Here is a 114,169-nt window from a genome sequence, read left to right as displayed (position 1 = left end):
TCGCGGCTGTTGCTGCGGTCGATGCCGATGGTTTTAACCAGCTTCAAGCCCCAGCCGAAGAAAGGGATTTTGAAAAGTTCGCGTTTGGCAACATAGACTTGCGGCGGAAAAATCTCTTGCAGGGCGAGGGTTTCCCAGCCGCTTTGGTGTTTGGCGCAAATGATGGCAGGGCGGTCGGGAATGTTTTCCGCACCGTTTAAGGTGTAGTTCAAACCGATGACGTGCTTGAGCGACCAGTTGAGGATACGCACCCAAACTTGCGCCATTTTGTGCGCGCCGCCTTGGAAGGGCAGGGCAAGCAGCATAAAGGGGAACAGCAAAATAATGCTGGAGGAAAGGATGAACCAGTAAATCAGGTTGCGGATAATCAGCATATCGGGGAAAAGTCTGTCGTTTGAAGGCCGTCTGAACGCCGTTGTCGGCTGGTTTCAGACGGCCTTGTCGTTTATAGGATGGCTTGTGCGGCTTCTTCGATTTGTGTGTTTTCACGCATGATGTATTGCGAGAAAGCCAGCAGGTTGTCGAAGACTTGGGTGTGTTCGGGCAGTTCTTGTTCGTGTTTGGCCAGCGTTTTTTTGCCTTTGCCGGTCAGGACGAGCGCGGATTTGCCGCCTGCGGCATCAATGGCTTGCAGGTCGCGCAGGCTGTCGCCGACCAGCCAGGTTTCGGCGGCATTGGCCTTGAAGCGTTCGATGATGTCGATAATCATGCCGGGCTTGGGTTTGCGGCATTCGCAGTTGTCGGCGGCAGTGTGCGGGCAAAACCATATGCCGTCGATGGTGCCGCCTGCTTGAACGGCAAGGCGGTGCATTTTCGCGTGCATTTCGGTCAGGTCTTGCACGGTAAAGTATTTGCGGCCGATACCGGATTGGTTGGTGGCCACGGCGATGGTGTAGCCTGCCTGAGTTAAAAAAGCGATGGCATCCATGCTGCCTTCGATGGGAATCCATTCGTCAACGGATTTGACGAAATCGTCGCGGTCTTGATTGATGACACCGTCGCGGTCGAGGATGATGAGTTTCATGGTGTTCCTAAAATATTGTTTTCAGACGGCCTTCAACATATTGAGAGTCTGGTCGATATGATGCGTTAAGGTGGGATTATAGGTTAATGCCTGCATAGGAGAGGTAATTTTGTGTTTTCCCTGTTGTTTGAGAGAAACCGCTTGAGTGATGGCTTGTGCCAGTGTTTCTGGGTTTTGACGTGAGAAAAAGAAGCCTGCATTTTTGTTCATGACTTCGGTACATGCCATATTGTCGGAGAAAACAACTCGGGTTCCGCACAAAATAGATTCTATGCCAACCAGTCCGAATGGTTCGTATAGTGATGCCATGATAGTGAAGTCAGCAGCTCGGTAAAGTTCAGGCATATTTTTGCAGAAACCAAGCTCAATAACGTTGTTCATTGGTCGAGGTAAGGACGATCCAGCAACAGCTAGTTTGATGGGTAAATCGGTATGCTCGAAAAATTCTGCTAATAAATCCAAACCTTTTCGGGTGTGTCCGGTTGATGGAAATAGGAAAATAGTTTCGTCGTCTTTAAATCCGTATCTCGCACGAGTTGCAGGAATTTCTTCCGGTTTGGTGTAGAAGCGTGCAGTATCGGCAGGTGGATGGATAACACGGATTTTTTCAGAAGGCACTCCATAGAGGTTGATCAACTCGTGTTGCATTAGGTGTGAATGCGCCATGATCAATTTTGCTGTTGAGTAGTTGGTACGGTTACGCCGAATGATGAGTCTATCAAGTAAGTTTGGGGTTTTACCTATGTTGTGCAGGTAACCTAAGTGTGTACCGCCGCAGACAAAGATATCAGCATAATCACTGGGATTGCAGGCAATAAGGGGAATATTTCTGTTTTGCCGAAGCTTGGCCAATTGCATACTGAAGAAAAAAGGGCGCAACTTTTTTGGAATCTTTTTTTGATTGACGTGATGCGTATCAACTTGGCGGTATTCAGGAACCGTTGTATCGATTTGTGCAGCAAAGACTGTAGGTTTGAGGCCGTGTGCGCTTAAACCACGGACAAGGTCGAAGGTGTAGCTTTCCATGCCTCCTCCTGGACGGAAGCAGTTAATAGCAATGTCGATAGAATAGTTCGGCTTCATTGTGTGGATTCTTTCGAATATTTTTCTGCTTTCAAACTGCTTTGCCATTTTTCAAAGGCCGTCTGAAAAACGGGTGTCAGTTTGGAGAAGGTTTCCGGGGTGTTTTTGACGTGGTAGAAGCCGCCGAGCGAGGGTGTGTCGAGGGCGAGGACGTAGTCTTCCATAAATGCGCCGTAGCCGTCTTCTTCGTCGGTGTAGTAGAACTCGGTAAACCGTTGGCCGAGTTCGGTAAAGTCGTCCGCCGTTAATGCGCCGTCCATGTGTTTGAGCAGGAAGTGCCGTCCGCTGATTTTGCCTGCAGTCATGGCGGCGAAGTCGGCTGCGGTTTCGGGGGCGGTTTGCCATACGGGGTTGACGAGGCCTGCCTGCGCCGCCCACTGCCAGTACATGCCGATATGGGTGGCGGCGTTTTCGGGTGGGAGCTGGTCGGGATAGTCTTCGTCGAGATGGAAGCGGATATTGTCGTACATGGACGGTGTTCGTTGGGGGAAAGGGGGTATTGTAGCGGAAAATAATGAATTAGGCCGTCTGAAAGAGGGTGTTTCAGACGGCCTTAAGGGAATTTAACCTTTAAATACAGGGACAAGTTCCATTTGGCTCAGTATTTGGGCGGCAATGTTGATGATGCCGAAGAGGAAGACCCAAACCATCAACCAGAATCCGCCGTAAACTTTGTAGTTTTTGCCGGCGCCGAATTTATGGCGCGAGCGGTAGAGCAGCATGGCGGGGATGATGCCTGTCCAGATGGTTGCGGCTAGGCCGACGTAGCCGATGGCGGTAACGAAGCCGGTAGGGAAGAGCAGGCAGGAAATCAAAGGCGGCAGGAAGGTCAGTGCGGCGGTTTTGGTGCGGCCGGAGATGCTGTCGTTCCATTTGAAGATGTCGGCAATGTAGTCGAACAGGCCGAGCGTTACGCCGAGGAAGGACGTTGCGATCGCCATGTAGGAGAACAGGGTCAACACTTTGTCCATATTGCCGGTTTGGGCGAACTTGGACAGCGTTTCGATCAGGACGGAAACTTGGCCTTCGGCGGCGATAACCGGGGCGAACTCGCTGCGCGGCAGGTTGCCTTGGATGGCGATTTGCCAGAGGACGTAAATCACCAAGGCAATCAGCGTACCCGACCACAGGGATTTGGCCACTTTGGGCGCGTCGCCTTTAAAGTATTTGAGCAGGCTGGAAACGTTGCCGTGGAAACCGAATGAGGCAAGGCAGACGGGAAGGGCGGTGGCGACATAAATCCAGTAGCTGGTGCCGGCAGGGGCTTGGGTGTCGAACAAGATAGGCATTTTGGCATCGGCAATCAGGCCGCCGGTTGCCCAAATAAAGGTCAATACCATGCCGCCGATGAGGATGCTGGTGAAGCGGTCAACCAAGCGTGCGGATGCCCAAACGCAAAAGGCGAGAATGCCGAAGAAGACGAGTTGGCCGACGGTGAGCGAGATTTCGCCGCCTACCGCGCTGCCGATGCCTTTGGCGGTCAGGTCGCCGCCGACGAAGATGTAGGCGTAGGTGAGCAGGTATAAAACGAAAGCGACGGCAATGCCGTTGATGACGTTCCAAGCCGGGCCGAGCAGGTCTTTAACCATGGTGTCGAAGCTGGCGCCGTGCGGATAATGGGTGTTGACTTCCAAAATCATCAGGCCGCTGGAGAGCATGGAAAACCAGGTGTACAGCAACACGACCAGCGAGCCGGCAAACCATACGCCGGAAGTGGCGGTCGGATTGGCAAGCATGCCTGCGCCGATAATCGTACCGGCGATAATCATCGCTCCGCCGAATAGGGAAGGGGTTTTGGTTGACATTGTTTATCTTTCTTCTAGAAATGCGTGGCTGCCATTATGCCGTAAAGTGTAAGAAAAGGTAAAGCAAAGGCCGTCTGAAAACCCGATTGTCGTTTTCAGACGGCCTTTGATGTGTATAAATGCAACTGATCAAATCAATTTTCGCAGTTTCAATTCGTTTTTCAAATAGGCGTAATAAACCGGCGCGACGATGATGCCGCCGATGCCGAAAATGCGTTCAAAGACGACCATCGCCACCAGCAATTCCCATGCGCTGGATTCGATTTCCGAGCCGATGATTTTGGCGTTGAGGAAATATTCGAGCTTATGGATGACAACAAGGAAAACCAGTGATGCGAGTGCGACGTAAAGCGATGCGCCGAGGCTCAAAATAATGATGATGGTGTTGGAAATCAGGTTGCCCGCCACAGGAATCAGGCCGACGATAAAGGCGACGATCAGGACGGTCATTTTAAACGGCAGGTCAACGCCGAACAGCGGCAAAACCAAGTAGAGGTACAGGCCGGTCAGGAAGGTGTCGATCAGCGAGATTTTGACTTGGGCGAGGAATACGCGTTCAAAGCTGGTTTCAAAATTGACGATGCGTCGCATCAATTCGGCTTTAAACAGCGGCATTTTGTGGCGGTTTTTACGCATTTTCAGGCGGTGGAAGCTGAGCATGGCGCCGATGATGATGCCGATGAGGATATACACGAAGGACGTGATGCTGTTTTTACTGATGCGGGTCAGCGCGGCGCGGTATTCGTCAATCAGCTTGATTGCCGAGGCTTTGATTTCGGCCATATTGTTGGGCAGCATATTGAGAATGGCCGCAGGCAGGTCTTGGCTGTTTTTGGTGTCTTCCAAAATCGCCGCCAGCTTTGCCAACATAAAGCCGACATGGCCGCCGTGTATCAAGTGGTAAATGCCTAAAGACATCATTGTGATGATGCTGAACACGATGGCCAGCGTCAGCGTAGTGGAAATCAGGTTGATATTGTGCGCATTGAGCGATTTATGCAGCCGCGTGTTGCGCGGCAAAACACGGCGGCGGAGCTTGAGGATGACGCCGTTAGTGCGCGTAATAAAGATATAGGTCAGGATAACCGACAGCAGCAGCGGCAGCAAATGGTAGTGCAAGACAATCAGCAAGGCCAAGCCCATCAGGATATAGGAAGCGTTGCGGAAAGTCGGGTTGTCGGCGTGGGAAGAGAGTAAGGACATGTGAAGCCAATAAGGTAAAAAGCAAAAAAACAGGTCAGGCCGTCTGAAAAACCATGTTCAGACGGCCTAACTTAATGACAGCGATTAATCGTGCAATGAGGCCGCGTGTACCGTGTTTTCCAACAAAGTGGCAATCGTCATCGGGCCGACGCCGCCGGGAACGGGTGTAATCATGGAAGCGCGTTCTTTGGCAACATCAAATTCCACGTCGCCGCACAGGCTTCCGTCATCCAAGCGGTTGATGCCCACATCGATAACGACTGCGCCGGGTTTGACCCATTCGCCTTTAACGAAATTCGGAATCCCTACGCCGACCACCAAAATATCTGCGGCGGCAACTTCATCGGCAAGGTTTTGCGTGGCGCTGTGGCAAATGGTTACCGTCGCGCGGGACAGCAGCAATTCCAACGCCTGCGGGCGGCCGACAATATTGGATGCGCCGACGATGACGGCTTTTTTGCCTTTCGGGTCGATGCCGTAGGCTTCCAACAAAGTCATCACGCCTTTGGGTGTGCACGGGCGCATCAGCGGCATTTTGACGACCAGACGGCCGACGTTGTAAGGGTGGAAGCCGTCCACATCTTTATGCGGCTCGATACGTTCCAAAACCGCTTGGCTGTCGATGTGTGCCGGCAGCGGCAGTTGCACCAAAATACCGTCGACGGCAGGATCGCCATTCAATTCATCCACCAGTTTCAGCAAATCGTCTTGCGTGGTTTCAGACGGCAGCTCATAAGAGCGCGACTCAATGCCGCTTTTTTGGCAGGTCAGTTTTTTATTGCGTACATAAACCGCGCTGGCAGGGTCGTCGCCAACCAATACCACCGCCAAGCAAGGCGTGTGCAAACCTTTTTCCTGACGCGCTTTTACCGCCTGCGCGACCGCCTCGATGCGTTGCTGGGAGATTTTTTTTCCGTCTATAAGTTGTGCAGTCATGATTTTTCCTCCTCAATAGGGATAAATATTGCGTTTAAATTATCGCATTTTTCAGACGGCCTGACACAAAAGAGTAGCCCCGATTGTGAAGCATAAAAATAAATAACGATTAAAAATAATAAGATAATCAAAAAATGAAAAAATAAAGCAAAGCAGGTGTTGACCGGCTTGAAAAGGGTCTGTATAGTTCAGGTCTTCAGTCGGGGCGTAGCGCAGCCCGGTTAGCGCATCTGCTTTGGGAGCAGAGGGTCGTGAGTTCGAATCCCACCGCCCCGACCACAAAATTCTTAGCACGAATCGGCATGAGCGCCCGTAGCTCAACCGGATAGAGCACCGACCTTCTAAGTCGGGGGTTACAGGTTCGATTCCTGTCGGGCGTGCCAATTTTTACGGTGGCTGTAGCTCAGTTGGTAGAGCCCTGGATTGTGATTCCAGTTGTCGTGGGTTCGAGCCCCATCAGCCACCCCAGATGAAAGCCTGCATATTGTATGCAGGCTTTTTTCCGTTTATACCCGAATTCTACTTCAGATTTAATTGGGTTTCAAAAAAGTATTTATCAAACCGTTGTTTCATCATGGCATCGGCAAAAATGGCGTTTGCTGTGTTATCAAATATCAATGAATACGCAGTCAAGCCCGAATATTGTACCGTTCGGTATCTTTTTATGGCGTTTCGCCGTTATCATTTATAATACCCCGATTATTTTCTGTTTCATTCCCAAAGGAACCGCATCATGTCCGAATGGTCAGCTCCAGAATTTGAATCCAAAATTTGTCCGCCCGAAAAGCTGGCGGAGCGTTTGGCGGCATTGCCCCGTCCGCTGGTGTTTACCAACGGCTGTTTCGATATTCTCCATAGGGGCCATGTAACGTATCTGGCGCAGGCGCGATCGGCCGGTGCGGCTTTGGTATTGGCGTTGAATACCGATGCTTCGGTGCGCCGTCAGGGCAAAGGGGACGACCGTCCGATCAATCCTTTGGAAAACCGTGCGGCAGTGGCAGCAGCATTGGCCAGCGTGGATTTGGTCACATGGTTTGATGAAGATACGCCTGCCGCGTTGATTGAAATGGTCAAACCCGATGTGTTGATTAAAGGAGGCGATTGGCCTGTGGATAAGATTGTCGGTGCGGCCGAAACGTTTGTGCGTGGCGGCAAAGTATTTTCGATTCCGTTTTTACACCAGACTTCGACCACCAAAACGTTGGCGAAAATCCGCGAGGCCGGAGGAGGCGAATGACGGATTTGAACAGCCGCCATTGGACCTTGCTCGCTGCGCTTTCAGACGGCCTACCACAACACGTTTCTCAGTTGGCGCGCGTGGTCGGGATGAAGCCGCAACAATTAAACGGATTCTGGCAGCAGATGCCGGGCCATATCCGCGGTTTGCTGCGCCAGCACGACGGGCAATGGCGTTTGGTGCGCCCTTTGGCTGTGTTTGCCGAAGAATCTCTGCAACAAATGGCCGGAAAACAGGGTTTTCGTGCGCAGTTGAAACACGAATGTTCGTCCAGCAATGATGAAATCATGGCATTGGCGCGCCAGTCGGCAGATTTGGCTCATAAGGCCTTGTGCGTGGCGCATTTCCAAACCAAAGGACGCGGACGGCAAGGGCGAAGCTGGGTCAACCGACAGGGTGAATGTCTGATGTTCAGCTTGGGCTGGGCGTTTGACAAGCCGCAGTATGAGCTGGGTTCGCTGGCGTTGGTGGTGGCATTGGCTTGCCGCCGTGCGCTTGCCGATATCGGTTTGGACGTAAATATCAAATGGCCGAACGATTTGGTCGTGGCCAACGATAAATTGGCCGGTATTTTGATTGAAACGGCGCGGGTAGAGAATAAGACTGTCGCCGTAATTGGCATTGGCATTAATTTTGTATTGCCGAAAGAAGTTGAAAACGCCACTTCCGTGCAGGCCTTGTTTCAGACGGCCTCTAAGCAGGGCGTAAGTGTCAAAACTTTATTAAATGCAGTGTTGGCGCAACTTGATGCACTGTTGAACGAATACGCGCAAAACGGATTTGCGTCATGTATCGGCGAATACAATGCCGCCAACCGCGACACGGACAGGCCGGTGTTGCTGCTTCAGGAAGGACGCGTTGTACACGAAGGCGTAGTTAAAGGCGTGGATGCGCAAGGCGCGTTGCGTTTGCAGACGGATAAGGGCGAGAAAACGATTGTCAGCGGCGAGATCAGCTTGCGCCCGGATAACCGCCCGGCACAACCTGCCGTCGCCAAGCCGGAATGCTTTTTGCTGCTGGACGGCGGCAACAGTCAGTTGAAATGGGCATGGGTGGAGAACGGCACATTTTCCGAAGTCGGCCGCGCGCCGTATCGTGATTTGACCCAGCTGGGTGAAGAATGGCTGCAATTTGCCGATGAAGATGTGAAGATTGTCGGTTGCGCCGTGTGCGGTTCGGTAAAAAAAGCGATGGTGGAAGAACAATTAACCCGTCCGGTCGAATGGCTGTCTTCCATGCCGCAGGCTTTGGGTATCCGCAACCATTATCGCCGCCCTGAAGAACATGGTTCCGACCGTTGGTTTAATGCGCTGGGCAGCCGCCGCTTTACGCAAAATGCCTGCGTCGTCGTCAGCTGCGGCACCGCCGTAACCACCGACGCGCTGACGGAAGACAATCATTATCTCGGCGGCACCATCATGCCCGGTTTCCACTTAATGAAAGAGGCGATGGCGCTCAAAACCGCCAACCTCAACCGCCCCATCGGCAAGGTATATCCGTTCCCAACCACAACGCCGAACGCCATTGCCAGCGGCATGATGGATGCCGTTTGCGGCGCGTTGATGATGATGCATGGCCGTCTGAAAGACAAAACGGGCGAGGGCAAGCCGGTCGATATCATTATCACCGGCGGCGGCGCGGCCAGAGTCGTGCAGGCGCTGCCGGAGTCATTCGTTCATGACAATCAAGTGAAAATCGTCGATAATCTCGTGATTCACGGGCTATTGCATTGGATTGCCCATCGCAACGGACAATAAAAAGGAAAACGCATCATGAAATGGCTGTTTGCGGTCTTGGTCGCACTCAACATCATTGTTTTTGGCAGCATGGTTGCCTATCGGACACAACATAAAACCGCCAAACCCGAATCTGCTTTGGAAGGCGGTACGCACGAATTATTGCGCCCGTCTTCTTTGGACGCACCCAAAGCCGAGCCTCAGCAGGCATCGCAACCCGATTGGGTGGCGGATGAATCAGACGGCCTGATTATGGCAGAACCTGAATCCGAAGAAGCAGAAGCCTTGCGTAAAAAGCAAGAAGCGCAGCAGTTGAAAGAGAAAAAAGAAAAAATGCGCCGCGAGAAAGAAGCGCAAGAACGCCGCGCCGCCGAAGAAGAGATGGACGCGGCCGGCGTGGAACGCTTGTGTACCAGCAGCGCCACCGTAGTGATGGATGAAGACGATTACCACCGCATCAAAGGCCTGTTGGGCAAATGGCCTCATGCGGCCAGCCGCAGTATCGAAAAACGCAACGGTGCATCCGGTGGCGAGATTTCTTCCAAAACCTTCCGCGTGGTCTTGCCTGCCGACGGCGACACTTCCGCCCAGCTTGATGCCTTGGGCAGCCGTGGCTTTAGCGGCAGCATTCACAACGGCGAAATCAGCATTGACGTAACACGCAGCCGCTCTTCCGCCCAAGTTTTGATTTCACGCTTGTCCAGCGCAGGTTTCGGCGGCGCGCGCATTGTTGAGCAGGAAGACAGAAGCGTACCCGATACCGGTTTGAGCGTAGCGCGCATGACCGTGGTCTTTATGGCGGTTGATGAGCGCGATGCCCAAGACATCAGAAACATTGTCGGCCGTTATGGTAAATTGAACATGAAAACCTGCCGGTAATCAGGTCTTTTTAGTTTCAGACGGCCTGATCAGCAGCCGGCCAAGTCTGATAAACCGAACGCCACAAAACATGAAACCCACTGTATCGGCAGTGGGTTTCATGTTTTTCGGTTTTGAGTATCTGATATAAAGGGGAACAGGTATGTTTCGTATATGCGCACTCCGAGTATCAAGAGATAATGGGGAAGAGGGGGGATAAAATCTGTCGTTTAATGGCTCGGATTAGGACGTCTTCCGAGTGAGTTTGATTATACGCTAATAATAACTATTATCAATAGCAAAATTGAAAAAATAAGGGATTTTTCTATAATATATTGTTTTGTATGAGAATTAAATTTCAGTATCGTCTTTGCCATGATTGAAAAGGCCGTCTGAATAAAGACGGCCTTTTGTCTATTAGAATTTAGGCAATGAGCACCCCTCGGGCGTAGTAATTCTGCATTGTACAGCTCCTGCATCTTGACATTTTCTTAAAGCTGTTGGTTCTGCTAGATTAGGGTCTTCGATTGCATAGAAAGTTCTTAATTTCTTACCAGTTTTTCCTTGGGCAACGGCAATACAACCATTTCTAACCCATGCCCCTACAACGCAGGGTGCATTTCGACCTCCTTGTTCACAAGCTCGAATAGCTTCTTTTTCAGCTAGAGCACGAGAGCTCATATTGAGTACTCCACCTGAAATACCAGTTTTAGGATTTACTGCCCATGCTCCATATTGAGAAGGAACTTTAATATTAATAATTTCCGTAGGCTGGTTCCGTTGATGCTGACGAGATGATGCACAGTTAGGATTGTAGCCATATTGACATAAACTAGGGTCATTTTGTAATGCGCCCCTAGTCGCATCATAGGTAGGATTAGCAACGCAAACATTAAGACTTGCCAGTCCTAGCAATACAACAAGTAACTTTTTCATTTTAAGTCCAATCTATTTATTATTTGAATCTTGATCAGCCTGCCGCTGCATCAATCATAAGATGATTTGTTATCTTTATTACGCGGCTGATGTTGAAATAGGGTAAGGCAAGCATTTCAACCCTATGTTTCAGATGGCCTTTTGATTTGTTTCAATCACTCATAAACCCAAGCAATCAACATATCCAAAGCCATATAAAATAACGGCACTTTGTCTATTAGAATTTAGGCATTGAGCAGCCTTCTGTTGTGGTAACTTTACATTGGGAAGTTCCCGAAGCCTGACACTTCTTTAATGCTGCTTGTTCAGAAAGGCCGGGAGCCTCCATTCCGTAAAATAGTCTACCATCTTTTCCTTGAGCAACGGCAATACAGCCGTTTCGAACCCAAGCCCCAATTTTACACGGCTTATTCTGTCCTCCTCGTTCACAGGTCTTAATAGCTTCTCTTTTTGCGGCAGCAAGTGAATCCATCTCAAGTGCTCCACCTGATATACCTGTTTTAGGATTGATTGCCCATGCACCATATTTTGAAGGGACATCGATATTGACAACCCTTGGTTGGTTCTGAGCATAACCATTATTAGAAGATTGTGGTCTGCCAACGTTATATAAAATTTGTCGGCCCGAGCTGTCGATAATACGACATGTTCCAGTTGCTGGTTGGTATTCACCGCCACAGCCATTGGCATAAACAGTAAGGCTTGCCAGTCCTAGCAATAAAACAAGTAACTTTTTCATTTCAATTCCAATCTATTTATTATTTGAATCTTTATCAGCCTGCCGCTGCATCAATCATACGATGATTTGTTATCTTCTTCACGCGGCTGACGTTGAAATAGGGTAGGGCAAACATTTCAACCCTATGTTTCAGACGGCCTTTTGATTTGTTTCAATCACTCATAAACCCAAGCAATCAACATATCCAAAGCCATATAAAATACCGTATAATCAAGACCAAATTAACTTTGCCTGCTTGTCGGGCCGTCTGAAAAATTATGCAACAAACCTACGCCGCCGTACAGCGAGATTTGCTCGAAGCCAACCATCTTTCCCCCGATTTGCTCGCCCAAAGCCTGAGCATTATCGGCGCCAACCATGTCGATTATGCCGACATCTATTGTCAGCGCACTGCTTATGAAAGCTGGCATCTGGAAGAAGGTATTGTCAAATCGGGCAGCTTTCAAATTGATCAGGGCGTGGGCGTGCGTGCCGTTTCGGGCGATAAAACCGCTTTTGCCTACGCCGACAGCCTGTGTATTGATTCGATTAACCGCTCGGCCAAAGCAGTTCGCGTGATTGGTGCGGCCGGCGGCGAAGCAAGCGTCAAAGTGCCGACACCTGCCTACGGCAAGCCTGTCCACATGGCGATTGACCCTATTGCCAGCCTCGATTCCGCTGCCAAAGTCGCGCTGTTGAACAAAGTCGAAACGCTGGCCAAAGCTGCCGATCCGCGTATTGTGCAAGTGATGGCTGGTTTGACCTGCGAATACGACATGGTGTACATCGCCCGTCTGGACGGTAAACACGCTGCCGATATCCGCCCGATGGTGCGCATGAACGTAACTGTAATTGCCAAGCAGGGCGAGCGTCGCGAGCAGGGCAGCGCGGGCGGCGGCGGACGTTATGATTTGGCGTATTTCGATGAAAACTTGGTTTGTCGGTTTGTCGATTCCGCCGTCAAACAAGCCCTGACCAACCTCGAATCCCGTCCTGCACCTGCCGGCGAGATGACCGTCGTTTTGGGCAACGGCTGGCCGGGCGTGTTGCTGCACGAAGCGGTTGGACATGGTTTGGAAGGCGATTTCAACCGCAAAGAAACCAGCGTTTTCTCCGGCCGAATCGGCGAGCGCGTGGCCGCCAAAGGCGTGACCGTTGTGGATCAAGGCGATATTGCCGACAGACGCGGTTCGCTCAATATCGACGACGAAGGCAATGAGACCCGCCGCACGGTATTGATTGAAGACGGTATTTTGGTCGGCTATATGCAGGACGAAACCAACGCCCGCCTGATGGGCACGCAATCGACCGGCAACGGCCGCCGCGAAAGTTACGCTTCTGCGCCTATGCCGCGCATGACCAATACCTTTATGGAAAACGGCGGCTATGAGCCGGAAGAAATCATCGCGTCCATCGACAAGGGCATTTACGCCGTCAACTTCGGCGGCGGACAAGTGGACATTACCAGCGGCAAGTTCGTGTTCAGCGCATCCGAAGCATGGTGGGTGGAAGGCGGCAAACTGCAATATCCTGTCAAAGGAGCGACCATCATAGGCAATGGCCCCGAAGTGCTGAAACACGTTTCCATGATAGGCAACGACACTGCGCTCGACAGCGGCATCGGTGTCTGCGGCAAAGAAGGGCAGAGCGTTCCTGTCGGCGTCGGACAACCGACACTGAGGATTGATGCCGGGCTGACCGTCGGCGGTAGCGAAATTTAAACGGCAGGCCGTCTGAAAGGTTTTCAGACGGCCTTTTACATTAGGATAAAACCATGCAGGAACAGAATCGGAAATCAAGTTTTCCCATCGTGATGTTGCTGGTGTCGGTTGCCTTGTGGATAGCATCTTTGTCCAATGTTGCATTTTATTTGGGCAATCATGAAAGCATGAAGGGTTTGACCGTTTTGATTTTGGGGTCGATATTTACTTCTTTGGATATCAGGTATTGTGCGGCCTATGCCAATTATGTTTGGTTGGCGGCCATTGTGTTGCTGGTGTTGCGGAAGAAGGTCGTGCCTATCCATGCGGTGCTTTGGGGTTTGGCGCTGGTGGCTTTCAGTGTGAAAGCCGTACACGTCGATGAAGCAGGGAATACATCGGATATCGTGCGCTACGGCGCCGGATTTTATTTGTGGTATGCCGCATTTGCGGTTGCCACCATCGGCACGTTTGCCGGAAAGAATAAGGAAAGAAAAGCCACAACGCTGGCAGATAGGACGAAAAATGACGCTTGATGAATGGTTGCGCCAATCGGCACTGCCCAAAAATGAAGCGCGGATGTTGTTGCAATATGCGCTGGGTTATACGCGTGCGCAGCTGGTGACACGCGGTACGGACGATTTGACAGACTCCGCCCTGCAAACCTTGGAGGCTTTGGTACAACGCCGTCTGAAAGGCGAGCCGATGGCCTATCTGTTGGGCGAACGCGAGTTCTACGGACGACGTTTTGCCGTCAATCCCCATGTGTTGATTCCCCGTCCTGAAACCGAGCATTTGGTGGAAGCCGTACTCAAACGTTTGCCGCCGCAAGGCCGTGTGTGGGACTTGGGGACGGGCAGCGGCGCCATTGCCGTGACCGTCGCGCTTGAACGCGTTGATGCCGATGTTCGCGCATCCGACATCAGCGTCGGTGCTTTGGATACTGCCCGTCAAAATGCGGCCGAATTGGGCGCAAAAGTGGAGTTTGCGCAGGGTTCGTGGTTTGATACCGACAGGCCGTCTGAAGGCCGATACGATGTGATTGTTTCCAATCCGCCGTATATCGAGGATGGCGATGAACATTTATCGCAAGGCGATTTGAGGTTTGAGCCGCAAAACGCGTTGACCGACTTTTCAGACGGCCTCAGCCATATTCGCCACATTACCCAAGAAGCCCCCAAATACTTGAAAGCCAACGGCTGGCTGCTGTTTGAACACGGCTATGACCAAGGCAAAGCAGTGCGGAACATTATGCTGGAGAATGGTTTTGCCGAAGTGGCAACCGAACAGGATTTGGCTGGATTGGATAGGGTCACGCTGGGGCGTTTGCCTGCTTAGTGGGCATGGTTTGTCGAAATATAAAAAAGGGCGTGTCGATCACGCCCTTTTGGTGTCTGGTTTAGCTGTTCAGATGGCCTGGTTTAACGCCAAGCAGCGACGAACTCCGCCCAGTGTTGTTTTTCTTCGGCTTGTGCGGCCAGATAATGTTTGATGCGTTTGATTTCGACTTCGTATTCGTCGGCATCGAGCGCGCCGCTCATCATGCGAAAGCGCATGTACATCAGGTAGGTATTGGCGGCATCGGTTTCGCAATAATCGCGGATGTCTTTCAGACGGCCTGCATGATAAGCGTCCCAAACCTTGCTGCCGTCCATACCCAGTTTGCCGGGAAAGCCGCAGAGTTTGGCCATATCGTCCAAAGGCACGCTGGCACGCGGTTGGTAGAGGGCGAGCAAATCCATCAGGTCGCAATGGCGGGTGTGGTAGCGGCTGATGTAGTTATTCCATTTAAAGTCGCGGCTGTCGCCAAAGTCGCCGTCACCCGTGTCCCAATAGCGGGCGGCGCTGATGCCGTGTATCAGGGCGCGGTAGTGGAGGACGGGCAGGTCGAAACCGCCGCCGTTCCAGCTGACGAGTTGCGGCGTATAGTTTTCGATGACCTCGAAGAACTTGGCAATCATGACTTCTTCGCTGTCTTCGGGATCTCCGATGGTGCTGACGCGGATTTTGTCTTGACCCCAGCGCATACAGCAGGAGATGGCGACGACTTGGTGCAGATGGTGTTGCATAAAGTCGCTGCCGGTTTTGGCGCGGCGTTGCTGTTGGGCAAATAGGACGACTTCGTTGTCGGGCAAATCGGCAGGTAAATCGTAAAGCTGGCGGATGCCGTTTACGTCGGGGATGGTTTCGATGTCGAAGGCGAGTATCGGAGTCATGGCGTGATCGGGTTGGATAAGGGATGATGTCATTGTGGCATGACGGCGCAGATAAAAAAAGAGGCAATCCCCCACAGGATTGCCCCAATACCTCAAATCAGAGATTTACGCTTCACAAACAATACAGGCTTTCACCTGCGGCTTTACAGATGCAGCTCAACTCTGCATCGGTAAACTTTCATTTCGGGCATTGCACCGAAATCCTCTAAAATACCGCAATTTCTTGCAATATCAGAAAATTGCTTACAAAAGTATCTAAAACCGGCGAAGGCCGTCTGAACGTTTTGTAATTTGATGTAGTGAAATTTACGCGAATTTTTACAGTTTGCCAAGTATTTTTTTCTGAAGGCTTGTCTTGGTATAAATTTCAGGTCTTGTCATATTTTTGCAATTATATTTCATAATTATTTAAAAATTAGATATTTATTTTATTTTTTTAAATTTTAATTTAATTTTATTTCATATTTTGAATGATTAAAATGTATTTTTTTAGATGAACTATTTTGCAATATGTTGTTTTTAAAAGAAATTAAATTTAATATGTAAATGAAAAGAGTGTATTGGGACTGATATTTTTCATTTGAGAAAAAATATAGGGTTGTTTGAAAGTTTCAATCACGATGAAAAAAGTTGTTTTTAAAGCATTTAAAGTGGAATATTATTTGATTGTTTGAACTCAAACATGAGTTTCGGTTTGATTCGATTAAAATGAAAAAGCGGCGAAAGAAGGATTTCGCCGCTTTTTGCATATTCAAATTGTAATTCAATGTAGTCAATAAAAGCTGTTTTCGCCTTCGGGACGGGTTTTGAAGCGTTTGTGCAGCCAGAAATATTGTTCGGGATGCTCGCGTACCCGCTCTTCGATGAAGTCGTTCATGCGCTGGGTGTCGGCTTCGACATTTTCGGTCGGGAAATTGTCCCAAGCCGGATAGAAGCGCAGGGTTACGGTATTGTCAGCTTCGCGTGTGGGAATGGCGGGAATGATTTTGGCTTTGGTCATGCCGGCGATACGGCTGAGGCCGGTAATCGTGGCCGTCTGAATGCCGAAGAAATTGACGAAAATGGAATCGTTGCGGCCGAAGTCTTGGTCGGGCAGATAAAGAAAGGGCGCATCGCTTTTGCGCAGGTGTTTGATGATGGCGCGCAGGCCTTCTGTGCGGCCGATCAGGAAAACATTGTTGTAGCGGTGGCGGCCTTTCAGGATCTGCTCGTCTAGGGCTTTGTTTTTTTGGTGCGAATACATGCTGGTCAGCGGCACATCCTGATTAAGCGTGTAAACCGCCATTTCAAATGCGGTAAAGTGCGGATAGAGGATGATGACTTTTTCTCTGGCGGCGAGGGCTTGGTCAAGATGGTGTTTGTCTTGATAACGCACCAACGAGCGCAGTTTGTCCGCAGGCGCGTACCAGTAGAGGCCGTATTCGAGCATCAGTTTCGCCATGTGTTGGAAATGGCGTTTGAGCAGGACGGTGCGCTGGCTGTCGTTCAGCTCGGGAAAGCATTTTTTGAGGTTGACCTCACCGACTTTGCGGCGCGGTTTGACTGCGTAATAGGCGAGAATACCGATCGCGTCGGCAATCTTGTGCAACACGCAAAAAGGCAGCAGGCGGATGAGGTAGAGAAAAAGGAAGGCGGCTTTCATGAAGGCTCGCTGTATGTAGGCAAAGGGTTATTATAACCGAAAGGCCGTCTGAAAACGGGCTGGAACACGATTTCAGACGGCCTGAATGTCGGCTTACCATTGGAAACGGCCGCGCTTGACCTGTAGGCCGTTGGGGTTAAGTTGCGAAGCCAATCCGTGATTGCGCAGGGCATGGGTGAGGGCAACGGCGAGTCCGTCGGCGGCATCGGCTTGAGGCGTGCCTGAAAGTGCGAGCATTTGGACCACCATATGCTGCACCTGCTCTTTGGCGGCCTTTCCCTTGCCAACCACCGCCTGCTTGACCTGAAGCGCGGTGTATTCAAACACGGTCAAATCGTGCATGACCAAAGCGGCAATCGCTGCACCGCGCGCCTGACCGAGCATTAACGTCGCGGCCGGGTTGACGTTGACGAACACTTGCTCGATGGCTGCCTGATGCGGCTGATAGTGGCGGATGATTTCATCGATATGGCGGACAATCACGGCGATGCGTTCGGAAAGCGACGCGCCGGTCGGCGTTTTGATACAGCCGGAAGCAACATAATGATGTTCGCGGCCGTGGACATCAATAACGCCGAAGCCGGTTACGCGACTGCCGGGGTCGATGCCGAGAATGCGTGTGGGTTGGAACTGGGACATAGTGCGTGTTTAAAGTAATCGGTGTTTCAGGGCAGGCAGGCGCGTGCGCACGCTTTGCAGGCGCGCGGTATCCAAATCGGCACAAATCACGCCTTCGCCTTCCGGCAACGTCGCCAACACATCACCCCAAGGGTCGATAATCATACTGTGGCCGAATGTGCGGCGGCCGCTTTCATGCAGTCCGCCTTGTGCCGATGCGATGACGTAGCATTGGTTTTCCACTGCACGGGCGCGCAGCAGTAATTCCCAATGCGCTTTGCCGGTCGTGTAGGTAAACGCGGCCGGCAACAGCAAAACATCAAACGGCTGCTGGGCGCGGAAAAACTCAGGAAAGCGCAAATCGTAGCAGACGCCGGCCGCTAGCGGAACATCGTCTACGCCCAGCTTCGGCACATCGTTGCCCGCCAGTATCGTATCGGCTTCAGCGTAGCGTTCACCCAAACCGGAAAAGCCGAAAAGGTGCATTTTGTGGTAAAGCCCGATTCGGTTACCGTCGCGGTCATATACAAGCATTGTATTCATCACCTTGTCAGCGTAGGGACTTTGAAGCGGAACTGTACCGCCAAACAATACCACGCCGCATTCCCTTGCCGTTTCGCTTAAGGCCGTCTGAAAACGGGTGTGGCAGGTTTCACCAACGCGTCCATCGTCCAAAGGCTCGGCAAATGCCAGCTTGTCCGTATCGTTTTTGCCCATCAGCGGCCAATATTCGGGCAGCAACACCCAATCCGCCCCTTGTTCGGCCACCTCGCGGACAAGGCGTTTCATCGTGGCAATATTGGTTTCGGGGTTGGTGGACGACACCATTTGCACAGCGGCGGCGCGTAAAGAGCGCATCATCAAAACTCCTGTCAGATTTTGCAAGAATTGTAACTTGTTTACGTACAAGGCCGATACAATCGCCTCACAATTCCTCTCCAAAAAAGGATAAACCATGAACTTGAAATTTCTCCTCACTGTCGCACTTTCCACCGCCGCACTCGCCGCACATGCCGACGTACAGCTTTACGGCAGCATCAAAAGCGGCATCGAAACCTCGCAAACCCGTTTCGGCGGCCAAACATACAGCCGAACCGCCGTTGCCGACCAAGGCAGCCACATCGGTTTGCGCGGCTCGCATCCGATTGGTGGCGGAACGAATTTTATTTGGGAAGTCGAGCAAGATACTCCGGTCGGCAAAAGCGGCTCCATCCGCCAAGACTGGCGCGAACGCCGCGAGAATTTTGGCCGTTAAAGGAAAGATTGGATAGTAAAGGCCGTCTGAAAGATTTTCAGACGGCCTGTTTTTTATAGTGAGGTCGATTGATTTAAAGAATACACTTAAAAGGCGGTAATCAATAATATCTTAATATTTTCAAAATTTAACAATTTTATATAACTTATTGATTAATTAAGAGATTAATAATATATTGGTTGATTGATTAAAAAATCAGCATTGTCTTTGCTTGAAAATTAATAAATTATCAAGTAAGGTTAAATGCAAGCGGTTTTATCCGTGAGTTAAATACTAATCAATAAGATAGGATGGTATAACCATGAATGAAGATATTATCAAATGAAAATGGGAGCAACTTAAAGGTAAAGCCAAAGAAAAATGGGGCGAGTTGACAAACGACGATTTGGACATCATCGAAGGCAAGCGCGATCAGTTGGCCGGTAAGCTCCAAGAGCGTTACGGTCGTACTAAAGATGAAGTTGAAAAAGAAATTGATGATTGGTTGAACAACTAAGACCGTTGAATTTCACAATAAACGGTCGTCTCTCCCTCGACCGTTTTTATATTAAATCGAAAGGAAAAAATCATGCTTCATTATTCGATCGTTTTCTTTATCATCGCTATTATTGCAGCTGTATTAGGTTTCGGTGGTATTGCAGGTAGTGCGGCAGGCATAGCCAAAATTTTATTTGCTGGTTTCTTGATTTTGTCGGTGATATCACTGATTTTTGGCAGGAAGAAATAATACCTGTAGACCGATAAGGCTGTTAAACCGATAAGGCTGTATCAAGCCACCATTCCGTCAAATAGGCCGTCTGAAAAATCAGGATAACTGGTTTTCAGACGGCCTTTGTTCTTATAATAGCGGTTTATTGTTTCCACACACTCAGCAACGGAGTTTCCATGCAGTTTTCAGCATTCGGCGAAAAATTCACACAACACAGCGGTATTTTGCAGTTGATGGACGATTTGGGCGACGCGCTCAAAAGTGACAAGCCCGTCAACATGCTCGGCGGCGGCAATCCGGCGCGAATTGCCGAAGTCAATGCGGTGTTCGCCGATGTGTTTTCCAAGTTGGCAGCAGAACACGCTGTTGAGAATATCGGCAATTATTCCAATCCGCAGGGCGATGCGGCGCTGATTGCGGCTTTGACGGAGTTTCTCAACCGTGAATACGGCTGGAATCTGACCGCGGACAATATCGCGCTAACCAATGGTTCGCAAAACGCATTTTTCTATTTGTTCAACCTGTTCGGCGGTAAATTCAATCTTTCAGACGGCCAAACGGCTGAAAAAGCCATTTTGTTGCCGCTGGCGCCTGAATATATCGGTTATGCCGACGTGCATGTCGAGGGGCAGCATTTTATTTCGGTAAAACCGAAAATCGAAAATGTCGAACACGAAGGCGAAGCGGGATTTTTCAAATACCGCGTGGACTTTGACGCGCTGGAGAGCCTGCCTGAATTGAAAGAGGGCAAAATCGGTGCGATTTGCTGTTCGCGCCCGACCAACCCGACCGGCAATGTGTTGACCGACGGCGAGATGGCGCGTTTGGACGCGTTGGCGCAGGAACACGGGATTCCGCTGATTATCGACAACGCTTACGGAATGCCGTTTCCGAATATTATTTACAGCGATGTGACGCTCAACTGGCACGAAAACATCATCCTCTGCTTCAGCCTTTCTAAAATCGGCCTGCCCGGCGTGCGCACCGGCATTATTGTCGCCGCACCAGAAGTGGTCAAAGCCGTCAGCAGTTTGAATGCGATTGTGAACCTGTCGCCTACGCGTTTTGGTGCGGCGATTGCGGCTCCGCTGTTAAACGACGGCCGTCTGAAACAGCTGGCCGACCAAGTGATTCAGCCGTTTTACCATCAGCAGGCACAAACGGCGGTTTCCCTGCTCAAACGCGAATTGGGCGCGTATCCGTTGAAAGTCCACAAGCCTGAAGGTGCGATTTTCTTATGGCTTTGGTTTGAAAACCTGCCGGTTTCGTCGCAAACCTTGTACGAAATGCTCAAGGCCGAAGGCACGCTGATTATTCCGGGCGAGCATTTCTTTGTCGGCATTGATACGCAAGACTATCCGCACGCGCACGAGTGCATCCGCATGAGCATTGCTCAGGACGCGGAAACGCTGGAAAAAGGCATTGCCGCAATCGGTCGCGTGGTGCGCGGTTTGTACGATAAAAAATAAATGCTGTGAATAGGCAAAGGCCGTCTGAAACGTGGGTAATCGGGTTTCAGACGGCCTTTTTGTCGGATTTAGATATGGTGGATAACCAGTTTTTTGCCTTCGTAATCGAGGACGTTGACGTCCATATCGAATAGGGTTTTGATGTTTTCGGCGGTGAAAATATCGTTGGGCTTGCCCTGCATGGCGACTTGGCCGTTTTTCATGGCGACGACGTAATCAGCGTAGGCGGCGGCCTGGTTGATGTCGTGTAGGACGACGACGGTGGTGCGTTTGTGTTCGTCGGTCAGCCGGCGCAGGATTTGCATGAGGGAGCGGGCATGATACATGTCGAGGTTGTTCAGCGGTTCGTCCAGCAAAACGTAGTCGGTGCGCTGGCAGAACACCATGGTAATCATGGCGCGTTGGCGTTGGCCGCCGGAAAGCTCGGTCAGGTAGCGGTCGGCAAAGTCTTGCAGGTGGAACTCGGCAAGTGCTTCTTCGACGATGGTTTTATCCGTTTCAGACGGCCTGCCTTGGTGGTAGGGATAGCGGCCGAACATGAGCAGGTCGCGCACGGTAATGCGGCTCATGATGCTGTTTTCTTGGGTGAGGATGGAAAGCGTGCGGGCGAGTTCGGCGGTGGGGGTAGTTTTGATGTCTTTGCCTGCGTAGCTGATGTCGCCGTGTACCAAGGGCTGCAGGCGCGCCATAAAGGAGAGGAGGGTGGACTTGCCTGCGCCGTTCGGGCCGATTAGCGCGGTAATGCCGCCTTCGGGAATGTCGAGGCTGACGTCGTTGAGGATAGGGTTGCTGCCGATGGTGTGGCTGACGTTGCGGATGGTAATCATAGGCGGGTCCGAAAATGGGAAGTTGGGGTTTCAGACGGCCTTTCAGCATGAGGCCGTCTGAATTTTATTCCTGTATGGTGTTTTTAGATTTCGCTGACGGTGACAAATTCGGGATTGTCGGCTTGGTCAATCAGGAAGGCGCGGACGCGTTCTTGCCAAAGCTCGCCGAATTGTTTGAGTTCGTCAGCACTTGCGCTGCCGCTGACGGCTTTGGGCATAATGTCGCGCATTTGCGGCGCAAAGGGTTGGAGCGCGGCATTGAGGCTGACGGCAACGGTTTTGCCGGTATCGCGGCGGCGGAGTGCGAGTGTGCCGTTGATTTCGCCTGCACCAAAGGACAAGAGGTGGCGGCGGGCAAAGCGTCCGGCTGGGCCTACGCCGCCAAAGCCGGTTTCGGGTGCTGCGCCGGTAAGGAGTTGGACAACGGAAGCGGTAACCCCGGTCGTGCCTTCGTCACGCTCGCCCTGCATAAAGGCTTCGATGTCGCCGCGTTGCGGCAGCTCTGCGCCGTAAAGGGCTTTAAGGCCTTTGACCACCATCAGGTAGGCACCGGCGACGGTCGGGCAGGAGTGGCCGCACAGGCGCACGGCATCGGCGTAGCGGTAAGTGAGGATGCCGTTTTCGGCCGCGCCGAGGAAGTCGGCCAATGCGTCTTGGACGGTAATGGTCGGGGCGTCATTGAAGAATGAAGGGAGGCGTTCTTGTGTCATGAGGGTTGTCCTTTATGGGTTTGCTTAGGCCGTCTGAAGGTTTCAGACGGCCTGAAACCTTTGCGGCATACTGTTTGCTGCGCTTTGAGCGGCATTTGCATTCAGTATTGCGGCAAAGGTTTCGGACTGAAACTGCGGTGTTATTTTAGGAGTATTTGTTTGTCCTGTATAAATTTTTCCGCCAGTTTTGTCGCGCCGTGGGTATTGAGGTGGTTAGTGTCAAAATATATCGGCAGGCCGTCTATGGTTTTGTCTGCCGGAATCGGCCCCATGATGTTGACCCAATGCACGGTAGGCCGCTGTTTGACGATGTTTTCTATGGTTTTGTCCGCTTCGGCGGAGCGGGCAATTTCCGCTTTTTTATGTTCGGAAACGTATTGCATATCGATGCCGAGACGCTGTTTCAGGTAGTAATGGCGCAGGGGCAGTTGCGCGCTCATCGGCGTGTCGGCAAAGACGTAAACCTGTTTACCCTGTTGAATCAGAGTGTCGAGCATTTTGCCGAAATGATCCGTAAAACCGGGCTTGTCGGTATGCAGGAACCAACGTTGCGAGATAAAGACCACCGGATAGTTTTCGACCTTTTGTGCGATAAAGCGGTTGTAAGGGTTGCAACGGTTGGCACGGCGGTCACTTTGCGGCAGGAGGAAGCCGAAGGCAATGCCGCAGCTGTTGGACGAAATAACATCGGCGGCAAAGCCTTCCTGTTTGCCCACCATATCGATAAAGGGCGTCAGGTGGGCGGCGTGGGAGTCGCCCATCAGCAGGACTTTGCTGCTTTGGTTTTCTGCGCCGACCGCGCAGTCCGTTTTAGTCAAGGTATCCGCGCAGATTTTACTTTCATCAACCGTATATAGGTTTGCCTCGTATGCGGCCGGTTTGGCAGTCAGCAGGTAGCCGACGGCAGGAATCAGCAGGGCGAAATAGGCGGCTATTACCCCGATGAATTTCTTGATGGTGAAATTCTTTATCCGTCGTGCCGGTGTTTCAACGAAGTAATAGGACAAAACAGACAAGCCGGACATCAGTACCACTGCCAATACAATCGCGGACATTGGCAAAGCGTTGTCCATGTAAACATAGCGCATGACGGCCAAGACCACCCAATGCCAGAGATACAGCGAATAGGAAATCAAACCGATAAATACAACGGGCTTGAGGCTCAACAGTTTGGCGGTATTGAAGCCGTTTTGCGTTTGCAGGGTTTTGCCCGAGTAAATCAAGCCGCCAACCGCGGTACAGCACAGCAGCCGTTCGATATTGCCTTCGCCGGGCAATACGCCGTAAGGAAGCAGCAGCATGGCGGCAATCACCGCCATCATCACCCAGCCGACCAAAGGTGTGCTGAAACGGTCGTTGGTTTGGGAGGGCGGAATAAAGGCAAAAAGCGCGCCGATCAGCAGCTCATATGCGCGCACATAAGGCAGGAAATAAGGGTCCATGCCGAAGGTGGGCAAAAAGACGGACAGCAGGCTCAATACAATCAGCAAAAGGATGAATTGGCGGATGTTGCGCCCTTTGCTGAATCGGAAAAAGGCAATCAGCAAAACCGGAAAAACAAAGTAAAACTGCTCTTCCAGCGATAAAGACCAAATGTGTTGCAAAGGTTTTTCCGCCGCATCGGCATCAAAATAACCGCCGCGCCGTGCAAAAAACAGGTTGGCCGAAAACAGCAACGCAAACACTGCCGATTTGACGTATTGGCGCAGGTCAAACGACAAGAAAAAGATTGCGGCGGCCAAACTCGTACACAGCAATACGCAGGAAAAAACAGGCAAAATGCGCTTCGCGCGGCGTTTGTAAAACTCTAAAAACGAAAAACTGCTGTTTTGCATTTCGCGGCTGATGATGGTGGTGATCAGGTAGCCGGACAAAACGAAAAACATATCCACACCGAGGAAACCGCCGGGCAGCCAAGCGGCGTTGATGTGGAAAATAATAACGGCCAAGACGGCCAAAGCCCGGATGCCGTCCAAGTCGGGACGGTATTTTAATGTCGTACTCATTTTTTGTAATTTTAGTAAATTTAGTGATGTTTACTATGAGTACATGTCAGAAATTTAGTTTCATTTCAATAGTTAAATATTTTTTAACACAGGCTTCAGACGGCCTGAAGCTGTTTGGGCACGTTTAATTTATTTCTTTTTCAACACCAAATATAAAAATACCAATCCGCCTGCAAATTCGACGACCACGCTCAAAACGGCCTGCATGCCGAGGAAGTGCTCGAAGATGGTTTGCCCGCCGACCAATAGGATGCCGCCGACACAAAAAGTCATGGGCAGGCGGACGGAATGTTTGACCGACGGAGAAAAATGGTTGGCCAGCGCGGCAACCAGCAGGCCGAAAAAGCTTACCGGGCCGACAACGGCGGTGGCGGTTGCAACCAGTGCGGCGATCCACAACAGCAGCCATAAGGTATTGCGCGTGTAGTTGATGCCCAAATTGATGGCCTGATTGCGGCCGAGTAGGTAAACATCGAGGCGGTGGCGTTCGCGCCAGATTACGGCGGCGCTGATGAGCAACACGATTGCGCCGATACCCAACAATTCCGAGTGGACGGTATTGAAGGTGGCAAACATATTCGCCTGTGCGGCGGTAAATTCTTCGGGGTCAATCATGCGCGAAAGCAGCGACGACAGGCTGCGGAACAAAATCCCGAAAATCACGCCGATTAAAATCATGCGCGACAAATCGCGTCCGCCCTGTTTGATGAGCGTGTAGAACAGCAGCAGCGATCCGCCCATCATGACGACCAGTTCAAAGCCGAATTTACCCGTCAACGGCAGGGAAGCATAGCCCACGCCGCCGAGCGTAAACACCAGCAAGGTCTGCAAAAACACATACAGCGAATCGAAACCCAAAATCGAAGGGGTTAGAATCGGATTGTTGGTCAGCGTTTGGAAGAGTTGCGTGGACACGCCGACCGCATAGGCGACCATCAGCAGCGCGGCAAGCTTGGTCAGGCGCAGGTGCAAGACAAAGTCCCAATCGCCTTTGACGTTGAGCGTCATAAACAGGACGCAGGAAACCAGCAACAGCGCAAAGGCGACCCACAACGGACGGCTGCTTCCTGCCATAAAACCGATATTTTTTTCAGACGGCATGAGCAGGTTTCCTTAATAAAAGCCACAAAAACAAAGCCGTTCCCATCACGCCAAAAACCGTAGAGACCGGAATTTCAAACGGAAACACAATCACGCGTCCGATAATATCGCACAGCAACACCAAAGACGCGCCCAGCAAGGCCACCGCCGGCAGGCTCTGGCGCAGCTTGTCGCCCATCAGGCGGCTGATGATGTTTGGCACGACTAGGCCGATAAACGGAATATTGCCGACCGTCACGACCACCAAAGACGTAATCAGCGCCACAATAATCAGCCCCGACCACAGAATCGCCGTCCGGTTCAGCCCCAAATTCACGCTTACCGTTTCGCCCAAACCCAAAATCGTCAGCTGGTCGGCAATCAAATAGGCAAACAAAGCCAAAATCCCCGTTGCCCACAACAGCTCATACCGCCCGAGCAATACGCCGGAAAAATCGCCCTGTTGCCACACGCCGAGCATTTGCAGCATTTCGTTTTCATACGCGATAAAGGTGGCCACCGCCTCAATCACCCCGCCAAAAATAATCCCGACCAAAGGCACCATCAGTTGCGCGGTCGGCGGCAGGCGGCGGATCAGCAGCATAAAGACCAACATCCCGATCAGCGCGGCAACGGCGGCAACCGACATTTTTGCCAGCAGCGGCGCGGCCGGAAGCAGCAGGGTCATCAGCAGCAAACCCAAAGCCGCGCTTTGGCTTGCGCCCACCATCGACGGTTCGACAAAACGGTTACGCATCAAAATCTGCATAATCATGCCGGCCACCGCCATCGACGCACCCGTCAGCACAATCGCAAACGTGCGCGGCAGGCGGCTGATGAACATGACCTGCTGGCTGTCGGATAGCGAAAACAGGGCGGACCATTTGAATTCGGCCACGCCGACCGACAGGCTGACGGCAAACAACATCAGCAGCGCCACACCGTTGATCGCATTTAAAAATGAAGGTTTGTGAAACATAAAATGGTTCGGAAAAAAATAAGGCCGTCTGAAAGAAGGGTTAAGGTATTTGGCAAAAAAAGCAGGTTTGCCCATCATAAAAACAGATACAAACAGGCAAAAATTGTCCATTTGCACCATGTATTTTCAGACGGCCTAAATCCAATGACTTTAGGTCAAGCAGCTTGATTCTGTGCATCATCAAACCTTTCAGGCCGTCTGAAAGAAGCGGGCGGCTATGCCCACACGGAATTACTTGACCGCATTAAACGCATCGCTTACCTGTTTGGAAGCATTCAGCAATTCTTGCGCGCCGCCGGCCGCCAGATAAGTTTCAGGAACAAGGTAAACTACCTGTCCTTTTTTCCAAGCGGTTGTTTCGGCAACCAGCGGATTGTTCAACACATCTTTTGCCGCCTGGCCTTCTTCTCCGATGGCCGCACCGCGGTCTAAAACAAACAGCCAATCAGGGTTTTTCTCTTTCAGGTATTCAAAGCTGATAGGCTGGCCGTGGCTGCCTTCTTTAATCGATTCATCAACAGCGGGAACGCCGATGTCTTTATGCAACCAACCGCCCAAACGTGAGGAAGGGCCGAAAGCCGACATCTTGCCGCCGTTGACCAATACCACCAAACCCTTGCCTTTGCCTTGAGCAGCGGTTTTCGCCGCTTCAAAAGAAGCATCGATTTCCGCTTTCAGCTTGTCCGCTTCGGCCTGTTTGCCGAAGATTTGCCCCAGTGCGTCGATGCGCTCTTTAGAACTTTCTTTCAGATTGGCGGTTTCGGCGGTCATCTCGATGGTCGGCGCGATCTCGTTCAACTTGTCAAATGCTTTGGCTGCACGGCTGCCGATGATGATGAGCTGCGGTTTGTAAGCGTTGAGTGCTTCGTAGTCAGGCTCAAACAGCGTACCGGCAGGTTTCGTGGTTTTGAAATATTCGTCCAAGTAGGGCAGGCGGTTTTTGTCGACGGACAAACCGGTTTTCACGCCCAGTTTGTTTAAAGTGTCGAGCATGCCCAAATCGTAAACGGCGATACGCTCCGGATTTTGCGGCACTGTTGCTTCACCGCGCGTGGTTTTCACCGTCAGGCTTGCACCTTCGGTTTGGGCGGCAGAAGCAGAAGCAGTTTGCGCCTGATTGGAAGCAGAATCTTTTGGTGAACACGCACCCAAAGCGAGGGTGCAGCATACGGCTAAAGCGGTCAAACGTAACATAGAGGTTCTCCGTGGTCGGAAATAAAGTAAATCGAAATGATAACTTGTATCGGATTATAAAGCTAGACGCCGTCTGAAAACTTTTGTTTCCAGACGGCTTTTTCAAGCTGATTGCTTAGAAGCGGTAGTTCACACCCAAGCGGACATCGCGGCCGATACCCGGCAAGGTTTCACCGCGTTGGCTGTGCGGATAGTAGAACTTGTTAAACACGTTGTTGACGGCAAAGTTGACATTGAGTGTGTCTTTGCCCAGGGGTTTCCAGTTGGCGAATACATCGTTCACGCCGTAGCCTTTACGTTTGACTTCACCCTTGTCGCGAACCAATACAGAACCGGAGGCTTTTTGCAGGTAGCGTCCGCGCCAGCCGATTTCCAAATTCGGATTTTGGAAGCGGTAGGAGAGGGAGGTCGTCCAAGTGCGGCCGGTTTGTACGGCAAATTCAGGGTTGGCACTTAACAGGTTTTCAGGATGAGTATCGTAGATGCGCGGTTTGCTGTGGCTGACGCCGACTTTCGCCATCAGGCCACCTGTACGGTAGGACGCACCCAGTTCGTAGCCTTGGTTTTTGATGTAGCCTGCATTGACGATTTCGCGTACGCCTGAAATCGGGTTGCCAGCAGCATCATGGCGTTGCTGCGGACCTGCGACGGCATCTTTAATTTTTTGCCAGAAGTAGCTACCGTTGGCGGCAAAGCTGCCGTTGTTGTAGTTGAAGCCGATTTCGGTATTGCGGGCACGTTCGGCTTTGGTGCCGTCTGCAATCGACGTGATGGCGTTTCTGCGTCCATGTTGACGCAGTGCATCGTAAAGACGCGGGCTGCGGGATGCGTAGTTGTGGCTGGCACTGAAACTCCAGTATTCATGCGGTTGCCAAATCACGCCGAAGCTCGGGTTGACGGTGCCGTCGGAAACGGATTTGCCGTCATGGGTTTTGATGTCGAAATGGTCGTAGCGCAAGCCGCCTGTAAGGGTAAAGTCGCCGATGTCGTGGATGGCTTCAGCGTAAATACCGGCATCGCTTTTCTTCGGATTGCTCAAGGCTGAGCTGAAGAATACCGGTGGTTTGATTTCTTGATGACGGTAGTTGACGCCGTATTTGATCAATGTTTTTTCGCCAATGCGGCTGTCCAGATTGAAATTCGCGCCTTTGGTTTCGATAACGGTCGTATTCGGGCCGGGCAGGTTGCCTGCATAACCGTTTTTACTGTCATCGGCCGAATAGCGTTCATTTTTCATCAGGTAGGCGTTGGCATCCAGTTTTTCAACAAAGCCCAAATTGTTCGCCGTCCATGCCAAGTTGGTGTTGGAGAGGCTGGTTTCGCGGTAGGTCGGAGCTTGGCGTTCCAAGGTCAGACGCGGGTTGTCAGTGGCGGTAAACTCTTCACGGACGGTGCGGATGCCTCGGTGTTGATCATTCATGTGGCTTAATACTAAGCGGTGGTCGCCGAAGTTTGCGCCGATTTTGGCAAGATAGCTACGCTTGTCCAGCGCGCTGAATGGTACGGTTTTGCCGCCGTTGCTGTGTGTATAGCCTTTGCCGGGTTCGTAATCTTTTTCATCGTTGCGGCTGTAAGAGAACAAGCCATCAAAGTTGCCCGCTTTGCCGAATACGCTTGCACCGTAGCTTATGCCGTCATTGCTGGCATAGCCGCTGTTGAGGCGCACACCCCAGTTTTTGTCCAAACCTTTGAGCAAGTCTTGGGCATCGACTGTTTTGGTAATAATCGCACCGTTGGTTGCTCCGATACCGGCAGATGCCGAACCTGCGCCTTTTTGTACAGAGACGATTTTAACCAGTGCAGGGTCGATGATGAAACGGCCTTGGTGATACAGCATTTGGCTGTCGGAAGAGGCGTTATCCACCTTAATATCCACCGAGTTTTGACCCATGCCGCGCAGCGTCAGGAATTGAGATGAGCCGTTGCCGCCGCCGAAGTCGATGGCTGGTTCTTCTTTTAATAATTCGCGCAAATCGGTTGCCGTGCTTTCGTCTTTTTGACGAAGAGTGACGATATTGGTTTTGATCTTGCTGCCTTGACGGTCGCCTTTAACGGTAACGGTATCAAGCACAACATTGTCTTTGGCTTCATTTTCTGCATGGGCAAAACCGGCCGCCAGTGTCAGTGACAGCAGGCTCAGTCGGAACAGGGGTGTATTCATTGAGAAATGTCCTTAATAAAATGACAGTAATAAAAAATAAAAGCAAATAAAGAGAAATTATCTTTAAAATATGCAATTAAGAATAATCATCATTTATAATAATGAATTAAAAAGAAATAGTTGTAAAGAGTTGTGTTGCATTTGTAAAGGAATTGTGTTGTTTTTAAACGAATTTTGCAGTTTGTATGTCAGGCCGTCTGAAAAATAAGTGATCGGGCATTTTTGCGTATGAAAATATTTGGAAAGGCTGCATAGAATTTTTTACTTTTTCCCTTGAATTTGTCGCAGACAACCCAAATCTACCCGCCATTACGGCAGGCTTTCCATAAGCGTGTCGCTATTTCCAAGTAAACCGTGTCTGTCATGTCCGACAGACAATTGTTTTCAATCTATTTATTTATCGGAGCATTAAGACATGACCATCCGCCCTTTACACGACCGCGTAGTCGTCAAACGCTTAGAAGCTGAAGAAAAAACCGCCTCCGGCATCGTTTTGCCGGGTGCGGCTGCTGAAAAACCCGACATGGGCGAAGTAATCGCCGTGGGTGCGGGCAAAATCGGTAAAGACGGCGAGCGCCGTCCGCTAGATGTCAAAGTCGGCGACAAAGTGATCTTCGGCAAATACAGCGGTCAAACTGTAAAAGCCGACGGCGAAGAGCTGTTGGTAATGCGTGAAGAAGACATCTTCGGTATCGTTGAATAATTGTTGAATTAAGTTTCAGAACCAAAGGCCGTCTGAATCAAACATGAAGTTTTCAGACGGCCTCAAACAGATTTTTAATATTGATTTGGAGAATTTAAATGGCAGCAAAAGACGTACAATTCGGCAATGAAGTTCGCCAAAAAATGGTAAACGGTGTCAACGTATTGGCAAACGCCGTACGCGTAACTTTGGGCCCTAAAGGCCGCAACGTGGTACTTGACCGCGCTTTCGGCGGCCCGCACATCACTAAAGACGGTGTGTCTGTTGCAAAAGAAATCGAATTGAAAGACAAATTCGAAAACATGGGCGCGCAAATGGTGAAAGAAGTTGCGTCCAAAACCAACGACGTAGCCGGCGACGGTACCACTACTGCAACCGTATTGGCGCAATCCATCGTTGCCGAAGGCATGAAATATGTGACCGCCGGCATGAACCCGACCGATCTGAAACGCGGTATCGACAAAGCCGTTGCCGCTTTGGTTGACGAGCTGAAAAACATCGCCAAACCTTGCGACACTTCTAAAGAAATCGCCCAAGTCGGCTCTATTTCCGCCAACTCTGACGAACAAGTCGGCGCGATTATCGCCGAAGCGATGGAAAAAGTCGGCAAAGAAGGTGTGATTACCGTTGAAGACGGCAAATCTTTAGAAAACGAGCTGGATGTGGTTGAAGGTATGCAATTCGACCGCGGCTACCTGTCCCCTTACTTCATCAACGACGCTGAAAAACAAATCGCAGCTTTGGACAATCCGTTTGTATTGTTGTTCGACAAAAAAATCAGCAACATCCGCGACCTGTTGCCTGTTTTGGAACAAGTGGCCAAAGCCAGCCGTCCGCTCTTAATTATCGCTGAAGACGTAGAAGGCGAAGCCTTGGCGACTTTGGTGGTGAACAACATCCGCGGTATTCTGAAAACCGTTGCCGTTAAAGCCCCTGGCTTCGGCGACCGCCGCAAAGCCATGTTGCAAGACATCGCTATCCTGACCGGTGGCGTGGTAATTTCCGAAGAAGTCGGCCTGTCTCTGGAAAAAGCGACTTTGGACGACTTGGGTCAAGCCAAGCGCATCGAAATCGGTAAAGAAAACACTACCATCATCGACGGCTTCGGCGACGCAGCCCAAATCGAAGCGCGTGTTGCCGAAATCCGCCAACAAATCGAAACTGCAACCAGCGAATACGACAAAGAAAAACTGCAAGAGCGCGTGGCTAAATTGGCAGGCGGTGTGGCAGTGATCAAAGTCGGTGCTGCTACCGAAGTGGAAATGAAAGAGAAAAAAGACCGCGTGGAAGACGCGCTGCACGCTACTCGCGCAGCCGTTGAAGAAGGCGTGGTTGCAGGCGGCGGTGTAGCCCTGTTGCGTGCCCGTGCTGCTTTGGAAAACCTGCACACCGGCAATGCCGACCAAGACGCAGGCGTACAAATCGTATTGCGCGCCGTTGAGTCTCCGCTGCGCCAAATCGTTGCCAACGCAGGCGGCGAGCCTAGCGTGGTTGTGAACAAAGTGTTGGAAGGCAAAGGCAACTACGGTTACAACGCAGGCTCCGGTGAGTACGGCGACATGATCGAAATGGGCGTACTCGACCCTGCCAAAGTAACCCGTTCTGCGCTGCAACACGCCGCATCTATCGCCGGCCTGATGCTGACCACAGACTGCATGATCGCTGAAATCCCTGAAGAAAAACCTGCTATGCCTGATATGGGCGGCATGGGTGGTATGGGCGGCATGATGTAAGGCCGTCTGAACCCTTCAGATAAAAAGCAAAACCGCACGGCAAGCAGCCGTGCGGTTTTTTATTTGTCAGTAGAAGCATGAGATGGTGAGGGGCATGCCATGATTTACGGAGAAATAAGGGTGGCCAGTTCCATTGAATCAGAAGCAATCAAATAAACTTCATCATAAAAAGGCCGTCTGAAACTTTATTTTATGTTTCAGACGGCCTGATTAATGATCTAAACCGTTACTTTTTGCCCGAACGGCTGTATCGGACAGCTTGAGACAAGATTTCTTCAATTTCTATCCACATAATGCCTCCTTACAGTAAACCAGGTTGACCTAAAGCCGGGTCGGTCGCACGGGCAGCTTGGGCATCTTCGACAGTCAGTCCAAGGGCTTTGGCTAAGCCTTCGCCGTATGCCGGATCGCAACGGTAGCAGTTGCGTATGTGGCGGTATTTGATGAAGTCAGGCGCATCGCCCATGGCTGAGGCGGTGTTGTTGAACAAAGCCTGTTTCTGTGCGTCGCTCATCAGATTGAACAAAGCACGCGGTTGACTGAAATAGTCGTCATCGTCTTGTCGGTAGTCCCAGTGCGCCGCGTCGCCGCTGATTTTCAAAGGCGGTTCGGCAAAGTCGGGTTGTTGCTGCCATTGGCCGAAGCTGTTGGGTTCGTAGTGCGGCAGGCTGCCGTAGTTGCCGTCGGCGCGGCCTTGCCCGTCACGTTGGTTGCTGTGAACAGGGCAACGAGGACGGTTGACGGGAATTTGGCGGAAGTTTACGCCCAAACGGTAGCGCTGCGCATCAGCGTAATTGAACAAACGCGCTTGTAGCATTTTGTCGGGGCTGGCGCCGATACCGGGAACGAGGTTGCTCGGTGCAAAAGCGGATTGTTCCACATCGGCGAAGAAGTTTTCGGGATTGCGGTTCAACTCGAATTCGCCCACTTCAATCAGCGGATAGTCTTTTTTCGGCCAAACTTTGGTCAAGTCAAACGGATGATAAGGCACTTTTTCTGCATCGGCTTCAGGCATGACTTGGATGTACATCGTCCATTTTGGAAACTCGCCGCGTTCGATGGCTTCGTACAGGTCGCGCTGGTGGCTTTCGCGGTCGTCTCCGATGATTTTTGCGGCTTCTTCGTTGGTCAGGTTTTTAATGCCTTGCTGGCTGCGGAAATGGAATTTTACCCAAAAACGTTCGCCTGCTTCGTTCCAGAAGCTGTAAGTATGCGAACCAAAGCCGTGCATATGGCGGTAGCTGGCTGGGATGCCGCGGTCGCTCATGACGATGGTGACTTGGTGCAGGGCTTCGGGCAGCAGTGTCCAAAAGTCCCAGTTGTTTGTGGCGGAGCGCATATTGGTGCGCGGGTCGCGTTTGACGGCTTTGTTCAGGTCGGGGAATTTGCGCGGGTCGCGCAGGAAGAATACGGGCGTGTTGTTGCCGACCATATCCCAGTTGCCTTCTTCGGTATAAAACTTCAATGCAAAGCCGCGGATGTCGCGTTCCGCATCGGCTGCGCCGCGTTCGCCTGCCACGGTGGTGAAACGGGCGAACATTTCGGTTTGCTTGCCGACTTCGCTGAAGATTTTGGCGCGGGTGTATTTTGTGATGTCGTGTGTCACGGTAAACGTACCGAACGCGCCCGAACCTTTGGCGTGCATACGGCGTTCGGGGATGACTTCGCGCACGAAGTCGGCGAGTTTTTCATTCAGCCACAAATCTTGTGCCAACAGAGGGCCGCGTGGGCCTGCGGTCAGGCTGTTTTGATTGTCGGCAACGGGCGCACCGTTGTTCATGGTCAGGTGGGTAACAGGGCATTTAGAGGTAGTCATGATGGTTTCCTTTGCAAAATGGTCAGTGGTTTATAAAACGATTTGTCGGAAGGCATATTCGTAGCCGGTTTCTTGGCATTCATAAATTTCTTGTATCGACATTTGTTTTTCCTTTTACTTAAGCTATGAAAAGGAATATACAGAAAGGTTTTGACTATTGGAACTATGACTTCAATTTAATATTGTTATTATTAATTGAGATTTTATTTTTGTTAGATTTTTATTATCGAATAAACATGTTAAACAAAAAGGTCGTCTGAAACTGTTTTCAGACGACCTTTTTGTATCTCCGTTCACATTAAAGCTTGCGCATCATCATCATGAAATATGCGCCGCCTATGAGCGTGGCCATCATTCCGGCGGGGACTTCGTAAGGGAACATTACCTGCCTGCCCAGCCAGTCGGCCGTCATCATAACCGATGCGCCGATGAGTGCGGCGGCGGCAAGTTGCTGTTTGGGCAGGCGTGCGCCGAGCATACGGGCCAGATGCGGCGCAAGCAGTCCGACGAAGCTCAAGGGGCCGATAAGCAGTGTGGATAAGGCGGTTAACGCTGCGCTTGAGACGATCAGCACCAGCCGTGCGAGGGGGACGTTGATGCCGACGGAGCGGGCGATTGTTGCGTTCAGGCTGAGCAGTCCGAGCCAGCGTTGCAGCGTGAGGATGAGGAGGAGCGAGGCGGCGGCGAGGAGGCCGACGGTAAGGGCGGATTCGGGTGTTGCCTGATAGGTCGAACCTGACATCCACAATAAAAGCAGTTGTACGCGGAAATCGCCGGTTGCCATCCAAATGCGGATGGCGGCATCGGCGAGTGCGGCCAGCGCCATGCCGGTAAGCAGGATTTTTTCGGGAGTAAATCCGTTTTTGCGGTTGAACAGCATCAACAGCCCCAAGGATACGAGAGCGGAAACGATACCTGTCAGCCAAAACCAGCCGCTGCCCGAGGTAATGCCGAACAGCATCACTACCGACATCGCGCCGAATGCCGTTCCAGAGCTGATGCCCAAGAGTTCGGGTCCCGCCATCGGGTTTTGCGTCAGCCTTTGCAGTATGACGCCGGTCAACGCGAGCATGGTGCCGGTGGCGGCGGCGAGCAGCACGCGCGGGTAGCGGAATACGAAATATTCCGGGTCTATGGTCAGGCGCAGGGTTTCGTCATAGCGTCCGACCGTAAACGCCAATACCGATACGGCGACGGCGATAAGCAGCAGAAAACGCAAGAGGCGCGGGACGTGCGGCGCGGCGGTTGAAATATCGGAGGTCGTCTGAAACGAAGGACGCGGAGGTGCTTTCGCCGTCAGCCACAACAAAAGCGGCGCGCCGACGAGGGCAGTTACAGCGCCGGCGGGCAGATCGGTGCCGCGGTAGTGTTTCAGCAGCATCAGGCCGTTGTCCGTCAGCATCAAAAGCAGTGCGCCGACGATGAAGGAACAAATCAGGCGCATGGACAGCGTGCGTACGCCCATTTGCCGCACCAGCGTCGCCGCCGCCAATCCGACAAAGCCCATCATGCCGACAAAGCCGACCACGCCCGCACTCAAAAATGCAGCAACCGCCAAAGACAGCAGGCGGATTTTCTTCACTGGTATGCCTGCCAATTCCGCCTGCGTGTCGCCCAGGCTCATGATGTTTAACGGTTTGATTAAAAAGGCGGTAAGTATGGCGGCAACAGCAATCCGCCACAAAAGCCCCAACGTATCGCGCCAACTGTCCTGCACCAGGGAGCCGCTGCCCCACTGCATCACGCCGCGCGTCTCTTCGCTGAAAAACAGCATCACGATACCGGTGAGGGAACCCAGATACAGGCTGACCACCAAACCCGCCAGCACGACGCTGAGCGGTTGCAGGGCGCGCCGTGCCGACAGCCGCAATACCGCGCCCAAAGCCGCCGCTGCGCCGGCAAACGCCACGGCGGACGTGCCGTAGGCAAGGAAGGAAGGGGCGAACACGGTTGCCGCCACCAAAGCCGCCTGCGCGCCGCTGCTGACTGCCAGTGTACTGTCGGATGCGAGCGGATTACGCATCAACTGCTGCATCAGCATGGTCGCCATCGCCGTACTGCCGCCCGCGAGCAGCGCCATCGCCATGCGGGGCAGGGTGTTGTTCTGCACCATCAGTGCATCCAAAGGCAGGCTGTCGGGACGGTCAAACAGCCGCAGCCACGGCAGCGTCCATTCCAGCTTCAATATCCAAAACGCCGTCAGCGCGCACGATATTGCCAACGCGGCGGCAAGGATAGGCAGGGGTCGTCTGAAAATCTTTACCATGCGGCTTCCTTTTGTGCGGACGGGTTTTCAGACGACATCGAACGCATCAGTTGCAAAGTGAAACGCTGCATGGACGGCAGTGCGCCGTAGCTCCACGACGGCTCGAAGATGCGGCGGTTTGCAGGGTGGCAGAACGGCAGGCGTTGCCAAAGCGCGCTTTTTTCGAGCGTTGCACGTGTATTTTGAGGATGCGGTTTGACGATGATTAGCAGCGTGTCCGGCGGCAGCTTTGCCAAATCTAAAAGCGTGATGTTTTCGAAACCCCATTCGTTGCTTTTGCCTGTCCAGGCATTGTTCAGCCCCAATTTGTCGAACACGGCCTGAAACAGCGAAGTCTTGCCGTAAATCCGCAAATGCCGCCCGTCGACAAACTGCACCACCGCAAACGGGCGGCCACGATATGCCGAAAGCACGGGTTTGGCGCGGGCAAACAGGTTTTCCGTACCGGCAATCAGCTTTTCGGCAGCGGCAGGGTCGCCGATGATTTTACCCAGCCTGCGCGTGGCTTCGACTGTGTGGGCATATTCGATGCCTTTTGCCGTGCCGAAATCCACTTCGCGTACCGGGGCGATTTTTTCAAACTGGGACTTGGCGGCGGCATACCAGGAAGATTGCACGAAAAAATCAGGCTTTATCTGATACAGCCGCTCCAAATTCGGCTGGAAGCGCAGCCCCGCTTCCTTGACGGCAGCGGGCAGTGGCGGATGGTTCACCCAGGTATCGTACACGCGGCGGTCGGCAACGCTGACGGGCGGATGCCCCATCGCCGTCAGTGTTTCGGCGACCGTCCAGTCCGAAGTCGCCACACGCGGTGCGGCGGGTGCAGGCAGGGAAAACAGGAGGGCAGCGGTAAAAAACAGCCGTGCGGCAAGGCGGGGAATGTCGTCTGAAAAGCGGTGGGACATGAGCTTGGAAGGTCTTTCGGTTTTGAATAAAGGGTCATCTGAAACATATCGGATACAGGTATTCCACAATGGTCTGTGATGTTATCCGGTTTGGATTCGGGCGGCGGATTTTATGGTCGGAACTTATGTGGCGGGACGGTTTGCCTGCGTCAAGGCAATGCCACGGGGCAGCCGTTTTCAGGATGAGCGATGATGTTCATATCGACGCTGTAAATGTCTTTCAACACTTCTGCGGTCATAATGTCGGCAGGTTTGCCCGTTTTTAATAGCCGTCCCTGTTTGAGTGCGACCAGTTCATCGCAATACTGCGCCGCCAGATTAATGTCGTGGATGACGATGATGACGCCCAAACCCAAATTGCGAGACAGCTTGCGCACCAGTGCCATCACGTCGATTTGGTGGGCGATGTCCAAAGCGGCAAGCGGTTCGTCCAGCAGCAAAAAGCGGCTTTGCTGCGCCAGGCACATCGCCAGCCAGACGCGCGAACGTTCGCCGCCCGACAGCGTATCGACGATTTGATCGGCAAATTTTTCCGTATGCGTCAGCCGCAACGCCTGTTCCACCGCCTGTCTGTCCGCATCGTTCGTGCGCCCTAAAAGCCCGCTCCAGGCATAACGCCCCATCATAACCAGCTCGCACGCGGTCAGCGCGGTAGCGGCGGGCAGTTGCTGCGGAAGATAGGCGACTTCTTTGGCGTATGCGCGGGCGGAATAGGCGCGTATTTCTTTGTCGTTCAGCAATATCCTACCGCCTGCGGGTTCATGCTGGCGGGTGAGCAGTTTCAACAGCGTGGACTTGCCCGAGCCGTTATGACCGATGAGGCCGTACACGCGGTTAGGGGAAAAGTTGACGCTGATGTCGTGCAGCAGCGAGCGGCCGGGTATGGCGAAGGTGGCGTTTTGGATTTGGAACACGTTTCAGACGACCTTTTAGTGGGTTTGACGTTATTCGGAGAAAGCGGCGGCGCAGCAAAATCCATTGCCCGTTGTCGGTGCCGATGCCGCAAAGGCGGAGTTTTACGGCAGTTGTCCGAAAGCGTAGGGCAAAGTCGGACGCCCCAGGCTCCAAGGTCGTCTGAAAACGTTTCAGACGACCTTTGGACCGTTGGAGGCCGTTTGCCGCCCGTCCCTTAAAAATCGACCGAAGCCGACAGGGTGAAGCTGCGCGGTGCGCCGGCGTTCAGGTAGCCGCTGTTAGGGTATCCGCCGACGGATGCCCAGTATTTCTTGTTGGCAACATTATCGAGGCGGGCGCGGAAGGTGGCTTCATGCCTGCCGATTTGGGTGTGGTAGCGCGCGCCGATGTCGAAGCGCGTCCAGCCGCCGACTTTAAGCGTATTGGCTGCATCGGCGTAGGAAGAACCGGTGTAAACCATGCGTCCGTCAAATGCCAAACCTTGCACTTTCGGCACTTCCCATTCCAAGCCAATGTTGGCTTGGGTTTTAGCCACGCCGATGGTGCGTTTGCCGTCAGTTAAAGATGAGCCGGTAGATTTCTGCTTGGCATCGAGCAGGGTAATGCCGCCCAAGAGCCTCACGCCTTGTGCGACTTCCCCGTAAACGGTGATTTCCGCGCCCCGGTGGCGGTCTTTGCCTTCGGAGGTGAAGCGGGCGGTGTTGTTGCTTTCGGCAACGTAAAGCGAACGCGGTTTGTCGGTGTGGAACAGGGCCAATCCCGCGCCGAAGCCGTTGGCTTCAAATTTCGTGCCGATTTCTTTTTGTTTGGAAACATAGGGTTTGAGCGATTCGCCGGTATTGCTGACGGCGTAGACCCGGCCGTTGATGGAGGCAGTCGAGCCTGCAGTCGCGCCTTGTCCCAGGCTTTCGATGTAGTTGCCGTACACCGACCAATTCGGCGTGATGCGGTACACCGCGCCGGCGGCGGGACTGAGGCGCGATTTTTTGTAATTTTCGGTTTGCGCGCCCGTATTATAGGCGTAAGCCTTGTTATGCACCTGCTGCCAGCGCGCACCGAGCATGAATTGCAGGCGTTTGTCCCAAAGGCTGAAGGTGTCACCCAAGGCGAAGCTGGTCAGGCGTGTTTTGCCGGTAACAGCAGGATTGCCCATGTCGTTGCCCGAATACAGCGGGTTGGCGGCTGCGGGTTGCGGATAGCGGGACGGGTTGTAGAGGTTAGTCGTATATCGGTTGCCCCAATCCATGATGTAAGCGTTTTTGCGCGAGGATTGGAACCGGTTGGCGGCGGCGGTCCATTCGTGCTCTACCGCGCCCGTATTGAATTTGCCGCGCAAACCGATTTCGCCCGTGTCGATTTTATCCTTACGCGCGTTGTCGAAGCGGTAAATCGATCCGTCGCCGTTGACATTGCCGACAGTCAGGTTTGCCAAAGAATTGTTTTCCTTGCTGCGGCGGAAGCCGTAGGCGGCGTAGGCAGTCAGGTTGTCGTTGAAATCGTATTCGCCGCGCATTGTGCCAAACCAGTCGCGCTCGTTGGAATACGTCCACGGCTGCGCCCAGTTGGACGAGGCATCAGGCGCGGCCGGCACGGCGGTCAGGCCTGACAGGGTAACATTGGTACGCGTGGCTTTGAGCTTGTTGTCCTGCCAGCCCAAATCGGCGGACAGGCGGGCATTTTCATTGCGCCAGTCTAGGCCGACATTGACCAGGCTGAGTTTGGACTTTTCGTCGTCTATTGCGGTTTTGCCGTTATGGTGCGCCGCATTGACGCGCACGCCGAATTCCTGATTTTGTCCGAAACGGCGCGCCACGTCCGCCGCCAAACCACCGCGTTTTCCCGCGCCGTAATTGGTAGTCAGCCGGTTCAATCCTTCATTGGACGCGCGTTTGGGTAATACGGATACCGTGCCACCGATATTGTTGCCGCCCGGCGCCATGCCGTTTAAGAAGGCGGATGCGCCGCGCTGGACTTCCACGCGTTCGAAAAGCTCGGTGGCGATGTATTGGCGCGGCAGGATGCCGTAAAGGCCGTTGTACATGGTATCGTCCGATTCGGCGGCAAAGCCGCGTATGAAATACGCTTCCTGAAAATTGCCGTAACCGCGCGCAACGCGGACGGTCGGGTCGTTTTGCAGTACGTCGCCGACGCTGCGCGCATGTTTGTCCTGAATCAGCCTATTGGTGTAAGCAGTATTGGAGAACGGCGATTCTAGGTTTTTTTTATTGCCCAAAATACCCACGCGGCTGCCGCGCGCCACCTGTCCGCCTTTAAATGCAGGAATCAAACCGCCCTTGGATGCGTCCGCGCTGGCGGTTACGGTGATGGTTTCGAGTTCGGCGATTTCTCGGTCTTGGGGTTCGTCTGAGGCAAATGCCGCCGAAACGGCAAGGAGGGAGAGGCTGAGGATGCTGAGTCTGGAAGCGGGCTTAGTCATTTGTATTTTCTTTCAAAAGTGGATCGTAACGGTTAATTTTAAAAGAAAATTAATTTCATTTCAAAAAAAATAAATAAATGACAAAAGGTCGTCTGAAACTGTTTTCAGACGACCTTTTGACTGAATGGCTATCAACTTTACCGTTTACGCCGCATCGTACAAACCGCGCACCACCCTGCCGATGGCGGCGATGCCTTTTTCCAGCATTTCCGCGTCCTGAGCAATGCTCATGCGGATGCACTCGTGCGCGTGCGGATAATCTTGCGTATCGATGCCAACAAAGAAATGCTCGCCCGGAATAATCAGCGTGCCTTCGGCTTTGAGCATTTCGTACAGAGTTTGCGACGAAACGGGCAGGTTTTCAAACCAGAGCCACAGGAAAATCGCGCCTTCGGGCTTGTGGATTTTCAGCGGATATGCGCCCAGCTCGCGCTTGAGCAGCGAGACGGCAGTTTGTGCCTGATTGCGGTAAAACGGCCGGATGACGTCGTCTGAAAGCTGTTTCAGACGACCGTCCCGCAACAGCGGCGTTGCAATGGCTGCGCTGAAGCGGGTAGGCGACAGGTTCACAATCGCGTTCAGACTGCTGACGGCTTTGACCACTTCCGGCGCGGCGACGATGATGCCGGTGCGAACGCCCGGTAAGCCGACTTTGGAAAGGCTGAAGCAGAGGATTGATGTTTTCGTGCCAATTCAGCGTCACGTCGCTGTAAATGATGTTGGGGAACGGTATTCCGTAGGCGTTGTCGATAATCAGCGGAATGCCGTGTTCTTGCGCCAAAGCATCCAGCCGCGCCATTTCGCCGTCGGTCAGCACGTTGCCGGTCGGGTTGGTCGGATGCGAACAGCAAATCGCGCCGATTTTGCCTGCTTTGAGTTCGGGCAGGCTTTCCAGCGCGTCAAAGTCCACGTGGTATTTGAAGAAGCCTGCTTCGCCTTAAAAAAGGCCGTCTGAAACTTTATTTTGCGTTTCAGACGGCCTGATTTTTAGTCAAAACAAGGGATTATTTATCCTGTTTGGCTTTGCGTTCTTCCAACCAATGTTCCAAGTAGTGGATGCTGACGCCGCCTTTTTGGAAGCCTGGGTCGCTGAACAAGTCACGGTGCAGCGGCGTATTGGTTTTGATGCCGGTAATCGCCAGCTCGGCAAGGGCTACGCGCATTTTTGCCATGGCTTGGTCGCGGTCTTTACCGACGACGCAGATTTTGCCGATCAGGCTGTCGTAGTAAGGAGGAATGCGGTAGCCTTGGTAAATATGGCTGTCGACACGGACGCCGAAGCCGCCGGGCAAGTGGCAGCTTTCAATCAGGCCCGGGCTTGGAATGAAGTTGTACGGGTCTTCGGCGTTGATACGGCACTCAAACGCGTGGCCTTCGACTTGAATGTCTTCCTGTTTGTATTGCAAAGGCAGGCCGGATGCGATGCGTAATTGCTCTTGGACGATGTCCACGCCGGTGATGAGCTCGGTAACCGGATGCTCAACCTGAACGCGTGTGTTCATCTCGATAAAGAAGAATTCGCCGTCTTCGTACAGGAATTCAAACGTACCTGCGCCGCGATAGCCGATGCGTTTGCAAGCGTCGGCACAGGCTTTGCCGATTTTGGCGCGTTCTTCTTCAGTGATGAACGGAGCAGGTGCTTCTTCGATAACTTTTTGGTGGCGGCGCTGCATGGAGCAGTCGCGCTCGGCGAGGTAGATGGCGTTGCCGTGTTCGTCGGCAATCACTTGGATTTCGACGTGGCGCGGACGCTGCAGATAGCGTTCCATGTAAACCATCGGGTTGCCGAATGCCGCGCCTGCTTCGGCTTTGGTCATTTCGACAGACTGGAGGAGGTCTTCTTTTTTCTCGACAACACGCATACCGCGACCGCCGCCGCCGCCGGAGGCTTTGATAATGACGGGATAACCGACTTTATCGGCAATTTTCAGGATTTCTTCGCCGTCGTCTGGCAATGCGCCTTCAGAGCCGGGAACGCAAGGCACGCCGGCTTCGATCATGGCGTGTTTGGCGGATACTTTGTCGCCCATCAGACGGATGGTGTCGGCTTTCGGGCCGATGAAGACAAAGCCGGATTGTTCGACTTGTTCGGCAAAATTGGCGTTTTCGGCGAGGAAACCGTAGCCCGGGTGGATGCCGTCGGCTTCGGTTACTTCGGCAGCAGCAATGAGGGCGGGAATGTTGAGGTAGCTTTGTGCGGATGCGGCAGGGCCGATGCACACGGATTCGTCGGCGAGTTTGACGTGCAGGCTGTCTTTGTCGGCTTCGGAATGGACGGCGACGGTGGCGATGCCCATTTCACGGCAGGCACGCAGGACGCGCAGGGCGATTTCGCCCCGGTTGGCGATCAATACTTTTTTCAGCATGATAATCTTTCCGGATGGTTCAGACGGCCTATTGTCGGCCGCCTAATGCGTTGCGGATTTTCTGGTCGGTTTTGTATTGGCTCAAGGCATAAACCGACCACATGGCTGCCGGTATCCAGCCAACCAGCGTACATTGCAGAATCAGACAGATGATGCCTGCAAATGGACGGCCGATGGTGAAAAACTGAAGCCATGGCAAGAAAATAGCCAAAATCAGACGCATGGTTTGTCCTTAATGAACAGAAAAAGGAATTTCAGACGGCCTTAAAGATAAAGGCCGTCTGAAAAAGCGGATTATTCAATGATAAAGAGCGGCTCGCCGTATTCGACCGGAGTACCGTTTTCAACCAGAATTTCTTTAATGACACCGGATTTCTCAGCTTCGATTTCGTTCATCAGCTTCATGGCTTCGATAATGCACAAAGTATCGCCTGCTTTGACTTGTTGGCCGACTTCGACGAAAGCGGCGGCGTTCGGGCCTGGGGCGCGGTAGAACGTACCGACCATAGGCGATTTTTGCGCGTTGGACAAATCGCGAGTGGCAGGGGCGGCGGCTGGAGCGGCTGCGGCCGGAGCAGCAGCAACAGGGGCGGCAACCGGAACGGCTGCGGCAGGTGCCGGAGCAGCATAAACAGGAGCTGCGGCGGCAGTGGTGCGCGTAATGCGGACTTTTTCTTCGCCTTCGGTAACTTCAATTTCTGCAATGCCTGATTCTTCGACCAAATCAATCAGTTTTTTTAATTTACGCAAATCCATTGCTTTTCCTTTTTAGCGCGGCATAAAGTGCATATTGGGTATGCGCCGCTGTGGTTTTAGATGATTTCCTGAGACGTCGGAAGGTAGGTTTGCCATCCGGCGTTTAAATAATGTCGGAACAGGGCGGAGCCTGAGAAATGAATCTGGTTATTTTCCCGAACTTGTCGGTAAATGTCCAGTAAAAGATAGAAAAAAGGCGTTTTTCGGCGAAAAAAGAAAGGAACGCTGATTTTTGTTAAAAAGTAATTTTTTCAAGAGCGTTTATTCTAATTTATTGGTTTTTCGACAAAACATGCCGTCTGAAAACCAACTTTGCGCGTATAATGGCTCCTGTTTTTTTAAAGTATGCGCGACAATGGATATTTCCGATTTTGATTTTGAATTGCCCGAAAAACTGATTGCCCAGCATCCGCCGGAAGTGCGCGGCAGCAGCAGGCTTCTGGTTGCCTTGCCTACATTGCCGATTGAAGACAAACATTTCGGCGATTTACCCGATTATGTCGCACCGGGCGATGTGCTGGTGTTTAACAATACCAAAGTGATGAAGGCACGCCTGTTCGGCCAAAAAGCCAGTGGCGGCAAAATCGAAGCCCTGATTGAGCGGGTATTGGACGCGCATACCGCATTGGCGCATATCCGTTCGTCCAAATCGCCGAAACCGGGTACAGAATTGATTTTTGAAGGCGATATCCGTGCCGTCATGATGGAGCGAGCGGAAGAATTGTTTTGCCTAAAATTTGAAGGCGAGCAAACCGTTTACGAACTTTTAGAGCAAAACGGCCATCTGCCCTTGCCGCCTTATATCGAACGTGCGGCCGATGATGAAGACGACAGCCGCTATCAGACCGTGTACGCCAAGTATCAAGGCGCAGTGGCCGCACCGACGGCAGGTTTGCACTTTACCGATGAATTGTTGGGCTGTTTGAAAGCCAAAGGCGTAGAAACCGCGGAAGTAACCTTGCACGTCGGTGCCGGCACATTCCAACCCGTGCGCGTTGATAAAATTGAAGAACACAAAATGCACAGCGAGTGGTTTGACGTACCGGCCGAGACCGTTGCCGCCGTTGAAGCCGCCAAAGCGCGCGGCAATAAAGTGTGGGCAGTGGGCACAACCTCCATGCGCGCCTTGGAATCCGCCGCACGCGAGACAGGCCGTCTGAAAGCCGGTCGCGGCGATACCGATATTTTCATTACGCCGGGCTACCGCTTCAATGTTGCTGACCGATTGATTACCAATTTCCACCTGCCCAAATCAACCTTGCTGATGCTCGTCAGTGCGTTTTCGGGCATGGAGCATATCCGCAGCGTTTACCGTCATGCGGTGGAACAGGAATACCGCTTTTTCAGCTATGGCGATGCGATGATTTTAGGGAAAGCGGAATAAAGCGGAAACGGATTGGAGCGTTTCAAACAGGTTATTTGGGATTGTCCCGAATCCGAATCAGTTGGGATGCTCTATTAAAACACGCGAAGTGGTTGGGATTTGAGTTGTAAGAAACAAAGTACAAAAACAAAAAAGGCCGTCTGAAAAACGTTTTTCAGACGGCCTTTTATCTTTCCATGCTTAGGCGTCGATGTTTTGTGCCAGCAGGGCGTTGTTTTCGATGAAGGCGCGGCGCGGTTCGACTTCGTCGCCCATCAGGGTAACAAACACTTCGTCGGCGGCGATGGCGTCTTCGATGCGGACTTTCAGGAGGCGGCGGACGGTAGGATCCATCGTGGTTTCCCAAAGTTGTTCCGGGTTCATCTCGCCCAAGCCTTTGTATCGTTGGATGGACATGCCTTTTTGGGCAACGCTCATCAAGATGTCCAAAGCGGCTTCAAAGCTGTCGATGTCGTATTCGTTGTCGCCTTTGTAGAGCTTTGCCCCTTTGCCGACCATGCCTTTGAGTGCGGCGGCGGTTTGGGTAAGGGTTTGGTAGGCTTTGCTGTTGAGGAACTTAGGCTCGAGGTAGCTCACCATCACATTGCCGTGCAGTTTGCGTGTGATTTTGATGAACTGGTGTCCTTCGTGGCCTTCGATGCGTTCGAGTGCGACTTCTTTTTCGTCCAAGAGGCCGCTCAATTCGGCAACGGCCCGGTCTGCGCTTTCTGCGGTGCTGAGATCGACCGGCGAAGCGTGCAGCATGGTGTGCAGAACGAGTTCGTCAATGATGCGGCTTTCTTGCTCGATGACGGTTTTGGCCAACAGGAATTGTTTGGCGGTATTGGCAAGCTCTTCGCCTTCGATGGTGCGGCCGTCTGAAACGATTTTGGCTTTTTCCAAGGCCAAACCGAGCAGCCATTGGTCTTTTTCCAATTCGTCTTTGAGATAGCGCTCTTGTTTGCCGTATTTGGCTTTGTACAAAGGCGGCTGGGCGATGTAGATGTAGCCGCGCTCGACCAGCTCGGGCATTTGGCGGTAGAAGAAGGTCAGGAGCAGGGTGCGGATGTGCGCGCCGTCCACGTCGGCATCGGTCATGATGATGATGCGGTGGTAGCGCAGTTTTTCGGCATTGAACTCTTCTTTGCCGATGCCTGCGCCCAAAGCGGTAATCAGCGTGGCGACTTCTTGGCTGGCCAGCATTTTTTCAAAACGTGCTTTTTCGACGTTCAAAATCTTACCTTTGAGCGGCAAAATCGCTTGGAATTTGCGGTCGCGGCCCTGCATGGCGGAGCCGCCTGCGGAGTCGCCCTCGACGAGATAGAGTTCGGACAGGGCAGGGTCTTTTTCTTGGCAGTCGGCCAGTTTGCCCGGCAGGCCCAAACCGTCCATCACGCCTTTGCGGCGGGTGATTTCGCGGGCTTTTCGTGCGGCTTCGCGTGCGCGTGCGGCATCGACGATTTTGCTGGTGATGATTTTGGCTTCGGTCGGGTTTTCTTCAAGGAAGTCGGTCAGGGCTTGGTTGATGACTTCGTTGACGACGGGGCCGATTTCGCTGGAAACCAGTTTGTCTTTGGTTTGCGATGAGAATTTTGGATCGGGCAGTTTGACGGACAACACGCAGGTCAGGCCTTCGCGCATATCGTCGCCGGCGGTTTCCACTTTGGCTTTTTTAGCCACTTCGTTGGCTTCGATATAGTTGTTGATGGTACGGGTCATCACTTGGCGTAATGCGGTCAAATGCGTACCGCCGTCGCGTTGCGGAATGTTGTTGGTGAAACATTGCACGCTTTCTTGGTAGCTGTCGTTCCACTGCATCGCGCATTCGACGCTCATGCCGTCTTTTTCACCGAACGCGTAGAAGATTTTTTCGTGCAATGGCGTTTTTTTACGGTTCATGTATTGCACGAAGCCGGCCACGCCGCCGGAGAGGGCGAAGCTTTCGTGTCTACCGTCGCGTTCGTCGATCAGCTCGATGTCTACGCCGTTATTGAGGAAGGAGAGTTCGCGGATACGTTTGGCAAGGGTGTCGAAGCTGTATTCGACATTGCCGAAGGTTTCGCTGCTGGCGAGGAAGCGTACGGTTGTGCCTTTTTTGTCGGAATCGCCGACAACCTTCAACGGCTCTTCGGCTTCGCCGCGTACGAAGCGGACGAAGTGTTCTTTGCCGTCGCGGTAGATGGTCAGCGTTACCCAGTCGGACAGCGCGTTGACGACGGATACGCCCACGCCGTGCAAGCCGCCGGAGATTTTGTAGCTGTTGTTGTCGAATTTGCCGCCTGCGTGCAAGACGGTCATGATGACTTCGGCGGCGGAGCGGCCTTCTTTCGGGTGGATGCCGGTCGGCATACCGCGGCCGTTGTCGGCCACGCTGACGGAATTGTCGGCATGGATGGTTACGGTGATTTTGTCGCAATGTCCGGCGAGCGCTTCGTCAATGGCGTTGTCAAGCACCTCGAACACCATGTGGTGTAGGCCACTGCCGTCCTGCGTGTCGCCGATATACATACCGGGGCGTTTGCGTACCGCTTCCAAGCCTTCCAGCACTTGTATGCTGTCGGCGCCGTATTCTTCGTGTTTTTGGTCAGTCATGGTCTTTTCTTGCTGAATTTCAAGGAATTTTTCCGTGAGCGCGATGAAATGTCAAACGGGCGCGGCGGGTGTGTTCCGAAAGGTCAAAATAATAGGCAATTATACCTGATTTTGCTGGAATATTCAGCGTTTTAAGTGCAAAAAGGCCGTCTGAAAGATTAAATTTCAGACGGCCTTTGTATCGGAAAACAGGTTTAGCGTTTGACGCCGCTCAATCGCGCCCAGCCTTCTTCGATTTCGGCAGGCTCGATGTTGAACCATTGGCTGTAAATGTCGCTGAGTTCTTCGACTTGTTCGTCCAAAAGACCGGACAAGACAATGCGGCCGCCTTGTTTGGTACGCGCGGCAAGCATTTCGCCGAGCATACGCAGCGGGTTTGCCAGAATGTTGGCGACAACGACATCAAATTGGCCTTGCGGCAGGCCGTCCGGCAGGTAGAACTGCGCGTCGACGTTGTTTTGCGCGGCATTGTCTTTGCTGGCGCGGATGGCTTGTTCGTCAATGTCTACGCCGATGGCGGAGCCTGCACCGAGTTTGAGGGCGGCAATGGCCAAAATGCCTGAGCCGCAGCCGTAGTCCAATACGCTTTCACCGCCTTTGAGCTGCGTGTCCAGCCATTTGAGGCAGAGGCGGGTAGTCGGATGGCTGCCGGTGCCGAAGGCAAGGCCAGGGTCGAGTTGCAGGTTGACGGCGTTGCCGTTGGGCGCTTCGTGCCAAGACGGGGTAATCCACAGGCGGTCGGAAATTTGAATCGGGTCGAATTGTGCTTGGGTCAGGCGTACCCAGTCTTGATCTTCAAGGATTTCGCCGGTGTATTTCAAATCGTTCAAACCGCATTCCTGCGCGGCGGCTTCGATAATGGAAGCGGCGTCGTCGCTTTCGCCGAAAAGGGCGATGACTTTGCTTTGTTGCCAGATTTGCTCGGTCGGCATGCCCGGCTCGCCGAAAATGGCCTGCTCGTTTTCTGTACCGGCGTAGGCATCTTCAATGGCGGCGGACAATGCGCCGTGTTCCATCAGCGCGTCGGCAAGGCGTTCGGCGACGGCATCGTTGACGTTGATGGTGATTTGTTGATAGGACATGGTGGGGCTTTCTTTGTTAATAAGGCCGTCTGAAAATCGACGTTGTGCTTTCAGACGGCCTTGTAAGGTATGAAACCTGATGATGCGGGTTTATCGGTTTTTCAAACCCAGTACGTCTTGCATATCGTACAGGCCTTTTTTGCCGTTTGCCCAAACTGCGGCGCGTACGGCACCGGCGGCAAAGGTCATGCGGCTGCTGGCCTTGTGGGTGATTTCCACGCGCTCGCCGTCGGTGGCGAAGAGGGCGGTGTGGTCGCCGACGATGTCGCCTGCGCGGACGGTGGCAAAACCGATGGTGGACGGATCGCGCGGGCCGGTATGGCCTTCGCGGCCGTAAACGGCGCATTCTTTGAGGTTGCGGCCGAGGGCGTCGGCAATGACTTCTCCCATGCGCAACGCGGTGCCGCTTGGGGCATCGACTTTGTGGCGGTGGTGGCCTTCGATGATTTCGATGTCGTAGCCTTCGTTTAACACGCGGGCGACGGTGTCGAGGATATGGAAGGTCAGGTTGACGCCGACGCTGAAGTTGGCGGCGAAAACAACGCCTATTTTTTCGCCTGCGGCTTGGATGGCGGCTTTGCCTGCATCATCAAAACCGGTCGTGCCGATGATGATGTTGACGCCTTTTTCCACGCATTTTTGTAGGTGTTTCAGGGTTGGCTCGGGGCGGGTAAAGTCGATGAGGACATCGCTTTGAGCCAGTACGGCATCCACGTCGTCTGAAATGGCAACGCCGGTTTTGAGGCCGGAGGCGAAGCCTGCATCCAAACCCAATACTTCCGAACCGGAATGCTCGAGTGCGCCGGAGAGGACGGCATCGGGATGGTTGTTGACGGCTTCAACCAAGACGCGGCCCATACGACCGTTGACGCCGGCAATGGCGATTTTCAATGCGCTCATGGGCTTCCTTATTTCGCGTTGGTTTCGGTAGTCGGAACGACGTTTTGTCCGGCTTGAACCGCTTCGATGGATTTTTGAATGGCATTGCCTTCGGCACGTGCGAGGACGTCGTTTTCAAAGTACAGGGTCAGGTTGCTTTGTTCTTTGATGATGCCGTTGCGGCTGGTGTTGAAAGTGTAATCCCAGCGGTCGGCATGGAAGGCGTCGCGCAGGAGCGGCGTACCGAGCAGCAGTTGGACTTGGTCGCGGGTCATACCTTGGCGCAGGGAAACCACGGCGCGGGGATTGAGCTCGTTACCTTGAATGATTTTGAGTTTGTAAGATGGAAAGTTGGATACGCGCTCGGCACTGCATGAGGCCAGACCTAAAATAGCGGCGATGGCAAGGCATAAGGCTTTATTCACGGGCTTACCTTTCTGTGTCATTTCGGGAAAGATGTTTATCATCGCTTGAATATTTTTAAAAAGCAAACGATAATCATCTTCTTAATTTTTCTTTTCGCCGATTTTCAATTGCAGGACCGGCGGCAGATTGCCGCCCTTTAACGGCCCAATAGTGGGCAAATGGGCGGAAAGTGCGTATTATAACGGTTATTACCTTACAGGGATATTGAATATTATGGAAAAATTCAGCAACATTGCGCAATTGAAAGACAGCGGTTTGAAAGTTACGGGTCCACGTTTGAAAATTTTGGACTTGTTCGAGACTCATGCCGAGGAGCATTTGAGTGCGGAAGATGTGTACCGTATCCTGTTGGAAGAGGGTGTGGAAATCGGCGTGGCGACGATTTACCGTGTGCTGACCCAGTTTGAACAGGCCGGTATTTTGCAACGCCACCATTTTGAAACCGGCAAAGCGGTTTACGAATTGGACAAAGGCGACCACCACGACCACATCGTCTGCGTGAAATGCGGCGAAGTAACCGAATTCCACAATCCGGAAATCGAAGCGCTGCAAGACAAAATCGCCGAAGAAAACGGCTACCGCATCGTCGACCACGCGCTGTATATGTACGGCGTATGCGGCGAATGCCAAACCAAAACCAAACGTTAATCAGTTTGTATGTTGATTTTTCAGACGGCCTTGGGCGTTTTCAGCTTGAGGCCGTCTGAAACTTTATGGGCTTTACGATGAAGATTCCTTTACTTGCGCCACGGGATTATCGTTTCCCCGAACCGTCTTACGCTTTGGCAGAATGCGACGGCTTGGTCGGCGTCAGCGGCGATTTGGATACGGGGCGGCTGTTGTCGGCGTATGGGCAGGGGATTTTTCCGTGGCTTAGCCGCGACGGTTGGTTTTTTTGGTATGCGGTTGCGCCGCGAGCCGTGATTGTGCCGGAAAGCCTGCATATCGGCCGATCGCTCGCCAAAATTTTGCGTCACAAGCCGTATCAGGTAACGGTCAACCGCTGTTTTGAAAAAGTGATTGCCCATTGTGCCAATGTGCCGCGTCCGGAACAGGACGGAACGTGGATAGAACCTGCGTTTCAGACGGCCTATTTGAAGCTGCACCATCAGGGGCATGCGCATTCGTTTGAATGTTGGCTGCCGGACGAACAAGGCGAAATGCAGTTGGCAGGCGGGTTTTACGGCGTGCAAATCGGCTGCGTGTTTTATGGCGAGTCGATGTTTGCCTTGCGTCCCGATGCGTCCAAGATTGCGTTTGCCTGCGCCGTCCCGTTTTTGGCGGATTTGGGTGTTGCGCTGATAGACTGTCAGCAGGATACCGAACATATGCGCCGTTTCGGTTCGCAGTTGATGGGTTTCGCCGACTTTCAGACGGCCTTGAAGGATTTGAATGCGAAACCGTTAAAGCGGAATATCGAATGCGGCGTGGTAGCTGAAAATCTGCTGCAAAAGATTGGTGGCAAAGATTGATTTATCGGCACGGCGTGTCGGCAGAATCAACAGTCTGAATATCGTGGCTGGGAAATTAGTTAGAAAATAAATGCGATTCCATTCACTTGAACAGGCCGTCTGAAAATCTTGGCTTAGCCGAAATCCAGCCGTGTAACGCTCGGCGATAATCATGTTAATAGCTGACGAAATCGCTTTTACATGGCAAAATAACGAGTTAAATATTTGTAATAGGGTGGCCTGAATAGGTTTCAGACGGCCCTGATCTCTTGAAGGAATCAACATGTCTTTGCAAAACATCATTGAAACGGCTTTTGAAAACCGTGCCGAAATCAATCCGAATACCGTTACTCCAGAAGTGCGTGAAGCGGTTTTGGAAACCATTCATCAACTCGACTCCGGCAAACTGCGCGTTGCCGAGCGTTTGGGCGTGGGAGAATGGAAAGTCAACGAATGGGCGAAAAAAGCCGTATTGCTGTCTTTCCGCATTCAGGACAATGAAATCCTCAACGACGGTGTGAACAAATACTTCGACAAAGTGCCGACTAAATTTGCCGATTGGTCTGAAGACGAATTCCGCAGCGCAGGTTTCCGCGCAGTTCCGGGTGCGGTTGCCCGCCGCGGCAGCTTTGTAGCGAAAAATGTCGTGTTGATGCCTTCTTATGTCAATATCGGCGCATACGTTGACGAAGGTGCGATGGTCGATACTTGGGCGACTGTCGGCTCTTGCGCGCAAATCGGTAAAAACGTGCACTTGAGCGGCGGCGTCGGCATCGGCGGCGTACTCGAGCCTCTGCAAGCCAGCCCGACCATTATTGAAGACAACTGCTTCATCGGTGCGCGTTCTGAAATCGTCGAAGGCGTGATTGTCGAAGAAGGCAGCGTGATTTCTATGGGCGTGTTCATCGGTCAATCCACCAAAATCCTTGACCGTACTACCGGCGAAATCTATCAAGGCCGCGTACCGGCTGGCTCTGTTGTCGTATCCGGCAGCATGCCTTCCAAAGACGGCAGCCACAGCCTCTACTGCGCAGTTATCGTCAAACGTGTGGACGCGCAAACCCGTGCGAAAACCAGCGTGAACGAATTGTTGCGCGGTATTTAATCGGATAACGATGACGCCGACGGAGGGTGGGTGGCAAAGCCTGCTTTACGGTCGGGTTTGAACACAAAACAGGCAGAATGTTCTGCCTGTTTTTTATGGCTTAAAGGCCATCTGAAACGATTTCAGACGGCCCTTTGTTTTTGATGATGAGTTGTTTTAAGGTCAATTGAGGCAAGGGAAGAGTATTCCCTGTCTGAGATTACGCTTCCGGCCAGTCGGCGCAATAGTATTGCCAATATATTTCTTCAAAAGGAATCTTGCCGTAATCGCACAACCACGGTTTGGCGCGTGAGGTGTAGTGGATGATGGGCGGGGTGGTATCCGGCAGAGGGAACATTTCGTCAAGGTCGTATGTTTGGAAAAATCTTCTGGCGCCGGTTTGGTAATTCCAAGATTCTTCCAATTGCAGCCAGTTCTCTTGAAATACGGTGTTTAGAAAGCATTGGTCACCAAAGGGGACGGCTTTATCAATGGTGGCGGCGGTTTGCAGCAGTTGCTCCGCGATATTGTGTTTGCGCCATTGACCCAAATCGGCCAGCAGCATGCCGGAATTGAAATAGGGTGTGGTGTGCAGGCCGGTCGGATGGTTCCAATCGGTACGGGCAAGATAGGAATCTTGTACGGCGGCGACGGGATAGCCGCGCATATCGAGGTTGAACAAATCGTGCAGGGATTGGGTAACCACCATATCGCTGTCGAGGTAAAGGGCGCGGTCGACGGGCAGGTGCTGCATCATCAGGCGGAAAAATGCGGCATCCGAAATATGGGACAGGCGGCGATATTGGCTGAAGTCCATTTCAATTTTGACGTCATTCAGACGGCTGCCGCTGGCGGCGAGTTTTTGGTTGGTATAGTTGATCCATTCCTTCCTGAAGGTGTTGTGCATAAGGTAGAAATTGACACCTGTATTGTGCGTACAGACGGACTTCATCAGGGTATGAACCTGCTCGGCGTAGCCTGTGTCGGCGGCAAGGACGATGGTGATGTTGCTCATTGGTTAAATTCCCTTTTTTACAATGTTTTGGAGTTGGTCAGTTATTTTCTTGATTTTGCATGGTGGGTAAAGCGGCATGGTCTTCGGTTTCCGATACGGCCTTTTCTACTAAATCCCGTTGCAGCTGTTTGCCGGCCTTGATGCCCAATTTGCGCAGTTTTTCAGTGCTGCTGATGAGGTTGCCCCTGCCGGAAACCAAACGGCTGTAGGCCGTCTGAAACTGGGATTGTGCCTGACCAAGCGCTTTATTGATGCCGTCCATGCTTTCGACAAAGCCGACAAATTTGTCATAGAGTTTGCTGCCGGCCTCGGCAATGGCCAGCGCGTTTTGGTTTTGCTGCTCGTTGCGCCAGATATTGGCAACGGTGCGCAGGGTGGCAAGCAGGGTGCTGGGGCCGGTCAGCATGATGCGTTTGTCGAAACACTCTTGGAAGAGGTTCGGATCGTGTTGCAGGGCGAGGAGGTAGGCCGGTTCGACAGGGACGAACATAAAGACGAAGTCCAGCGTTTTGACACCCTCAAGGTCGGTATAGTCCTTCGCTGCCAAGCTTTTGATGTGGGCGCGGATACTGGCGACGTGGTTGGCAAGCTCGCGTTCTGCTTCTGCGCCGGTGCTTTGCGTATAGCGGACGTAGGCGGTCAGCGATACTTTGGAGTCGATGACGATTTGTTTGTTGTCGGGCAGATTGATGAGGACGTCGGGCTGGAGGCGGCGTTGGGTGCCGTCTGCTTCGTGGCGGACGCTGGAAGCTTGAACGATGTATTCGCGACCTTTTTGCAGGCCGGAATTTTCCAATACGCTTTCCAAAATCATCTCGCCCCAGTTGCCTTGGGTTTTGTTTTGCGTGCCGGTCAGCGCAGTGGTCAGCGCTTTGGCATCGTGGTGGAGCTGAGTGTTGAGGGTTTGCAGGCGTTTGAGTTCGTTTTCGATGGTCAGGCGTTCTTTGGCTTCTTTTTCATAAGTCTGCTGAACCAGCTCGCTGAAGCCGTGGATGCGTTCGTTGAGCGGATTGAGCAGTTGCTGAAGATGGTCGTGGTTTTGTTCGGTAAAGCGGCGGCTTTTCTCTTCCAAAATAGTGTTGGCGAGGTTTTGGAACTGGTCGCTCAGGTTTTTACGCGCATCTGCCAATAGAACCAATTTTTCTTCGGCAGCCTGACGGTCTTTTTCCGATTGGGTGTTGAGGCGCTCGTTTTGGACTTGAAGCGCGTGGTTTTGCTCTAAAAGGGCGGTGTATTCTTGTTTCAGACGGCCTTTTTCGGCTTCCTGTTGCTGTAAAAGGCTGTTTTTGTCGTCAATATTGGCTTTTTCTTGCGTCAGTTGTGTGGAGAGGCGTTCGTTTTGGACTTGCAGCGCATGGTTTTGCTCCAAAAGCGTGTCGTAGTCTTGTTTCAGACGGCCTTTTTCCGTTTCCTGCTGCTGTAAAAGCGTATTTTTATCCGCACTCAATGCCTGTTCTTGAGCTAGCTGCGTGTTTAGACGTTCGTTGTTGATTTGCAGGTTTTGCGCGCTTTGCTGCCATTTTGCACATTCGTGTTTTAAAGCTTCGGCTTCGGCCTCGCAATCTTGCAGATAGGCAATCTGTTTTTCGGCTGCGGCAAAGCGGTTGTCCGTCTCCTGCAATTCGTCTTGCAATTCCTGCACGGTATGGCGGCTTTGTGCCAAATCCGCTGCAGTTTGAGCCTGCACCTGTTCGGCAAACTCATGCAGGCGGCGGGCTTCGGCCAATTCTTGTAAAACGGTAAAGTGTCGGCTTTGGGCGTGGTAGCGTGTCATCAGCCAAGCAAACAGCGCGCCGATAAAAAATGCGGCCACGCCGGTCAGGATTAGGGTGTTGTTCATGCTGAAAATAGTCAATACGCAGAATGTTTCACTATATCATATATTTGCAGCGCATTTTATGGTCGGATATGCGCTAGAAACGTGTGTTTTCTTTAAAAGAAGCTATCAAAGGTATTGGTTTTGACTAATTGAACATTTAGGTTGTGAAAAAGATAAATTTGTAACATTTTGAATTTAAAAATATATTTAATTTAGAGTGCAATTTTGCAACAAAAAAGGAGGGATTTTATGGGCACAGCAAGATACGTTTGTAGTGTGTATGTAATTAAGACATCGGTGTCATTGAAAAAGACATCGGTGTCATTTTCAAAACAAAATATAAATTAACTATAACCATCATTATGTATATTTTTAGTATTTTATCTTTACGGAAAAGTTGTATTAATTAACGATTAACACGGTATGATTCGTCCTGTCGGCAGCGTAGATGCCGGCGAAAAAAATGTGTATGTTGTTAAATAACATTTTGTATCTATGAAAAAGGACTACTTAAAATGGGATATTTAATAACGCTTGCCACCGCTTCTTTAATCGGCATGTCGGGATGCCGGCCTCCGCCCTCGGCGTCGCCTACAATATCGAAACGGTAGTACACAAATAATTCAATCATAAACGAATTAATTACAATACTTCAGAAAACGCAACTTAGGCCGTTTTTCGGCCGACAGACAAGAAAGTGAGACAAACAATGAAAACTTTAATCAAACTGGCAGCAGCCTCTTTAATCGGTATGTCCGGCCTGACCGTCGGTGCAACCAATATCGCCCACAATATGGCTGATGCCGATAAATAAAAAATACACAACACACCCTTAAATACACAGAAAAGAGTTAAAATGAAAACATTAATCAAATTGGCCGCGGCTTCTCTGATCGGCATGTCCGGTTTGACAGTTGGCGCGACCAAAATCGCAAAAAATATGGCAGAAGCTGCCAATAAATAAACGCAAGTGAAATTAAGCTTGTTTTGGTGATAAAAAAGGCCGTCTGAACATTCAGACGGCCTTTGTATTTGATGGCAAACCGTTTTATTTGCCGATACAGAAGCGCGAGAAAATCACGCCCAGTAAATCGTCGGCGGTAAATTCGCCGGTGATTTCGCTGCAGGCGTTTTGGGCGAGGCGCAGGTGTTCGGCGAAAAGCTCGATTTGGTTGTTGTTGCAGAGGGCGGCGTTTTCCAGCTCGGCTTCGGCTTCGTGCAAGGCGTTGAGGTGGCGGCTGCGGGCGAGGAACAGGCTTTCGCTTTCGCCCTGCCAGCCGACTTCCTGCAATAGGGCGTGTTTGAGCAAATCGAGACCCGCGCCGGTTTTTGCGGATAGGCTGATGACGGTGTCCGCACCGGTTTGCGCGAGGCCGTCTGAACGGACGGCGACGGGTTCGCCGGTCAGGTCGGCTTTGTTGTGGATTTCGATTTTTTTCAAACCATCGGGCAGGCTGTTCAAAATGGCTTGGGTTTTGGCGTTCACGCCTTCGCGCGGGTCAATCAGAATCAGGGCGACATCGGCTTCGGAAACGGCTTTGCGGCTGCGCTCGATGCCGATTTGTTCGACCACGTCGTCGGTTTCGCGCAGGCCGGCGGTGTCGATGATGTGGACGGGCACGCCGTCGAGGGTGATTTGTTCGCGCACGGTGTCGCGGGTGGTGCCGGCGATGTCGGTTACAATGGCGATGTCGTCGCCAGCCAAGGCGTTGAGCAGGCTGGATTTGCCGACGTTGGGCGCGCCGACGAGGACGACGTTCATGCCTTCGCGCAAAATCGCACCTTGTTCCGCACTGGCAAGCACGGTTTTTAGACGGCCTTGCAGCGCTTGGAGCTTGCCGCGCGCGTCGGCGGCTTCGAGAAAGTCGATGTCTTCTTCGGGGAAGTCGAGCGTGGCTTCAACCAGCATCCGCAAAGTAATAAGGTCGTCCACCAGCTCGTGTATGTGTTGGGAAAACGCGCCTTTGAGCGAACGCAATGCCATGCGGGCGGCGGACTTGCTGGAGGCGTCGATGAGGTCGGCGACGCTTTCGGCTTGGGCTAGGTCGAGTTTGTTGTTGAGGAAGGCGCGTTTGGTAAATTCGCCCGGCTCCGCCATGCGCGCGCCCAGTTCGAGGCAGCGCGAGAGCAACATGTCCATCACGACAGGGCCGCCGTGCCCCTGCAATTCAATCACGTCTTCGCCGGTAAAGCTGGCGGGAGCGGCGAAGTAGAGCAGGATGCCGTTGTCTATCGGCTGTCCGTCGCCGCCGAGAAAGTCGGTGTAAAGCGCGGTGCGCGGTTTGGGCGTTTTGCCGCCGCTGAGGGTTTGCGCCAAAGGCAGCAGGTTTTTACCGGAAAGACGGATCACGCCGACGCCGCCACGTCCGGGTGCGGTGGCGATGGCGGCGATGGTGGGTTGGGTTACGGACATGGTTGGCTCGTATCTGGAATTTAATAGACGGTATTATATAGTGATTTCACGATGATGCAGGCCGTCTGAAAACCTTGATTTCGGTTTCAGACGGCCTTTGACTTTGATGGAATTAAAATGATGAACCTTCCTGCTTCAGAAATTCTGCTTCTTCTTCCGTGGTTTTACGCCCCAATACGGCGTTACGGTGCGGATAGCGTCCGAAGTGGTCGATGATGACTTTGTGTTTGATTTCAAAGGCCAATGCGTTTTCATTGGTATAGCGTTCAAACAGCGGTACGGCTTGTTCATGGATAACTTGGCTTTCGCTGTGCATCAACGGCATCAGCATGAAATGGCGTTCATGCGGAAGGAGGTCGGCGAAGCCGGGTTGGCGAACGGCTTCTTGGGCAAGAATGAGTGCAGCAGTATCTTGGGCAAACGCTTGAGGGCTGTCGCGGAACAGATTGCGCGAGAATTGGTCAAGAATAATGATTTCGGCGAGCCTGCCTTGCAGAGTATCGCGCCAGTGTGAAAGTTCGCCGCGAGCTGCCTGCTGCCAGATATCGAAAAATTGAGCGCGAATTTGGGCATCGAATCCATTGTTGCGGGCAAATTGGAAAGGGTGGTTTTCTTCGGTAAACCAGAAATCTAAGACAGTTTGAGGTGTCATGAAAACTCCTTGAAATAGAGTACAGGGAAAATTGAGGCCGTCTGAAAAATTAGAGAGATGCTTTCAGATCATCTTAACCATCAGCGCTTGCGTGAGAAAAGATCGGTAGCGGAGCGGATTGTTGCTCACAATATGCAATTTATGATCTACATCTTTTCAGGATGGGCTCCTTACTACTCTGGTACAGTTCCTTCACTTTGTTCAAAATATTTTTGTAATTTTGATATAAATTGCCGACAGATTTTATTCGTATGTGGAGACGACGACAATATTTTGCACTTGGAAAACTTTGCTTGCATTGCCGACATAAGCTGTTGCACCAATCACTGCGATTTTCATGTGTGACTTTTTGTTGAGATTCGATTGATGAGATGAGCGCATGCAAAGGCCGTCTGAAACTTTTAGTTTCAGACGGCCTTTAAATTAAGATGATTAAACAGCGGCGACGGTAAAACGTTCAAACAAATGCGCTTTGTTTTCCACATCGTCGGCGATGGCGACTGCCAAATCGGCCACGCTGATGCCTGCCGGAATTTCACCGTCCATCAGCAAATCGTCTTTGCCCAAGCGGTATTTGCCGGTTTGGTCTTCGCTGAAACCGCCGTCTGCGCCCAGTCGTGCCGGAGGGGAAACGAAAGACCAGTTCACGTCGCGGCGCGGCAGAAGTTCTGCCAAGAGATGGCGTGCGGCATTGGCGCCGTCGAAAATTTCTTTCGGAAAGTCTGGCGTATCGACCACTTGCAAACCGGGTGCCACATACAGGCTGCCTGCGCCGCCGACGATTAAGAGATATGGCACTTGCGCTGCTTTTGCCGCTTCGACGATACTGTTTGTGCCGCGTGTGAAGTCCGCGCCGATGTTGGGATTGATCCAGCCCGGATTGAACGCGCTGACCACGGCGTCAAAGCCTGCCAGTTTGTCGGCAAAATCTGCTGCGTTGACATCTGCAGAGATAGCGGCAACATTTTGCGCTTGGAAAACTTTGTCTGTGTTGCGGGCGAAAGCGGTTACTTCATGCCCACGACCTGCTAATTCTTGAACGACTGCGTTGCCGACATAACCTGTTGCACCGATAACTGCGATTTTCATATTTGACTCCTTGTTGGGATGTGATTGATTAGATGAGTGCATTGTAAGGCCGTCTGAAACGCTTGATAATCCCTGTTTTGCTGTTATGATTGTGAAGTTTAACTAAATAATGGATAGGAATAGGCCGTCTGAAACGGGGGCAAGTCTCAGACGGCCTGTTGTTAGTGTCAGGAAGTGATGCCGGTGATGTTACCCTTTGTATCAAATGAAACATAAAAATAGTATTCATCGTCGGGTATCAATGCATCGTCATCATTGTGAAACACGATATAGAGATTCTGATCGACAATATTTAATGTTTGCGGCTTTAAATATTGAAGGAAGCTTTCCGCTGTCGGATGCGGATTGGCAAAAAAATCGTTTTTGGTGCGGATGCCGTTGTGTTTACGGATATGTTCGAGCAGGTATGCGTTTAGGGTGGAATAGAGTTGCGCCTGTTGTGCAAATGCTTCCGTTAAGCGTTTGGCAGCCCTGCTTGCCGGTTTTTTGCCGTCTGCGTTCAAAGATAATTTCACAGGCAGCCCTGCCCATTTTGAAGATGCCTCGATGGTGCTCATAAATGTGTTTAATCTGAATGTTGCTTCAGATATTCTCGGCGTAAGTTTTCCAATTTTTGATTGTGTGCGTCAGTTTCAAGTACTTCAACTAAAAGTATATTGCTTAACCAATCACTTCCGAATGGCTCCCAATCCATGCCTAACTTGCTACGGGTACGGTATATAGTCAGTGGTTTGAGTGTCTGAAATAAGCAGTTTTTAAAGGGGTTGTTTGCATCATCTTCTGCCCAGGTCAGATTGTATATGGGTTGATCCATGAACGTACCGCTTCCAACATGGATATAGCCCAAAATTGGGCAGCTTTTGCCTTGGAATTGTTTTTTGCCTCCACCTATGCCTGCATTAACCTTAAATGTTCCCATTTCAGGGCCGAAATCTGAAGTCAAAATCAAAAATTCATCTGTTTTATTGAAGAATAAGTCGGTATAAACCGTTGTATTCAAATCTAAAGCTGCCAAACGTTCATATACATATTCATCTTCGGCAGAATAACCAAGACCTAAAAATCGCATCAGACGCTGCAGTAGTCCTTTGGGTCTGTAAGGGTTAGATGTGTCGAAATCAGCCATTTAATCATCCTTTTAAAATATAAACATCAGTAGGCGGTATACCTTAAAAAGGGTAAATATGCAAATGGCGATAAATAAATATTTATTCAACCGCCCAATCAGTTCCGCGCCGATTTTTCATCCGCGCTATATAATCCGCAGTATTCATAACAGGCTGTCTGAAAACACCAATTTCAGTAAAGTAAACATCATGCAAGACATCAAACCCCTGCTTGTTTTCGCCGCCGTCCTCGAGCACGGCAGCATGAACGCCGCTGCGGCCGCGCTGGGCATGACGCCGTCTGCCATCAGCCAGCACATCAACCGCCTCGAAACCTTACACGGCATCAAGCTGTTAAACCGCAGCACGCGCAGCCTTGCGCCTACCGATGCCGGCCGTGCCTTGGGCGAATACTGCCGCCGTCTCGCCGCCACCCTTGCCGATACGCGTACTGTTATCGACAATCTGAAGACCGAACCTGTCGGCGAATTGCGCATTTCCCTGACTTCTACGGTCATCGAATCCCGCGCTTTTCAGACGGCCTTTTCGCGATTGCAAACTGAGTTCCCTAAAATCCGTCCTATCCTTAATTTCAGCGATACCTTGGACGACCTGCAACACAATCAGACCGACATCGCCATACGCGGCGGCGACCGGGCTTTGGACGATCCCAATCTTGTTGCGCGTCATCTCGTGACGTGGCCGTACATCATTTGTGCCGAGCCCGATTATCTCGACCGGCATCCGCTCATTACCCATCCCTCTCAGCTTCATACGCACCGCTGGCTGCATTTTTTACCTGTCCGCACTACCTTGCAAAACGGTGAAGAAAGCTATTTCCTCGACGTCGCCGACAGCATTGCCTGCACGCATCTTGCCGCCGTGTGCAATCTGACCGAAAGTGGATTTGGTTTGTCTTTGCAAGTGGGCGGCGAAGTGAGGGAGAAAATTGCACAAGGCCGTCTGAAAGCGGTTTTGCCTGAATGGACATTGCCGCCGGTCAGCCTTTATTTGGTCACGCCTTATCGTGTGCAGTCTGCCAAAACCGAGGTTGCCGTGCGTATTTTTACCGAGAGTTTTGCCAAGGAAGGGGAGTTATGAACGCGGAAAATTGGAGCGTTTACCTGATTTTGTGCGAAAACGGCGCGTTTTATTGCGGCATCAGCAACCGTCCGCAAGAGCGATTTGCGGCGCACCTGTCAGGAAAAGGCGCGAAATACACGCGTTTGAACAAGCCTGTCGAGATGCACATCGTTTCAGACGGCCTGACTAAAAGTGAGGCGCTGAAACGGGAAATCGGCATTAAGAAATTGACGGCTGAGCAGAAGCGGGGATTGTGGGCTGAAGCTGAAATATTGGCAAAAGACTAATGGCAGCACTGGATTAAATTTTAGTCGGGATATGAATGACCACATAAATAGGTAAGCCTGCTGGTGTCTTTCGCATAGGCAAGCGGCACATGTTTATTAACATGATTCAAAAAGGCCGTCTGAAACCTGATTGGGGTTCAGACGGCCTGTTTGGGATGGGGATGGCTTTCAGGTTGACGCTACTCATGGAGAAGTCGGTAAAAATTTGAATTCTAAAGGAAACTTTGAAAATAAAATGAGTAACTGCTTGAACAATAAAATGAAAGTTATCGCGCTTCATGACAAATGGGGTGAATTTCTATCCGAGTAGAGAGGTGGTGTCAATATGTTTTTCAGTTTTTGAGACAAAATCTGATTTATACCAATATTTATTATAGTGTAGGTCGAAAGTATTAGTTTCTATGCTAGAATTTTTAAGCTGTTTATATAAAACAGTGATTTAAACTAAAACTAAGGAAAGACCGAACATGAACAAATTACTGATTGCCGTAATGATGATGGCTGGTTTGACAGCTTGTTCCCAAGAGGCTAAACAGGAGACTCAAGAGGCTGCTCAAGCCGTTGCATCTGAAGTTAAAACCGAAGCCGCTTCTGCTGCCGATGCGACTGCATCCGCCGCTCAAGAAGCAGCTGATAAGGTTGAAGCCGCCGCCAGCAAAGCAGAGGAAGCCGCCAAACCTGAAGAAGCCGCCAAGCCCGAAGAGAAAGCCGAAGCGCCTGCCGCTGAAGCCAAGCCTGCCGAATCCGCCAAAGTGGACGGCAAAGCTGTTTTTGAAGCGAACTGTAAAGCATGCCACAGCGGCTTGATTCCCGGCGCTCCGGCCGTAGGCAAAAAAGAAGACTGGGCGCCTCGCATTAAACAAGGCAAAGACACCTTGCACAAACACGCCCTCGAAGGCTTCCAAGCCATGCCTGCCAAAGGCGGCAACGGCAGCTTAAGCGACGACGAAGTGAAAGCCGCAGTTGATTACATGGCCAACGAATCCGGCGCTAAATTCTAAATCATGCAGATTGAAACGCACCTTGCTACAAGGTGCGTTTTTTATGGGCAGACGGATGAAAGTTGAAATAGGGCCGATAAACAGGCAAAGGCCGTCTGAAACATTTTATTTTGAAGCACAATCGGCTAAAATCAGGAGAATGATTTTATGCAGGAGCAAACCATGAGCAATCAACACGACAACGTAGATGCCGGCGAAATCGCCAAGTTCAGCCAAATCGCCGACAAATGGTGGGATAAAAACGGCAAATTCAAGCCCCTGCATGACATCAATCCCTTACGCCTCGACTATATCGACGGCTATGCCGGATTGGCAGGTAAACGTGTGTTAGATGTAGGCTGCGGCGGCGGTATTTTGTCGGAAAGCATGGTCAAACGCGGTGCAGAACACGTTACCGGCATCGATATGGCGGAAAAATCCCTGCAAACCGCCGCTGCCCATGCGGCCGCTCAACACGTTGCCAATATCGATTACCGCTGCATCCGCGTTGAAGACCTCGCCGCTGAGCAGCCGCACAGCTTCGATGTGGTAACGTGTATGGAAATGATGGAACACGTTCCCGATCCGGCCGCCATCGTTCAAGCTTGCGCGAAACTGGTCAAACCCGACGGCATGGTGTTTTTCTCCACCATCAACCGCAATCCCAAATCTTATCTGCATCTGATTGTCGGCGCAGAATATCTGTTGAAATTCGTCCCCAAAGGCACGCACGACTGGAAAAAATTCATCACGCCGGCAGAACTCGCTCGCATGTGCCGCCAAGCCGGATTGGATACCGTCGGCAGCAAGGGCATGACCTACAATTTGTTGAGCGGCCGTTATTCTTTGTGCGACTCGACCGAGGTCAACTATATGGTTGCCTGCCGTCCGGCATAAGGTTCCACGGATAAAACACACAGGCTTGCCCGATATTTGAAACGGTATGTCAAAAGCAGCTTGATTCAAATATCGGTAAGGCAAATCAGGCCGTCTGAAAAGAAAAAAGGCATGTTCGATACATGCCTTTTTTGTATGTGCATAGAGGTTGTTGCCCTTATTCCGTCCAAGACGAATACGGATGTTTGCTCAAATACGCATTGGTGAACTTACCGTCTGACGTGATTTCCTTGCCCAACCAAGACGGTTTGGGGAACTCGGTATCTTCAGACGGCAATTCGATTTCCGCCACAATCAAGGGCGCATTGTCGCCGAAATATTCGTCGATTTCATACACAAAGCCTTCAAATTCAACCCGATAGCGGTATTTTTCCATTTTAAACGGACACATATTTGCCATCATCGCTTGCGCGTGCGCCAGCGGGATTTCGTATTCAAACTCGCTGCGCGTCATGTCGGAAATATAGCTTTTCAGGGTCAGCCATGCTTGCGAACCGATAATTCGCACACGGATGGTGCGCTCTTTTTCTACGCTCAAATAGCCCTGTTGCAACACCAGCGGCTCGCTTGCCGCTTCGCGCCAACTGTCATCCGCCAGCAAAAAGCGGCGTTCGATTTCGACTGTCATGAATTCTTTCCTTATTTACCAAACAGGCCGTCTGAAGATTAAAACGGCTTGAAAACCACCATATAAAGCGCGGCCACCATCATCAATACGGGGAGTTCGTTGAATACCCGATACCAGCGGTGCGAATACACATTGCTACCGTTTTGAAAACGGCGCAGCAGCAGACCGCAATAAAGCTGGTAAGCCAAGAGCAGTAGGCCGCACAATAATTTAACCGCCAGCCAGCCGTTGCCCCACCAATTATTTACAAACCCGATGGCCGCGCCAAATATCAGTGTTCCCCAGCCCAAAGGCGACATAAAGCGGTACAGCCTGCGCGACATATCCGTCAGCTGTACATATTCCACGCTACCAGGCTCTAATTGCGCCAGATTCACATAAATCCGCGGCAGATAAAACAGTCCGGCAAACCAAGAAATCACAAAAAATATGTGTAACAGCTTAAACCACAAATACATTTCAGACGGCCCCAAAACCTAAAACCATTATTTTATCCGCAATACGGCCCAAGCCGGAACAAAATAGTCAAAACAATCCGACAGGGTGCGCCGCAACAATGTGTTGCAGGCATGATTTTACCCAAAAGCCCAATTGTAAATTTCGCAACAATATGCAAGTTGAGATATGCACAATGCAAAAAACTTGTTAGAATCGTATGCTATTTAATTATAAAAACATTATGGACGGAAAACATGAAACAATTTGAAATCAGCAACAGCGTCAGGAAAGAGCTTAGCAACTACCTGAATACGCACAATCTAAACCTCAAAGCCGCCATGGACAACGAAACAACCAATGGCGAAGTCGCGGCCATCGTTCACGCAGGATTGCCGGCGATGATTCGGAAAATCTATTCTTTGGAAAAAATGAAAACCTTTTTCTGGACGAAAAAAGATTTGATGATGGAATTTATCAATATGCGTTTGGCTGCCGGCGATAAAAAAGGCAAAAACTAATTTTAGCGATGGGCAGGGGGAGATAGGGGTTTGAAATGCGGACTTCTGTTTTTCTCGAAGTCTTGTTAGGGATAGGTGTACTCATTGTTCCTAATAAATTTTGACAACCGAAAGGTCGTCTGAAATTCAAATGATAGGGCATGGGAACATGCCCTGTTTTTATGGGCGGTTGGTCTGCATTGGGAAAATATTGAGCTTGGCAATCATTGCGGCGTTCCGCGCCGGGTAGTTTTATCGGTTGAATGGTTTTATTTGTTTTGCTGAACATATTGAATGGATTATAAAAAGGCCGTCTGAAATATTTCAGACGGCCTTTAGCGTTGAATCAGCAATTAAAACGGCGGATTTTCAAATCAAGCTGCGTTGTCGAAACCGCTGTGGCGGAGCAGGGCATCCAAGCTTGGTTCGCGGCCGCGGAAGGCTTTGAAGGATTCGGCTGCGTTGCGCGAACCGCCGACGGCCAGTATTTCTTTCCAGAAGCGGCGGCCTGTTTCGGCAACATCGTCGCTTTCTTCAAAAGCGGCGTAAGCGTCTGCGCTCAAAACTTCCGCCCATGCGTAGCTGTAATAGCCTGCGGAGTAGCCGCCGGCGAAGATGTGGCTGAAGCTCAAGGCAAAGCGGTTGTATGCCGGCGGTTGGGTCACGGCGACTTCTTGACGCACTTTGTCCAAGATTTGCGGCCATTCTTTCAGACGGCCTTCATCTTCCTGATGATAGATTTCCATGTCGAAGAGGGCAAATTCCATTTGACGGACGAGGAACATACCGCGTTGGAAGTTTTTGGCCGCGTGCATTTTGTCGAACAGCTCTTTCGGCAATACCGCGCCGGTTTCTTCGTGCGAGGACATTTGCGCCAATACGTCGTATTCCCAAACGAAGTTTTCCATGAATTGGCTGGGCAGCTCGACCGCGTCCCATTCGACGCCGTTGATGCCGGATACGCCCACTTCGTCAACTTGGGTCAACAAGTGGTGCAGGCCGTGGCCGGTTTCGTGGAAGAGGGTGATGATTTCGTCGTGGCTCAAACGCGCTTCTTTGTCGCCGACCGGCGGGGTGAAGTTGCAGACGAGGTAGGCGGTCGGCAGTTGCAGCGTACCGTCGGTGAAACGGCGGCGGCTTTTGTAGCCGTCCATCCATGCGCCGCCGCGTTTGCCTTCGCGTGCGTACAAGTCCATGTAAACGCCGCCGATGGTTTGGCCGTCTTGTTTCAGCTCGAAATAGCGCACGTCTTTGTGCCAAACGGGGACGGTTTTTTCAGCCAGCTCGATGCCGTAGAGTTTTTTGATTTGGGCAAACAGGCCTGCCAATACTTTGCTGATAGGGAAGTATTTTTTCACTTCGGTTTCGCTGAAGGCGTATTTGGCTTGGCGCAGTTTTTCGGCGGCGTAGCTCAAATCCCAAGATTGCGGATCTTCGATATTCAGGCTCTCGCGTGCAAAGGCTTTGATTTCGGCAAAGTCTTTTTCGGCAAACGGTTTGGCGCGGCGGGCAAGGTCGTGCAGGAAGTTTAGAACCTGTTCGGGCGTATCCGCCATTTTGGTTGCCAGCGACAGCTCGGCGTAGTTTTTGAAGCCGAGCAGTTTGGCGGTTTTCAGCGCGTTTGCAAGCGTTTGTTCGACGTTGGCCGTGTTGTCGAATTTGCCTTCGTCAGACAATTCGCTGGCACGGGTAACGTAGGCGCGGTAGATTTGTTCGCGCAGTTCGCGGTTGTCGGCGTATTGGATAACGGCGAGGTAGTGCGGAATCTGCAGGCCGATTTTGTAGCCTGTTTTGCCTTCGCTTTGCGCGGCGGCGGCAAACATGGCGATGGAGTCTTCGGGGATGCCGGCAAGCGGCGCGGCATCGTCAAAGTAAATGCCGAAAGCATCGGTTGCGTCTTGGATGTTTTGTGCGAATTTGGCACCCAGTTGCGCGCCTTCGGTTTGCAGTTGCGCCAGTTCTGCCTGCTGTTCGGGCGGCAATTCGGCACCGCTGAGGACGAAATCGCGCAAGTCGTGGTTGAGCTTGGTTTGCTGCGCTGGGGAGAGGGTGTCGAATTCGGCAGAATTTTTGATGATTTTGAAGCGGTTGTACAACTCAATGTCTTGACCGATTTCGGTGAAGAAAATGGTGATTTCAGGCATCAATTCGTTGTATACGGCACGCAGCTCGGGCGTATCGACGACGGAGTTGAGATGGGAAACCACGCTCCAAATGCGGCCGACGCGTTCGGTAATGTCGGTCAGTTTTTCGACGGTGTTTGCCCAGTCGGTGTGCGTTTGCGCTTTGATGGCGGCGATTTGTTCGCGCGCTTCGGCAATGGCGGTTTGCAGGGCGGGTTTGATGTCTTCGGTTTTGATTTGGTCGAAACGGGGTTCTTCGCCCAAGTGGAGCAGGACGTTGTCGCTCATATGGTTTCTCCTGAATAAGATGGATTCAGACGGCCTTGTGGCCGTCTGAACAGAAAACGATAGGCGTTATATGGTGGCAGACAGGCAGAATTAAAGTGTCCTGCCTTCCTGTCGGCCAATCTTATTCTGCGCCGCGCGGATTGGCGTGCAATGGCGCAGCCAGCTCGAGGCGCATGGTGGTGCCTTCTGGGGCATAAACCGCATTGGCAACATTGGTTTGCAGGGATTCGGCAAACGAGCCGCGATACACTTTTGCGCCTTGGTGGGTCAGATTGGATTGCACGTCGACGTACACTTCGCCGCCGATTTGACGCCAGAGGTGGCAGAATGTGTAGTCTTCGGATAGGTAGCGTTTGCTTTCAGGGTCGACCATGCAGTCGAAGAAGCGGTAGTGCAGGCCTTTGTTTTCCGGGCTGTAGTCGCTGTCGGAGACGTAGTTCAACTCGGGGTAGGCCTCTATCATTTTTTCAAATACGCTGCGTTTGATAACCATGAAGCCGGTTGGTGCGTCATGAACCTTCATAAAGCCTTCTTCATCGACTTTCAGGACGATTTCGCCGTTTTCATTTTTGTCGTTGGTATTGACGGTGTAAGAAGTGTACATGCGCTCAAAATCGGCTTGGGTCATGCCAGCCGGAAGGCCTGCTTTCGGCCAGTTTTCTCGTTTGAGCGGATAAACGCCGGCTACAACGTCTTTGTCGGCCAAGAGCAGACGGTAGAATGAGTCGGGAGAGAAGCCGATGTCGGAGTCAATCCAAAATAAATGCGTCCATTCTTTGTTTTCCAAAAATCTGGCCACGCAGTTGTTGCGCGCGCGCGTAATCAGGCTTTCGCCGCGCTGCATCATCACTTGAAGCGGCAGGCCGTGTGCGGCGTTGGTGTGGACGATGTTCAGAAGTGAGAGGGTGTAGTTGTGGAAATATTTGCCGTCATGGCTGGGGGTCATGATTACAGGGTACATTTCGGCAAGGGCTGATTCTGGCAACATGAGTTTTCCTTATTGTTGATTGTGAACTTTATTATTGTAAGGGATTTGATTGTATCAATAAACAAACCATACTATTTTGTTTGGTTGATCAGTCGGTATTGCGTGCGCAAAAATTCGTCTAAGACGGCCTGTTGTATTTCCAGCCGTTTTGAAACGGGGGAGGCGAAGCGTACGATAATGTGGTACACCTTGTCATCATGCGGCACGCGGGACACGCGCGGCTGGGCGGCGGGAGTAATAAAGAGTTTTTGCGCTTGAACGTTTTCCAAATATTGTTGGATAACGGGAACATGGGCCGCGCACAACGGCTCAAGAACGGCTTTCAGACGGCCTATGATTTCGTCCGAATCCAAATGAATCGGCACGGGGATTTCCACCGTATGAATCACATAATTGCCCAAAATATTGTCGCGGCGCACGGTATGGCTCAAAAGCAGGCTGTTGGGAAACGAGAGCGTTTTGCCGGAAAGCTGGCCGATCAACGGATTAGGGCCGATTTGCATCATCAGCGTGTTCAGCATATTAATATCGACCACCCGTCCGCGCAGACCGTTGATTTCGATGTAGTCGCCGATGGAATATTGTTTAGTCACCGAGCGCAGGATGCTGCCGGACAAACACATAATCAGCTCTTTGGTTGCCACCACAATCGCCGCGGCCACTGCAAACATCGACAAGGCCAAAGTTTGAATCTGCGCCGCCCAAATCATCGCCAGCCCGAGCAGGATCAGCAACATGGTTACGTTGCGGCTGAACACCAGCGAGCGGCGTTTGTTTTCAATGCTTAAATCCGGATGGCTGCGAAAATGCGCCGAGAGCAAAATGCTGCGCCCGGCAATGACGGCCACAATCATCAATACCGACATCAATGCCGATTTGATGATTTCTTCACTGATAGGCAAAGCGTTCAGCCATTCATGTATGGTGTTCCACATAATCCTGTTTCCTTTCCCTTCTTAGGCCGTCTGAAAACCCACGCGTTCAAAAATTTCTGCCGCACACGCTTCCGATACCGCAAACAAAGTTGCCACGCTGCCCAAAGCCCGTTGCGTAGCCGCACTCAAATCATCACGGCACACTTCGCCCAGCCACTCAACCGGCCGCACCAGCGACATTTTCTCATCGTCCCATTGCGGACAATGTACCGCGCCGCCCGTAATCCTGCCGACCCGATAACGGCGCAAAGCAGGCGAGTAGGTCAGTACGGCATCTCCATCAGCCAATTCGTTGACAAACCGCCACACCTGAGCCGCGCCCGATTGCGCCGTTCTTAATTTCACATCCGGTACGGCCGAACAGTAAATATCGGTCAGCTCCTCACGGCTAAAACCTTTTGCCGCCGCTTCGGCCAGCATGGGCCAGGCCAATGCCGCCACACCGCGTTCAAAAAATACATCATAAAGCGCACCTTGCGTGCTGCGAACCATATAAAGTCTGGCTTGTTTTCCCATTGCAGTACCTGTTTGTTTGAAGGATTCATCCCTTGGTTTCAATATTACCCGTTACGGCTGAAAAATTCGATATTCAGCATAGGCGGAAAGTGTTAGATTACCCGCTGAAAATAAATGAATGATAAATAAAAGGCCGTCTGAAAAACAAAATAAGCTGATATATCAACAGATGATATATCGTAACAATATATTAATAACTGTAAAATTTTTTACGGCTGCATGAAAAAAAGATAAGATGGAATAATCAATCGAGAAAGATTGCTATTCACTGAACATTAGGAGAGAAAAATGACCTGTAAAACCCACGAACATCATGACCACGTCCACGGCGCAAACTGCGGCCACACTGCCATCAAACACGAAGGCCACGTCGATTATCTGCACGACGGCCACCTGCACCATGAGCACAACGGCCACTACGACGAGCATGCTCTGAGCGTCAATGAAACCAACCCTGACGGCTGCCATCCGGTTGACACCTGCCACGGCCACGTTCACGGCGAAGGTTGCGGCCACGAAGCCGTACCGCACGGCGATCATGTCGACTACATCGTCAACGGCCGTCTGCATCACCAACACGGCGACCACTGCGACGACCACGGCCCGGTTGAAATCGTTAAATAAAACTGTTTTTCAGACGGCCTTTGATATGGGGCATCTATAGAAAAAGGGGGTGTATTTTCACCCCCTTTTTTTGTGGGCTATCTTTTCCTATTAGCCAAAGTCTCTTGCAATAAACTTTTCAGATAATCTCTCTATACAATAAGGTCGTCTGAAAGCCTCAATCCGTATTTGATTTATGTTTTTAAAGCGCTTTTTAAATTAAAGGCCGTCTGAACGTGTAGTTTCAGACGGCCTTTAGTTTTACCAATTCACGCGGACAGCCCTACTGCCGAGTAATGTTTCCAGTTCGTCAAACAAGGCGGTGCTTGGCGTTACCATCCATTTTGGCGCAATTTTCAATTTGCCCGATGCTTTGCCGTTGCTGTACGACAGTTGCAGCGGGATGTGTGACGTGTCGGGCAGGCGGTGGGCGGTGAGGATGGCGGCGAGGCGTGCGATGTCGTGACCAGGGGCGAGGGCGAGGCTGAGGCTGCGGGCGTAGCGTTCGCGCGCCATTTGCAGGGTCATGACTTGGTTGGCCATGATGCGCAACCCGTCGCCGCCGCCGTAGTCGTCACGGCTGACTTTGGATTCGATAATCAGCACTTGGTCGGATTTGAGGTAGTCGGCGCAGTTTTCCAACGTCTGGCCGCTGACCATGATTTCAATCTGCTCGCTCAAATCTTCAAGGCTGATGAAGGCGATTTTGCCGCGCTTGCCCATCATGGTGCGCACGGCGGTAACGAATCCGGCGAGGCGCACGCTGTCTTGCGGTTTCAGACGGCCTAATTTGGTCGGGGCGATTTGGCGGACTTCTTGGGCATACGGGCCGAACGGGTGGCCGGACAGATAAAAGCCGATGACGGTTTTTTCTTCGGCAAGTTTTTCCGATTCGCTCCACATCGGCGCGTCGATGAGCTGCACCGGCTCGATAGCGTCTTCCATCATGTCAAACAGTCCACCCTGATTGGCGTTGGCGGCTTTTTGGTCGGCGTTGTTCATGGCGAGGTCGATGTTTGCCAAGAGCATGGCGCGGTTGGGTTCGATGCTGTCGAACGCGCCGCCGCGGATCAGGGCTTCGAGGGTGCGGCGGTTCATGTGTTCTTTGCCGACGCGCTCGCAGAAGTCCAAGAGGCCGGTAAATTTGCCGCCGCTTTGCCGCGCGGCGATGATGGATTCGACGGCGGCTTCGCCCGTGCCTTTAATCGCGCCGAGTGCGTAGCGGATTTTCATGTTCGGATACGGCGTGAAGCGGTAGTCGGATTCGTTGATGTCGGGCGGCAGGAACTCGATGCCGTTGGCGCGGCAGTCGTCGTAGAAATGCTTGAGCTGGTCGGTGTTGTCCAATTCAGACGACATGGTTGCTGCCATAAATTCGGCGGGGTAGTGCGCTTTGAGCCATGCAGTCTGGTAGGAAATCAGGGCGTAGGCGGCGGCGTGGGATTTGTTGAAACCGTAGCCGGCGAATTTTTCCATGTAGTTGAAGATTTCGTCGGATTTTTCGCGCGAAATACCTTGTTTTGCCGCGCCTTCGGCGAAAATTTCGCGGTGTTTCACCATTTCTTCGGGCTTTTTCTTACCCATGGCGCGACGCAGTAAGTCCGCACCGCCGAGCGAGTAGCCACCGATAATCTGCGCCGCCTGCATCACTTGTTCCTGATACACCATAATGCCGTAGGTCGGCGCGAGGATGCCTTCGAGCAGTGGATGGATGTATTGGAATTCCTGTCCCTTCATGCGCGCGACGAAGTCGGGAATGTTGTCCATCGGGCCGGGACGGTAGAGCGATACGAAGGCGATGAGTTCTTCAAACTTGGTCGTGTGCGCCGTTTTCAGCATTTTTTTCATGCCGGTCGACTCGAACTGGAAGACGGCGGTGGTGTTCGCATCGCGGAAGATTTGGTAGGCTGCTTGGTCATCAAGCGGAATCTTGCCGACATCGACGATATCGCCGGTGGTGTTTTTGATGTTGTTCTGCGCCATTTCGATAATGGTCAAGTTGCGCAGACCCAAAAAGTCGAATTTCACCAAGCCCACGTCTTCCACGTCGCCCTTGTCGTACATAGATACGGGCGAGGCGGATTCGTCCGCCTGATACACGGGGCTATAATCGGAAATCTTGCCCGGAGCGATCAACACGCCGCCAGCGTGCATACCCAGACCGCGCGTCAAATCTTCCAGCTTTTTCGCCAGCGTAATCAGTTCGTCTGCTTCTTCCGCTTCGATTAATTCCTGAATCTGCGGCTCGGCCTCCATGGCTTTTTCCAAACTCAGAGGTTTGTTGGCTTCCAACGGAATCAGCTTGGACAGTTTGTCGCACAGCATAAACGGCAGTTCCAGCACACGCCCTACGTCGCGGATGACCGCTTTGGAGGACATCGTGCCGAAGGTGACAATCTGGCTGACCGCCTCTGCGCCGTATTTCTCGCGCACATATTCAATCACGCGGCCGCGGTTTGCCTGACAGAAGTCCACGTCAAAGTCAGGCATGGAGACGCGTTCGGGGTTTAAGAAACGTTCGAACAGCAGCGCGTATTTCAGCGGATCAAGGTCGGTAATCTTCAGCGAATACGCCACCAGCGAACCTGCACCCGAACCACGGCCCGGCCCTACCGGACAGCCGTGTGTTTTTGCCCAGTTGATAAAGTCTTGTACGATAAGGAAATAGCCGGGGAATTTCATCTGGATAATGATGTTCAGCTCAAAATCCAAACGTTCCTGATATTCCGGCATTTTTGCCGCACGCTCCGCCTCGTCGGGATAAAGCTGAACCATACGTTCCTGCAAGCCCTCGTTGGACAGCTTCACCAAATAATCGTCCAGCGACAGGCCGTCCGGAGTAGGGAAGAGCGGCAGGAAGTTTTTGCCCAATGTGATGTGCAGATTACAGCGTTTGGCAATTTCTACCGTGTTTTCCAAGGCTTCAGGCAAATCGGCGAAACGTTCGGCCATGGTTTCCGGAGGAATGAAAAACTGGCTCGGCGTGAAATCGCGCGGACGTTTTTTGTCAGTCAGTACCCAGCCGCCTGCGATACACACCCGCGCCTCGTGTGCATTGAAATCATCGCTGCTCATAAACTGCGTCGGATGCGTTGCTACCACCGGCAAACCCAGTTCCTCCGCCAGCTTCACGCTGCCCGAAACGCAGGCTTCCCATTCGGGGCGTTCGGGTAGGCGTTGCAGCTCTAAATAAAACGCATCGGGAAACCACGCCGCGTATTTCAACGCCGCCGCACGCGCCGCGTCTTCATTGCCGTTTAAGAGATTCACGCCCACTTCGCCGTAATGTGCGCCGCTCAAACAAATCAAGCCGCTGTTGTCGCCATTCTCCAGCCATTCGGGGTTGAGTTCCGCATGATGGATATTGCGGTCTTTGCCGACATAAGCCTCCGTCAAAAGCTCGCTCAAGCGCAGATAGCCCGTATCGTTGCGGATAATCAGCATGGCACGAAACGGCTTGTCGGGCGCATTCGGATTGCCTATCCACACATCTGCCGCGCCGATGGGCTTAATCCCTGCGCCGCGGCAGGCTTTATAGAATTTCACCAAGCCGAATTCGTTCATCAAATCGCTGATGCCCAAAGCAGGCAAACCGTATTCCTGCGCTTTGGCAATCAGTTTTTTAATCCGCACCATACCGTCGGTAATCGAAAATTCGGTATGCAGGCGCAGGGGGATGTAGGTCGGCTCGGTCATGGCAAAATCGGCGTGAACAATAAAAGGCGTATTGTAGCAGGGTTGGCAGCTAAAGGCCGTCTGAAAACTAAATGTAATGGGGTTGGATAAAGCAAATCAAACAGAAGGGGGCTTTCTTTCAGACGGCCATGTTAAAATATCGCCATTATTGAAAAGGATTAAATGATGGAAGCAACTGTCTATCTTGAAGACAACGAATACATCGCTTTATGCGACCTGTTGAAATTGGCCGGTCTTGCCGAAAGCGGCGGACAGGCAAAAGCGTTTATCGCCGAAGGGCTGGTGTTGCGTAATGGCGAAACTGAAACCCGTAAAACCGCCAAAATACGCGGCGGCGAAGTGATTGAGTTTGACGGTGCGCGCTTGGAAATCGCCGATGGATACGACCCTGAAGAATAAAGCCGAAGCCATCTTGGGCGAACCGCTTTTAGACGAACCTGTTCGCCCCGAGTCATGGGAATGTTGCGGCAGCGAGTGCGGCGATGCCTGTATTCAGACAATGTATTGGGCGGAAAAAGCACGTTATGACGCGCAACAGCGGAAATTGAAAGAAGCTGGTTGGACTGATGGTGAAGATGAGGCAAAGGCCGTCTGAAAACGATTGGGCTTGATATAAATCGTGTTTTAAATAATGTTGCATTATAGGAAATATCGTCTGAAAGTTTCAGACGGCATCGGTTTCTTTTAAGTTTAAAATTAAGAGTTTTTTACCTTAAAAGCTGGTCATTTTCCGCTGTATCAGGAGGAGCTTTGTAATCTATAGGAGCAATGGTCGCAAAAGGATAGTTTATGGTTTCTGCCCCTGTTTTTGTAATTACGTTAACATATAGTTGATTTACCAATGTTTGATAAGTCAAAATTACCTGCTGTTAAATCTGCTTTTATTATCCTTTCTTATTTTAATATAATCTATATATCATAATTAAAAAGACAAGGGGGAAGGAATCCTGAATTATAACTAAATCGTAATGATTGCTAAATATAAAATATGATATAATCAAACTATTTAATAATTCAGAGGCTTTTATAATGAAAAAACGAAATTTTAAATTTATTCTTCTCCCTCTTTTAGCAGTCTTCATGCTATTCCTTCTTGGGGCTTGTGGACAAGAAACAAAAAAAAGCTATCTTCAATTAATTAAGCAAGAGGAGAGAATAGATTCGCGAGCTATTATTGAGTATCAAGGAGATAAAATTCTGAGCACGGATTTTACAAACACTATTTATTATGAAAGAACAGGTTTTTCAGAAGAACAATTTAAAAAAAGTATTGATGAATACGATGAGAAATACAAAGATGTGAAGGGATTATCTCACTCTGCAGAATATAAAGATGGCTATTTTATTGAAAAAACAACTATTGATTATACTAAAGCAGATATAAAAGAGTTACAGGAACATCAATTGCTTGATGCAACATCAAATCAAAAAGTTGACTATGTCAGCTATAAGATTACACTTAAAACTTTAGAGTCTAATGGGTTTAAAGAAGTGGAAAATGGAAAATTTGAAGAATTGAAATAAAAAAAGTTTCTTTCAGTCACGTAGATGACTGAAACTTAATACGTTTTTATTTTGATCAAAATCATGACGATATGGCCACAATTATTACTTATTATTTTCTCTCCTGCTGTGGTATTGAACGATGAATGCAGTCTATCCCCCAGCAATTAGTTGCGTATGAGCAACGATAAGAAGAGTAATTGCTTGTAATATTAAAATCAACACTTTAATAATAATGGAGATCGAAGCCGCGCTTTCAGACGGCCTTGCTGATATGTTGTGATGGTATATTTGGCGGAGATTGTGGTTTGCGTGTGAAAACAAAAAAGCGTGATGAAAAAAAGGGCATGTGTGAGACATGTCTCGAATTAAATGGTAAACGCGATGGTGAGAAACCAAATGACGGAATAAGATTTGCGGTTGGTCAACTTATCTTATTCCGCCTTGTTTTACAATCACTCAGGCGATGTTTCACCTGCAAGATTCTCGATTTCTTCGCGATGCGCGTCAAACCATGAGCCGACCACTTGATTGACTTCGTCCATACCTTGCTTTTTCAGGCTGGAGAACAGTTGAACGCTGATTTTTTGACGCTCGGTGTAGGGTTTGAGTGATTTTTTTACCGCAGCCAAAGTTTTAATCTGGTCGTTTTTAGACAGCTTGTCTGCTTTTGACAGCAGGATATGCACAGGACGGCCGGTAATGTGGAAAAAGTCCAGCATTTGAATGTCCAAAGCCTTGAGCGGATGGCGCGAGTCCATAATCAAAATCAGGCCGATCAGTTGGCGGCGTTGTTGCAGGTAGTCGCCCAAGAGTTTGACCCAGTGCGCACGGATGGCCTCCGGTACTTGCGCGTAGCCGTAGCCGGGCAAGTCGACCATGAAATTGCCGTTTTCCAGTTCAAAGAAATTGATGTGTTGGGTGCGGCCCGGTGTTTTGGAAACGTAGGCAAGGCGCACATGATTGGTTAAAGTATTGATGGCGCTGGATTTACCGGCATTGCTTCGGCCGACAAAGGCAATCTCGGCCGGCGTGTCGGGCAGGTCTTTCAGATGGTTGACCGTTGTAAAGAATTTGGCGTTTTGAAAAAGGTTCATCAGTATTTCCTTGCATGGAAACAAAACTGCAACATCATAATTTGTATCGGGCATTTATGTTGCAGCAGTTTGGTAATTTGAGTAGTAATTTAATGTAAACTTGGTATAGAATAGCACGTTTATAGAATTATCGGTTTTAATCGGGAAAATTCCCCGGTATTTGAGTATAAAAAAGGCATTGACGCGGTACGCAATGCTGTAATCAGGAGCACTCCATGAAACGATTGACTTTATTGGCCTTGGTATTGGCTGCCGGTGCGGTTTCCGCTGCCCCTAAAGCAGATGCTGAAAAAGGCAAACAGGTAGCGACTACTATCTGTGCGGCGTGTCACGCAGCCGATGGTAACAGCGGTATCGCAACTTATCCTAAACTGGCAGGTCAGGCTGCGGCCTACACCTACGGTCAAACCATGGCCATCAAAGACGGTACCCGTACCCACGGTGCTGCCGGCGTGATGAAACCGATGGTGATGAACTTGTCCGAACAAGACATCCGCGACGCTGCCGCCTACTACGCTAAACAACAAGGCAAACCGGGCGAAGCCAATCCTAAAGAAAACCCAGAGCTGGGCGCGAAAATCTATCGCGGCGGCCTGAGCGCTAAAAAACTGCCGGCATGTATGTCTTGCCACGGTCCTAGCGGCGCAGGTATCCCTGGCGGCGGTACTGAAATCCAAGCCTATCCTCGTCTGGGCGGCCAACACAAAGCTTACGTTGTTGAGCAAATGAAAGCTTACCAATCCGGTCAACGCAAAAACGCCATCATGGCCGATATTGCCAACCGCCTGAGCGAAGAAGAGTTGAACGCAGTAGCCAACTTCATCCAAGGTTTGCACTAATTTCGTTTTGAAACGAGCTTATTGATACAGGCCGTCTGAAAACCCTTCAGACGGCCTTAGCCAATATAGGCCGATAAGCCTGATTGTTTTTTTCAAATAGCGACAGCAAGATTTTTACTACAATATGCAGTATTCTTCCTTTCGCATCACACGTCATTGCAGTCCGTCCCATCGATCGGGTTGCCTTAAGCCGACATTTGAGACATGAGTAAATCTTCATCATCCGTCCCACTTATCCGTAGACCATGGTTTGCCTTTTTCAGCTCCATGCGTTTTGCTGTCGCCCTGCTCAGCCTGTTGGGCGTGGCTTCGATTATCGGTACGGTCTTGCAGCAAAATCAGCTACAAGTCGATTATTTGGTAAAATTCGGCCCGTTTTGGTCGCAGATTTTCGGCTTTTTGGGTCTGTACGACGTGTACGCCTCGGCGTGGTTCGTTGTCATCATGATGTTTTTGGTGATTTCCACCGGATTGTGCTTGATTCGCAATGTTCCGCCGTTTTTGCGCGAGATTCGTTCCTTCCGTGAAAACGCGAAGGAAAAATCACTGGCGGCAATGCGCTATTCCACCGTTTTAGACGGACAGGTGACGCCTGAAGTCGCGCAACGATATTTGGAAGTGCAGGGCTATGGCTGCAAAACCGTTACGCGTGAAGACGGTTCGGTTTTAGTGGCGGCGAAAAAAGGCGCAATGAACAAATGGGGCTATATCTTTGCCCATGCCGCGCTGATTGTGATTTGTTTGGGCGGTTTGATAGACAGCAATATCCTGCTGAAAATCGGTATGCTTACCGGCCGGGTCGTGCCGGACAATACGGCGGTTTACGCCAAAGACTTTAAGCCCGAAAGCGTGTTGGGTACGTCCAATTTGTCGTTTAGGGGCAATGTCAATATTTCGGAAGGTCAGAGCGCGGACGTGGTATTTCTGAATGCGGATAACGGCATGCTCGTGCAAGACTTGCCGTTTTCCGTCAAATTGAAGAAATTCCATATTGATTTTTACGATACCGGTATGCCGCGCGATTTCGCCAGCGACTTGGAAGTAACGGACAAGGCGACCGGCAAAGTCAGCGAACACACCATTCGCGTCAACCATCCTTTGACGTTGCACGGTATTACAGTTTATCAGGCAAGTTTTGCCGACGGCGGCTCTGACTTGACTTTTAAAGCGTGGAATCTGGCTGATGCCGACCGTACGCCGGTTAAACTCAAAGCAACTTCCATGCGTGAGTTTCCGCTGGATTTGGGCAAGACCTCTTATAAACTGGAATTCGACCAGTTTACTTCGATGAACGTCGAAGACATGAGCGAGCCGTCTGAAAAAGAGCAAAACCTGAAATCCGCCATCAACGATGTTCGCTCCGTCCGTCAGGAAGGCAAAAAATACACCAACATCGGCCCGTCTATCGTTTACCGTATCCGCGACAAAGCAGGGCAGGCGGTCGAATATAAAAACTATATGTTGCCGGTAAAACAAGATGAAGACTATTTCTTCATTACCGGCACACGCAGCGGCTTGGCGCAGCAATACCGTTGGTTGCGCATTCCGATGGATAAAAACGGCCAAATCGACACCTTTATGGCTTTGCGCCAATATTTGAAAGACGACGCGGCACGCCGTAAAACCGTTGCCAACGCCGTCAAAGGCGCACCCGCCGAAATCCGCGAGCAATTCATGGCGGCGGCGGAAAACACCTTGTCGATTTTTGCCAAAGGCGGCTATTTGGCTTTGGACGAATTTGTTACCACCAACATTCCCAAAGATCAGCAGGAAAAAATGCAGGGCTATTTCTACGAGATGCTCTATGGCGTGATGAACGCCGCTTTGGAAGACACGATCAGTACATACAACCTGCCGGCTTGGCCGCAAGATGAAAAGCGCAACCGCTTCCTGCTGCATGCAATGGACGCGTACACCGGTTTGACCGAGTATCCTGCGCCGATGTTGCTGCAATTGGACGGCTATTCCGAAGTGCGCTCTTCCGGATTGCAGATGACCCGTTCGCCGGGCGCATTCTTGGTATATCTGGGTTCAGTATTGCTGGTGTTGGGTACGGTGTTTATGTTCTATATCCGTGAAAAACGTGCTTGGCTGCTGTTTTCAGACGGCCGTATCCGTTTTGCCATGTCTTCCAGCCGCAACGAACGCGATTTGCAGAAAGAATTTCCGCAACACACACGGCAATTGCAGCAGCTTGCCAAGGATTTGAACCATGAATAACAAACATCAGGCCTTGCCCGAGCATGAGCTTCTGACACACAAATCATTTATCCGAAACCTCAACCTCTTCGACTGGGCATTCGCACTGCTGATTGCCATCGGTGCGTTTATTGCACAAACCCAAGCCGGTTTGCACATGGACATCTACGAAATGGTGATTTTGTGGGCGAGTGCCGGTATTGCCGTTTTTCTGGGTTGGTTTTTCAAACCGATGCGCTGGTTTATCCCTTTGGGTGTGTGCTTGGCGTATTTGGCCGTTGATTTGTATGGCGGTGACATCAAACACGCAGACGGTTTCCTGCTCAAATATCTGTTAAGCAGCCAGTCGGCGATTATGTGGCAATGCGCGTTTGTGTTCTTTGCCTTGTTTGCCTATATCGTCGGCGCGATAGCGGCGGTGCGCAAGAATGTGCCGTCCAATACGCTTTTGGGCATGGGTACCGTATTTGCGTGGGTTTCCGCGATGGCGGGCTTTGTCGGTTTGCTGGTACGCTGGCATGAAAGCTATCTGCTGCGTCCCGATGCCGGCCATATTCCGGTTTCCAACCTTTACGAAGTATTCATCTTGTTCTTGGTCATTACGGCGCTGATGTACCTCTATTACGAAGGCCGTTTTGCCGTACAAAAACTGGGTGGCTTCGTCTTCAGCTTTATGGCGATTGTGGTCGGATTTGTCTTGTGGTACAGCGTTTCACGCGAGGCGCATGCCATTCAGCCGCTGATTCCTGCTTTGCAGTCTTGGTGGATGAAAATCCACGTTCCGGCCAATTTTATCGGCTACGGCGCATTCTGTATCGCCGCCATGCTGGGTATTGCCGAACTGCTGGCACTCAGAAAAGAAGATGCAGGCAAAAAATCATGGCTGCCGCACTCGCAAGTCATTGAAGAAGTGATGTACAAAGCGATTGCCGTCGGTTTCCTGTTCTTCACGATTGCCACCATTCTCGGCGCATTGTGGGCAGCCGATGCGTGGGGCCGCTATTGGAGCTGGGACCCGAAAGAAACTTGGGCATTCATCGTTTGGCTGAATTACGCTATCTGGTTGCATTTGCGGCTGGTGGCAGGCTGGCGCGGCAAAGTGTTGGCTTGGTGGGCGGTTATCGGCCTGGTCATTACCGCCTTTGCCTTTATCGGCGTGAATATGTTCTTGAGCGGCCTGCATTCTTACGGCACTTTGTAAACCGCTTATTCCGCACTTTATTTCAGACGGCCTTTTTCCGTTTTTGGAGAAAACGCCGTCTGAATCGTTTTTAATCATTTTTTCAGACGGCCTCAAACCATGTTGGTATTAGGAATTGAATCATCTTGCGACGAAACCGGCGTTGCGCTCTACGATACCGAGCGCGGCCTGTTGGCGCATCATTTGCACACACAAATGGCGATGCACGCCGAATACGGCGGCGTTGTCCCCGAATTGGCCAGCCGCGACCATATCCGCCGTGTCGTGCCGTTGACGCAAGGTTGCTTGAAGGAAGCAGGCGTAGGCTATGCCGATATTGACGCAGTTGCCTTTACGCAAGGTCCGGGCTTGGGCGGCGCATTGCTGGCCGGTTCAGGCTTTGCCAACGCTTTGGCATTTGCCATCGGCAAGCCCGTTATCCCTGTCCACCATCTTGAAGGCCATTTGCTCTCTCCCTTGTTGGCAGACGATAAGCCTGAATTTCCATTTGTCGCTTTGCTGGTGTCGGGCGGGCATACACAATTTATGGCTGTACGCGGTATCGGCGATTACACCTTGCTGGGTGAAAGCGTGGACGATGCGGCAGGCGAGGCGTTCGACAAAACGGCCAAGCTGTTAGGTTTACCTTATCCCGGCGGTACCAAATTATCCGAGCTGGCCAAACTTGGCACGCCTGATGCCTTCACATTCCCACGTCCTATGCTCCATTCGCACGATTTGCAGATGAGCTTTTCCGGTTTGAAAACAGCCGTTTTGACCGCTGTCGAAAAAGTCCGCACCGAAACCGGTAGCGATGAAATTCCCGAACAGACGCGTAACGATATTTGCCGCGCTTTCCAAGATGCGGTGGTTGACGTATTGGCGGCCAAAGCCAAAAAAGCGTTGTTGGATACCGGCTTCAGAACTTTGGTGGTTGCCGGCGGTGTGGGTGCAAACTGGAAACTACGTGATGAATTCTCGCGCTTAACCGTCAAAATGCCGTCTGAAAAAGGCAAATCCAAACCGCAGGAAGAAAAAATCAACGTCTATTTCCCACCGATGGCATATTGCACTGATAACGGCGCAATGATTGCCTTTGCCGGCGCGATGCGACTTGCCGAGCGTCAGGCTGTCGGTGCATTCAATGTCAAGCCGCGCTGGCCGCTGTCGGATATTGTGAAGCAGGGCTGATGTATTAGACCGCTTCGATGCAATGAAAGGCCGTCTGAAAACCTAAAGACAGGGTTTTCAGACGGCCTTTAATGAAACGGATGTTTGCGGTAAAACTTCATTTAAAAAGATGAGTAATTTTTTCATCCGTTTTTTCTACAATATTAACGTTGATTGATTGCAAAAGGCCGTCTGAAATGACGAATTTATCCAAAGGTTTGCTGGCTGCGATAGCGTCCAATTTGTTGTTTTCCATGCTGTTTCTGTACGGTATGTGGATGCGGCCGATGACGGGGACGGAGGTGTTTGCCTGGCGCATGGTCGCCATGCTGTCGGCTTTGTGCGTGCTGATGACGATGGTCAACGGTTGGCAGGCGGCAACGCGTTTTGCTTATGGCGTCGGCCGGGATTGGAAACGATGGCTGCTGATTGTATTGCCGACGCCGATATTTGCCAGCCAGTTGTGGCTGTTTGTCTGGGGGCCGGTCAATGGGGAAGGGGTAAACATTGCCATGGGGTATTTCCTGTTTCCTTTGGCGATGATGCTGGGCGGACGGATTTGGTTTAAAGAGCGTTTGAACCGGTTGCAGAGGGTGGCGGTAATCTTGGCGTGTGCAGGCGTGGCATGTGAACTGGTACGGTCGGGCGCGTTTTCGTGGACGACTGTATGGGTGTTCGGTACTTATCCGTTTTATTATCTGCTGCGTCGCAAGCTGGGCGTGCCTTCCTTAATCGGGCTGACCTTTGATTTGTTGATGATTACGCCGTTTGTGTTGGCGTATATTTTGCTGGCAACGGATACGCCGGCGATGATTGCGGCCAAACCGGTTTTAATCTTTTTTATTATGTTGCTGGGTTTTAACAGTGCAATATCCATGCATTTGAATTTGAAGGCGAATCAATTGCTGCCGGTGGCAGTGTTCGGTATGTTGAGCTATTTGGAGCCTGTATTGCTTTTTATTGTGTCGATTGTGTGGCTGGGCGAGCCGGTACAAGGCGGCGCATTGATCGGCTACGGATTGATTTGGTCGGGATTGTGCGTGATGATTGCCAATGGCCTGTTGGGAATGAAGAAAGAAAAGAAATTGGCTAAAGCTTGATTGATGGATTGAGGCCGTCTGAAAATGATTTGATCAATGTTTTCAGACGGCCTTGAGTATTAAAAGGGGCGTATTGGATACGTCCCTTTTGTTTTACCAGCTTTGGGCGATACGGTCGGCTTCTTGCAGGCGTTCGACTGTACCGACGTCCAACCAAAGGCCGTTGTGGTGTTCGCCGCTGATTTGGTTTTGGCTCATGGCTTGACGCAACAGAGGGGCAAGTTTGGCAGCCTGGTGCGCCGGAGTATCTTTGAAAAGCGCGGGATGATAAACGCCCACGCCGCTGAAAGTCAGGGCTTGGCCGTCTGTGGATGATGCGGATACCAGGCCGTCTGAAAGCAGGCCAAAGTCACCTTCGGGATGATGGGGCGGATTGTCCACCAGCCACAAATGGGCGAGAAGGTTGTGTTCCTGTATGCGCTGGGCAGCCAGTTGTGCAGCTTGGAAATCAATGTCGGTTAATACATCACCGTTGACGACCAAAAACGGCTCGCCGCCCAAAAGAGGCAGGGCAGTGGCAATGCCTCCGGCAGTTTCCAGGCCTCCGGCGCGCTCGGGAGAATAGGCAATGTGTACGCCGTAGGCTGAACCGTCTTTCAAGGTGTCTTCGATTTGCTGGCCAAGCCAGGCATGGTTGATGACGATTTCAGTAAAGCCGGCCTTCCGCAGGCGGCGTAAGTGCCAGCCGATAAGCGGCGTGCCTGCCACTTCGAGTAAGGGTTTGGGCGTGTGGTCGGTCAGCGGGCGCATGCGTTCGCCGCGACCGGCGGCCAGTATCATTGCTTTCATGGGTGTGCCTATAATGTATGAAACAGAAAAGGTCTCAGGCCGTCTGAAAAATGAAACCGATGTTTCAGACGGCCTGAGACCTTTATTTATGCCAAAGATTTGAATTGCCTACGGAAATACAGCAATGCCGGCGCTTGCGTGTCGGTATTGCGGATTTCGTTGATCTGAACAAAAAAGACATAATGCGTGCCGATTTCGCGTTGATCGACAATGCTGCCGTGCAGGTGCGCCAGCGCGCCTTCGACTTCGAGCTGTCCGGTTTGCCCCCTATGCCAAATATGGTATTCGAAGCGTTCTTCGGGCGAGAGGTCGGTCAGTCCGGCAAAGTGTTCGGCGACATCCTGCTGGTCGTCGTTGAGCGTGTTGATACACAAATCGCGGTTGCCCTGCAGGATGGGGATGATAGCGGATTGGCGGTTGATGCACAGCATGACTGTCGGCGGCTCGTCGGTAACGGCAGTGACGGCAGTCATGGTAATGCCATAGCGCCCTGCTTCACCGTCTGTCGTGATAACGTGTACGCCGGCGGCACAGGAGGCCATGGCATCTCGGAAGGATCTCTTGAGTGTGTGTGTTGAATCTGTCATCCGGCTCGCTTTATTTTAATGCCTGTTCGATTTTTGCCAGCTCTGCCAAGAGTTCTTTGAGTTGTGCCATTTTTTCTTTGGTAAGGACTTTTTCAATTGCGTCATAGCGCTCGTCAACCAATGCGCCGGTAGATTCATAGAGTTTCTCACCTTCGGGCGTCAGTTTCAGGTAAACACGGCGTTGGTCGTTGGAAGGCTTCAGGCGGACGGCCAAACCTGCTTTTTCCAAGCGGGTCAGAATGCCGGTCAGGCTGGGGCGAAGGATGCAGGCCTGATTGGCCAAATCTTGAAAGTCGAGTGTGCCGTTTTCCGCTAAGAGCCGGATGATACGCCATTGCTGGTCAGTAATATTGGCTTGGTTCAGAATAGGGCGGAATTGGGTCATCAATGCTTCCCGTGCCTGAATCAGACCGATATTGATAGATGCATGTTTAGATTGGTTGGGCATTACTAAGTCTCCGGTGTTATCAAAAATCAAACCGTTGAAGCGTGAGGTAGATTGATAAAGGCGAATATTGCTGTTTTAAGGCTGCCGTCGGCAGCCGGGTCATGGGAACAAAAGCATCACTGCCACAATATTAGATGAAGATCTCTAACAGTTTGTTTTGATAATAATGTTTCCAATTGTTCTTATGGTTATATCTTAGTCTATTTTCTTTATAATCTCAACAAAATCATATGTTATCGGGAAAGAGATAGTTTATTTATTTATGAAGTGGAATAGGATAAAAATATTCGGTGGAGATGATTCTTTGGATTCTCTATTTTTAGTGGATTTTCAATGAATTTAGCTGAAGATATTTGCCAAGTAAATTCTGATTTTTAAGCCGATATAACTGGAAAGTCCGGATGTGTGGTGAATCATTTTGCCATCTTTTAATATGATAATGGTCGGAGTGACGGCTATGTTCCATTTTTGAGCCATTAGGCCGTCTGAATCGTTGAAGTTTGGAAAGGATAGATTGTTTTGTTGCATATGGTGGGCAATGTCTGCGTCGCTTCCGGAGCGCAAGGCTACGCCCAGTGTTGGGATATTGTCTTGGTGCAGCTTTTCTATGGTTGATGATGTGTATGAACAAATACGACACCAGCTGCCCCAAAAATAAACGACGGCAACCCTATTTTGACTGAAGGATTGAAGGGAGGTGGTTTGCCCATCGGTTAAAGTGATGGTTTGTGCTGCCGACTGCAAGGGTTGGTCAGGCTTGCGCACCCAGTCGACAATCAGGGATAAGAAGATGAAGATAATCACAGCCTGAAGCAATGATTTAGTGTAGTGGAGTAGGGTTTTCATCATATATTGCGGGGATATTGGATTATTGTTTTATAAATGAAAAAAGCCTTGCAGAGCAAGGCTTTTTGATTCGATTCTGAAAACGTATTAACGTTTGGAGAATTGTTTTGCGCGACGTGCTTTGCGCAAACCAGGTTTTTTACGTTCAACTTCACGAGCATCGCGAGTAACGAAGCCTGCTTGAGACAAAGCTGGTTTCAGAGCTGCGTCGAAGTCGATCAGGGCGCGGGTAATGCCGTGACGGATAGCGCCGGATTGACCGGTTTCGCCACCACCGGTTACGTTAACTTTGATGTCGAAAGATTCGGCATTTTCAGTCAGAACCAGAGGTTGACGTACAACCATGCGGCTGGTTTCACGTGCGAAGAATTCGTCAACGGGACGGCCGTTTACGATGATTTGGCCGGTACCTTTAGTCAAGAATACACGAGCCACTGAACTTTTGCGGCGGCCTGTGCCGTAGTAGTATTTACCGTTCATGTCGTGTCCTTATTATTTCAGTTCCAAAACTTTAGGTTGTTGTGCAGCGTGGCCGTGTTCGGCACCGGCATACACTTTCAGTTTTTTGATCATGGCGTAGCCCAGAGGACCTTTAGGCAACATGCCTTTTACGGCTTGTTCCAAAGCGCGACCTGGGAATTGCTCTTGCATTTCGCGGAAAGTGCGCTCGTAGATGCCGCCTGGGAAGCCAGAGTGACGGAAGTATTTTTTATCTTCGAATTTAGCACCGGTCACGCGCAGTTTGTCTGCGTTGATGACGATGATGTAGTCGCCGGTATCAACGTGAGGGGTGTATTCGGGTTTGTGTTTGCCGCGCAGACGGTGTGCGACTTCGGCTGCGACACGACCCAGAACTTTGTCTTCTGCGTCAATGACGAACCATTCGCGCTTCACCTCGTGGGGTTTTGCAGAGAAGGTTTTCATGGTTGGAATCCAGATATATATAGAAAGTTATGGATTTTAAAGAGGAGATTGGCTTTTGTCAATCTTAATTGAGCGTGTTTGATGCATGAATATGCGGTTTTTTCAGACGGCCGGAAATCTTTACGAAAGTCTTTACTTAGAAAGGGGAAAGCCACACCTGTCGGTATGGCTTTTTAGGGAATCCCCACGAGTGCCGTTTAGGCTGAATCCGCTTGAACCTTGCTGACAAGGCGGTCACCTCGGGTAGTTTCGGGTGCGTCCGATAAACGGACGCTCGCGCCCACTACAGCTCCCGGCAACCTAAAGCGAACGTATTGGTTCAAAGGAATATATGCCTTCGCGAACACCGCAGGGAAAAGGGGAAATTAGTTTTGCTCCAAGCGCGCCAGTGCTTTTTGGCACGCGTTGTTCATGTCGGTTATTTTACGCTCAAATTCACCGATTGCCAAATCGTCGTTGAGGGTGGTTTTCAAGAGGTCGTGTACGACGTTGAGGGCTGCCATGACGACGATTTTGTCCGTGCCGACGATGCGGCCGCTTTCTTTAATCGCATCGCTTTTCTTGTTGAGCATTTCAACGGCTTGCAGAAGGGTGGCTTTTTCTTCACTCGGTGTGTTGATGGTGAAGTTGACATTCATGATGTCGAGATTGACTTGTTCGATACTCACGGGGCATCCTTTTATTGTTGTGTTTCTTGGGGCAATCGGGCAATGAGGCTGCGGATTTGGTCTGCACTTTGGGCCAGTGCGTTGCGGTAGTTTTCTTTTTCGACGGTCAGGTTGTCAATTTTGCTTTGCAGGTCTTCTTTGAGTTTGCCGACTTGAACCAGCAAGGCTTCGCTGAGTTCGTCAATGGCTGCGTCGTGTTGGTGTTTTTGTTGCTCTTGCTCGAGTTTGAGTCTGTCGATTTCTTCGTTGAGACGGCGGTTTTCTGAAACCAGCGTTTCAAATTTTTGGACAAGTTGGTAAACGTTGATTTCCAGGTTGTTTAGTGATTGGTTCATGTGTTTCCCTTCAGACGGCCTTATGGCTGCCATATTGTGCGTCAGACCGTCTGAATGGCAGACGGCGCGACCGTTTATTCGAAGCGAGCGCTTCGTTCCATCAGGCGTTCAACGACTTGCTGCGGGGTCATTTCTTTGCGGATGAGTTGCAGCAGGGTTTGAGTGATGGGCATATCGATTTGGTATTTGGCGGCGGTGTTGAAGACTTCTTCAATGGTGCTGACACCTTCGGAAACGTGGCCGATTTCGACAAGCACTTGATGCAACTCTTTGCCTTCTGCGAGGCCGAGGCCGACGCGGCGGTTGCGCGAGAGTGCGCCGGTACAGGTCAGGATAAGGTCACCGATGCCTGCCAAACCCATCATGGTTTTAGGTTGAGCGCCCATGGCGATGGCAAGGCGGGTGATTTCGGCAAGGCCTCGTGTCACTAAGGCTGCGCGTGCGTTGAGGCCGTATTCGAGTCCGTCTGAAAGGCCGGTGGCAATTGCCATGACGTTTTTAACGGCACCGCCCACTGCGACACCGATGACATCGGTGCTGCCGTACAGGCGCATTACGTTGGTGTTCAGTTGGGCAGTGGTTTCTTCCACCCAGTCTTTGTTTTCGGAAGCAAACACGACGGCGCAAGGCAGTTGTGCTGCAAGTTCTTGGGCAAAGCTCGGGCCTGAGAGAACGCCGATTTTTTTATTGTTAGGCAGGACTTCTTTCAGTACTTGGAAAGTCAAAAGGCCGGTATCTTGTTCAAAACCTTTGCAGGCGGCGAGAACGGGAATATCGGCGGCGTTATGCTGTTTGAGCAGCTCGGCGCTGCTTCTGAGGCCGGCTACGGAGGTAACGATCAGGGCAAGTTGGCTGTCTTTCAGCGCTTCGCCCAAATCGGCATAAACGGTCAGGGACTCAGGGAAAGGGAAGCCGGGCAGGCCGCGTTTGTTTTCGCGATCTGCTTGCAGGGTGCGGATTTGGTCGGGATTGCGTGTCCAAAGGGCAACTTCATTGTTGTGGTGCGCAAAGTGCAACGCGAGAGCTGTACCCCACGAACCTGCGCCGATGACGGTAATTTTCATGTTTCTCTTCCATATGGGAACGGGGCTTACTTTAAAACAAACGGCTTTGGGGTGCAAGGGCGGCGTTTGTGAAAAATATTTTGTGCTGTTTAAAAAGCCTTAGGCCGTCTGAAAGTTCAGACGGCCTGCTTCGGTTTATGATTTATTGTTACCGGAATGGTAGGCATCGTAGGCGTAGTAGTCGTAGCTGTTGTTGGCTTCGCGCTTCATGCCGTTGAGGACGACACCTTTGATGTTGATGTGGTTTTGTTTGAGGCGTTCGACGCTGGCTTCAAGCTCTCGTGCACGCGTGTGCGCATAACGGCTGATCATCAGGACGGTGCCTGCATGTTGGCCGATGATGACGGCGTCGGTCACGGCCAATACGGGCGGCGTGTCCAAGATGACGTAATCGTAGCGTTGGCGCGCGTGGGCGAGCAATTCGTTGAAACGGTTGTCCATCAAAAGCTCGGACGGATTGCTAGGATAGCTGCCGCTGCTGATGAGGTGGAGGTTTTCAACGCCGGTCTCTTGTACGGCTTTGGCCGGAGCCGCTTTGCCGTTGAGGATGTCAGACAAGCCGAACTCGGGGGTAAGGCCGAAGAGTCGGTCGAGGTAGCCTTTGCGCATATCGGTATCGATAAGCAGAACGCGTTTGCCTGACTGCGCCATTACGGTGGCGAGGTTGGCGGAGATAAAGGATTTACCTGCTTCAGGCGCGGCACCGGTAATCATGAGGATGTTGTTAGGCGCGTCCAGCATGGAAAAGTAGATATTGGTGCGCAGGGCGCGGATGGCTTCGACGGCAGTGTCGGCGCGGTCTTCGCTGGCCAGCAGATAGTTGGAACGGCCGCCGGTTTTCTTGAATTTGCTTTTGAAGAAGTCGCGTTTTTGCTGGGTTTTGGAGTGCGGAACAAGAGCGACGACTTCTAAATTGAGGTTTTCGATTTCTTCGGATGAAGTAATGCCGTTTTTCATGCGGTTGCGAATTATCAGCCACAAAGCGGTCAATGAGCCTGCTGCAAGTGCACTCAGGAGCGTGATGACGGCTTTGCGCGGTGCAACGGGGTTTTCAGGGACATAGGCATAATCGACGATACGGACATTGCCTTGCGCACTGGCTTTCATGATGTTGAGTTCTTGTTGTTTGCTCAACAGTTGGACGTAGGTTGCTTGGTTGGTTTCTACGTCACGGGTCAGGCGGATGACTTCTTGTTGGGTATTCGGCAACTCGGCGATTTGTTGGTTGATTTTGTTTTTAGCGCGCTCGAGGACAGCAAGTTTGTCCAATACGGCTTTATAGGAAGGGTGTTCCGGCGTGTACAGCTCGGCCAAACCTGCTTCTTCGGTTTTGAGCAGGGTAATTTGGGTTTCGATGCCGGTCAGGCTTTCCAATGCGCCTTTGGACTCGAGCGGAATGTCGAGGGAGCCTGATTGTTGGCGGTAGGCATTGAGTTTGTTTTCAGCATCTTGCAAGGTTTCTTTTAAGCGTGGTAATTCTTCGCTGATGAAAGCCAAACCGCTGGATGCGACTTGGACGTCGCGTTCGCGATTTTGCGCAACGTAGTTGTCGGCAATGCTGTTGAGGATGACGCTGGTCCGTTTAGGGTCGGTGCCGGTAAAGGTAAGGTTGATGATGGGGCTGGTTTTACCTTTGCTGATGACCGCCAGTTTGTTTTGGATGTTTTCGATCGCGCTGATACGGGAAAACTTGGTTAACGCAAATTCTTGACCCGGGTTGGCTAGGATTTGATCGATTTTGAGGGTGGTTTGATTGTTGATTTTCAGAGGCACGCCGACCTTGCCTTCGACGACGCGTTTGTCAGGCAGGGTAAGGGTATAGGCTTTGTTGCTCTTGGCGGTCAGCGTGAAGGTTTTGTTGAACCATTCGTCTTGTACGGTAAAGTTGCCGACGGTCAGTTTGGGATCGGGGTCGCCGCTGATGTTGTGCATCAGGCTGCCGATAACGGGTGTATATTTGGCTTTGACTTCTTGGTCAAGCTGAAGGTCGTCAACTGTTTTCCCCAGCACCAAGCGTGATTGAACCAGCTCGACTTCTGCTTCAGACGGCGTGGTTTGGTTGTTGAAGATGCTGTTGATTTCGGTCAGGATTTGGTTTTGTCGCGTTTCAATTTCCAGCATGGCGTCGGCGCGGTATTGCGGGGTGGATGCCAGGCTGAAGGCTGCGCCAAGAATGCCGCCTGCAAGCAGGGCGGCGAGGATTTTGTATTTATTTGTCCAAATTACGCGCAACTGTTGGCCGAAGTCGATTTCGTCGTTGTCTGCGCTGTAAGGTGTGTAGGTCGTTTTTTTCATTGCTTGCTTTCTTGTTCATGCCGGTTTTATACCGGTTGAGTTTTTCCGTTTAGTTTGGTTTTCCAAGTGTCTGCGGCAGCATTGAGCTGTTCAAAAACGGCTTCAAACATTTCGCTGCTTTGTTTGTATGGGTCAGGTACGGTTTTTTTAGGCAACCATTGGGCAAACAGCATAGTTTTGCTGCGTGCCGGCGGATGGATGTCGGCCACCATGTCGATTTGACAGGGCTCCATGACGAGAATCAAATCGGCCTGTTCGCACATTTGGGCGGTCAGTTGGCGTGCCGTATGGCCTGCAACGATAACGCCGTGTTTGAGTGCGGTTTTGATGGCTTGGAAATCGGCATCCTTACCTGCCAGTGCTTTTATGCCGGCGCTGCTGATGCGGTGGCCGGGTAGTTTTTTCTGCATGATCCGCTCTGCTGTGGGTGAGCGGCAGATGTTGCCTAGGCAGACGATGAGTATGTTGTGGTACATGATATTGTTTCGGTTTATGGTCTGAAAAAAGCGTGAGTCAGACTATAAGATACTGCTTTTCCGTTTGTGCGGTGTGTACGGCTTTTATATGCCGTTTATGTAATTTGGTCGGATTGTGCGTGATTTTGTATCCTGCTGTCAAACAGGGTCTGACAGCAGGAACCACTGCTTATTTAAACGTATTGTCGAGGGTGTTGACGTTGCTGATGGAGTTGGTAATTTGTGACATTACGCGGTTCCAACGGGTAACCGGGGCGGCGGTAACGTAAACGGTGTCTTCCGAACGCAGTTTGAATTCGCTGCCCAGCGCGTAAGAAGTCGCATCTTTCAGGTTGAGCTGATAGATGTGGATAGGTTTGGCCGCATCTTCAGGTGCGCGACGGATCACGAATACGCCGGTTGCGTCAGCATAGTTTTGGTTCATACCGCCGACTTCGCCGAGCGCTTGGGTCAGGTTGAGGCCGTGATTGCCGATCGGCAGGGTGGCTTGTTTGCCAACTTCGCCCATGATGTAGATTTTGTTGTTGCTGCTGTTAGGAACGTAAACGATGTCGCCATGGCTGAGGAGATGGTTTTGCGACATATCGCCGTATTGCAGCATGTCTTGCAGGGAGAGGGTGCGGTCGACGCCGTTGTGCGTCCATTTGATGTGTTGGGTGTCGGCACTTTGGGTAACGCCGCCTGCTTGGTTGATGGCATCCAAAATGGTCATTGGGATATTGGTAATCGGCAGCTGACCTGCTTGGTTGATGGCACCGGATACTGAAATACGTTGCGAACGGAATTCGGTAACGTTGATGGCTACTTGAGGGTTTTTAATGTAGCGTTTCAGAAGGCTGGTCAGGGTGTTTTGCAATTCGTCTAAAGTTTTGCCTTTGGCTTGAATTTTGCCTGCCAACGGGTAAGTGATATAACCGCCCTCATCTACCCAGGCGCCGCGGCTGACTTGGTTGGTTTGCGGGTTGCTTTGCTGGATGGGGGAATTAAGGTCGGAGTGCGCCCAAACCATGATATTGAGGACGTCGCCACTGCCGATGCGGTAGCGGTAAGCGCTTTTGCTTTGCTCCAAGCCTTGGTTGGCTTGGGAAAGTACGGGCGGCATACGCATTTTTTCAATCAGGTTGGGCGTGATGGGGTAAACGGCAACACGGCTGTCGAGGTTGGTATCGGCTGCGGTGTCGGTATCGGTGTAAACAATGGTTTTGGTTCTGGTTTTGATGGTTGAACCAGGAATGACTGTTGTGCTGTTACAGGCAGTCAGTGCGAATAGAGTAAGCAGGGAGAGCGTTTTTTTCATGTAGTAGTCCTTGCGGGATGGTGTCCGGGCCGTCTGAAAATGTTCAGACGGCCTTGTTGTTTTGTTGCCAAACCAAGTCGCAGATACCGTCTTTAGGTACGAAGCCTGTCGGTGCGCGCAACAGAAGCTGGCGCAGGCTGTTTTGGTCGCTTTGGAGACAAGCGGTTTCGAGTTCCGACAGTATGTCAGATAATTGTGTCCATGGAAGCATTACTTCACTGGCGGTCATAATCCGGGGATGAGTGGTTTTTTGCACCTCGTCGCCGATGAGCAGTTCTTCATAAAGTTTCTCGCCTGGGCGCAGGCCGGTAATCTTGATTTCGATGTCGCCGTGCGGGTGTTGCTCGTCTTTGACCTTGAGGCCGCTGAGGACAATCATTTGACGGGCAAGGTCGATGATTTTGACGGATTCGCCCATGTCGAGGACGAATACGTCACCACCTTTACCCATTGCACCAGCTTGGATAACCAGTTGCGCCGCTTCGGGAATGGTCATGAAGTAGCGGGTAATGTCTTGGTGGGTCAGGGTAATCGGGCCGCCTTCGGCAATTTGTTTTTCAAATACAGGGACAACGGAGCCGGACGAACCCAATACATTGCCGAAACGCACCATGCAGAAGCGTGTTTTTTGTTCCGGCTCGGCGGCAAGCGCTTGCAGGCAGAGTTCGGCCATGCGTTTGCTGGCGCCCATGGTGTTGGTCGGACGGACGGCTTTGTCGGTGGAAATCAAAACAAAGGTGGAAACGCCTGCATCTACGGCAGCCTGCGCGCAGCAGAGTGTGCCGAATACGTTGTTTTGAATGCCTTCTATGGTGTTGAACTCAACCATAGGGACGTGTTTGTAGGCTGCGGCATGATAAACGGTGTCGACGTGATAGGCTTTCATGATGCTGCTAAGGCGTTCTTTGTTTTGAACCGAACCCAAAAGCGGTACGACTTCGACTTGGCTGCCTTGCACGGCTTGGGTTTCGCGCAATTCTTTGTCTATGCTGTATAGGGCAAATTCGGACAATTCAAACAACAGCAGTTTGGTCGGACGGCAGTTGAGAATCTGACGGCAAAGTTCGGAGCCGATAGAGCCGCCTGCACCGGTCACCATCACGACTTTGTCGCTGATGTCGGCACTCATCAATTCAGGGCGCGGTGCCACAGGAGCGCGGCCGAGCAAATCGACCACAGAGATTTTTTTCAATGAGCTGACGTTGATTTTGCCGTCGACCAAATCTTTCATGCCCGGAATGGTCAGGACTTCGCATTTGTATGCTTCGAGGCGGCGGATGATGTCTTTGCGTTCTTCAGGCGTAGAACTTGGAATCGCCAGCAGAATTTTGCGGACGCCGTAGCGGCTGATCAGCATCGGGATTTCGTTGGGGTTGTAGACGGCAAGGTCATAGATGACGGTGCGTTGGATTTTCGGGTTGTCATCGACAAAGGCGATGGCCGAGTATTCGTTAACCTGTTTGATGGCTTCCAACAACTGGCGGCCGGATTGGCCTGCGCCGTAGATGATGACAGGGGTCATCTGTTTGCGGTGATGGTCGGTCAGAATCGCACGCAGGATCATGCGCGAGCTGGTTACGCCGACTACCAAAACCAAGAAATAGACGATGGGCAGGGCAAGGTGTAGTTTTTGTTCAAAAATCAGGGTGGTCAGGCAGAACAAGACCGCCGAAATAATGCTGCCGAATGCGGCGGCGGTCAGGACGCGGATGCTGACGAAGCGTGTGACGGCGCGATAGAGGCCGATACGGATGAAAAGGATGATGGTCAGCACAGCGGTGCTGCCGAAAGCCAGCCAGTTGGCGATACTCAACCATTCGTCGGAATATTGCACTTTGAGGCTTTGGGCAAACCAAAACGCCACGAATATCATCAAGATATCGTGGATGACGAAGAAGGTTTTTTTAAGGTTGCGCGGCAGAGCCAGCAGGGTTTCCAAGTTCATTTTATATTTCTTGTGTCTGAGTGTTGTAATGTGGCTTGGTACGGATTGTTTGAAGCAGGCTGTTTTATTTTTTCAGACGGCCTGAAGTTGCAGGCCGTCTGAAAATGATTATGCCGTGGCTTCAGTCAATACGGCTTCGATGTTTTCTTTGCAGAACGCAATTTCTTCATCGGTCAGGGTTGGGTGCACCAAGAACATCAGGCTGGTGTCGCCCAACTCGACAGCGTTTTTCAAACGCTCTTTCGGACGCCAAGGCGTGTCGTCGAAGGCTTTTTCTAAATACACTTCTGAGCAGCTGCCTTGATAGCATGGGACTTTGCGCGCGTTCAGTTCATTGACGATGCGGTCGCGCGTCCAGCCGTCTTTCAGGTGTTCGGGTTTGACGAAAACGTAGAACTTGTATTGCGCGTGTTCGATGTAGTCGGCCACCTCAACCAAACGGATGCTGGTAAATTTGCCCAAGCTTTCAGCCAGTTTGGCGGCGTGCGCTTGGCGGCGGGCAGTCCATTCGGGCATACGTTTGAGCTGGATGCGGCCGATGGCAGCCTGCATTTCCATCATGCGCCAGTTGGTGCCGAAGCTTTCGTGCAACCAGCGGAAACCGGGTGCGTGTTCGCGGTGGTACACGGCATCGTAGCTTTTGCCGTGGTCTTTGTAAGACCACATTTTGCTCCACAGCGCTTTGTCGTTGGTGGTTACCATACCGCCTTCGCCGCCGGTGGTCATGATTTTGTCTTGGCAGAACGACCAAGCACCGACGTGGCCGATAGAGCCGACGGATTTGCCTTTGTATTTCGCACCGTGCGCTTGGGCGCAGTCTTCGATAACCCACAAGTTATGTTCTTTTGCCAAAGCCATGATGTCGTCCATTTCGGCAGGCATACCGGCAAGGTGAACCACGATGATGGCTTTGGTGTTTGGCGTCAAAGCGGCTTTGATGGTTTCGGCGCTGATGTTTTGGCTGTTCAAATCGACATCGGCGAACACCGGATTTGCGCCGGCAGTCACGATGCAGGATGCGGAAGCCAAGAAAGTGCGTGAAGTGACAATCACATCATCGCCTTGGCCGATGCCCATTGCTTTGAGGGCTACGTCCAAAGCCAACGTACCGTTGGAAAGGGCGACGGCGTATTGCGTGCCGACAAAGGCGGCAAATTCTTTTTCAAATTCGCGACATTCCGTACCTGTCCAGTAGTTGACTTTGTTGGACAGCAGGACTTTGGAAACGGCATCGGCTTCTTCTTGAGTAAAGCTTGGCCATGGGGAGAGTGATGTATTAAGCATTTGTTTTTCCTGCAAAAAGACTGGTTGAGCCTTTGGGAGCGATTTCTTCCAGCAGTTGACGGTTGATCAGGGTGTATTTCTGACCGTTGATTTCGACGTATGCGCCGTCGTAAGGAGGGAACCAGAAGGCGCGGATTTTCTTCTCGATATTGTCGCCGTCGCGGATTTGCTTCATGGCTTCCATCTCGTCACGGCTGACGTAGCGGCCACCGATGTTTGGCGTGGTCGGCAATTTGGTTTTCGACTCGATGGCGTGGGTGATGATGCGTCGTGCGAAATCTTCCAAGGCCTGCATGGTTTTGCGTTCGAGCGATTGGGCGGTTTCTGTTTCGGCATCGATCGGGAAGCGGTCCACTTCGATGATTTCGCCGGTATCGATGGAAGCATCGACGTAGTGGGCGGTATTGCCCCATTCGTTCAACTCGTCCATGATGGCCAGATTGTAGCCGCCTGTGCCTTTGTATTCGGGCAACAGCGCAGGGTGGAAGTTGATCGTGCCTAAAGTCGGAATGCTCAGGAATTCATCACGCAGCTTGCGCCAGTAAAGGACGGACAAGCCCAAATCGTATTTCAGACGGCCTTCTCGCATTGCTTCCAAAGCCGTATCGAAGGTGTACAGGGACAAGCCCAATTCCTGCGCGGCAGCCGTGGTCGGCGAGCCTTGCAGATGGCTGTCGGTCAAGACACCGACGATTTCGATATGGTCTTGTTTGGTCAAAAAACGAAGCAGGTTGGCGGAAACCTGTTTGCGACCCATAAATAAGATTTTCATGGAGAAATGTCCCTTATGCATTTGCTTTTTCGGTGGCGGAAGTTGTCAGTGTAGTCAGTTCTTCCAGGGTGTTTATCCAAAGGGTGGGCTGGTATTCACGACCGTATTGCTCGGGCTCGGCTTGATGAATATTGTGCGGCTTAGGCATGATGCCTATGGAGAGCCAACCCAGTTTGTTGGGTGCAACAAAATCTTTTTTGATGTTGTCGCCGATGTAGATGAAACGTTTTGCAGCCGGATATTTGTTTTGCAGGAAGACAAAACGCTTGTCGTCGGGTTTTTCCGATTGCATGGCTTCCGAAATCAAAATGTCGTCAAACAAATCGGTCAAACCCAAGGCCTGTATTTTCAAACGCTGTGTCAGACTGCGGCCGTCTGTAATCAGGGCGCGTGCGGCAAAAGGGTGCATCAGCTTCCGTAAAAAAGACGGTTCGACATAGGGTCGGATAACAGGCCTGTGTAGTCGATATTGCCACAAAAGTGATTGTTTCTCTAATTCGTTTAATTTGCAATGATGACACAAATTGTCGAGCCAGTCTTTACTTTTATTGTCTGCAATTTCATTTAGTACGTCGGCATCGTATTGTGGGTAAAGTGACGTAATTGTCCCTACAACTGCTTGTATTCCGGAGCATTTGTAGTCGTGCTCAGAGTAAAGCGTATCGTCAAGATCGAAGACGATGACGGATTCTTCCGGTTTAATCATGTTCTCTTACCAAAATCTTAGCATCATAACGAAGCATGATTAAATTGTTTTCCCAGTCGTCGGAGAACAGGACGTCTTGGCCGCCGATATATTCTTGAATCAGCCAGCCCGGATAGTTGCCGCCTGCTGCGTAAGTCAGTGGGAAACCGCCGCCGAAGCGCGGGTTAATTTCCACACCGTAGGTTGTGCTGTCGGTTTTGCTGACGAAGAATTGCGCGGTAATGCAGCCGCGTGCGCCTTCCAATACGGCCATTTTTTCAATCAGCTCCTCATACAGGGCATTGCGTCGGGTTGCGCCTTTGCTGACTTCGCCGGTGCGCACTTCCAAACGTTCGCGAGGAATGGCGCATTTCAGACGGCCTTGACGGTCGTAATACATATCGACGGTAAACTCGGAGAAAGTATTTTCGATATCGATGTATTGGGCGAACATCATTTTCGGGTCTTCAGTAATGTCGACAGTCAAATCAGCCGGTGTATTGATTTTTTTCGCACCGATGGCGCGGCTGCCGTCATAAGGCTTGGCAAAACATGGGAAAACCAGGCGGTCCCGTTCGTAAATTTCAGGCGAACGAATGCCGTATTGTGCAAACAGGCCTGCGGTCAGGCGCTTGTCACGGCACAGGGTAATCAGCTTTGCGTCAGAAATGACAATATGTATTCCTTCAGCTTCAAAACGGTCACGTGCTTCGGCCAGTTTGAGCAGCTCGGTATCGATGGTTGGCACAATCAGACCGATGTCGTGTTGTTGGGCCAGCTCGAAAATGCTGTCAATGTATTCGGCCGCATCGATGCGCGGTACGCTGAAAGCGCGGTCGGCAACATGGCAGGCAGAAGACATGTGGGGGTTGAGGTCAGTGGCAAAAACGCCGATACCGTCTGAAAAACGTGCGGCTTCGGTTTGGAAGTCCTGCACCAATTCGACACGGCGACCTGCCGACAGAATCAGTATGTTATTTTTTTTCATCAGTTTTATTACCCGTGAAATAAGGCATGGTGGCTTCTCCTTCGGCTGAGATGCCTTCTTTGACGAAGACTTTTTTAACCGTCAGGAACAAAATTTTGATATCCAGCCAAAAGCTGAAGTTGTCGATGTACCAAACATCGTGGGCGAACTTTTCGTCCCATGAAATGGCGTTGCGGCCATTGACTTGCGCCCAACCGGTCACGCCTGGTTTCATTTCGTGGCGGCGGTTTTGGAAGTCGTTGTACAACGGCAGGTAGTGCATCAGCAGCGGACGAGGGCCAACCAGACTCATCTCGCCTTTTAAGACATTCAATAATTCAGGAAGTTCGTCCAAACTGGTGGCACGTAATTTTTTGCCGAAATCGGTCAGGCGTTCGCTGTCCGGTAGTGGGTTGCCGTCTTTATCGATTGCATCGCGCATGGAGCGGAATTTAATCATTTTAAACGGCTTGCCATCCTTGCCCGGTCGCTCTTGGATGAAGAACACGGGCGAGCCTAAGTTTTTGCGGATGAGGTACACCAAAATCAAAAACACAGGCGACAGGATAATCAGCCCTGACGCGGAGGCAACAATGTCAAACAGGCGTTTGAAAAATTTATTCATGAGCTAATCTTTCAATCAGATTGACGATTTTTTGATAGGCAACGTCGCGTTTGAAGCGGCGGACGATTTCTTCGGACTGAACAGGATCGTTTTTGCGCTTTAAGATATCTTTGGCGGCTTGAACGAAACCGTCCACATCGCCGGAACGGTAGTTCGCATGCGGCAGCAGGGTAAGGACTTCGGCAACTTCGTCGTTGACCTGGCTGTTCAGAATCGGTTTTTGCAAAGCCATATAGTCGGACAGTTTGTTGGTAATCGACTGCATGGCGTAAGAGTGGATGGCGTTGACGGAAATGTCGCAGCCTTTGGCGACCGACATCATTTCGGCGTAAGGAATGTAGCCGTAAAACTTGATGCCGTCGCAGGCGTATTGTTTGAGCCTGTCCAAATCGGGGCCGCCGCCCATGATGTGTAATTCGACGTTTTCGCCGGCGTCCAACAGCTTGCGAACGCCTTTGCACACGGTTTCCACGTCATAGCTGTAACTGAGCGTGCCCAAGTAGAAAAAGCGGGTTTTATCGTCGCCAAAATATTTGGCTGGCGCAGCATCGAGTTTCGGAAAATCCGCGCCGATATAAACGACTTCGCCAGGTACGTTCGGATTGGCTTCTTTGGCGCGGTCGAGATAAGTCTGCGATACGGCAACCAGCGCGTCGGCGTAGCGATAGGCTTGGTTGGCGCGTGAAGCAAAGGGCAGTAGGTTGTGCGGTACTTTTTTCAAAAACGGTACGACCGAGGAGAAAGACTCCGGCCATACGTCCTGCACATCGACAATCAGTTTGTAGCCCAAACGCGCTCTGTGTTTGCCCAACAGCAGGTTGGTGGCAATCAGCGGATAGGCGGAAAAGACGACATCTTGTTCGCCCGGACGGCAGTTTTCCAACCATTTTTCAAAATGTTTGACGAAGCGGTGATGGCTGGTCACGCGTCCTAAAGACACGTTTTTGCTGTATCCGCTTTCTTCCAACAGCATGACTTTCAGACGGCCTTGTGAGGCGGCCTCGGCATCTTCGGGCCGTCTGAAAGATTTGTCGTAGTGCTTGAAGTTGCTGGTAATCAGCAACACGTCATGCGACTGCGACAACAGCTCGGCAAGATACCAGAAGCGGTTGAAGTGCGGCTCGGACGGCAGCGAGCAATAAGGGGCGACGATGGTAATGTTCATGTTTCAGACGGCCTTACATTTCGTACGCAGCCATGGTGGTGCTGTAGATTTCGTCGTCGGAGCATAAAGTTTCGACATGTTTGTGCAGGGCTTTGCCCATTTGACTGCGCAACTCAGGATGCTTGATGAGTGTATCGACGGCTTCAATAAACGCTTCGTCATCGCCGAAAGGAATGCAGTAGCCTGTTTGGCCGGTGATGACCATTTCGGAAATGCCCGCCATGTTGTAGGTCACGACAGGCGTGTCGTAAAGGCCGGCTTCCAAAATATTGTTACCGACACCTGCGCCGTGGTCGCCCACGCAATGCGGCGTGTTCACTAAAATATCGACTTCTTTGAAGTAGCCGGTCAAGTCGCGGACGCCGCCGAGGAAGGTGACTTTGTCTTCAATGCCCAAACGTTTGGCTTGGGCTTTGAGGTTGTCCATTTCTTCGCCGATACCTGCAACGTTAAGGCGTACAGGCATGCCGCGGTCAACCATTTTCTTCAAAATATCCAACATCAGATGCACGGCGCGGACGGTGTCCAAACGGGAAAGTGTGCCCAGTTGGACATAGTCTTTGACCGTTTTTTCAGGAACGAAATCTGCTTTGTGCAGGGCGTTGTAAGTGTAGGTGATGCGGTTGGCAGGGAAACCGTAACGGATGAGTTTTTCGCGTTCGTGTTTGCAGTTGCCGATGATGTACACACCTAGCTTGTCGAAAAGCTTGGCAATTTTCGGATAAGTTTCCGGATCAAGGCCGCGCGCGTGGTAGAACACTTTGGTTTTCGGCGAAGCGAACTTGGTTGCAATGGCGCAGGCCGGAACGATACGCGCCATTTGGCAGTGAATCACATCAGGTTTTTCTTTTTTCAGCAGTTTCATATAGGCAAACATGCCTTTGACGTAACCCAATAATCCGCCTTGGTAAAAATCGATCGGCTGCCAACGGATGCCCAATGCTTGCGCTTCCTGAATCAAAGGGCCGTCTGAAGAGGCCAATACGATATCGTGTCCGCGTTGTTTGAGCAGGCGGCCGAGGCGGAAAGTGGCGTTTTCAGTGCCACCGAGGCCAGACATGGAGGTAGTCAGGATGATTTTCATGATGGTTTCTTCGTATCGTATAGTGTTTCGTTGTATGCGTAAGCGGCCATATCTTTCAGCTTGGGCGCAACAAATACGCTGTAAATAAAAATCAGCAGGCAGGGCAGCCAGATAAACGGCATACGCAAAATGGTGGACGGAATAAAACCGGCCAGCAGGAAAATGCCCAAGGCAACCCAAGCCAAAACGCGCGATTTGCCGGTTACTGCGCGGTTTGAGGCGGTGTAGAGGAAATAACACGCCACAAAGGCAATAAAGCCGAGTAAGGAAATCATGCCGAAACCCAGATACAGCTCGATGATGAAGCTGTGCGGGTTTTCAAAGCCCAAGCTGCCGCTCAAATGGCCGCCGAAATATTCGCGGAAGTTTTTAGGACCGTAGCCGGTCAGCAGCAGGGGCGGATTGTTCCAGAAGTAGTTGTAAATCTCCTGACGGTAGGACACGGAGTTGTCGCTGCCTAAGTCGTACAGGAAGAGGTACACGCGGCTGGAAAAGCGTTCCAAAAACTGGTTGCCGTTGAGCGACAGCAAAAATTCCGCAATCGCGCGTGATGGAATCATCGACAACACCAACACCAGCAAACCAGCAACGCCGACAGTAATAAAACCGTTTTTGCGATAGGCCGTATAAACCAGCAAAATCAACAGGTAACAGCCGATGGCGGTACGCGATACGCTGGCGAAAATGGCCATGCCCAACAGCAGGAACAAGCCCCAGCCCAGCAGTTTTTCTTTGTGTTTCCGTCCTTGGAGTTGGAAGAAAAACAAAATGGCAGGCGCAAGGCAGACTGCGGTGGCGGCAAGGTTGTTCGGGTTAAAGAACAAGCCTTTGAGCGAGCCTTCGTCAATAGCCAACTCATCGCTGGCACTCACAAACTGAATACCGGTGGCCAGTTCTGCAAACGGCGGCACGGCGATAAACAGCGTAAATACGATGAGGAACTTCTGAATTGTTCCCAAAGGGTCGTCGGCGCGCTTCAATACTTGGTAAAACAAGTAGAAGAAAGCCGGAACCGCCATAAAAAACAAAATATCCATGTACTGCGTCGGCGTCAGCGACGTAATGCCCATGTGGATGGCAGGCCAGATGCACATAGTGGTCAGGGCGCAGAGCATGGCAAAAATCTTGCGCGGAATATGCTTGCTTTCCAGAAAAAATACGACAAAACCAAGCAGTACAAATATCAGGGTCAGCGGGTTGTCGATACGCGGCACGCCGACCTTAAAGGACAGCGCGGGCCCCAGCATATAGGCTGCGAGCATGATGTATAGGATGTAAGTGTATAAGTTCAGACGTTTTATTTTCATAGTCGTTCTGTTGTTATCGTAGAGACGTGAATCTCAGGTTGGCTATTTTGCCGAACGGTTTAATTTGGCTTTGATTTTTTCGGTTGCGGCAAATAGTGCGTGTTTGTATTTTAGGAACAGGAAACCCAGTCCGACTGCCCATGCCAGCGCAAACCAAATGTAGTTGTCGCGCGTACCCAGCCAAGTATAGGCAATGCAGATCATCAGGCAGAGCGTTGAGTTGGTATAAATCTTCAGGCGCGGCAAAGGTTGCCACAGGCGTGAAGAGAATTCGGTTTTAAAGATAAAAAACAGCCAAAAAGCCGTTGCGCTGGCCATAGCCGCACCTTTTGCACCGAATTTAGGCACCAGCAGATAGAGCAGGGCAGTATTGGCGATAAAGGCAACGATGTTGATGACGGTAATCAGCCAAGTCGATCGGACGACGTTCAAACCGATGCCGCTGACTTCGGTCAGCGTATAAAACAGGGGGAAAAGCATACACGAGAGCAGGATAAATTGAACCTGCGTGTATTTTTCCGGCAGTATCCAGGTCGCCATCGGCGAGAAGATCCCAATGAGGCAAATCATTGCGCTGATGAGGACGGTCATGGAAAGCGTGATATCGCCGATTTTGTCCAGATTGGTTTTTTCTTCTACCCATTTGAACACCAAAGGCGCCCAAATGGTGGAAAACACACTTTGGAAAATCAGGGCGACGGCGCCAAAGCTGACTGCCATCGAATAAATGCCCAATTCGTCCAAACCCGAGATGTTTTTGAGGACGAAGCGGTCAATCGAAGTCAGGCCCCAATAGGCTAAGTTGCCGAATGCCAGCGGCAGGCCGTAGCGCAGGCCGTCCCGATGTAGCTCGGACGACCATTTCGCATGGGAAACGGCTTGCAGGTCTCGGCGCAGTTGATAGATCAACAGTACAACGGTCAGCACTTGGGCTGCGGTGTAGGCAAAAACCAGCGAAGTGGTATTGGCAGGCAAGCCGGAAGCGATCACGGCAAAAACCAACACCAAAATCAAGAATTTCGGCGCAAGCTGGCTGACGGAAAAAGCCAATGCCTGCTCTTTCATCCGCAAAATCAAGGCTAAAAAACGGATAATCAGCGTGGTGGCTAAGAAAATCAGAAAGAGAATCCCCAAATTTGCACTGGGGATGTCAAAAATGATTTCAGACGGCCATGATGCGTTTATCAGTAACACTAAAACCACAACCGCCACAGTCAGAATCAATGGCGATAAAAAAACGGATTTGAACAGCGCGGCCTTGTCTTTAACGGCGTAATAGTCACGAATATAGGATTGGTCCAACCCCAAGCCCAAGAGCAGAATGCTCAGTCCGGCAATGGTCTGCAAGAGTACGATACGGCCGATGTCTTCCGCAGGGAAGTACCATGAGATGAGCGGCAGGGAAAGCAGGCCGAAAGCGGCGCTTCCTATCGGACCCAATGCGTAGCCGAGGATTTTTTTCGCGTTCATATTATTTGTTTTCAGACGGCCGGAAGTTCGAGCTGAGCGTTTTTCGTAAGAGATGCGTTGTTACCGTTGCCGGTTTCCCAAGGCCGTCTGAAAAAACAAATGGCCTTGGGAAACCGGCCGCCGTCCCGGTGGGAAAACCGGAGGCAGCCGGATGCGTCTGAAGCAAGATTATGCTTTGATGACTTTAGGATTTTTCACTGGGAATTTGCCGCGTGTATCGACAATCAGCTTGGCATGTTCGGTAATCATGTCATAGTCGAATTTGTCGTGATCGGTGGTCAGAACCACGCAATCGTATTGGGCGACAGTTTCAGGGGTCAGCGCTTCGCTCTTTAGGTCGAAGTAGTGGTGGCCAGGGATATGTGGGAACTCTGGAACATGTGGGTCGGAGTAGGAAACCACTGCGCCCAGTTTGTGCAGGCGGTCCATAACTTCCACAGACGGGCTTTCACGCATATCATCCACGTTTTTCTTGTAGGCGATACCCAATACCAAGATTTTGCTGTCTTTGATAGAACGGTTGTGGTCATTCAAAGCCAGGCCGACTTTTTCGATAACGTAGTCGGGCATGTGGGAGTTCACTTCGCCGGCCAGCTCGATGAAACGGGTGTTTACACCGTATTCGCGTGCTTTCCAAGTCAGGTAGAACGGGTCGATAGGGATACAGTGGCCGCCCAAGCCAGGGCCTGGATAATAAGCAACGAAGCCAAATGGTTTGGTTGCCGCGGCATTGATGACTTCATGGATGTCGATGCCCATTTTGTCGGCAACGATTTTCATCTCGTTCACCAAGCCGATGTTTACGGCGCGGTGGATGTTTTCCAGAAGTTTGGTCAGCTCGGCCGCTTTGGTGGAGCTTACCGGAACAACTTTATCGATAGCAGGTTGATACAGCGCAAGGCCGACTTCCAAACAGGCAGGGGTGTGGCCGCCGATGACTTTTGGAATGGTACGGGTTTCAAAGTTAGGGTTACCCGGGTCTTCACGCTCAGGAGAGTAAACCAAGAACACGTCTTGACCGACTTTCAAGCCGCCTTCTTCCATGCGTGGCAGCAATTCTTCTTCGGTAGTGCCAGGGTAGGTGGTGGATTCCAAAGACAGCACTTGACCGGCGCGCAGGTAAGGTTTGACCGCGTCGGTAGTGTCGATCACAAAGCTCATATCCGGCTCGCGGTATTTGTTCAGCGGAGTCGGTACGCACAAAATGACGGCTTCTACTTCGCCGATGCGGGAGAAGTCGGTCGTTGCTTCAAACAGGCTGTTGGAAGCAGCGGCAATTTTGTCGGAAGGGATATGCTCAATGTAGCTTTCGCCTTTGTTGAGCTTGTCGACTTTGTTGGTGTCAATGTCGAAACCCAAAACTTGGTAACCGATATCCACATAGCGCAACATCAGTGGTAAACCGACGTAGCCTAAGCCAACGATGCCGATTTTAGCGGTCTTATCGGCAAATTTTTGTATCGTAATGTTTTTCATGATGTCTTTCGTTTAATGAATGAGTAAATCGGGAGTGTTTGCCCGATGCCTGAGTTGTTTGCTGCAACCGCATAGCCATAGCCGGCTGCCGTATCGTGTGAAGCCTTAAAACCATACTTATAATTACATTAGACAAAATCATAAGCACTTATCTGATTCGTCTCAATCAAAAAAGTTTAACGGTCGTTCAGACGGCCTCTATGGTATGGAAACGGTATTCTTGAATACTTAATTTTCAGAAGTTACGTTCAACTACATGTTTTGATTTTAGATATCGTTTTGTCAAATGCATGGTTCATGAAATGGAACTACCGTTTATGCCGTTTAAAACCCTTCTAGAATAAAAACTTTTAATAAATTTTCGTGGCTTAACTTATCTTAATAATCCATTATTTCGTGATGAAAAAAAGGAAAATTTGTCGACAATCCGCTTGAGGATAGTTAACTTAAGTCAAAGTTTTAAATTGGAATACGCTAAAGTCATTATAATATATTGACGAAAAAATTACATTTATTACTATGTAAATGATAGATATATTCTATTTGCAATGGTTTAATTATTAAGTTGAGGCAATTAGACGGATTTTTTTTCGGAGAACCCATTTAATGTCCTGCCCGATGATTTCTACCGATTGACTTTGCCAAGGGCCGTCTGAAAGTAGGGCGGCCGGATTTTCAGGGAGGGAGAATAGAGGTTTGCCTGCGCCTAACAGTTTCGGCGCTTGGTAGAGGACGATTTCATCCACCAAGTCATCCTTCAGGAAAGCTGAGGCAAGTGTTGAGCCGGCTTCTACCAGAACTTCGCCAAAGCCAAGCTCTGCCAATTGCGGCATGAGGGAAAGAAGATTGATGCGGCCGTTGATATGTTCAGACGGCCTGATGATGCGGATATGTTCAAATGCACTTAGAGCCTGCAAACGTTGTTCGTCTGAGGAAAGGGTAACGATAACGGTTGGACTTTCGGTATCGGTCACGAGGTGGCAGTCCAAAGGGATTTGCAGTCGGCTGTCCAAGACGATACGCGCAGGTTGGCGCAAGGTGGGGAGGCTGCGGACGTTGAGCTTCGGGTTGTCGGCAAGTACGGTACCGATACCGGTCAAAACGGCGCAACTTTCGGCACGAAGAATTTGTACGTCTTCGCGTGCTGCTTCGCCAGTAATCCAAAAGCTGCGGCCGTCTGAAAGGGCGGTTTTACCGTCCAAACTGGCGGCACATTTGAGGCGGATAAACGGTCTGCCGCGTTCGATACGCGACAGGAAACCGCGGTTGAGTTCGCGCGCCTGAGCTTCCAGCAAACCGCTTTCGGTACGGATTCCGGCGGCTTCCAGCATGGATAAGCCTTTGCCTGAGACCAACGGATTAGGGTCGGTCATGGCGGCAACCACGCGCGTTACACCGGAATGAACCAGCGCTTCGGCGCATGGCGGTGTGCGGCCGTAATGGCTGCAAGGTTCCAGCGTGACATAGGCCGTTGCGCCTTTGGCCGCCGCTCCGGCCTGCCTCAACGCATGAACTTCAGCGTGCGGCTCGCCTGCTTTGACGTGGAAACCTTGTCCGACGATTTGTGCGCCGTGTGCAATTACGCAACCGACGCGGGGATTGGGGGAAGTAGAAAACCGCCCAAGCTTGGCCAGCTCGAGGGCGGTTTGCATCATTTGGGTATCAAGTGCGGAAAACATGGTTTCAGACGGCCTTATTTGGCTTTGCATTCGGCGATGACTTGGGTGAATTCGGAAACGTCTTTAAAGCTTTTATAGACAGACGCGAAGCGGACATAAGCGACTTGGTCGATTTTTGCCAGCTCTTCCATTGCCATTTCGCCAACGATGCGCGAAGCGACTTCTTTTTTGCCCAAACGGTAGAGGCGCTGCTCGATAAGGGCAACGGTTTCATCGATTTGTTCTTGCGTGACAGGGCGTTTGTGCAGCGCGCGCTCAAGGCTGGTCTGCAGTTTGTGCGGATTGAAGGGAACCCGTGTGCCATTGGATTTGATGACTTGCGGCATCCGCATTTCAACGGTTTCAAAGGTGCTGAAGCGTTGTCCGCATTCCAAGCATTTGCGACGGCGACGGATGCTGTTGGTGTCTTCCAGCCATCGCGAGTCGGCTACTTGTGTGTTGGGGTGTTGGCAAAACGGGCACTTCATCGGGTTTCCTTGTCATACGCTCGGCAAGGTCGCTAAGCAATTGAATTTATTGTTTGTGAACTATTATTGTAGCGGATTGCGTTATTTTCGTATAGTAAAGGCTTTTCGCTGGATTAAGTATAAAAAGGCCGTCTGAAAGGGCAACTTGAGCGAAGTTGAGCCTTTCAGACGGCCTTGTGTTTTTCAGTCGAGCAAACGTTAAACCGATACGCCGACGGCACGGGCGATTTCCAAACCTTCTTCTGCACTCATATAAACCGGATTTTCGGGGCGGTCACTGAGGACAATGTCGCCGTCTTGAAACATCACTAATTCATTGACTGCCAATTGCGACCAGGTTTCATCTCGTGTCAGGGGCAGGGTGGCGATGACGGAAACTTTATCGTTCGGGGTGGTCACTTCTGAAAAATCGACCATGACATCATCGTCCAGCAAACGCGCTTTACCAAACGGGGCTTTGCGCACGATGTAGTGCAGTAAGGTGCTGGCGTGGGCAAACAGGCAGTCGCCGTTGGACATCACGAAATTAAACAAGCCATAGCGGCGGATTTCATGGGTTAGGCCGGCGATGGCATCAAACAAAACTTCAGGTTCGGGCTTGGTGGCAAAGCGGCTGCGCAGGCGGTTGAGAATAAAGCAGAACGCGCGTTCGGAATCGGTCGTGCCGACGGCATGGTAGTACTCGCCCTGCTCGGGGAAAAAATCAATCAAATGGCCGTTGTGGGCAAACAGCCAATATTCGCCCCACATCTCGCGCATGAAGGGATGAGTGTTTGCTAGTGAGGTCTGGCCTTGTGAGGCCTTGCGGATATGGGCGATAACGTTTTCAGATTTGATTTGGTAGGCGCGTACCAAGTCGGCAACGGGCGAGTTGGCGCTGGGTTTGTCGTCGTGAAACAAGCGCACGCCTTTGCCTTCGAAAAAGCCGATACCGAAGCCGTCGGCGTGGTGGTCGGTAATGCCGCCGCGACGGCGGAAGCCTTCAAAAGAAAACATGATGTCTGTGGGAGTGTTGCAATTCATGCCGAGCAGTTGGCACATGGCGTTAACCTTTTTTCCGAGTATTTATAGGGTCATTATGGTGTATCGGGCAGGCAGTTTCAATATGTAGAGTGTGATATGTTTATAACTATCTCATACTTGGCGGGCCGTCTGAAAAATTGCTGTCAAAAATTCAGACGGCCTTAAAGTGTTCCCAGACCGGGCGGCATTGTTCGGGTAAGTCGGGGCAGGCACCGAGTATGCCGCCGCTGAAGTCGTTGGGGCGGTGGAAGTCGCTGCCTGCGCTGGCGAGAAAGTCGAAGCGGTCGGCAAGCAGGGCATAGTTGAGGCGGTCGTTTTTGCAGCAGTTGCCGCTGTGTACTTCAATCCCTGCTCCGCCGAGGTTTTTAAATTCTTGAAACAGGTTTCGTTTGGCGGTGGCGGATAATTCATAGCGCATCGGGTGGGCGATAATGGCCATGCCGCCCGCGCCTGTAATCGCGGCTACGCAGTCTTCCAGTGTGGCCCATTCATGTCTGACGGAACAGGATTTGCCGTCGCCCAGATATTTGGTAAATGCCTGCTGTTTGTTTTTAACATGGCCTTCGCGGATGAGGAATTCGGCAATGTGGGTGCGGCTGGCCATTTCTTTGTTGGCGGCCAATGCCAGCGCGCCTTCATACGCGCCTGTTATGCCTTTTTTCTCCAGCTTGGCCGCGATGGCTTCCAATCGTTTCAGACGGCCTTTGCGGACTTCTGCAAGCAGGTTTTGCAGGGCTTCGTTGTGTTCGTCAAAGTCCAAGCCGACAACGTGGATGGTGCGGCCGCGCCAAGTGACGGATATTTCCACGCCGTTGACGAAGGGGAGGCCGAGGATATCGGCTTCGGTGCGTGCTTCGGCAAGTCCGCCGGTGTGGTCGTGGTCGGTCAGGGCGAGCAGGGTGCAACCGTTTTGACGGGCGAGTCGGACGACTTCGGTTGGGGAGAGCATGCCGTCTGAAACGGTCGAATGGCAGTGTAAATCAATCATGGTTTTGCTTTGAATTTTCTCAAAAAAGGCCGTCTGAACGTTTCAGACGGCCTTGATTTGTTAGAACAGAGAGTCCAGTTGTTGTTTGTTATTGTTGCCGGTATTGTTTGGCAGAACTGGGGTTTCGTCTAATTCTTCACGGGTTGGCGCATTGCCGCTCTCGGTGCGGCGGCGGTTTTCATTCGGAACTGCGCGACGGGCAGATTGAGCAGGATGCGGAGCAACGCCGCTGTTGTCCAAGGCCAGGTCGGAGCTGGTGGTCATGCGTTCGCGCATATACACTTCGCCACCGTTCGAAACCACGCCCTCAGGAGCTTTCATCGGTTTGACGCTGGTGCCTTTCAGGGCGAAGCGCATGTATTCTACCCATACCGGTACGGCGATTGTACCACCGTAACCTGCACGACCCATGCTGCGCGGTTTGTCAAAGCCGATATAGACGGCAGTCACAACGCTAGGGTTGAAGCCGACAAACCATGCGTCTTTGTTGTCGTTGGTGGTACCGGTTTTACCGGCGATGTCGGCGCGGCCGAGTGCGGCTGCACCGCGTGCGGTACCGACACGGACAACGTCCTGCATGATTTTGTACATGATGTAAGCGTTGCGCGGGTCAATGGCTTGAGGCGCGTTTTCACCGGCTACCAAAGGTTGCATTTGCGCTCTCAGACGGCCTTGGCTGTCGTAGATTTTGTCGATGACGTGGGCGGACACTTTGTAACCGCCGTTGGCAAAGACGCTATAACCTTCTGCAATACGCAACGGCGTGGTTTCACCTGTACCCAAAGCCATAGACAGGCTGGCAGGGATTTCAGACGGCTTGAAGCCGAAGCGTTGGATGTATTGTTGCGCGTAACCGATACCGATAGACATCAGGATGCGGATGGACACCATGTTTTTTGAAGCGGTCAAAGCCTGGCGCAGCGTGATGTAACCGGAATAGCGGCCGTCTGAATTTTTCGGGTTCCACGCTTTGCCGTTTGCACCTTTGCCCGGCAGGGAAATCGGTGCATCGTTAATCATGGTGGAAGCAGTCATGCCTTTTGCCAAAGCGGCGGAATAAACGAACGGTTTAAACGTCGAGCCGGGTTGGCGCATGGCTTGAGTTGCGCGGTTGAAGGTTTTGCTGTGGTAGTCGTAGCCGCCGACCAATGCGCGGACTGCACCAGTTTTCGCATCTAAAGACACCAATGCGCCTTGCAACAAAGGCTCTTGAACAACGGTAAAGGTATCGCCGCTGCCTTTAACGCGGATAACGGAGCCGCGGCGGATGCGGTCTTCACCCATTTTTTCGTTGTTGACGGCACGGGCGGCAAAGCCTAAAGCGTGGCTGTTTAGCGTGACTTTACGGCCGCTTGGCAACTGAATCTGTACACCTTTGCGAGAGGCTTCTAATACAACCGCCGGAATCATTTTATCGACAGTGTAAAGTGTAGAAAGGTATTGGCTGACGGTTTCTTCTACGTTGTCGCTTTTGCTTAGGTCAATGTAGTTTTCTGCACCGCGGTAGCTGCTGCCGCGGTCGAAATTGCGCAGGACTTTACGCAGGGCTTCGGTGGCCACGCGCTGGTGTGCGGTGTCGACGGTGGTGTATACCTTGAAGCCTTGAGTGTAGGCATCTTCGCCGTATTTCTCAAACAGCTCTTGACGCACCATTTCGGCAACGTACAGAGCGCTTTGATCGATGTTTTGTACAAAACGCTCGTAATGCAACTCTTCTTTCAAAGCCTGATCGCGTTGCTGCAGGGTAATCATGCCTTCTTCCAGCATATTGTTCAGAATATAAGCCTGACGCAATTTGGCACGCTCAGGGTTTACAATCGGGTTGTAGGCAGAAGGTGCTTTAGGCAAGCCGGCCAGCATGGCGGCTTCGGCCAATGTTAATTCATTAACATTTTTATTGAAATAAATTTGGGCTGCAGATGCAAAACCATAAGCACGTTGGCCCAAATAGATTTGGTTGAAGTACAGCTCCAAAATCTTGTCTTTGCTTAAAGACTGCTCGATTTTGTAGGCCAACAGTGCTTCGTTGAATTTACGGGTGAACGAACGCTCGCTGCTCAGGTAGAAGTTTTTGGCAACCTGTTGCGTAATCGTACTGGCACCGGATTGAACGCCGCCGGCCATGACGTTGCCGATTGCAGCGCGTGCCACACCCCAAACGTCCACGCCCCAGTGGTCGTAGAAGCGTTTGTCTTCGGCGGCAATCACGGCGTCTTTCAAAATTTTCGGGAAGTCGCCGATTTTGGTAAATTCACGCCGTTGTTCGCCGTAAACGCCAATGACTTGGCCGTCTGAAGAATAAATCGTCAGCGGCATTTTTGGTTTGTAGTGTTGTAAAGAGTCCAAAGACGGCAGTTTTGGATAGGTTACCAAAATTGCAATTGCAATCAGACCTACACCAAAAAGAGCCAGTCCTAATAAGAGACCCATGCAGGTCGTTATAATCTTTTTAATCATGACTAGGTAATAATTTTGCCATTAATGGCGATAAATAAAGTAAAATGGGAAACGATTTCTATCAGCCACAGTCAATACTGTGTAAAGAATAAGAAGTCCTTTACGGATAACGAAACAGTTACTCACTCCTAAATGATACAGGGAAGTCAAATCATGCGCTTATTTAAAAGCACGAAAGATACCAAAACAGGCAAGGCTTCTAGCGGATTGAACAACCGCTCTGCCATCGGCGTCGACATCAGCCAACATGCCATTAAGATGGTACAACTGACAGGCCGTAGTTTAAACCAAATTCAGCTGGAAAAATACGTTATTACCAAATTGCCTAAAAATATTGTCAAAGGCAACAAAATTCAAGACTACGATCAGCTTGCCACTTACATCCAACATACTTACACACAATTACGCAGTTCTTGCAAAAATATTGTTGCTGCTGTGCCACAAAATTTGGCGACAGTTGAGCAAATTATTTACAACCCGCGTGATACCGATTTGGACTTGGAAGAGTTTATCGAGGCGGAAGTCGGCCAATTTGCGCCTATTGAAGAGATGAACTACGACTTTCAAGCTGAAGAAGTCGGTTTGGGTCAGCATGTTTTAGCTGTTGCCGCCAAAAAAGACGATGTCGAGCCACGCATTGAAATGTTTGAAAATGCCGGCTTGCCTTTGTCTGCTTTGGATTTGGACTTGCTGGCGCAACGCAATGCCTTCGTCTATTGGATGAATACGCATGCTCCCGAAATGGCAGAGGAAAAAGTTGCCGTGTTCGGCATTCATGCGACACAAATGTATGCACTGATTCTGCAAAACGGCCGTATCCTTTACAAACAAGAAACGCCGGTTAGCACAGAGCAGCTCAATCAGCTGATTCAGCGTACTTATCAGGTAACGGAAGAAAAAGCCGCTCAAATGATGGCTTCCCAAAACAAGCCTTCCGACTACCAGTCTCAGATTGCCGACCGTTTTAATGTGCAGGTTGCGCAGGAAGTTCAGCGTGTCCTGCAATTTTACTATACCACGCAGGCCACT

106 protein-coding genes, 3 tRNA genes, 1 other RNA gene and 2 pseudogenes (1 of these 112 cut by a window edge) are annotated in these 114,169 nt (G+C 51.2%); 34 read left to right on the top strand and 78 right to left on the bottom strand.

Annotated features, from left to right (window positions below; all coding sequences use genetic code 11):
* From O3682_RS06305 to folD, 7 genes are all read right to left on the bottom strand, one after another.
* Positions 1-374: the 5' portion of a lysophospholipid acyltransferase family protein gene (locus O3682_RS06305; RefSeq protein ID WP_371509076.1), read on the bottom strand. Its footprint begins 358 nt before the window's first position; the window shows 374 of its 732 coding nt (coding positions 1-374); its start codon is at positions 372-374; the stop codon falls past the left edge of the window.
* A gap of 71 nt (positions 375-445) precedes the next feature.
* Complete coding sequence (gene gmhB, locus O3682_RS06300) at positions 446-1,024, bottom strand: D-glycero-beta-D-manno-heptose 1,7-bisphosphate 7-phosphatase (RefSeq protein ID WP_070584588.1); 579 nt, start codon at positions 1,022-1,024, stop codon at positions 446-448.
* Positions 1,025-1,045: 21 nt separating this feature from the next.
* Entirely contained in the window at positions 1,046-2,107 is a 1,062-nt protein-coding gene (locus O3682_RS06295) for a glycosyltransferase family 4 protein (RefSeq protein WP_371509112.1), read from the bottom strand.
* Positions 2,104-2,577: a DUF7832 domain-containing protein gene (locus O3682_RS06290; RefSeq protein WP_371509075.1), complete on the bottom strand. Its 474-nt coding sequence runs from the start codon at positions 2,575-2,577 to the stop codon at positions 2,104-2,106. Before O3682_RS06290 ends, O3682_RS06295 begins: the two co-directional genes overlap by 4 nt.
* Positions 2,578-2,670: 93 nt before the next feature.
* The gene (locus O3682_RS06285) at positions 2,671-3,912 is read right to left on the bottom strand and encodes an aromatic amino acid transporter (RefSeq protein ID WP_371509073.1); all 1,242 of its coding nucleotides are present in this window, start codon (positions 3,910-3,912) and stop codon (positions 2,671-2,673) included.
* Between the two features lie 129 nt (positions 3,913-4,041).
* Positions 4,042-5,115, bottom strand: a complete 1,074-nt coding sequence (locus O3682_RS06280; RefSeq protein ID WP_371509072.1) for an AI-2E family transporter — start codon at positions 5,113-5,115, stop codon at positions 4,042-4,044.
* Positions 5,116-5,199: 84 nt separating this feature from the next.
* Entirely contained in the window at positions 5,200-6,051 is an 852-nt protein-coding gene (gene folD, locus O3682_RS06275) for a bifunctional methylenetetrahydrofolate dehydrogenase/methenyltetrahydrofolate cyclohydrolase FolD (protein WP_371509071.1), read from the bottom strand.
* Positions 6,052-6,252: 201 nt separating this feature from the next.
* Here folD and O3682_RS06270 point away from each other — a divergent pair.
* From O3682_RS06270 to O3682_RS06245, 6 genes are all read left to right on the top strand, one after another.
* A tRNA-Pro gene (locus O3682_RS06270) sits at positions 6,253-6,330 on the top strand.
* 27 nt (positions 6,331-6,357) lie between these two features.
* A tRNA-Arg gene (locus O3682_RS06265) sits at positions 6,358-6,434 on the top strand.
* A 9-nt stretch (positions 6,435-6,443) separates the two neighbouring features.
* Positions 6,444-6,519, top strand: a tRNA-His gene (locus O3682_RS06260).
* Positions 6,520-6,781: 262 nt separating this feature from the next.
* A complete protein-coding gene (locus tag O3682_RS06255) occupies positions 6,782-7,288 on the top strand; it encodes an adenylyltransferase/cytidyltransferase family protein (RefSeq protein WP_371509110.1) in 507 nt (168 codons plus the stop codon).
* Positions 7,285-9,045 carry a bifunctional biotin--[acetyl-CoA-carboxylase] ligase/type III pantothenate kinase gene (locus O3682_RS06250; RefSeq protein ID WP_371509069.1) on the top strand — a complete coding sequence of 587 codons (1,761 nt, stop codon included), beginning with the start codon at positions 7,285-7,287 and terminating at the stop codon, positions 9,043-9,045. Before O3682_RS06255 ends, O3682_RS06250 begins: the two co-directional genes overlap by 4 nt.
* Before the next feature lie 15 nt (positions 9,046-9,060).
* Positions 9,061-9,903 (top strand): cell division protein, encoded by an 843-nt coding sequence (locus tag O3682_RS06245; RefSeq protein ID WP_371509067.1) that lies wholly within the window; start codon positions 9,061-9,063, stop codon positions 9,901-9,903.
* Between the two features lie 396 nt (positions 9,904-10,299).
* Here O3682_RS06245 and O3682_RS06240 read toward each other — a convergent pair whose 3' ends face one another.
* Together O3682_RS06240 and O3682_RS06235 are read right to left on the bottom strand one after the other, a co-directional pair.
* Complete coding sequence (locus O3682_RS06240; protein WP_371509065.1) at positions 10,300-10,818, bottom strand: DUF4189 domain-containing protein; 519 nt, start codon at positions 10,816-10,818, stop codon at positions 10,300-10,302.
* 217 nt (positions 10,819-11,035) lie between these two features.
* A complete protein-coding gene (locus tag O3682_RS06235; protein WP_371509064.1) occupies positions 11,036-11,557 on the bottom strand; it encodes a DUF4189 domain-containing protein in 522 nt (173 codons plus the stop codon).
* Between the two features lie 257 nt (positions 11,558-11,814).
* On the opposite strand from O3682_RS06235, the gene tldD reads away from it, so the two are divergent.
* Genes tldD through prmC form a run of 3 tightly spaced genes read left to right on the top strand, consistent with a single transcriptional unit; the run spans position 11,815 to position 14,574 of the window.
* Positions 11,815-13,257, top strand: a complete 1,443-nt coding sequence (tldD, locus tag O3682_RS06230) for a metalloprotease TldD (protein WP_371509063.1) — start codon at positions 11,815-11,817, stop codon at positions 13,255-13,257.
* A 53-nt stretch (positions 13,258-13,310) separates the two neighbouring features.
* Complete coding sequence (locus tag O3682_RS06225; RefSeq protein WP_371509062.1) at positions 13,311-13,772, top strand: hypothetical protein; 462 nt, start codon at positions 13,311-13,313, stop codon at positions 13,770-13,772.
* On the top strand, positions 13,762-14,574 hold the full coding sequence (prmC, locus tag O3682_RS06220; protein ID WP_371509060.1) for a peptide chain release factor N(5)-glutamine methyltransferase: 813 nt from the start codon (positions 13,762-13,764) through the stop codon (positions 14,572-14,574). The genes O3682_RS06225 and prmC overlap by 11 nt, the downstream gene beginning before the upstream one ends.
* An 83-nt stretch (positions 14,575-14,657) precedes the next feature.
* On the opposite strand, the gene O3682_RS06215 is transcribed toward prmC, so the two are convergent.
* The 4 genes from O3682_RS06215 to O3682_RS06200 form a co-directional block, all read right to left on the bottom strand.
* Positions 14,658-15,452 carry a 3'-5' exonuclease gene (locus O3682_RS06215; RefSeq protein WP_342685637.1) on the bottom strand — a complete coding sequence of 265 codons (795 nt, stop codon included), beginning with the start codon at positions 15,450-15,452 and terminating at the stop codon, positions 14,658-14,660.
* Positions 15,453-16,224: 772 nt separating this feature from the next.
* Positions 16,225-17,094 carry a lipid A biosynthesis lauroyl acyltransferase gene (locus O3682_RS06210; protein ID WP_371509059.1) on the bottom strand — a complete coding sequence of 290 codons (870 nt, stop codon included), beginning with the start codon at positions 17,092-17,094 and terminating at the stop codon, positions 16,225-16,227.
* A gap of 93 nt (positions 17,095-17,187) precedes the next feature.
* Positions 17,188-17,733 carry a crossover junction endodeoxyribonuclease RuvC gene (ruvC, locus tag O3682_RS06205; protein ID WP_371509057.1) on the bottom strand — a complete coding sequence of 182 codons (546 nt, stop codon included), beginning with the start codon at positions 17,731-17,733 and terminating at the stop codon, positions 17,188-17,190.
* A 9-nt stretch (positions 17,734-17,742) separates the two neighbouring features.
* The gene (locus O3682_RS06200) at positions 17,743-18,573 is read right to left on the bottom strand and encodes a carbon-nitrogen hydrolase family protein (RefSeq protein ID WP_371509056.1); all 831 of its coding nucleotides are present in this window, start codon (positions 18,571-18,573) and stop codon (positions 17,743-17,745) included.
* A 94-nt stretch (positions 18,574-18,667) separates the two neighbouring features.
* On the opposite strand from O3682_RS06200, the gene O3682_RS06195 reads away from it, so the two are divergent.
* The 4 genes and pseudogenes from O3682_RS06195 to O3682_RS06180 all read left to right on the top strand — a co-directional run bounded on the left by O3682_RS06195 (position 18,668) and on the right by O3682_RS06180 (position 21,145).
* Complete coding sequence (locus O3682_RS06195) at positions 18,668-18,967, top strand: porin (protein ID WP_371509055.1); 300 nt, start codon at positions 18,668-18,670, stop codon at positions 18,965-18,967.
* Positions 18,968-19,268: 301 nt separating this feature from the next.
* Positions 19,269-19,463, top strand: a pseudogene (locus tag O3682_RS06190) (CsbD family protein).
* A gap of 72 nt (positions 19,464-19,535) precedes the next feature.
* Complete coding sequence (locus O3682_RS06185; protein WP_039862543.1) at positions 19,536-19,694, top strand: DUF1328 domain-containing protein; 159 nt, start codon at positions 19,536-19,538, stop codon at positions 19,692-19,694.
* A gap of 158 nt (positions 19,695-19,852) precedes the next feature.
* Positions 19,853-21,145 (top strand): valine--pyruvate transaminase, encoded by a 1,293-nt coding sequence (locus O3682_RS06180; RefSeq protein ID WP_371509053.1) that lies wholly within the window; start codon positions 19,853-19,855, stop codon positions 21,143-21,145.
* A gap of 68 nt (positions 21,146-21,213) precedes the next feature.
* On the opposite strand, the gene O3682_RS06175 is transcribed toward O3682_RS06180, so the two are convergent.
* The 7 genes from O3682_RS06175 to O3682_RS06145 all read right to left on the bottom strand — a co-directional run bounded on the left by O3682_RS06175 (position 21,214) and on the right by O3682_RS06145 (position 30,102).
* Positions 21,214-21,972: an iron ABC transporter ATP-binding protein gene (locus O3682_RS06175; RefSeq protein ID WP_371509051.1), complete on the bottom strand. Its 759-nt coding sequence runs from the start codon at positions 21,970-21,972 to the stop codon at positions 21,214-21,216.
* A gap of 83 nt (positions 21,973-22,055) precedes the next feature.
* On the bottom strand, positions 22,056-22,682 hold the full coding sequence (locus O3682_RS06170) for an FmdE family protein (RefSeq protein ID WP_371509049.1): 627 nt from the start codon (positions 22,680-22,682) through the stop codon (positions 22,056-22,058).
* A 140-nt stretch (positions 22,683-22,822) separates the two neighbouring features.
* Positions 22,823-24,688, bottom strand: coding sequence for an acyltransferase family protein (locus tag O3682_RS06165; protein WP_371509048.1), 1,866 nt, complete (start codon positions 24,686-24,688; stop codon positions 22,823-22,825).
* 129 nt (positions 24,689-24,817) lie between these two features.
* Positions 24,818-25,789: an iron chelate uptake ABC transporter family permease subunit gene (locus tag O3682_RS06160; RefSeq protein ID WP_063068312.1), complete on the bottom strand. Its 972-nt coding sequence runs from the start codon at positions 25,787-25,789 to the stop codon at positions 24,818-24,820.
* On the bottom strand, positions 25,779-26,747 hold the full coding sequence (locus tag O3682_RS06155) for an ABC transporter permease (RefSeq protein WP_371509046.1): 969 nt from the start codon (positions 26,745-26,747) through the stop codon (positions 25,779-25,781). Before O3682_RS06155 ends, O3682_RS06160 begins: the two co-directional genes overlap by 11 nt.
* Positions 26,748-26,978: 231 nt before the next feature.
* Positions 26,979-27,941 (bottom strand): siderophore ABC transporter substrate-binding protein, encoded by a 963-nt coding sequence (locus O3682_RS06150; RefSeq protein WP_371509044.1) that lies wholly within the window; start codon positions 27,939-27,941, stop codon positions 26,979-26,981.
* A gap of 115 nt (positions 27,942-28,056) precedes the next feature.
* Positions 28,057-30,102, bottom strand: coding sequence for a TonB-dependent siderophore receptor (locus tag O3682_RS06145; RefSeq protein ID WP_371509042.1), 2,046 nt, complete (start codon positions 30,100-30,102; stop codon positions 28,057-28,059).
* A gap of 415 nt (positions 30,103-30,517) precedes the next feature.
* On the opposite strand from O3682_RS06145, the gene groES reads away from it, so the two are divergent.
* Both groES and groL read left to right on the top strand, forming a co-directional pair.
* A complete protein-coding gene (groES, locus tag O3682_RS06140) occupies positions 30,518-30,805 on the top strand; it encodes a co-chaperone GroES (protein ID WP_003684150.1) in 288 nt (95 codons plus the stop codon).
* 98 nt (positions 30,806-30,903) lie between these two features.
* Positions 30,904-32,538, top strand: a complete 1,635-nt coding sequence (gene groL / locus O3682_RS06135; RefSeq protein WP_049322649.1) for a chaperonin GroEL — start codon at positions 30,904-30,906, stop codon at positions 32,536-32,538.
* Between the two features lie 301 nt (positions 32,539-32,839).
* Here groL and katA read toward each other — a convergent pair whose 3' ends face one another.
* The 9 genes and pseudogenes from katA to accB all read right to left on the bottom strand — a co-directional run bounded on the left by katA (position 32,840) and on the right by accB (position 43,999).
* Positions 32,840-34,354, bottom strand: coding sequence for a catalase KatA (katA, locus tag O3682_RS06130; protein WP_371509040.1), 1,515 nt, complete (start codon positions 34,352-34,354; stop codon positions 32,840-32,842).
* Positions 34,355-34,652: 298 nt separating this feature from the next.
* Positions 34,653-36,620, bottom strand: a complete 1,968-nt coding sequence (fhuB, locus tag O3682_RS06125) for a Fe(3+)-hydroxamate ABC transporter permease FhuB (RefSeq protein WP_371509038.1) — start codon at positions 36,618-36,620, stop codon at positions 34,653-34,655.
* On the bottom strand, positions 36,614-37,525 hold the full coding sequence (locus O3682_RS06120; protein ID WP_371509037.1) for an ABC transporter substrate-binding protein: 912 nt from the start codon (positions 37,523-37,525) through the stop codon (positions 36,614-36,616). The genes fhuB and O3682_RS06120 overlap by 7 nt, the downstream gene beginning before the upstream one ends.
* Before the next feature lie 149 nt (positions 37,526-37,674).
* Positions 37,675-38,439: an ABC transporter ATP-binding protein gene (locus O3682_RS06115; protein ID WP_371509035.1), complete on the bottom strand. Its 765-nt coding sequence runs from the start codon at positions 38,437-38,439 to the stop codon at positions 37,675-37,677.
* 215 nt (positions 38,440-38,654) lie between these two features.
* A complete protein-coding gene (locus O3682_RS06110) occupies positions 38,655-40,877 on the bottom strand; it encodes a TonB-dependent receptor (protein ID WP_371509033.1) in 2,223 nt (740 codons plus the stop codon).
* Positions 40,878-41,021: 144 nt separating this feature from the next.
* Positions 41,022-41,814, bottom strand: a pseudogene (locus O3682_RS06105) (aminotransferase class I/II-fold pyridoxal phosphate-dependent enzyme); the annotation flags it as partial.
* Positions 41,815-41,881: 67 nt separating this feature from the next.
* Positions 41,882-43,243, bottom strand: coding sequence for an acetyl-CoA carboxylase biotin carboxylase subunit (gene accC, locus O3682_RS06100; RefSeq protein WP_371509031.1), 1,362 nt, complete (start codon positions 43,241-43,243; stop codon positions 41,882-41,884).
* 28 nt (positions 43,244-43,271) lie between these two features.
* Positions 43,272-43,466, bottom strand: coding sequence for a YqaE/Pmp3 family membrane protein (locus tag O3682_RS06095; RefSeq protein WP_039862547.1), 195 nt, complete (start codon positions 43,464-43,466; stop codon positions 43,272-43,274).
* A gap of 71 nt (positions 43,467-43,537) precedes the next feature.
* On the bottom strand, positions 43,538-43,999 hold the full coding sequence (gene accB / locus O3682_RS06090; protein WP_371509029.1) for an acetyl-CoA carboxylase biotin carboxyl carrier protein: 462 nt from the start codon (positions 43,997-43,999) through the stop codon (positions 43,538-43,540).
* Positions 44,000-44,354: 355 nt separating this feature from the next.
* Here accB and queA point away from each other — a divergent pair, with 355 nt between their 5' ends.
* Positions 44,355-45,383, top strand: a complete 1,029-nt coding sequence (gene queA, locus O3682_RS06085) for a tRNA preQ1(34) S-adenosylmethionine ribosyltransferase-isomerase QueA (RefSeq protein WP_263338536.1) — start codon at positions 44,355-44,357, stop codon at positions 45,381-45,383.
* A 180-nt stretch (positions 45,384-45,563) separates the two neighbouring features.
* Here the strand turns inward: queA and gyrB are convergent, their stop codons facing one another.
* From gyrB to O3682_RS06065, 4 genes are all read right to left on the bottom strand, one after another.
* Positions 45,564-47,954 carry a DNA topoisomerase (ATP-hydrolyzing) subunit B gene (gyrB, locus tag O3682_RS06080; protein WP_371509027.1) on the bottom strand — a complete coding sequence of 797 codons (2,391 nt, stop codon included), beginning with the start codon at positions 47,952-47,954 and terminating at the stop codon, positions 45,564-45,566.
* A 194-nt stretch (positions 47,955-48,148) separates the two neighbouring features.
* Positions 48,149-49,036: a 50S ribosomal protein L11 methyltransferase gene (gene prmA, locus O3682_RS06075; RefSeq protein ID WP_371509025.1), complete on the bottom strand. Its 888-nt coding sequence runs from the start codon at positions 49,034-49,036 to the stop codon at positions 48,149-48,151.
* A 90-nt stretch (positions 49,037-49,126) separates the two neighbouring features.
* Positions 49,127-49,936, bottom strand: coding sequence for a 4-hydroxy-tetrahydrodipicolinate reductase (dapB, locus tag O3682_RS06070; RefSeq protein ID WP_371509023.1), 810 nt, complete (start codon positions 49,934-49,936; stop codon positions 49,127-49,129).
* Positions 49,937-49,944: 8 nt separating this feature from the next.
* On the bottom strand, positions 49,945-50,340 hold the full coding sequence (locus O3682_RS06065; protein ID WP_314511848.1) for an outer membrane protein assembly factor BamE: 396 nt from the start codon (positions 50,338-50,340) through the stop codon (positions 49,945-49,947).
* 151 nt (positions 50,341-50,491) lie between these two features.
* On the opposite strand from O3682_RS06065, the gene fur reads away from it, so the two are divergent.
* From fur to dapD, 3 genes are all read left to right on the top strand, one after another.
* Positions 50,492-50,989, top strand: a complete 498-nt coding sequence (fur, locus tag O3682_RS06060) for a ferric iron uptake transcriptional regulator (protein WP_094192831.1) — start codon at positions 50,492-50,494, stop codon at positions 50,987-50,989.
* 77 nt (positions 50,990-51,066) lie between these two features.
* Positions 51,067-51,813, top strand: a complete 747-nt coding sequence (gene aat, locus O3682_RS06055) for a leucyl/phenylalanyl-tRNA--protein transferase (protein ID WP_371509020.1) — start codon at positions 51,067-51,069, stop codon at positions 51,811-51,813.
* Positions 51,814-52,075: 262 nt separating this feature from the next.
* The gene (dapD, locus tag O3682_RS06050; RefSeq protein WP_003749076.1) at positions 52,076-52,897 is read left to right on the top strand and encodes a 2,3,4,5-tetrahydropyridine-2,6-dicarboxylate N-succinyltransferase; all 822 of its coding nucleotides are present in this window, start codon (positions 52,076-52,078) and stop codon (positions 52,895-52,897) included.
* 199 nt (positions 52,898-53,096) lie between these two features.
* Here the strand turns inward: dapD and O3682_RS06045 are convergent, their stop codons facing one another.
* The 8 genes from O3682_RS06045 to O3682_RS06010 form a co-directional block, all read right to left on the bottom strand.
* Positions 53,097-53,891, bottom strand: a complete 795-nt coding sequence (locus O3682_RS06045; RefSeq protein WP_371509018.1) for a glycosyltransferase family 8 protein — start codon at positions 53,889-53,891, stop codon at positions 53,097-53,099.
* 37 nt (positions 53,892-53,928) lie between these two features.
* Positions 53,929-55,665: a DNA recombination protein RmuC gene (locus tag O3682_RS06040; protein WP_526023250.1), complete on the bottom strand. Its 1,737-nt coding sequence runs from the start codon at positions 55,663-55,665 to the stop codon at positions 53,929-53,931.
* A gap of 1,093 nt (positions 55,666-56,758) precedes the next feature.
* Positions 56,759-58,123 (bottom strand): tRNA uridine-5-carboxymethylaminomethyl(34) synthesis GTPase MnmE, encoded by a 1,365-nt coding sequence (gene mnmE, locus O3682_RS06035; RefSeq protein WP_371509014.1) that lies wholly within the window; start codon positions 58,121-58,123, stop codon positions 56,759-56,761.
* Between the two features lie 112 nt (positions 58,124-58,235).
* A complete protein-coding gene (locus O3682_RS06030; RefSeq protein ID WP_004520918.1) occupies positions 58,236-58,775 on the bottom strand; it encodes a DUF924 family protein in 540 nt (179 codons plus the stop codon).
* Between the two features lie 243 nt (positions 58,776-59,018).
* The gene (locus O3682_RS06025; protein WP_371509011.1) at positions 59,019-59,156 is read right to left on the bottom strand and encodes a hypothetical protein; all 138 of its coding nucleotides are present in this window, start codon (positions 59,154-59,156) and stop codon (positions 59,019-59,021) included.
* A gap of 51 nt (positions 59,157-59,207) precedes the next feature.
* Positions 59,208-59,864: an NAD(P)-dependent oxidoreductase gene (locus O3682_RS06020; protein ID WP_371509009.1), complete on the bottom strand. Its 657-nt coding sequence runs from the start codon at positions 59,862-59,864 to the stop codon at positions 59,208-59,210.
* Between the two features lie 167 nt (positions 59,865-60,031).
* The gene (locus tag O3682_RS06015; RefSeq protein ID WP_371509007.1) at positions 60,032-60,421 is read right to left on the bottom strand and encodes a hypothetical protein; all 390 of its coding nucleotides are present in this window, start codon (positions 60,419-60,421) and stop codon (positions 60,032-60,034) included.
* Between the two features lie 8 nt (positions 60,422-60,429).
* On the bottom strand, positions 60,430-60,990 hold the full coding sequence (locus tag O3682_RS06010) for a DUF7021 domain-containing protein (RefSeq protein WP_371509005.1): 561 nt from the start codon (positions 60,988-60,990) through the stop codon (positions 60,430-60,432).
* 190 nt (positions 60,991-61,180) lie between these two features.
* Between O3682_RS06010 and O3682_RS06005 the strand changes: the two genes are divergently transcribed.
* The 4 genes from O3682_RS06005 (at position 61,181) to ubiG (ending at position 64,217) form a co-directional block, all read left to right on the top strand.
* A complete protein-coding gene (locus O3682_RS06005; protein WP_371509109.1) occupies positions 61,181-62,071 on the top strand; it encodes a LysR family transcriptional regulator in 891 nt (296 codons plus the stop codon).
* Positions 62,068-62,340: a GIY-YIG nuclease family protein gene (locus O3682_RS06000; RefSeq protein WP_371509003.1), complete on the top strand. Its 273-nt coding sequence runs from the start codon at positions 62,068-62,070 to the stop codon at positions 62,338-62,340. The genes O3682_RS06005 and O3682_RS06000 overlap by 4 nt, the downstream gene beginning before the upstream one ends.
* 467 nt (positions 62,341-62,807) lie before the next feature.
* A complete protein-coding gene (locus O3682_RS05995; protein WP_371509001.1) occupies positions 62,808-63,341 on the top strand; it encodes a c-type cytochrome in 534 nt (177 codons plus the stop codon).
* A 162-nt stretch (positions 63,342-63,503) separates the two neighbouring features.
* Positions 63,504-64,217: a bifunctional 2-polyprenyl-6-hydroxyphenol methylase/3-demethylubiquinol 3-O-methyltransferase UbiG gene (gene ubiG, locus O3682_RS05990; protein WP_371508999.1), complete on the top strand. Its 714-nt coding sequence runs from the start codon at positions 63,504-63,506 to the stop codon at positions 64,215-64,217.
* Positions 64,218-64,374: 157 nt separating this feature from the next.
* Here the strand turns inward: ubiG and O3682_RS05985 are convergent, their stop codons facing one another.
* Together O3682_RS05985 and O3682_RS05980 are read right to left on the bottom strand one after the other, a co-directional pair.
* Positions 64,375-64,845 carry a CYTH domain-containing protein gene (locus O3682_RS05985; protein WP_371508998.1) on the bottom strand — a complete coding sequence of 157 codons (471 nt, stop codon included), beginning with the start codon at positions 64,843-64,845 and terminating at the stop codon, positions 64,375-64,377.
* Positions 64,846-64,883: 38 nt separating this feature from the next.
* Complete coding sequence (locus tag O3682_RS05980; RefSeq protein ID WP_371508996.1) at positions 64,884-65,303, bottom strand: CopD family protein; 420 nt, start codon at positions 65,301-65,303, stop codon at positions 64,884-64,886.
* Positions 65,304-65,537: 234 nt separating this feature from the next.
* On the opposite strand from O3682_RS05980, the gene O3682_RS05975 reads away from it, so the two are divergent.
* Complete coding sequence (locus O3682_RS05975; protein ID WP_004520905.1) at positions 65,538-65,801, top strand: hypothetical protein; 264 nt, start codon at positions 65,538-65,540, stop codon at positions 65,799-65,801.
* A gap of 353 nt (positions 65,802-66,154) precedes the next feature.
* Here O3682_RS05975 and O3682_RS05970 read toward each other — a convergent pair whose 3' ends face one another.
* The 4 genes from O3682_RS05970 to O3682_RS05955 all read right to left on the bottom strand — a co-directional run bounded on the left by O3682_RS05970 (position 66,155) and on the right by O3682_RS05955 (position 70,630).
* On the bottom strand, positions 66,155-68,191 hold the full coding sequence (locus O3682_RS05970) for a M3 family metallopeptidase (protein WP_371508994.1): 2,037 nt from the start codon (positions 68,189-68,191) through the stop codon (positions 66,155-66,157).
* Between the two features lie 121 nt (positions 68,192-68,312).
* Complete coding sequence (locus tag O3682_RS05965; RefSeq protein WP_371508992.1) at positions 68,313-69,179, bottom strand: trafficking protein particle complex subunit; 867 nt, start codon at positions 69,177-69,179, stop codon at positions 68,313-68,315.
* Between the two features lie 71 nt (positions 69,180-69,250).
* On the bottom strand, positions 69,251-70,114 hold the full coding sequence (locus tag O3682_RS05960) for a mechanosensitive ion channel domain-containing protein (protein ID WP_371508990.1): 864 nt from the start codon (positions 70,112-70,114) through the stop codon (positions 69,251-69,253).
* Between the two features lie 21 nt (positions 70,115-70,135).
* Entirely contained in the window at positions 70,136-70,630 is a 495-nt protein-coding gene (locus tag O3682_RS05955; RefSeq protein WP_371508988.1) for a restriction endonuclease, read from the bottom strand.
* A 288-nt stretch (positions 70,631-70,918) separates the two neighbouring features.
* Between O3682_RS05955 and O3682_RS05950 the strand changes: the two genes are divergently transcribed.
* On the top strand, positions 70,919-71,254 hold the full coding sequence (locus tag O3682_RS05950; RefSeq protein ID WP_003684489.1) for a hypothetical protein: 336 nt from the start codon (positions 70,919-70,921) through the stop codon (positions 71,252-71,254).
* Between the two features lie 240 nt (positions 71,255-71,494).
* Here the strand turns inward: O3682_RS05950 and dnaE are convergent, their stop codons facing one another.
* Positions 71,495-74,929 carry a DNA polymerase III subunit alpha gene (gene dnaE / locus O3682_RS05945; RefSeq protein ID WP_371508986.1) on the bottom strand — a complete coding sequence of 1,145 codons (3,435 nt, stop codon included), beginning with the start codon at positions 74,927-74,929 and terminating at the stop codon, positions 71,495-71,497.
* Between the two features lie 165 nt (positions 74,930-75,094).
* Here dnaE and O3682_RS05940 point away from each other — a divergent pair, with 165 nt between their 5' ends.
* From O3682_RS05940 to O3682_RS05930, 3 genes are all read left to right on the top strand, one after another.
* Positions 75,095-75,328 (top strand): RNA-binding S4 domain-containing protein, encoded by a 234-nt coding sequence (locus O3682_RS05940; protein WP_002221492.1) that lies wholly within the window; start codon positions 75,095-75,097, stop codon positions 75,326-75,328.
* Positions 75,306-75,524: a hypothetical protein gene (locus tag O3682_RS05935; RefSeq protein ID WP_036492735.1), complete on the top strand. Its 219-nt coding sequence runs from the start codon at positions 75,306-75,308 to the stop codon at positions 75,522-75,524. Before O3682_RS05940 ends, O3682_RS05935 begins: the two co-directional genes overlap by 23 nt.
* A 434-nt stretch (positions 75,525-75,958) precedes the next feature.
* Positions 75,959-76,453 carry a DUF1307 domain-containing protein gene (locus tag O3682_RS05930; protein ID WP_371508985.1) on the top strand — a complete coding sequence of 165 codons (495 nt, stop codon included), beginning with the start codon at positions 75,959-75,961 and terminating at the stop codon, positions 76,451-76,453.
* A gap of 434 nt (positions 76,454-76,887) precedes the next feature.
* Here the strand turns inward: O3682_RS05930 and yihA are convergent, their stop codons facing one another.
* The gene (gene yihA, locus O3682_RS05925; protein ID WP_049336942.1) at positions 76,888-77,529 is read right to left on the bottom strand and encodes a ribosome biogenesis GTP-binding protein YihA/YsxC; all 642 of its coding nucleotides are present in this window, start codon (positions 77,527-77,529) and stop codon (positions 76,888-76,890) included.
* Between the two features lie 215 nt (positions 77,530-77,744).
* Between yihA and O3682_RS05920 the strand changes: the two genes are divergently transcribed.
* From O3682_RS05920 to rarD, 5 genes are all read left to right on the top strand, one after another.
* On the top strand, positions 77,745-78,368 hold the full coding sequence (locus tag O3682_RS05920) for a c-type cytochrome (RefSeq protein WP_003684518.1): 624 nt from the start codon (positions 77,745-77,747) through the stop codon (positions 78,366-78,368).
* Between the two features lie 267 nt (positions 78,369-78,635).
* Positions 78,636-80,588 carry a cytochrome c biogenesis protein ResB gene (resB, locus tag O3682_RS05915; RefSeq protein WP_371509107.1) on the top strand — a complete coding sequence of 651 codons (1,953 nt, stop codon included), beginning with the start codon at positions 78,636-78,638 and terminating at the stop codon, positions 80,586-80,588.
* On the top strand, positions 80,581-81,768 hold the full coding sequence (ccsB, locus tag O3682_RS05910) for a c-type cytochrome biogenesis protein CcsB (protein WP_371508984.1): 1,188 nt from the start codon (positions 80,581-80,583) through the stop codon (positions 81,766-81,768). The genes resB and ccsB overlap by 8 nt, the downstream gene beginning before the upstream one ends.
* A gap of 99 nt (positions 81,769-81,867) precedes the next feature.
* The gene (gene tsaD / locus O3682_RS05905; RefSeq protein WP_371508982.1) at positions 81,868-82,938 is read left to right on the top strand and encodes a tRNA (adenosine(37)-N6)-threonylcarbamoyltransferase complex transferase subunit TsaD; all 1,071 of its coding nucleotides are present in this window, start codon (positions 81,868-81,870) and stop codon (positions 82,936-82,938) included.
* 176 nt (positions 82,939-83,114) lie between these two features.
* On the top strand, positions 83,115-84,017 hold the full coding sequence (rarD, locus tag O3682_RS05900) for an EamA family transporter RarD (RefSeq protein WP_371508980.1): 903 nt from the start codon (positions 83,115-83,117) through the stop codon (positions 84,015-84,017).
* Positions 84,018-84,110: 93 nt separating this feature from the next.
* Here the strand turns inward: rarD and murU are convergent, their stop codons facing one another.
* The 29 genes from murU to O3682_RS05755 all read right to left on the bottom strand — a co-directional run bounded on the left by murU (position 84,111) and on the right by O3682_RS05755 (position 113,140).
* On the bottom strand, positions 84,111-84,806 hold the full coding sequence (gene murU / locus O3682_RS05895; RefSeq protein ID WP_371508979.1) for an N-acetylmuramate alpha-1-phosphate uridylyltransferase MurU: 696 nt from the start codon (positions 84,804-84,806) through the stop codon (positions 84,111-84,113).
* A gap of 86 nt (positions 84,807-84,892) precedes the next feature.
* Positions 84,893-85,393 carry a 4-hydroxyphenylacetate 3-monooxygenase, reductase component gene (gene hpaC, locus O3682_RS05890; RefSeq protein WP_371508977.1) on the bottom strand — a complete coding sequence of 167 codons (501 nt, stop codon included), beginning with the start codon at positions 85,391-85,393 and terminating at the stop codon, positions 84,893-84,895.
* 10 nt (positions 85,394-85,403) lie between these two features.
* On the bottom strand, positions 85,404-85,841 hold the full coding sequence (hpaR, locus tag O3682_RS05885) for a homoprotocatechuate degradation operon regulator HpaR (RefSeq protein WP_004520883.1): 438 nt from the start codon (positions 85,839-85,841) through the stop codon (positions 85,404-85,406).
* Between the two features lie 339 nt (positions 85,842-86,180).
* Positions 86,181-86,687, bottom strand: coding sequence for a protein disulfide oxidoreductase (locus tag O3682_RS05880; RefSeq protein WP_128582144.1), 507 nt, complete (start codon positions 86,685-86,687; stop codon positions 86,181-86,183).
* Positions 86,688-86,774: 87 nt separating this feature from the next.
* A complete protein-coding gene (gene rpsI, locus O3682_RS05875; protein ID WP_003681515.1) occupies positions 86,775-87,167 on the bottom strand; it encodes a 30S ribosomal protein S9 in 393 nt (130 codons plus the stop codon).
* A 12-nt stretch (positions 87,168-87,179) separates the two neighbouring features.
* On the bottom strand, positions 87,180-87,611 hold the full coding sequence (gene rplM, locus O3682_RS05870) for a 50S ribosomal protein L13 (protein ID WP_003684605.1): 432 nt from the start codon (positions 87,609-87,611) through the stop codon (positions 87,180-87,182).
* A 177-nt stretch (positions 87,612-87,788) separates the two neighbouring features.
* Positions 87,789-87,969: non-coding RNA, 6S RNA (ssrS, locus tag O3682_RS05865), on the bottom strand.
* Between the two features lie 7 nt (positions 87,970-87,976).
* Positions 87,977-88,279: a cell division protein ZapA gene (locus tag O3682_RS05860; RefSeq protein ID WP_003681511.1), complete on the bottom strand. Its 303-nt coding sequence runs from the start codon at positions 88,277-88,279 to the stop codon at positions 87,977-87,979.
* 11 nt (positions 88,280-88,290) lie between these two features.
* The gene (locus O3682_RS05855; RefSeq protein WP_263338408.1) at positions 88,291-88,614 is read right to left on the bottom strand and encodes a hypothetical protein; all 324 of its coding nucleotides are present in this window, start codon (positions 88,612-88,614) and stop codon (positions 88,291-88,293) included.
* 74 nt (positions 88,615-88,688) lie between these two features.
* Positions 88,689-89,678 (bottom strand): NAD(P)H-dependent glycerol-3-phosphate dehydrogenase, encoded by a 990-nt coding sequence (locus O3682_RS05850; protein ID WP_371508974.1) that lies wholly within the window; start codon positions 89,676-89,678, stop codon positions 88,689-88,691.
* 135 nt (positions 89,679-89,813) lie between these two features.
* Complete coding sequence (locus O3682_RS05845; RefSeq protein WP_371508973.1) at positions 89,814-91,973, bottom strand: polysaccharide biosynthesis tyrosine autokinase; 2,160 nt, start codon at positions 91,971-91,973, stop codon at positions 89,814-89,816.
* Positions 91,974-91,999: 26 nt separating this feature from the next.
* Entirely contained in the window at positions 92,000-92,449 is a 450-nt protein-coding gene (locus tag O3682_RS05840) for a low molecular weight protein-tyrosine-phosphatase (protein ID WP_004520878.1), read from the bottom strand.
* A gap of 169 nt (positions 92,450-92,618) precedes the next feature.
* Positions 92,619-93,746 carry a polysaccharide export protein gene (locus tag O3682_RS05835; protein ID WP_371508972.1) on the bottom strand — a complete coding sequence of 376 codons (1,128 nt, stop codon included), beginning with the start codon at positions 93,744-93,746 and terminating at the stop codon, positions 92,619-92,621.
* A gap of 43 nt (positions 93,747-93,789) precedes the next feature.
* Positions 93,790-95,691, bottom strand: a complete 1,902-nt coding sequence (locus tag O3682_RS05830) for a polysaccharide biosynthesis protein (protein ID WP_371508971.1) — start codon at positions 95,689-95,691, stop codon at positions 93,790-93,792.
* 108 nt (positions 95,692-95,799) lie between these two features.
* Complete coding sequence (locus tag O3682_RS05825) at positions 95,800-96,975, bottom strand: DegT/DnrJ/EryC1/StrS family aminotransferase (RefSeq protein ID WP_371508970.1); 1,176 nt, start codon at positions 96,973-96,975, stop codon at positions 95,800-95,802.
* On the bottom strand, positions 96,968-97,747 hold the full coding sequence (locus O3682_RS05820; protein WP_371508969.1) for a methionyl-tRNA formyltransferase: 780 nt from the start codon (positions 97,745-97,747) through the stop codon (positions 96,968-96,970). Before O3682_RS05820 ends, O3682_RS05825 begins: the two co-directional genes overlap by 8 nt.
* Before the next feature lie 13 nt (positions 97,748-97,760).
* Positions 97,761-98,453 carry an HAD family hydrolase gene (locus O3682_RS05815; RefSeq protein ID WP_371508968.1) on the bottom strand — a complete coding sequence of 231 codons (693 nt, stop codon included), beginning with the start codon at positions 98,451-98,453 and terminating at the stop codon, positions 97,761-97,763.
* Positions 98,446-99,420, bottom strand: coding sequence for an ATP-grasp domain-containing protein (locus O3682_RS05810; protein ID WP_371508967.1), 975 nt, complete (start codon positions 99,418-99,420; stop codon positions 98,446-98,448). Before O3682_RS05810 ends, O3682_RS05815 begins: the two co-directional genes overlap by 8 nt.
* Entirely contained in the window at positions 99,407-100,024 is a 618-nt protein-coding gene (locus O3682_RS05805) for a sugar transferase (protein ID WP_371508966.1), read from the bottom strand. Before O3682_RS05805 ends, O3682_RS05810 begins: the two co-directional genes overlap by 14 nt.
* Positions 100,017-101,189: a glycosyltransferase gene (locus tag O3682_RS05800; RefSeq protein ID WP_371508965.1), complete on the bottom strand. Its 1,173-nt coding sequence runs from the start codon at positions 101,187-101,189 to the stop codon at positions 100,017-100,019. Before O3682_RS05800 ends, O3682_RS05805 begins: the two co-directional genes overlap by 8 nt.
* A gap of 13 nt (positions 101,190-101,202) precedes the next feature.
* Positions 101,203-102,273: a glycosyltransferase family 4 protein gene (locus O3682_RS05795; RefSeq protein WP_371508964.1), complete on the bottom strand. Its 1,071-nt coding sequence runs from the start codon at positions 102,271-102,273 to the stop codon at positions 101,203-101,205.
* Positions 102,270-103,580: an O-antigen ligase family protein gene (locus O3682_RS05790; RefSeq protein ID WP_371508962.1), complete on the bottom strand. Its 1,311-nt coding sequence runs from the start codon at positions 103,578-103,580 to the stop codon at positions 102,270-102,272. The genes O3682_RS05795 and O3682_RS05790 overlap by 4 nt, the downstream gene beginning before the upstream one ends.
* Positions 103,581-103,622: 42 nt before the next feature.
* Complete coding sequence (locus tag O3682_RS05785; RefSeq protein WP_371508961.1) at positions 103,623-105,050, bottom strand: oligosaccharide flippase family protein; 1,428 nt, start codon at positions 105,048-105,050, stop codon at positions 103,623-103,625.
* 168 nt (positions 105,051-105,218) lie between these two features.
* Positions 105,219-106,526 carry a nucleotide sugar dehydrogenase gene (locus O3682_RS05780; protein WP_004520865.1) on the bottom strand — a complete coding sequence of 436 codons (1,308 nt, stop codon included), beginning with the start codon at positions 106,524-106,526 and terminating at the stop codon, positions 105,219-105,221.
* 560 nt (positions 106,527-107,086) lie between these two features.
* A complete protein-coding gene (gene ribD, locus O3682_RS05775) occupies positions 107,087-108,205 on the bottom strand; it encodes a bifunctional diaminohydroxyphosphoribosylaminopyrimidine deaminase/5-amino-6-(5-phosphoribosylamino)uracil reductase RibD (RefSeq protein WP_371509106.1) in 1,119 nt (372 codons plus the stop codon).
* Between the two features lie 14 nt (positions 108,206-108,219).
* Complete coding sequence (gene nrdR, locus O3682_RS05770) at positions 108,220-108,672, bottom strand: transcriptional regulator NrdR (RefSeq protein WP_070584707.1); 453 nt, start codon at positions 108,670-108,672, stop codon at positions 108,220-108,222.
* 198 nt (positions 108,673-108,870) lie between these two features.
* Complete coding sequence (locus O3682_RS05765; RefSeq protein WP_371508960.1) at positions 108,871-109,713, bottom strand: class II glutamine amidotransferase; 843 nt, start codon at positions 109,711-109,713, stop codon at positions 108,871-108,873.
* Between the two features lie 133 nt (positions 109,714-109,846).
* Entirely contained in the window at positions 109,847-110,683 is an 837-nt protein-coding gene (locus O3682_RS05760; RefSeq protein WP_371508959.1) for a PHP domain-containing protein, read from the bottom strand.
* A gap of 60 nt (positions 110,684-110,743) precedes the next feature.
* Positions 110,744-113,140 carry a penicillin-binding protein 1A gene (locus O3682_RS05755; protein WP_371508958.1) on the bottom strand — a complete coding sequence of 799 codons (2,397 nt, stop codon included), beginning with the start codon at positions 113,138-113,140 and terminating at the stop codon, positions 110,744-110,746.
* 153 nt (positions 113,141-113,293) lie between these two features.
* Here O3682_RS05755 and pilM point away from each other — a divergent pair.
* On the top strand, positions 113,294-114,169 hold an 876-nt coding region (pilM, locus tag O3682_RS05750; protein ID WP_371508956.1), incomplete at its 3' end, for a type IV pilus assembly protein PilM.

The organism is Neisseria sp. 27098_8_112, from assembly GCF_041433235.1.
Lineage (GTDB): Bacteria > Pseudomonadota > Gammaproteobacteria > Burkholderiales > Neisseriaceae > Neisseria.
This window is presented reverse-complemented; position numbering and strand designations above follow the sequence as displayed.

Coding starts and splice junctions, on each gene's coding strand:
- gmhB (WP_070584588.1), bottom strand. CDS start 1,024: ATGAAACTCATCATCCTCGACCGCGACGGTGTCATCAATCAAGACCGC.
- O3682_RS06295 (WP_371509112.1), bottom strand. CDS start 2,107: ATGAAGCCGAACTATTCTATCGACATTGCTATTAACTGCTTCCGTCCA.
- O3682_RS06290 (WP_371509075.1), bottom strand. CDS start 2,577: ATGTACGACAATATCCGCTTCCATCTCGACGAAGACTATCCCGACCAG.
- O3682_RS06285 (WP_371509073.1), bottom strand. CDS start 3,912: ATGTCAACCAAAACCCCTTCCCTATTCGGCGGAGCGATGATTATCGCC.
- O3682_RS06280 (WP_371509072.1), bottom strand. CDS start 5,115: ATGTCCTTACTCTCTTCCCACGCCGACAACCCGACTTTCCGCAACGCT.
- folD (WP_371509071.1), bottom strand. CDS start 6,051: ATGACTGCACAACTTATAGACGGAAAAAAAATCTCCCAGCAACGCATC.
- O3682_RS06250 (WP_371509069.1), top strand. CDS start 7,285: ATGACGGATTTGAACAGCCGCCATTGGACCTTGCTCGCTGCGCTTTCA.
- O3682_RS06245 (WP_371509067.1), top strand. CDS start 9,061: ATGAAATGGCTGTTTGCGGTCTTGGTCGCACTCAACATCATTGTTTTT.
- O3682_RS06240 (WP_371509065.1), bottom strand. CDS start 10,818: ATGAAAAAGTTACTTGTTGTATTGCTAGGACTGGCAAGTCTTAATGTT.
- O3682_RS06235 (WP_371509064.1), bottom strand. CDS start 11,557: ATGAAAAAGTTACTTGTTTTATTGCTAGGACTGGCAAGCCTTACTGTT.
- tldD (WP_371509063.1), top strand. CDS start 11,815: ATGCAACAAACCTACGCCGCCGTACAGCGAGATTTGCTCGAAGCCAAC.
- O3682_RS06225 (WP_371509062.1), top strand. CDS start 13,311: ATGCAGGAACAGAATCGGAAATCAAGTTTTCCCATCGTGATGTTGCTG.
- prmC (WP_371509060.1), top strand. CDS start 13,762: ATGACGCTTGATGAATGGTTGCGCCAATCGGCACTGCCCAAAAATGAA.
- O3682_RS06215 (WP_342685637.1), bottom strand. CDS start 15,452: ATGACTCCGATACTCGCCTTCGACATCGAAACCATCCCCGACGTAAAC.
- O3682_RS06210 (WP_371509059.1), bottom strand. CDS start 17,094: ATGAAAGCCGCCTTCCTTTTTCTCTACCTCATCCGCCTGCTGCCTTTT.
- ruvC (WP_371509057.1), bottom strand. CDS start 17,733: ATGTCCCAGTTCCAACCCACACGCATTCTCGGCATCGACCCCGGCAGT.
- O3682_RS06200 (WP_371509056.1), bottom strand. CDS start 18,573: ATGATGCGCTCTTTACGCGCCGCCGCTGTGCAAATGGTGTCGTCCACC.
- O3682_RS06195 (WP_371509055.1), top strand. CDS start 18,668: ATGAACTTGAAATTTCTCCTCACTGTCGCACTTTCCACCGCCGCACTC.
- O3682_RS06185 (WP_039862543.1), top strand. CDS start 19,536: ATGCTTCATTATTCGATCGTTTTCTTTATCATCGCTATTATTGCAGCT.
- O3682_RS06180 (WP_371509053.1), top strand. CDS start 19,853: ATGCAGTTTTCAGCATTCGGCGAAAAATTCACACAACACAGCGGTATT.
- O3682_RS06175 (WP_371509051.1), bottom strand. CDS start 21,972: ATGATTACCATCCGCAACGTCAGCCACACCATCGGCAGCAACCCTATC.
- O3682_RS06170 (WP_371509049.1), bottom strand. CDS start 22,682: ATGACACAAGAACGCCTCCCTTCATTCTTCAATGACGCCCCGACCATT.
- O3682_RS06165 (WP_371509048.1), bottom strand. CDS start 24,688: ATGAGTACGACATTAAAATACCGTCCCGACTTGGACGGCATCCGGGCT.
- O3682_RS06160 (WP_063068312.1), bottom strand. CDS start 25,789: ATGCCGTCTGAAAAAAATATCGGTTTTATGGCAGGAAGCAGCCGTCCG.
- O3682_RS06155 (WP_371509046.1), bottom strand. CDS start 26,747: ATGTTTCACAAACCTTCATTTTTAAATGCGATCAACGGTGTGGCGCTG.
- O3682_RS06150 (WP_371509044.1), bottom strand. CDS start 27,941: ATGTTACGTTTGACCGCTTTAGCCGTATGCTGCACCCTCGCTTTGGGT.
- O3682_RS06145 (WP_371509042.1), bottom strand. CDS start 30,102: ATGAATACACCCCTGTTCCGACTGAGCCTGCTGTCACTGACACTGGCG.
- groES (WP_003684150.1), top strand. CDS start 30,518: ATGACCATCCGCCCTTTACACGACCGCGTAGTCGTCAAACGCTTAGAA.
- groL (WP_049322649.1), top strand. CDS start 30,904: ATGGCAGCAAAAGACGTACAATTCGGCAATGAAGTTCGCCAAAAAATG.
- katA (WP_371509040.1), bottom strand. CDS start 34,354: ATGACTACCTCTAAATGCCCTGTTACCCACCTGACCATGAACAACGGT.
- fhuB (WP_371509038.1), bottom strand. CDS start 36,620: ATGGTAAAGATTTTCAGACGACCCCTGCCTATCCTTGCCGCCGCGTTG.
- O3682_RS06120 (WP_371509037.1), bottom strand. CDS start 37,525: ATGTCCCACCGCTTTTCAGACGACATTCCCCGCCTTGCCGCACGGCTG.
- O3682_RS06110 (WP_371509033.1), bottom strand. CDS start 40,877: ATGACTAAGCCCGCTTCCAGACTCAGCATCCTCAGCCTCTCCCTCCTT.
- accC (WP_371509031.1), bottom strand. CDS start 43,243: ATGCTGAAAAAAGTATTGATCGCCAACCGGGGCGAAATCGCCCTGCGC.
- O3682_RS06095 (WP_039862547.1), bottom strand. CDS start 43,466: ATGCGTCTGATTTTGGCTATTTTCTTGCCATGGCTTCAGTTTTTCACC.
- accB (WP_371509029.1), bottom strand. CDS start 43,999: ATGGATTTGCGTAAATTAAAAAAACTGATTGATTTGGTCGAAGAATCA.
- queA (WP_263338536.1), top strand. CDS start 44,355: ATGGATATTTCCGATTTTGATTTTGAATTGCCCGAAAAACTGATTGCC.
- gyrB (WP_371509027.1), bottom strand. CDS start 47,954: ATGACTGACCAAAAACACGAAGAATACGGCGCCGACAGCATACAAGTG.
- prmA (WP_371509025.1), bottom strand. CDS start 49,036: ATGTCCTATCAACAAATCACCATCAACGTCAACGATGCCGTCGCCGAA.
- dapB (WP_371509023.1), bottom strand. CDS start 49,936: ATGAGCGCATTGAAAATCGCCATTGCCGGCGTCAACGGTCGTATGGGC.
- aat (WP_371509020.1), top strand. CDS start 51,067: ATGAAGATTCCTTTACTTGCGCCACGGGATTATCGTTTCCCCGAACCG.
- dapD (WP_003749076.1), top strand. CDS start 52,076: ATGTCTTTGCAAAACATCATTGAAACGGCTTTTGAAAACCGTGCCGAA.
- O3682_RS06045 (WP_371509018.1), bottom strand. CDS start 53,891: ATGAGCAACATCACCATCGTCCTTGCCGCCGACACAGGCTACGCCGAG.
- O3682_RS06040 (WP_526023250.1), bottom strand. CDS start 55,665: ATGACACGCTACCACGCCCAAAGCCGACACTTTACCGTTTTACAAGAA.
- mnmE (WP_371509014.1), bottom strand. CDS start 58,123: ATGTCCGTAACCCAACCCACCATCGCCGCCATCGCCACCGCACCCGGA.
- O3682_RS06030 (WP_004520918.1), bottom strand. CDS start 58,775: ATGACACCTCAAACTGTCTTAGATTTCTGGTTTACCGAAGAAAACCAC.
- O3682_RS06025 (WP_371509011.1), bottom strand. CDS start 59,156: ATGCGCTCATCTCATCAATCGAATCTCAACAAAAAGTCACACATGAAA.
- O3682_RS06020 (WP_371509009.1), bottom strand. CDS start 59,864: ATGAAAATCGCAGTTATCGGTGCAACAGGTTATGTCGGCAACGCAGTC.
- O3682_RS06015 (WP_371509007.1), bottom strand. CDS start 60,421: ATGAGCACCATCGAGGCATCTTCAAAATGGGCAGGGCTGCCTGTGAAA.
- O3682_RS06010 (WP_371509005.1), bottom strand. CDS start 60,990: ATGGCTGATTTCGACACATCTAACCCTTACAGACCCAAAGGACTACTG.
- O3682_RS06005 (WP_371509109.1), top strand. CDS start 61,181: ATGCAAGACATCAAACCCCTGCTTGTTTTCGCCGCCGTCCTCGAGCAC.
- O3682_RS06000 (WP_371509003.1), top strand. CDS start 62,068: ATGAACGCGGAAAATTGGAGCGTTTACCTGATTTTGTGCGAAAACGGC.
- O3682_RS05995 (WP_371509001.1), top strand. CDS start 62,808: ATGAACAAATTACTGATTGCCGTAATGATGATGGCTGGTTTGACAGCT.
- ubiG (WP_371508999.1), top strand. CDS start 63,504: ATGAGCAATCAACACGACAACGTAGATGCCGGCGAAATCGCCAAGTTC.
- O3682_RS05985 (WP_371508998.1), bottom strand. CDS start 64,845: ATGACAGTCGAAATCGAACGCCGCTTTTTGCTGGCGGATGACAGTTGG.
- O3682_RS05980 (WP_371508996.1), bottom strand. CDS start 65,303: ATGTATTTGTGGTTTAAGCTGTTACACATATTTTTTGTGATTTCTTGG.
- O3682_RS05975 (WP_004520905.1), top strand. CDS start 65,538: ATGAAACAATTTGAAATCAGCAACAGCGTCAGGAAAGAGCTTAGCAAC.
- O3682_RS05970 (WP_371508994.1), bottom strand. CDS start 68,191: ATGAGCGACAACGTCCTGCTCCACTTGGGCGAAGAACCCCGTTTCGAC.
- O3682_RS05965 (WP_371508992.1), bottom strand. CDS start 69,179: ATGTTGCCAGAATCAGCCCTTGCCGAAATGTACCCTGTAATCATGACC.
- O3682_RS05960 (WP_371508990.1), bottom strand. CDS start 70,114: ATGTGGAACACCATACATGAATGGCTGAACGCTTTGCCTATCAGTGAA.
- O3682_RS05955 (WP_371508988.1), bottom strand. CDS start 70,630: ATGGGAAAACAAGCCAGACTTTATATGGTTCGCAGCACGCAAGGTGCG.
- O3682_RS05950 (WP_003684489.1), top strand. CDS start 70,919: ATGACCTGTAAAACCCACGAACATCATGACCACGTCCACGGCGCAAAC.
- dnaE (WP_371508986.1), bottom strand. CDS start 74,929: ATGACCGAGCCGACCTACATCCCCCTGCGCCTGCATACCGAATTTTCG.
- O3682_RS05940 (WP_002221492.1), top strand. CDS start 75,095: ATGGAAGCAACTGTCTATCTTGAAGACAACGAATACATCGCTTTATGC.
- O3682_RS05935 (WP_036492735.1), top strand. CDS start 75,306: ATGGATACGACCCTGAAGAATAAAGCCGAAGCCATCTTGGGCGAACCG.
- O3682_RS05930 (WP_371508985.1), top strand. CDS start 75,959: ATGAAAAAACGAAATTTTAAATTTATTCTTCTCCCTCTTTTAGCAGTC.
- yihA (WP_049336942.1), bottom strand. CDS start 77,529: ATGAACCTTTTTCAAAACGCCAAATTCTTTACAACGGTCAACCATCTG.
- O3682_RS05920 (WP_003684518.1), top strand. CDS start 77,745: ATGAAACGATTGACTTTATTGGCCTTGGTATTGGCTGCCGGTGCGGTT.
- resB (WP_371509107.1), top strand. CDS start 78,636: ATGCGTTTTGCTGTCGCCCTGCTCAGCCTGTTGGGCGTGGCTTCGATT.
- ccsB (WP_371508984.1), top strand. CDS start 80,581: ATGAATAACAAACATCAGGCCTTGCCCGAGCATGAGCTTCTGACACAC.
- tsaD (WP_371508982.1), top strand. CDS start 81,868: ATGTTGGTATTAGGAATTGAATCATCTTGCGACGAAACCGGCGTTGCG.
- rarD (WP_371508980.1), top strand. CDS start 83,115: ATGACGAATTTATCCAAAGGTTTGCTGGCTGCGATAGCGTCCAATTTG.
- murU (WP_371508979.1), bottom strand. CDS start 84,806: ATGAAAGCAATGATACTGGCCGCCGGTCGCGGCGAACGCATGCGCCCG.
- hpaC (WP_371508977.1), bottom strand. CDS start 85,393: ATGACAGATTCAACACACACACTCAAGAGATCCTTCCGAGATGCCATG.
- hpaR (WP_004520883.1), bottom strand. CDS start 85,841: ATGCCCAACCAATCTAAACATGCATCTATCAATATCGGTCTGATTCAG.
- O3682_RS05880 (WP_128582144.1), bottom strand. CDS start 86,687: ATGAAAACCCTACTCCACTACACTAAATCATTGCTTCAGGCTGTGATT.
- rpsI (WP_003681515.1), bottom strand. CDS start 87,167: ATGAACGGTAAATACTACTACGGCACAGGCCGCCGCAAAAGTTCAGTG.
- rplM (WP_003684605.1), bottom strand. CDS start 87,611: ATGAAAACCTTCTCTGCAAAACCCCACGAGGTGAAGCGCGAATGGTTC.
- O3682_RS05855 (WP_263338408.1), bottom strand. CDS start 88,614: ATGAACCAATCACTAAACAACCTGGAAATCAACGTTTACCAACTTGTC.
- O3682_RS05850 (WP_371508974.1), bottom strand. CDS start 89,678: ATGAAAATTACCGTCATCGGCGCAGGTTCGTGGGGTACAGCTCTCGCG.
- O3682_RS05845 (WP_371508973.1), bottom strand. CDS start 91,973: ATGAAAAAAACGACCTACACACCTTACAGCGCAGACAACGACGAAATC.
- O3682_RS05840 (WP_004520878.1), bottom strand. CDS start 92,449: ATGTACCACAACATACTCATCGTCTGCCTAGGCAACATCTGCCGCTCA.
- O3682_RS05835 (WP_371508972.1), bottom strand. CDS start 93,746: ATGAAAAAAACGCTCTCCCTGCTTACTCTATTCGCACTGACTGCCTGT.
- O3682_RS05830 (WP_371508971.1), bottom strand. CDS start 95,691: ATGAACTTGGAAACCCTGCTGGCTCTGCCGCGCAACCTTAAAAAAACC.
- O3682_RS05825 (WP_371508970.1), bottom strand. CDS start 96,975: ATGCTTAATACATCACTCTCCCCATGGCCAAGCTTTACTCAAGAAGAA.
- O3682_RS05820 (WP_371508969.1), bottom strand. CDS start 97,747: ATGAAAATCTTATTTATGGGTCGCAAACAGGTTTCCGCCAACCTGCTT.
- O3682_RS05815 (WP_371508968.1), bottom strand. CDS start 98,453: ATGATTAAACCGGAAGAATCCGTCATCGTCTTCGATCTTGACGATACG.
- O3682_RS05810 (WP_371508967.1), bottom strand. CDS start 99,420: ATGAAAAAAAATAACATACTGATTCTGTCGGCAGGTCGCCGTGTCGAA.
- O3682_RS05805 (WP_371508966.1), bottom strand. CDS start 100,024: ATGAATAAATTTTTCAAACGCCTGTTTGACATTGTTGCCTCCGCGTCA.
- O3682_RS05800 (WP_371508965.1), bottom strand. CDS start 101,189: ATGAACATTACCATCGTCGCCCCTTATTGCTCGCTGCCGTCCGAGCCG.
- O3682_RS05795 (WP_371508964.1), bottom strand. CDS start 102,273: ATGAAAATCATCCTGACTACCTCCATGTCTGGCCTCGGTGGCACTGAA.
- O3682_RS05790 (WP_371508962.1), bottom strand. CDS start 103,580: ATGAAAATAAAACGTCTGAACTTATACACTTACATCCTATACATCATG.
- O3682_RS05785 (WP_371508961.1), bottom strand. CDS start 105,050: ATGAACGCGAAAAAAATCCTCGGCTACGCATTGGGTCCGATAGGAAGC.
- O3682_RS05780 (WP_004520865.1), bottom strand. CDS start 106,526: ATGAAAAACATTACGATACAAAAATTTGCCGATAAGACCGCTAAAATC.
- ribD (WP_371509106.1), bottom strand. CDS start 108,205: ATGTTTTCCGCACTTGATACCCAAATGATGCAAACCGCCCTCGAGCTG.
- nrdR (WP_070584707.1), bottom strand. CDS start 108,672: ATGAAGTGCCCGTTTTGCCAACACCCCAACACACAAGTAGCCGACTCG.
- O3682_RS05765 (WP_371508960.1), bottom strand. CDS start 109,713: ATGTGCCAACTGCTCGGCATGAATTGCAACACTCCCACAGACATCATG.
- O3682_RS05760 (WP_371508959.1), bottom strand. CDS start 110,683: ATGATTGATTTACACTGCCATTCGACCGTTTCAGACGGCATGCTCTCC.
- O3682_RS05755 (WP_371508958.1), bottom strand. CDS start 113,140: ATGATTAAAAAGATTATAACGACCTGCATGGGTCTCTTATTAGGACTG.